This window comes from Flavimobilis soli (genome assembly GCF_002564025.1).
Lineage (GTDB): Bacteria > Actinomycetota > Actinomycetes > Actinomycetales > Cellulomonadaceae > Flavimobilis > Flavimobilis soli.
Genome location: NZ_PDJH01000001.1, coordinates 2797412 through 2886687, shown reverse-complemented (window position 1 = coordinate 2886687; position 89276 = coordinate 2797412). Strand labels below are relative to the sequence as shown.

The following is an 89276-nucleotide window of genomic DNA, read 5'->3' as shown; positions in this document are numbered from 1 at the left end:
TGCTCGTCGGCTGGTCCCTCATGGGCGACGCCGTCTCGCACGCCGTCCTGCCCGGCGTCGTGCTGTCCTACCTCGCCGGCGTGCCCTTCGCCGTCGGCGCCCTCGTCTTCGGCATCGGCTCGGTCGCGCTCATCGGCACGGTCCGCGACACGTCGAAGCTCAAGAGGACACCGCGATCGGCGTCGTCTTCACGAGCCTCTTCGCGCTCGGCCTCGTGCTCGTCTCCGTGACGCCGAGCCAGGTCGACCTCAGCCACATCCTGTTCGGCAACGTCCTCGGCGTCGCGCCGCCGACCTCGCCCAGGTCGCCGCGCTCGGCGCGGTCGTCGTCGTCGTGCTCCTCGCCAAGCGCGCGACCTCACGTTGTACGCGTTCGACCCTGCGCACGCCACGCGATCGGCCTCTCGCCGCGCGGCTCGGAGCGCTGCTGCTCGGCCTGCTCGCCGTGACCGTCGTCGTCGCGCTCCAGGCGGTCGGTGTCATCCTCGTCGTCGCGATGCTGATCATCCCCGGCGCGACCGCCTACCTCCTGAGCGACCGCATCGACCGGATGCTCGTCGTCGCACCCCTCGTCGCGGCCGTGTGCGCCGTCGTCGGCTTCGCCGCGTCGTACGCGCTCGACGCGTCGCCCGCCGGCATGGTCGTCCTCGCGCAGGGCGTCGTGTTCACGTGCGTGCACCTCGGCACGTGGTTCACGCGCCGACGGTTATCGTGAGCCTGTGCGCCGCGACATCGACATCACCCCGTCGTCGAGGACTACCTCAAGGTCGTGTGGTCGGCCCAGGAGTGGTCCGACACCCCCGTGACGACCAAGCTGCTCGCCGAGCGCCTGGGGGTCGGCGCGTCCACCGTCTCCGAGACCGTCCGCCGCATGTGCGGCATGGGCCTCCTCGAGCACGAGCGCTACGGCGCGATCTCGTTGACCGACGAGGGACGCGACCTCGCCGTCGCCATGGTCCGCAGGCACCGCCTGCTCGAGACCTATCTCGTCGAACGCCTCGGCTACCAGTGGGACGAGGTCCACGAGGAGGCCGAGGTGCTCGAGCATGCCGTCTCCGACCTGCTCATCGACCGCATGGACGCAGCGCTGGGCCACCCCCGCCGCGACCCGCACGGCGACCCCATCCCGACCGCGCAGGGCGAGCTCGAGCCGAGCTCTGCCGCACGATCGACGAGCTGCCGCAGGGGGGCGCTGGCGTCGTCACCCGCATCTCCGATGCCGACGGCGACATGCTGCGCTGGTTCGCCGACCTCGGCCTCGGCCTCGACGCCCGCGTCGAGGTCCGCGCCCGCCGCGAGTTCGCCGGAGTCGTCACCGTCGCCTGGACGGCAGACGACGGAGGACCCGAGCGGCAGGCCGACCTGGGCCTGCCTGCGGCACGCGCCGTGTGGGTCGACGTCGAGGACGCCGAGGCGGGGGAGTGACCGCCGCGACGGACGGCCAGACGGCCGGGCTGCGGGCAGCGATGCCCGCGCTCCTCGCGCTCGCGGTCGGCGGGTTCACGATCGGCACGACCGAGTTCGCCTCCATGGGGCTCGTCCCGCTCATCGCCGACGACCTCGCCGTCTCCGTCCCGACGGCCGGGCACGCGGTCACCGCGTACGCCGTCGGCGTCGTCGCGGGCGCGCCGACCCTCACCGTCCTCGCCGCGCGCGTCGAACGCACCCGGCTGCTGCTGATCCTCATGGGGATGTTCGTCGTCGGTCACGTGCTGTCCGCGCTCGCGGGCTCGATGGGGCTGCTGATCGTGGCCCGCTTCCTCGCCGGGCTGCCGCACGGCGCGTTCTTCGGGGTCGGTGCGGTCGTGGGCGCGGCCGTCGCAGGGCCGCGCAACCGTGGCAAGGCGATCGGCATGATGATGGCCGGCCTGACGATCGCGAACATGATCGGGGTGCCGCTCACGACGCGCGTCGGGCAGGTCTGGGGGTGGCGCGCGACCTTCTGGATCGTCGCGGTCCTCGCGCTGCTCACGATGCTCTCGCTGTGGCGCCTCGTGCCGCGAGGCGCGGGCGGCGAGGGCTCGTCCGTGCGTGACGAGGTGCGCGCCCTGCGCAACGGCCCGCTCTGGATCGCCTTCGCCGCGGGAGCGATCGGCTTCGGCGGTCTGTTCGCGGTGTACACGTACGTCGGACCGCTCGTCACCGAGGTCGGCCGCATGTCGACGGAGAGCATCCCGCTCGTCATGGGCCTGTTCGGCCTCGCGATGACCGTCGGGGTGCTCGTCGGCGGGCGGCTCGTCGACCGTGGCGTGCTCCGCACCGTCGTGCTCGGCTTCGTCACGACCCTCCTCGCGCTCGTCCTCCTCGGCGCAACCGGATCCGCGCCGGTGATGCTCGTCGTCGGGCTCGTCGCGCTCGGCGTGACCTCGCAGGTGCTCGGCCTCGCGATGCAGGCCCGCCTCATGGACCTGTCGCCGCTCGCGCCCTCGCTCGGGGCGGCCCTGTGCCACTCGGCGCTCAACGCGGGCAACGCGGAGGGCGCGTTCGTCGGCGGTCTCGTGATCGACGCCGGCTGGGGCTACCTCGCGACCGCGTGGGTCGGTGCGGCTCTGACCGCCGTCGGGCTGCTCGTCGTGCTCGCCGTCGGGCGGCAGCGCACCGGCCTCCCGGTCGCGGAGCGGGTGCGTCGCAGCCTCGAGGACACGCCCGCCGACGAGGTGTGACGCCTCCAGCGGGCGTCCAGAAACGCGTGGGACCATGGTCCCGGCCGCAGCCGGGCGGCCGCCGACCGAGGAGCGTCCCGTGACCGACCCGACAGCCGACCACGTGCCCGACGGCGCGTCGCAGCTCGACGAGATCGACGACGGCGTCATCGCGCCGCGCCCGCTCGCGGACCGCACCCTCGGCCGGATCCTCGTGATCCTCGGGCTCGTCGGCCTCGCGGGCTCGCTCGCCCTCGCGATCGAGCGCTATCTGTCGCTCGTCGACCCGGACCACCAGCCGACGTGCTCGATCAACGCGCTGCTCACGTGCAGCCCGGCGATGGCGTCCGACGCGGGCAGCCTGCTGGGCTTCCCCAACCCGTACATCGGCCTCGGCGCGTTCCCGGTCGTCGTGACGATCGGCGTCGTGCTCCTCGCCGTTCCCGGTATCGCGTTCCCGCGCTGGTTCTGGCGCACTTTCCTCGTCGTGGCGACGGCTGCCACGGGCCTTATCGCCTACCTCGTGTACACGAGCCTCGAGGTCCTCGTCGCGCTGTGCCCCTACTGCATGGTCGTGTGGTTCGCGACGCTCCCGATCTTCTGGTTCCTGCTCGTGCGCAACGTCCAGGACGGCCTGTTCGGCGGCAGCGCGTCGTCGGGCATCGTGCGTCAGCGCGGCCTGCTGCTCGCGGCGATGTTCGTCGCGCTGCTCGCGTGGATCGTCGTCGGCCTCGGCCCGAGCATCGCGGGCGCGTTCGCCTGAGCGGCTGCTCCGCGGCAGGCTGCCTGCGCCACCCGGGCGTGCGCTCGGAGGTCCCTGCGGCCCGGTAAACTCGCGAGAGTGACTGACAAGCCCAACGTCCCGAACCAGCCTGCTCCCGCGCGCTCCGGCGCCCCGTCCCCGGAGGAGCCGCGACTGCGCTACACGCCGCAGCTCGCCGAGGAGATCGAGCTCCGCTGGCAGGACCGCTGGGCCGAGCGCGGGACGTTCTGGGCGGCCAACCCGAGCGGGCCGCTCACCGACGGCAAGGGCCGCCACGCGGACCCCGGCTCGCCGAGCTTCTTCGTCATGGACATGTTCCCCTACCCCTCGGGTGCGGGCCTGCACGTCGGCCACCCGCTCGGCTACATCGCGACCGACGTCGTCGGCCGCTTCCGCCGCATGTGTGGCGACAACGTGCTGCACGCGCTCGCGTTCGACGCGTTCGGCCTGCCCGCCGAGCAGTACGCGGTCCAGACCGGTCAGCACCCGCGCATCACGACCGAGCAGAACATCGCGAACATGCAGCGCCAGCTCCGCCGCCTGGGCCTCGCCCACGACGAGCGCCGCTCCTTCGCGACGACGGACAGCGAGTACGTGCGCTGGACGCAGTGGATCTTCCTTCAGATCTTCAACTCCTGGTACGACGAGACGGCCGTGCGGCCCGACGGCGGCACCGGCAAGGCCCGCCCGATCGCCGAGCTCGAGGCCGAGCTCGCCGACGGCACGCGTCCCACCCCGGACGGCACGCCGTGGGCCGAGATGGACGCCGTCGCACGCCGCCGCGTCATCGACTCCTACCGCCTCGCCTACGTCTCCGAGTCGCCCGTGAACTGGTGCCCCGGGCTGGGCACCGTCCTCGCGAACGAGGAGGTCACCGCCGACGGCCGGTCCGAGCGCGGCAACTTCCCCGTCTTCCAGCGCAGCCTGCGCCAGTGGAACATGCGCATCACCGCGTACGCCGACCGCCTCGCGGACGACCTCGAGCTCATCGACTGGCCCGACAAGGTCAAGGCGATGCAGCGCAACTGGATCGGCCGCTCGCAGGGCGCCAAGGTCCGGTTCGACGTCCAGGGCGGCAGCGAGGTCGAGGTCTTCACGACCCGCCCCGACACCCTGTCGCGCGACCTTCATGGTCGTCGCCGAGCCGCCGCGAGGGGCCGCGAGGGCCCGGCCGCGCGCGCGACGGCGCTTCCGGGCACCCTGCCGCGGCGGTCGCCGCGCCGGCAGCCCGCGGACTCGCTCGAGCGGGGGTGCTCGGGGCGACGACCAGAGGTCGCGCCGAACAGGGTGTCGGGGCGGGTCGTGAAGACCTCGACCTCGCTGCCGCCCTGGACGTCGAACCGGACCTTGGCGCCCTGCGAGCGGCCGATCCAGTTGCGCTGCATCGCCTTGACCTTGTCGGGCCAGTCGATGAGCTCGAGGTCGTCCGCGAGGCGGTCGGCGTACGCGGTGATGCGCATGTTCCACTGGCGCAGGCTGCGCTGGAAGACGGGGAAGTTGCCGCGCTCGGACCGGCCGTCGGCGGTGACCTCCTCGTTCGCGAGGACGGTGCCCAGCCCGGGGCACCAGTTCACGGGCGACTCGGAGACGTAGGCGAGGCGGTAGGAGTCGATGACGCGGCGGCGTGCGACGGCGTCCATCTCGGCCCACGGCGTGCCGTCCGGGGTGGGACGCGTGCCGTCGGCGAGCTCGGCCTCGAGCTCGGCGATCGGGCGGGCCTTGCCGGTGCCGCCGTCGGCCGCACGGCCGTCTCGTCGTACCAGGAGTTGAAGATCTGAAGGAAGATCCACTGCGTCCAGCGCACGTACTCGCTGTCCGTCGTCGCGAAGGAGCGGCGCTCGTCGTGGGCGAGGCCCAGGCGGCGGAGCTGGCGCTGCATGTTCGCGATGTTCTGCTCGGTCGTGATGCGCGGGTGCTGACCGGTCTGGACCGCGTACTGCTCGGCGGGCAGGCCGAACGCGTCGAACGCGAGCGCGTGCAGCACGTTGTCGCCACACATGCGGCGGAAGCGGCCGACGACGTCGGTCGCGATGTAGCCGAGCGGGTGGCCGACGTGCAGGCCCGCACCCGAGGGGTAGGGGAACATGTCCATGACGAAGAAGCTCGGCGAGCCGGGTCCGCGTGGCGGCCCTTGCCGTCGGTGAGCGGCCCGCTCGGGTTGGCCGCCCAGAACGTCCCGCGCTCGGCCCAGCGGTCCTGCCAGCGGAGCTCGATCTCCTCGGCGAGCTGCGGCGTGTAGCGCAGTCGCGGCTCCTCCGGGGACGGGGCGCCGGAGCGCGCGGGAGCAGGCTGGTTCGGGACGTTGGGCTTGTCAGTCACTCTCGCGAGTTTACCGGGCCGCAGGGACCTCCGAGCGCACGCCCGGGTGGCGCAGGCAGCCTGCCGCGGAGCAGCCGCTCAGGCGAACGCGCCCGCGATGCTCGGGCCGAGGCCGACGACGATCCACGCGAGCAGCGCGACGAACATCGCCGCGAGCAGCAGGCCGCGCTGACGCACGATGCCCGACGACGCGCTGCCGCCGAACAGGCCGTCCTGGACGTTGCGCACGAGCAGGAACCAGAAGATCGGAGCGTCGCGAACCACACGACCATGCAGTAGGGGCACAGCGCGACGAGGACCTCGAGGCTCGTGTACACGAGGTAGGCGATAAGGCCCGTGGCAGCCGTCGCCACGACGAGGAAAGTGCGCCAGAACCAGCGCGGGAACGCGATACCGGGAACGGCGAGGAGCACGACGCCGATCGTCACGACGACCGGGAACGCGCCGAGGCCGATGTACGGGTTGGGGAAGCCCAGCAGGCTGCCCGCGTCGGACGCCATCGCCGGGCTGCACGTGAGCAGCGCGTTGATCGAGCACGTCGGCTGGTGGTCCGGGTCGACGAGCGACAGATAGCGCTCGATCGCGAGGGCGAGCGAGCCCGCGAGGCCGACGAGCCCGAGGATCACGAGGATCCGGCCGAGGGTGCGGTCCGCGAGCGGGCGCGGCGCGATGACGCCGTCGTCGATCTCGTCGAGCTGCGACGCGCCGTCGGGCACGTGGTCGGCTGTCGGGTCGGTCACGGGACGCTCCTCGGTCGGCGGCCGCCCGGCTGCGGCCGGGACCATGGTCCCACGCGTTTCTGGACGCCCGCTGGAGGCGTCACACCTCGTCGGCGGGCGTGTCCTCGAGGCTGCGACGCACCCGCTCCGCGACCGGGAGGCCGGTGCGCTGCCGCCCGACGGCGAGCACGACGAGCAGCCCGACGGCGGTCAGAGCCGCACCGACCCACGCGGTCGCGAGGTAGCCCCAGCCGGCGTCGATCACGAGACCGCCGACGAACGCGCCCTCCGCGTTGCCCGCGTTGAGCGCCGAGTGGCACAGGGCCGCCCCGAGCGAGGGCGCGAGCGGCGACAGGTCCATGAGGCGGGCCTGCATCGCGAGGCCGAGCACCTGCGAGGTCACGCCGAGCGCGACGAGCCCGACGACGAGCATCACCGGCGCGGATCCGGTTGCGCCGAGGAGGACGAGCGCGAGGAGGGTCGTGACGAAGCCGAGCACGACGGTGCGGAGCACGCCACGGTCGACGAGCCGCCCGCCGACGAGCACCCCGACGGTCATCGCGAGGCCGAACAGGCCCATGACGAGCGGGATGCTCTCCGTCGACATGCGGCCGACCTCGGTGACGAGCGGTCCGACGTACGTGTACACCGCGAACAGACCGCCGAAGCCGATCGCTCCCGCGGCGAAGGCGATCCAGAGCGGGCCGTTGCGCAGGGCGCGCACCTCGTCACGCACGGACGAGCCCTCGCCGCCCGCGCCTCGCGGCACGAGGCGCCACAGCGAGAGCATCGTGAGCAGCGCGAGGACCGCGACGATCCAGAAGGTCGCGCGCCACCCCCAGACCTGCCCGACGCGCGTCGTGAGCGGCACCCCGATCATGTTCGCGATCGTCAGGCCGGCCATCATCATGCCGATCGCCTTGCCACGGTTGCGCGGCCCTGCGACGGCCGCGCCCACGACCGCACCGACCCCGAAGAACGCGCCGTGCGGCAGCCCGGCGAGGAAGCGGGCCACGATCAGCAGCCCCATCGAGCCCGCGAGCGCGGACAGCACGTGACCGACGACGAACATCCCCATGAGGATCAGCAGCAGCCGGGTGCGTTCGACGCGCGCGGCGAGGACGGTGAGGGTCGGCGCGCCCGCGACGACGCCGACGGCGTACGCGGTGACCGCGTGCCCGGCCGTCGGGACGGAGACGGCGAGGTCGTCGGCGATGAGCGGGACGAGCCCCATGGAGGCGAACTCGGTCGTGCCGATCGTGAACCCGCCGACCGCGAGCGCGAGGAGCGCGGGCATCGCTGCCCGCAGCCCGGCCGTCTGGCCGTCCGTCGCGGCGGTCACTCCCCCGCCTCGGCGTCCTCGACGTCGACCCACACGGCGCGTGCCGCAGGCAGGCCCAGGTCGGCCTGCCGCTCGGGTCCTCCGTCGTCTGCCGTCCAGGCGACGGTGACGACTCCGGCGAACTCGCGGCGGGCGCGGACCTCGACGCGGGCGTCGAGGCCGAGGCCGAGGTCGGCGAACCAGCGCAGCATGTCGCCGTCGGCATCGGAGATGCGGGTGACGACGCCAGCGCCCCCCTGCGGCAGCTCGTCGATCGTGCGGGCAGAGCTCGGCTCGAGCTCGCCCTGCGCGGTCGGGATGGGGTCGCCGTGCGGGTCGCGGCGGGGGTGGCCAGCGCTGCGTCCATGCGGTCGATGAGCAGGTCGGAGACGGCATGCTCGAGCACCTCGGCCTCCTCGTGGACCTCGTCCCACTGGTAGCCGAGGCGTTCGACGAGATAGGTCTCGAGCAGGCGGTGCCTGCGGACCATGGCGACGGCGAGGTCGCGTCCCTCGTCGGTCAACGAGATCGCGCCGTAGCGCTCGTGCTCGAGGAGGCCCATGCCGCACATGCGGCGGACGGTCTCGGAGACGGTGGACGCGCCGACCCCCAGGCGCTCGGCGAGCAGCTTGGTCGTCACGGGGGTGTCGGACCACTCCTGGGCCGACCACACGACCTTGAGGTAGTCCTCGACGACGGGGGTGATGTCGATGTCGCGGCGCACAGGCTCACGATAACCGTCGGCGCGTGAACCACGTGCCGAGGTGCACGCACGTGAACACGACGCCCTGCGCGAGGACGACCATGCCGGCGGGCGACGCGTCGAGCGCGTACGACGCGGCGAAGCCGACGACGGCGCACACGGCCGCGACGAGGGGTGCGACGACGAGCATCCGGTCGATGCGGTCGCTCAGGAGGTAGGCGGTCGCGCCGGGGATGATCAGCATCGCGACGACGAGGATGACACCGACCGCCTGGAGCGCGACGACGACGGTCACGGCGAGCAGGCCGAGCAGCAGCGCTCCGAGCCGCCGCGGCGAGAGGCCGATCGCGTGGGCGTGCGCAGGGTCGAACGCGTACAACGTGAGGTCGCGCCGCTTGGCGAGGAGCACGACGACGACGACCGCGCCGAGCGCGGCGACCTGGGCGAGGTCGGCGGGCGCGACGCCGAGGACGTTGCCGAACAGGATGTGGCTGAGGTCGACCTGGCTCGGCGTCACGGAGACGAGCACGAGGCCGAGCGCGAAGAGGCTCGTGAAGACGACGCCGATCGCGGTGTCCTCCTTGAGCTTCGACGTGTCGCGGACCGTGCCGATGAGCGCGACCGAGCCGATGCCGAAGACGAGGGCGCCGACGGCGAAGGGCACGCCGGCGAGGTAGGACAGCACGACGCCGGGCAGGACGGCGTGCGAGACGGCGTCGCCCATGAGGGACCAGCCGACGAGCACGAGCCAGCACGAGAGCAGCGCGCACACGATCGACGCGACGAGGGTGACGGCGAACGCCCGCTGGAGGAAGCCGTACTGGAAGGGCTCGACGAGGGTCGCGAGGAGGTCGGTCATCGGGCGCTCCCCCGCGTCGTCGGGCTGGTGCTCGTCGGGCTGGCCACCGCCGCGCTGGTCCCTGCCGGGCTGGCCACCGCTGGCGCAGCCTCGTCGGCCGCGCCCGTCCCCGCCTGCGTACCGAGGCGCCCGATCCGGCCGAGGTCGAGCCCGGTGAAGGCCTCGACGAGGCGTTCGGGCGCGAACGCCTCGTCGGGCGGGCCCGCGAACAGGACGCGGCGCTGCAGGAGGACGACCTGGTCGACGAGGCCGGGCAGGGTCGGCAGGTCGTGCGTCGAGACGAGGACGGACGTGCCCTCGGCGGCGAGCTCGCGCAGGAGCGTGAGCATCCCGGCCTCCTGCGTCTTGTCGACGCCGGAGAACGGCTCGTCGAGCAGCAGGACGTCGGCCTCCTGCGCGATCGCGCGGGCGAGGAACACGCGCTGGCGCTGCCCGCCCGAGAGCCGACCGACCTGCCGGTCGGCGAGGTCGGCGAGCCCGACGCGCTCGAGGGCGTCGGCGACGACCGCGCGGTCGTGCGCGCGCAGGCGCCGCAGCGGGCCGAGGTGCGGGTACCTGCCGGTCTCGACGACGTCGCGCACGACGACGGGGAACGTCCAGTCGACGTCCTGGCTCTGCGGCAGGTGTGCGAGCGCGCCCTCGCGGCGCGCGACGTCAGCGGGGCGCCCGAGGATCGTGACCGTCCCGCTCGTGGGGCGGACGGCGCCGACGACGGCTCGCATGAGCGTGGACTTGCCGGAGCCGTTGACGCCGACGAGCCCCGTGACGGAGCCGCGCGGCAGCGTGAGGCTCGCGGAGTCGAGGGCGTGCACGTCGCCGTAGCGGACGGAGAGGTCACGCACGTCGAGCGCGGGCGTCTGCGCTCGCGGTGCGGCGGGCGGCGGTGCCTGGGTGGGGCTCATCGGTCCTCCGCGGTCAGTCCGGCGACGATCGTGGTCGTCGTGTGGCGGAGCAGGTCGAGGTAGCTCGGCACGGGACCGTCGGGGCCCGACAGGGAGTCGACGTAGAGCGGACCGGCGAGCGGCGTGCCTGTCTCGCGGGCGACCTGCCGCTGCGCGACGTCGGGCACGGTCGACTCGCAGAACACTGCCCGCGGACGGTCGCGGCGGACGGCCTCGACGACGGCGATCGTCGAGCGTGGTGTCGCCTGCTGCTCGGCGTTGACGGGCCAGAGGTAGGCCTCGCGCAGGCCCGCGTCGCGCGCGAGGTAGGAGAACGCGCCCTCGCACGTCACGAGGAGCCGCGCAGGCTCGGGGACCGCGGCCACGGCGTCGGCGAGGTCGTCCGCGATCTGCTCGAGCTGCGCGCGGTACGCGGCCGCGTTGGCCCAGTAGAGCGCCTCGCCCTCGGGGTCGGCGCTCGCGAGCGCGTCGGCGATGTTCGCGACGTAGGTCTGGCCTGCGGTCGGCGACATCCAGGCGTGGGGGTTCGGGTGGCCTGCGGCCTCCCCGGAGGTGATCGGCTGCGGGTCGACGCCGTCGCTGACCGTCACGTGCGGGGCGTCGACGTCGGCGAGGAGCTGCGCGAACCATGCCTCGAGGCCGAGCCCGTTGTCGACCACGAGGTCGGCCCCCTGCGCGCGGACGAGGTCGGCGGGTGTCGGTTCGTACCCGTGGATCTCGGCGCCGGGCTTGGTGATCGACTCGACGCGGACCCTCGCTCCGCCCACCTCGGCGACCATGTCGGCGAGGACGGTGAAGGTCGTGACGACGTGGAGCCGGTCGTCGGCGGCGGGCGGCGCGGCGGCCGGGCCACCGCTGCATGCCGTGAGCGAGGCGCTCACGAGCGCGGCGGCTGCCGCCCGTTCGAACGTTCGAATCCAAAAGTTCGACATACCGAACTTTTGCACGGCGGCGGACGGTCCGCAATCCGCGCGGGGTCGGCCAGGAGGCGCACCGGGACGCGCGCCATGAGTCCCGCCGAGCGCCGCGCAGCCGTCCCGTCGTCGCGGGGCCGTGCCCCGGGTCAGGCCCGGGCGAGCACCAGCAACATCTCGATCGTCCCGGCGTCCTCAACCTGCACGAACCCGAGGTTCGGCGCCTCGATCTCGAAGTCGGTGAAGGTCACCGGGATGGACCCGCCCACGCGCACGCCGTCGCCCGAGCGCTGCGCCTGCATGCTGACCGTCACCTCGCGCGCGACGTCGCGGATCGTGAGCGTGCCGACGACCTCGAGGTCGACCGGCTCCCCGGTGAGCTCGGGCAGCGCGACCGGCGCGCCGAGCTCGAAGGTCGCGGTCGGGAACGTCTCGGTCTGGAGGGTGTCGCGCAGGAAGCTGTCGCGGGGGCCGACGCCTGTCTCGATCGTCGCCGCCTGGACCGTCACCGTCGCCGCCGTCAGCTCGCCCTCGGTGATCACGACCTCGCCCGTGACGTCCTTGCTGCGCCCGACGACGGTCACGTCCTCGCCGCGCAGCACCTCCTCGACGCGGTACCCGGCTTCCGAACCCTGCGTCACGGTCCACGTCCCGTCAGGCTCGAACGGCCCGGCGGCGGGCGGCTCGACGGGAGCGCTCGTGAGCGCGATCGGCTCCGGGTTGCGGCTCTCCTGCCAGCGCGAGTAGAGCGGGGGGCCCGCGAGCACCGCGACCAGCACTGCCACGACGACGGACACGAGGATGATGACGGTGCGGCGGCTCATGTCGCCATGGTCGCACCGCGCGGGGCACGCTGCCGACCCCTCCCTCGTACCGTCTCGCCCCGCGAGCGCCTCTCGACCGATGCCGCCTGGGCGCTGCGACCCGCCCGGCGGCTAGCTCGGCCGGCGTTGGCGCGACCGGTCACTCAGGCACGTCCTGCTCCTGCTGCTCGCTGTCGGGTGACGGCGCGCTCTCCGCGCCGCCTTCGGCCTCGGCCTGCGGGAGCGGCGCCGGGAACGCGACCGCGCCGCCTACGGACACGCTGCCGTCCGGGCGGGCGACGACGACGCGCATGTCGAGCATCCGGCGCGTCTCCCGGTCGAAGCGCAGCACCGTCATCTGCGACTCGCCGCGCAGCGGACCGACCGTGAGCTGCCCCTCGGCCGCGCCGGCCGTCGTCGAGCTGACGTACCGCACGCCCAGCCCGACGCGCGCGGGGCCGATGCGCCGGTGCACGTGCCCGGAGAGCTGCGTCGCGACGCAGCCGCTGCTGAGCGCCGAGGTGCCGGCGCGCGGGGTGTGGACCATGAGCAGGTCGACCCGCTCGTCCTCGCCGCACGCGACCTGCATCATCCGGTCGGCGAAGGCCTCGACGTCCTCCTCGCTGACCTGCGCCGTCCCGATGCCGGGCCGCGTCTCGTTCGGGTCGCTGTCACCGAGGATCCGCACGCCCTCGACGTCGACGACCCCGCCGTCGAGGACGGTCATGCCCGCCGCACGCGCCTGGCTGGCCGTCTCGGCCGAGTCGTGGTTGCCGGTCACCAGGACGTACGGTGCGCCGTCGGGCGCGGCGTTCGCGAACGTCGTCACGCAGAACCGCTCGACGGCGGTGCCGTTCATCGTGAGGTCCCCCGTGTCGAGGATCGCCGACGCTCCCGAGAGCTCGGCGACCTTCCGGATGACGGGAGCCATGCCGACGTTGCAGTGCAGGTCGGAGACGTGCAGGAGCGTGACGACGTCGCCGGCCTCCTCCGTCGGGGTCTCGGCAGGCTCCTCGGCCGTCTCCTCGGCCGACGGCGTCGCGTCGGTCGGCACGGCCCCGTCGCCTGTGGTCGACGGGTCGGGCGACGTCTCGCCGTCCGTGCCCGCCAGGTCGTCCACGCTCGTGCCGTCGTCGTCCCCGTCGCCCGCGTCCGCCGTCGGACGCGGCAGGCGCAGCGCGGCGGCGGCGAACTCTGCCTCGGAACGCTCGACCCACGCAGCCTCGGCTGCCGCGGTGAGCCTCTCGTAGTAGGTCTCGTTGTCCTCGTAGACCTTCACGAGCTGGCCGCCGTACGTCTCGACCACGCCGGCGAGGCGCCCGGTGATGCGCGCGCCCTCGAGCGCCGTGCCGGCGAACACGGTCGTCTCCCGCTTGCCCGCCGTGTTGCGCTCGACCGTCGACGGGTTCGTCACGACGAGCGTCACGACGAGCAGGACGACGGCCCACGAGACGGTCGCGGAGTGCGGGGCGAACGCGTGCGCGAGCTCGTGGCTGCGGGGCGAGCCGGCGAGCAGGAGCGCGAGCCCGAGCACGGCCGCGGCTCCCACGAGCAGCAGGAAGAACCTCGTGAGCGCGTCGCGGGCAAGACCGTCGATCGCGTCCTGGATCGTCGCGGACGGCCCGCCGAAGAACTGCAGGTAGGCCTGGAGGTCCTGCGTCAGAGCCTCGAGCGTGGGGCTCTGCTCGAGCGCCGACAGGTCGGACGGGATCTCCTTGACCGTCACGAGCACGCCGATCCCTGCTGGCGCGGGCGAGTCGAGCTCGACCGTGCCGAGCGGCCCTAGGTCGACCGTGACCTGACCGTCGATCGTCACCTCGTAGCGGGCCTCGTGCGGCCCCAGGCTCAGGTCGGTGCGTGCGGTCACGAGCGCGACGAGCGCGCACACGAGGACGACCGCGAGCGCGACGGACGACCACCGGAACCATCGGGGCGGGACCCGGTGGCCCGGGCGCCACCGCTTGGTACGCGTCGGCCCGCTCTCGTCCATCGGTCCACCTCTTTCGTGCTGCAGCCACGAGCGTAACCGCCCGTCCCGGGCGGCGCGGGCGGTGTCCGGCGTCTAGCCTGCTGAGATGACCTACGCCTCTCCCGAGTACACCCGTGACGCCCGGTACATCGCCACGCGGATCACCGCGGATGGCAGGGACGGCTACCCCGTCGAGGCAGGTCGCTACCGCCTCGTCGCCGCTCGCGCCTGCCCGTGGGCGAACCGGACGCTGATCGTGCGCCGGCTCCTCGGCCTCGAGGACGCGATCTCGCTCGGCCTGTGCGGCCCGACGCACGACGAGCGGTCATGGACCTTCGACCTCGACCCGGGCGGTGTGGACCCCGTCCTGGGCATCGAGCGCCTGCAGGAGGCGTACTTCAAGCGGGTGCCCGGCTACGAGCGCGGCATCACGGTGCCGGCGATCGTGGACACGCGCGACGGCGCCGTCGTCACGAACGACTTCGCGCAGATCACGCTCGACATGAGCACCGAGTGGACGGCCCTGCACCGCGAGGGCGCGCCCGACCTCTACCCGGAGGACCGCCGCGACGAGATCGACGCGCTCGTCGAGGACATCTACCGCGACGTGAACAACGGCGTGTACCGGTGCGGCTTCTCGACGTCGCAGGAGTCGTACGAGCGGGCGTACGACCGGTTGTTCACCCAGCTCGACCGGTTGAGCGACCGGCTCGCGGTGCAGCGCTACCTCGTCGGCGACACGATCACCGAGGCGGACGTCCGTCTGTTCCCGACGCTCGTGCGGTTCGACGCCGTCTACCACGGGCACTTCAAGTGCAACCGGACCAAGCTCACCGAGATGCCGGTGCTGTGGGCGTACGCGCGCGACCTGTTCCAGACGCCGGGCTTCGGCGACACGATCGACTTCGGCCAGATCAAGGACCACTACTACAAGGTCCACCGCGACGTGAACCCGTCGGGCGTCGTCCCGGCCGGCCCGGACCTCTCGGGCTGGCTCACGGAGCACGGGCGTGAGTCGCTCGGCGGGCGTCCGTTCGGCGACGGCACCGCGCCGCCGCCCGTGCGCCGCGAGGAGGCTCCGCCCGCGATCGGCTGAGCGGGCTCAGGCGTCGACGGTCCCGTCGGGCGACGACGCCAGGTCGGGGCGCAGGCCTCGCCACACGGGGTGGCGCAGCCGCTTGCTGCCCGTCCAGCCACCGTGCTCGACCTCGGCGGCGAGTCCCCGCGACAACCAGCGGGCGTCGCGCGACTCGGCCGCGGGGACGTCGTCGACGATCGGCTCGTCCGCAGCGAGCGCCGCGATCTTCTTCTCGAGCCTCGCGAGGTCACGGTCGGACAGTCCCGCGCCGACGCGGCCTGCGTACCGCAGGCCGTCGGGCGTGCGCGTCACGACGAGGAGCGAGCCGATCGACCCTGCGCGCTCGCCGCGCCCCGGCCGCCATCCCACGACGACGACGTCCGTGTGCTGCGCGTGCTTGATCTTGCGCCAGTCCGTCGACCGAACCCCGGGCCGGTACGCGGAGTCGCGACGCTTTGCGACGACGCCCTCGAGCCCGAGCTTCTCCGAGACCGCGAGCGCCTCGTCGAGCGGGAGCGCGACGGCGTCGGGCACCTGGATCGTCCCGCCCGCGTCGACCACCATCTCGAGCGCCTCGCGCCGCTGCGAGTACGGCAGCGAGGTCAGGTCTTGCCCTCCCGCGTGCAGGACGTCGAACAGCACGAGCTCGACGGGCGCGGCGCGGCGGGCGCGCTCGACGTCGCGGGGGGCGGTCAGCCCCAGGCGGGTCTGGAGGCGTCCGAACTCGGGCGTGCCGTCCGGGCCGGGGGCGATGATCTCGCCGTCGAGGACGGCAGGGACGTGCACGCGGTCGAGGATCTCGGCGAGCTCGGGGTAGCCCGCCGTCACGTCGTGCCCGCCGCGGGTGCGCACGGACCACGTCCTCGCGGCCGGGTCGACCGAGAGGATCGCGCGGATGCCGTCCCACTTCATCTCGAGCACCCACGGGCTGTCGTCCGTGCCCGCGCGGGCGAGGTCCCGGCGCGCGACGGCGTCGGTCGACGACGCGAGCATCGGCGAGACGTCCTGCGGCAGGTCAGACGGCGCGGCGGCGGCGACGTGTGCAGTGCTGCCGCGCTCGTCGCCGCCCGCGACGGCGACTTCGTCACCTCCGTGCGCACCGCCCTTCGCGGCGCGCGTCGCTGCCTTGCCCGAGGTGCGGCCGGTCGTCGCGCCCTTCGCGACGCCGTCCTTCGCCTCGCCTTCCTTCGCCGCGCCTTCCTGCGCGGCGCCTTCCCTCGCCTCGCCGTCCTTCGCCGCGCCGTCGGCCGCGTCGTCCTCGCTCCGCCCCGGCTTCAGCCCCCGGCGACGCAGCGACTCGAGGTGCTTGCGCTTGTCCATGCGGTGGATGAGCCACTGCCGCTTCTCCGCGTCCGTGCGGATGAGCACGAACATCGGCGGCTGCGGGCCGCCGTCGTTCGCGAGCCCTCCGTCTGGGCGCCCTGCGAGCTCGACGATGATCTCGTCGTCGCGCATCTTCTCGGCCTCGTACGTCCCGGCGTCCCAGATCGTCACGGTGCCCGCCCCGTACTCGCCCTTGGGGATGGTGCCCTCGAACGAGCCGTAGTCGAGGGGGTGGTCCTCGGTCTGGACCGCGAGGTTGTTGCGACCGGTGCTCGACGGCGTCAGGCGCGGCAGCGCCCAGCTGAGCAGCACGCCGTCGTGCTCGAGGCGGAAGTCGTGATGGTGGCGGCTCGCGTGGTGGTCCTGGATGACGAACGTCGGGCGGCCGTCGCCATCGCGACGCGACGACGTGAACGGCTCGGGCGTGCGCGCCTCGTCGCGCTTGGCGCGGTACTGCGCGAGCCGGTCCTCGGCGCCCTCCCCCGTCCCCGCGACGGCCATCGGGTCGCCGAGGCGGGCGACACGGTCGAGAACCTCGTGCGGCCCGAGCTGTGTGAGGTCGTCGTCGAGCTCGTCCCACGTGCGAGGCGCCGCGACCGCGGGGCGTTCGCGGCCGCGCAGCGAGTACGGCGCGACGGTCGTCTTGTTGCCGCTGTTCTGGCTCCAGTCGACGAGGACGCGCCCCTTGCGCAGGGACTTCTTCATGTCGCTCACGACGAGGTCGGGGTGGTCCGCCTCGAGCGACCGCGCGAGCTCGTGCGCGACGGCGGACACGTCGTCGCTCGCGAGCGTCCCGTCGAGCCGCGCGTAGAGGTGGATGCCCTTCGAGCCGCTCGTCACGGGGACGAGGTCGAGGCCCATGCCGGAGACGATCTCGCGGCACAGCCGCGCGACCGCGACGCACTCGGGCAGTCCCGCGCCCGGGCCAGGGTCGAGGTCGAGGACCATCCGGTCGGGATGGTGCACGACCTTGCCGCGCGACGTCGTGTCGTCCGCGAAGCGCCACTGCGGCACGTGCACCTCGAGCGCGGCGAGCTGCGCGAACCACGCGAGGGTCGCGGCGCCGTCCTGCTCCTCGACGAGAGGGTAGGTGTTCGTGTGGTCGCTGTGCGCGAGGTCGTGGCGGTGCACCCAGCGTGGCGCTGACGCGGCGAGGTTCTTCTCGAAGAAGACCTGCCCCGGCTCGTCGGCCGTGCCGACGCCGTTCACCCACCGCTTGCGCGTCACCGGACGGCCGGCGACGTGCGGGATCATCACGGGCGCGATCGCCAGGTAGTAGTCGATGACCTCGCCCTTGGTCGTGCCCGTGACCGGGTAGATGACCTTGTCGAGGTTCGTGACACGCAGGGACCGCCCGTCGACCTCGACCGTGGTGGTGCGCGCCATTGCTCCATCCTGCGACCTCGGCAGAAACGTCGCACACTGAGACCGTGCGGTCTGTGTGGAAGGGCGCGATCTCGTTCGGGCTGGTCAACGTGCCGGTCCGGCTCTTCAGCGCGCTCGAGGAGCACGACGTGCCCCTGCACCAGGTGCACGACGCCGACGGCGGGCGCATCCGTTACCAGCGCCGCTGCGAGGTGTGCGGCGAGGTGGTCGAGTTCCAGCACATCGACAAGGCGTACGACGACGGCGAGAAGACGGTCGTCGTGACGAAGGAGGAGCTCGCGTCGCTCCCCTCCGAGCACAGCCGCGAGATCGAGGTCGTCGAGTTCGTGCCGTCGGATCAGATCGACCCGATCCTGCTCGACCGGACCTACTACCTTGAGGCCGACCCGAAGACGCGCAAGCCGTATGCGCTCCTGCTCAAGACGCTCCAGCAGTCCGAGCTCACGGCGATCACGCGGTTCGCGATGCGGCAGAAGACCCGGCTCGCGGCGCTGCGGGCGCGCGGTGACATCCTCACGCTGCAGACGCTCCTGTGGGCGGACGAGGTGCGCAGCCCGGACGAGCTCGAGGGCGGCTCGGGCGCGAAGGTGACGCCGCAAGAGCTGAAGATGTCGGCGTCGCTCGTGGAGTCCTACGCTGGCGACTTCCACCCCGAGCAGTACACGGACGACTACCAGGCGGAGCTGCGCAAGCTCATCGACGCGAAGCTCGAGAAGGGCGAGGCGCTCGACACCGAGGCGACGTTCGGCGCGACCGAGGACGGCGACGAGGAAGGCGGCGGGACCGTCGTCTCCCTCATGGACGCCCTCAAGCGCAGCGTCGAGGAGGCCCGGCGCCGCTCGGGCTGAGCGGCGCCCCCCTGACGTGCGCGGGGCCGTCGGCACCGCGAAGTGCTCAGCGGTCCGCGAACCTGTCGGTCGCGGCGACGAGCTCCGCGAGGATCCCCGGCTCCTCGAGCGAGTGACCGGCGTCCGGCACCATGACGAGCTCCGAGCCGGGCCACGCCTGGTGCAGCTCCCATGCCGAGACTGCGGGGCAGACGACGTCGTAGCGCCCCTGCACGATCACGCCCGGGATACCCGCGAGCGTCGGGGCGTCGGCGATGAGCTGCCCCTCCTCGAACCAGCCGCCGTGCACGAAGTAGTGGTTCTCGATGCGGGCGAACGCCGTCGCGTGCTTCGGGTCGGCGGCCTTCGCGATCGACTCCGCGTCGGGGACCAGGCGGACGGTCGACGCCTCCCACGTGGTCCACGCGACCCCGGCCGGGACGTGCACCTCAGGGTCGGGGTCGCTCAGCAGACGGTGGTACGCCGCCATGAGGTCTCCGCGCTCCTCCTCGGGGACGGGCGCGAGGTACTTCTCCCACAGCTCGGGGAACATCATCGAGGTGCCGTGCTGGTAGAACCACTCGAGCTCGGCGCGACGCAGCGTGAAGATGCCCCGCAGGACGAGCTCGGTCACGCGCTCGGGGTAGGTCTGCGCGTACGCGAGGGCGAGCGCGCTGCCCCACGAGCCGCCGAACACCTGCCAGCGATCGATCCCGAGGTGGGTGCGCAGCTTCTCGAGATCGCCGACGAGGTGCCACGTCGTGTTCGTCGACAGGTCGGCGTCGGGCGTGCTCGCGTGCGGCAGGCTGCGCCCGCAGCCGCGCTGGTCGAGGACGACGATCCGGTAGCGCGCCGGGTCGAAGACGCGCCGGTGGCGCGGCGAGGCGCCGCCTCCCGGCCCGCCGTGCAGGAAGACCGCGGGCTTTCCGGCGGGGTTGCCGCACTGCTCGTAATAGACTTGCTGACCGTCACCGACGTCGAGACGCCCCTGGTCGTAGGGCTCGATGTCCGGGTACAGGAATGCGTCTGCCGGCTGCTCGTCCGCGCGTGTGCTCATGGTCCGAGCCTAGGCTCGCGATCGGCTCATACGAGCGCGCGAGGCCCGTGGTCAAGCCGTTGTGACATCTTGGTCAGGGTGGGATTTCTCACGCATGCAGTCGTGAGATCAAGGCCCAAGGTCCCAATCGTCCCACCTAATATCGAAGAATGGCCAAGGCGAACAACACGGTGGATGTCGTCCTCATCGGCGGCGGAATCATGAGCGCCACGCTGGGCTCCCTGATCTCCCTCCTCGAGCCGACGTGGAAGATCGAGATCTTCGAGCGGCTCGACGACGTCGCGCTCGAGAGCTCCAACCCCTGGAACAACGCGGGCACCGGTCACGCCGCCCACTGCGAGCTCAACTACACGCGTGAGCTCCCGGACGGCTCGATCGACATCTCCAAGGCTGTGACGATCAACGAGCAGTTCCAGGTCTCGCGGGAGTTCTGGAACCACCTCGTGACCGCCGGCCTGATCGGCGACCAGAGCACGTTCCTCACCTCGACCCCGCACATGACGTTCGTGCGCGGCGAGAAGAACGTCGACTTCCTCCGCCGCCGCCACGCGACCCTCGTCGCGCACCCCCTCTTCTCGGACCTCGAGTTCTCCGACGACCCCGAGGTCATCGCGCAGTGGGCCCCGCTCCTCATGGAGGACCGCCACGGCGACGAGCCCGTCGCTGCGACGCGTGCGGCGTCGGGCACCGACGTCGACTTCGGCAAGCTCACGCGCTCCCTCTTCGACCACCTGACCTCGCAGGGCCACCACCTCAACCTGCAGCACGAGGTCCGCGACCTGCGCAAGCGCCGCGACGGCAGCTGGGACGTCAAGGTCCGCGACCTCTCGTGGAACGCCTCCCCCGCGCGTCGCACGGTCAACGCGCGCTTCGTCTTCGTCGGCGCGGGCGGCGGCGCGCTGCCGCTCCTGCAGAAGTCCGGCATCAAGGAGATCCGCGGCTACGGCGGCTTCCCGATCTCGGGACAGTTCCTTCGCACGACCAACCCCGAGATCGTCGCGAAGCACCACGCGAAGGTCTACGGCAAGGCCGACGTCGGCGCTCCCCCGATGTCCGTCCCGCACCTCGACACGCGCGTCGTCGACGGCCAGGCCTCGGTCATGTTCGGCCCGTACGCCGGCTTCTCGACCAAGTACCTCAAGCGCGGCTCGCTGCTCGACCTGTTCACGTCGATCCGCCCCGGCAACATCGTCACGATGGTCGGCGCGGGCCTCGACAACATCGACCTCACGGCGTACCTCGTCAAGGAGGTCGCGAAGACCCCCGAGGCGAAGTTCCGCACGCTGCGCTCCTTCATGCCGACGGCGCACCCGAAGGACTGGGAGCTCATCACCGCGGGCCAGCGCGTCCAGGTGATGAAGCGCGACAAGGCCAAGGGTGGTCGCCTCGAGTTCGGCACCGACGTCGTGACGTCGGCCGACGGCACGATCGCCGGTCTGCTCGGTGCCTCGCCGGGCGCGTCGACCGCGACGAGCGCGATGATCGACCTGCTCCAGCGCTGCTTCCCCGAGGACAGCCTGCGCTGGGCGCCGACCATCGCCGCGATCGCGCCGTCGAGCCACGCCGGTTCGTGGGACACGCCTGAGGAGCGCGACGCGCTCGAGTCGTTCGAGGTCGCCGCGGAGCCGGGCGCCTGAGCGTCCCCGCGTGCGGGCCTACCGTTCGCGCGGTGCGTGCCTGACCGGTACGCGGGGCTGACCGCTACGAGGCCTTGAGGGCCGAGTCGATCTTGTCCGCCCACTCGCGGATGACGGTCCAGTCGCGCGTGTCGGCGTCGGGTGCCCGCAGCGCCCGCGCGACGGCACGTTCCACGAACGACAGCGTGTTCTTGTCGAGGCGACCGCCGAACATGACGTGCTCGCGCGCGTCGAGCGCCTGCATCGTCCCGTCGATCGCGATCGTCGGCTCCTCGACGCTCGGCGGCTCGTCCTCACGTGCCACCGGGCCGCTCGAGAACAGCCACACCGGCCGGCCGTCGACACGGTCTGCCAGGCCGTCGACGAGGTCGTTCGCCTCGTTGGGCCACCGGCCGAAGTAGACCGCCCCACCGAGCACGAGCGCCTGAGCGTCGTCGAGGTCCTCTGCGCTCGTCGAGGCCATGTCGTGCTCGGACACGTCGTGCCCGAGCTCGCGCAGCCGCTCCACGACCGCGTGGCCGATCTCCTTCGTGGCTCCGTGCTTGCTCGCCACCGCTACAGCGATCCTCATCGCGCGCCTCCCCATCGAGATGTACGTCCACGATGTCTCGGGGCCGCCCGGGAAAGACAGAGACTTTGGGCCCGGTTCTCGCTCACGGTCCCGTCGCCGGTCCGGCACGACGCGCGGCTTCAGGGACCGGGGCCGCGGCGGCGCGCCCGCTCAGGGCCTGCGCAGGGGCGCGGCGTCAGGAACCGGGCCCGGCGGCGCCCGGTCAGGCCCCGCGCACCTCGTCGACGCCGCGGTTCGCGAGCTGGTCGGCCCGCTCGTTCCCGGGATCACCGGCGTGGCCCTTGACCCAGATCCATCGGACGTCGTGCCGCGCGACCTCGGCCTCGAGCTCCTGCCAGAGCTCCTTGTTCTTCACCGGCTTCTTGTCGCCCGTGCGCCAGCCGTTGCGCTTCCAGCCCGCGAGCCACTTCGTCATGCCGTTCATGACGTAGGACGAGTCGACGTGCAGCGTGACCTGGCACGGCCGGTTGAGCGCTCGCAGACCCTGGATCACCGCCATGAGCTCCATGCGGTTGTTGGTCGTGTGCGCCTCGCCGCCCCAGAGCTCGCGCTCGTGGCTGCCGGCCCGCATCCAGGCTCCCCAGCCGCCGGAACCGGGGTTCCCCTTGCACGCACCGTCGGTCCACATCTCGACGACCGTGGTGCTCGGCGCGGGGCTGGTGGACTGCGTCATGGCGGGGTCGTCGAGCATCCGACCATCGTAGTCGGCCGCCTGCCGCCGGTCGGCGCGCGATTCTCCCTCACGGGATGGGTTTCCGCATCTTGAGGGCACGGACTATGGTGTGCGCATGAGAGCCGATGACGTCTCCCCGGCCATGACGTCGGGACATGCAGCACCCGCGGCGACCTCGCCGTATGCCCGCCCCACGACCGGCCCGCAGCCGGTCGTTCCCTCCGGCACGCAGCCGGAGCAGATCCGCGCCGATCTTCTCTACGAGTTCGAGCTCGAGCTGCGCCACACGGCGAAGGCCCTCGCGCGCAGCAAGCACGCGCCCGCACCGATCCTGGTCGCGGTTCCGGTACCGAACCCGAAGCCTGGCGTCCCCGACGTCTCGTGGCGGGCGACGGAGCTGCGCGGCTGGATGATCGGACCGCGGTTGTGCGTGCTCGAGGACGGCACCTGGGTGCCGCACACGATCGGTCGCACGCACAAGCTCGACAAGCCCCGCCACCAGAGGCTGTTCGGCGACGCGAACTCCAAGGAGTACGCGCAGCGCTGGCAGGACCTCACGGACGCGGGTGTGACGCCGGGCGGTGCGTACATCTACATCGACCAGGAGAACGAGCCGATGCTCGGCGTGGGGCGCCACCCGCGTCGCGCCGAGCTCTTCGAGGTCCAGCAGATCAGCGGTTCCCCGCACCTGGTGATGCTGTACGACCGCGGGTCGATGGGCGTGAAGGTCTCGGACGTCCGCGAGGACCTGCAGAAGCGGCTCAAGGACTACGCCTGACACGCGACGCTCTCACCGACGACGGCGGCGCCGCCCCTCCCGGGTCGGCGCCGCCTTCGTATGAGCGGACTCTTGCAGGCGTCAGCCCGTGATCTTGCCGGTGAGCGTGATGGGTGCGGTGACGAAGCCCTCTTGAGGCAGCTCGAGGCGCGTGGTCCCGCCGCTCTTGGCCGTCCGGCGCAGCGGGATCTCGAGGACGGTCGTCAACGCGCCTGCGGGGATGACTGCCTCGACGTAGACGTCCAGGTCAGCAAGGGGTGCGCTCGCGTCGTAGAACCAGACTCGCGGCATCACCCAGGTCGGGACGAGGTCGCCGACGCGGATCGGCGTGCCGGTCACCGGCTTGGCGTGCGCCACGACGTACGTCTCCTGGCTGACCGGTCCCGAGAGCTGCGCCTTCCAGGTGAGCGAGCCTCCGGGCGCCGCGGTCGCGTCCGTCTGGGCGACGGTCAACGTGGGACGCGGGGTGGTGGAGCGCGTGCTGAGCATCCCGACGTACCCGTCGACCACGGCGTTGCGCTTCGCGGTGGCGACGACCGAGTACCCCGAGAGGTAGCCCTGCTCCTCGTCCACGTACGCGTCGTCGCCGAAGTACGTGACGCTGACGTCGACGTACTTCTGCCCGGGCCGGATCGTGTGCAGCCCGGAGTCGGCGCTCGCCGTGCCGCGCTGCTGGTCGATCACGTCGATCCAGACCTTCGCCGTGCTGGCGAACGAGTTGCGCACGGGGATGCGGACCTTCGCGGTCTGCTCGCCGTCGTCCGTCGCGGTCACGACCGTCGAGGCGGGGACGTCGAGGAACGCGACGTTGCGCACGTTCGCGGTCGTCCTCGCCGGCCGCGCCTTCCACCCGGTCGCGTCGAGCAGGACGACCTTGCCTGAGGCAGAGCGCGCCTTGAGCGTCAGGTTCTCGACCGTCGCGAGGTCGATCTTCGACGACGCTGGGAGCCGGTAGCGGACGTTCTGCGCCCAGGCGTGGTTCCACGCGCCCGAGGGCAGGCGCTGGGCGTCGGCCTCGGGGCGCAGGGTCACGGTTCGGCCCTTGGCGTCCTTGAGCACGACCGAGAGGTCGGGTGTGCCACGACCGGGCATGACGACGAGGCGCAGGTCGAGGTACTTCTTCCCGGCGAGGTTCGGGACGTCGGGGAACGTCACGCGTCCGCCGACCTTGTTCCAGGAGATGAGCACGCCGTGGACCGGGTCTGCCGTGGTGTCGAAGACGGGAGACGGCCAGTGCGGCGACGAGAGGCTCTGCGTCTTGTCGCACGCCTGACCACCCGAGCGTCCGCCGCCCTCGCAGACCACAGCCTTCGCGCCCTTGGTCGCCTTGACCGTCGTGCCCGGCTTCGGACGGACGATCGAGCGGCGGTTCCCGCCGGTCGCGTGGACGAGGGTGACTGCCTTTCCCGCGGAGCGCGCTCGGACGGGGGTCCCGTCGAGGAGCGGTGCGGCGCTGCGGTTGGACGTCAGGTAGGTCTTCGCTGCGGCCGCGATGTAGGTCGCACCGACGGCGCGCTGCTGCTTGCCGCTCAGGCGGGTCTTCGCGTCCTTCCCGCAGAGCGGGTCGTCGCCCCACACGTCGTCGTCGGCAGGCGCCTTGGCGACGCCCGGCGTCCACTCGGTGTTGAAGAAGTTGTGGTTCGCGCCCATGACCATGACCGACGACTTCTGGGAGCGGTCGCCCGCGGCGATGTGGGCGCCCTGGTCGACGTACAGCTGGCCCTGAAGGTCGGAGACGTCGCCGTCGCAGAACGGCAGGAGGACGGTGGTGGGGATGCCGACCGCGACCTGGCGGCCGAAGTCGGTCGGCGCGACGAGCACCTGACCCTTGATCGTGAAGCGGTCGCCGGCCTTCGCCTTGATGGCGGCGCGGACGACGCCCTCGCCACCGCGGGAGTGGCCGACGGTCATGACCTTGCGCAGGTTCATCGCGCCCTTGAGCTTCTTGCGCTCTGCGGGGCCGCTGCCCTTGCCGACCTGCCAGTCGGCGAGGACGTCGAGGTGACGACGGACGAGCTCGCCGCGCGCCTTCGCGCCGCCGTCAGCGTCCTGCCAGTCCTGGCCGTTGATGCCGTTCGCCGAGATCGACACGGTGACGTAGCCCTGGCTCGCGAGGAGCTTCTGGGCGTAGACGTAGCCGAGGTGGCTCGGGATGGCCTTGGCCGGGGCGACGCACGGCCAGTCGCCCGTGACCTCGCCCTTGGCGTAGCACGTGGCGTGGCGGCCGTGGAGGAACACGACGACGGGGCGCTCGCCGCGTGCACCGACGGGCATGACCACGTGGCCCTTCATCTCGACCTTGGCGCCGTAGCCCTGGACCTTCACGCTCGGCAGCTTGTAGCTGAAGCTCTTCGTCTTGAGCTTCCCGGGCTTGCCGGGGTCGGTCGAGAGGACCTTGGCGGGTGCCTTGACCGCGGGGGTCGCGGTCTTGGCACCCGCGGTGCTCCCGGCGCTGCCGGCGGCGACGGAGCCGACCGAGGCGCGAGCACCTGCGGCTCCTGCGCTGGCGGGACCGTCGAGCAGCCGACCGGAAGCCATGACCGCGACGTCGGACGCGTGCAGGTCGGTGACCCCGGAGACACGCAGCCGCATGACGGACCCGACCTTGGTCGGAGCGCCGAGCGAGGCACCGTGAGCGAAGAACTCCGGGCGTGCGTCCCCGAGCGGGAGGTCGTCCTCGTAACGCCAGGTGATCGTCGAGCCGTACTCGTCGGTAGCCACCCTGACGCGACCGTGGGTGGTCGCGCCGGCGTCGTGCGCGACGCTCTGCCCGAGCGGTGCGGCAACCGGCACAGGGCTCGCGGCGGCGATACCACCGGACGTGCCGAGGGCGATCGTCATCGCGACGACGAGCGCTCCTCGCCTCCCTGTCGGCCTGGCTGGCCGCCGGCTGCGAAGGGTCGGATCGAGCGATGAGCGCACGCGCATGTGTTCCTCTGTCCCTGTGAGGGGAACGCCCCCTGCGTCCCGTATGGGGCGACGCTATCCGTGTCGCCCCATACGTGACATCCGACCCGCGAATGAGATCCGGGGTGGTTCTTACCGGACCCGCTTGGTCGTCGTGACCGTCGTCTTCGTCAGGTTCTTCTTGGAGGCCTTGGCGGGCGCGTAGACCACCTTGACCTTGCCCTTCGGGAGCTTCTTCGTCTTGACGACGGCGATCCAGCGTCCCTTGGACTTCTTGAGCTTCACGGCCTTCGACACCGTCTTCGAGCCCACCTTGACCGCGATCTTGCCCTGGGGCGCGGTGGAGGAGGTGCCGGTCACCCGGATCTTGAGCGTCGCCTTCTTCTTGGCCTTGAGGTTCTTGGCCGAGAGGATCTTCGCCTTGACCTTGGCCTTGGCGACCGTGATGGTTCGCGTGCCCGTGGATCCCGCCAGCGCGGTCGAGCCTGCGTACACGGCCTTGAGCGTGTGCTTGCCTGCCGCCGTCTTGGCGGGCAGGTAGAAGGTCGCCGTGCCCTCGGACGAGAGCGCGGAGGCACCGATCTTCGTCGCGCCGTCGTACAGCGTGACGCCGCCGAGCGCGGGCGCGGCACCGGTCACCGCGACGGAGACCTTGGTCTTCTTGCCGTGGGTCGCCTTGGCGGTCGAGACGGACGTCTTGCTGGCGCCGCTGCCGCTGACCTTGACGGTCGCTGTGCCGCCGCTGATCGCCTGCGCGGTGATCGTCATCTTGCCGTCACGCGTCTTGAGCGACTGACCTGCCTGGAGGGTCGAGTGCCAGTTGTCGCCACGCCACGAGCCGAGCGTCAGCACGCGCCACCCGAACTTGTACTCGAGCTCGTAGACGCGGATGCCGGGGCTCGAGTCGAGGCGCTGCCAACCGCCATACCCGTACTGGTTGTAGAAGGTGCTCGCGTCGGTGCCGCTACCGTCGCGGTACTCGACGAAGTACATGCGCTTCTTGGTGTCGAAGAACGCGAGGCCCTTCGTGCCCGACGAGGCGGTGACGGCGCTCAGCGTGGTCGTGCCGTTCGCGGTGCCTGTCGTCACCGCCGACGTCGGGACGGTCTCGAAGAGCCACTCGTAGGCGACGTCGAGCGACGGCGTCGCGTACGTGGTCGTGTAGGACTCGTCGTAGAACATCGCGATGCCCTGGACGCTGTGCACGCCGTAGTACGTCTCCTCCACGCCGTCGCGCAGGATGTCGGAGTGCCCGAGGCCGAAGTTGTGGCCGAGCTCGTGCGCGATCGTGTGGTCGTCGCTCATGGTGAGCATGACCTCACCGCCTGAGGAGAGGTCCTCGTTGATCCGGGCCATGCCGGTCCAGCCGACGTACCCGCCGTCGAAGCAGCCGCGCGGCACGAAGACGACGAGGTGGTTGGCGTTCGTGCGGTTGAAGTCCTGGCTCGGGAAGTACTTGGACCAGACCTGGCTCCACACCTGCTCGATCCCGCTGCCGTCCCCCTGCGTCAGCGTGGTGCACACGTCTGCGGTCTTGTGCTTGACGACCTGCTTGACGGAGATGCCCTGGAGGACGCCCCCGCTCTCGCGCTTCCAGTAGGCGGCTCCCGCAGCGATCGTCGCGCGGGCCTGCGCCTCGGTGTAGTCGCCCGATGCCTTGGTGTCGTCGATGATCGCGACGTACGCGCTGTGGTTCTTCGCAGCGGTAGCCGCGGCGACCGCACCGCCGACGGCGACGTCTCCGGGCAGGTCGACGCGCGCGTCCTCGCCGACGACGGTCGCGCTCGTCGCGACGACCGGGGCCGCCGCCTCGTCGAGTGCCTCGGCGACCGCGTCAGCCGCTGCCTCGCTCGCGAGCGCGGCGTCGCTCAACCCGTCGGCGCGCAGCTCGGCGCGCACGTCCTCGGGGACGACGACGGTCACGGCGACCTCGGCGCCCGAGGTGGCGTGCGCAAGCTCCTCGGGGGCGCTCTCCGCGTCGATCGGGACGATCGCGCCCTCGTCGGTGCGCACCGACACGACCGTCTTCTCGACGCCCGGCCCGTGCGCGACGGCGACGAGCAGCTCGCCCTCGATCGTCGCGCGCACCTCGCGCGCGAGGCTCGGCGCGGCCGCGCCGACCTCTGCTGCCGTTGCGGTCGCGGGAAGCGCGACAGCAGCCAGTGCGACGACGCACGCGGCTGCGATCCCCCTGGTCCGGTTCACGTAGTGCTCCTCGGCGAGCATGTCGACGTCCTCGACGCCGCTCCTGCAGCACGACGTTCCTCGCCCTGTCGCCGCACTGTCGGGCCTCCGGGCCCGCGCACAGGCTAGCGTGCCGAGGCGTCGCGGTGCGGGGTGAATCCGCGCCTCGTGCGCCGTCGGGCAGGGTGAAACCCGGCGAGAGCGCCGTCACCAGCGGTGATGCACGTCCTCGGCCCAGCCGACGACGTCGGCGACGCGCACCCAGGTGCCCGCGTCGTCGCGCACGCGTCCGGACCACGTGCCGAAGCACTGGTGCGTGGTCCCGGAGACGATCTTCAGGTCCATCGCGGACGACTTGACGTGGAACGGCGTCAGCGTCAGGTCGACACTCTCCCCCTCGACGCGCCAGGGGCGCATCCAGTCCTCGGTGTCGTACGTCCAGACGAGCTCTTCGCTGATCTTGGTGAGGTGACCGTCGACGAGGAGCGAGTTCTCGACAGCGCCGGTCCCGTCGGTCCAGCGCCCGCCGACCTGGATGCCGACGACGTGACCGTCGGTGTGTCCCGACCCGGCGCCCCAGTTCCAGGCGATGTCGTAGGGCCAGCGACCGCGGCCGTGGTCGAGGGTCGCCCACGAGTCCCCGTCGGGCAGGGCGTGCGCCGTGCCGTCGACCCAGATCGTGCCGCTCGCGGGACGGGCGACGTCCTTGACGGTGTACTGAAAGCGCCGGTCGTCCCACGGCACGACCACCCCGAGGTGCTCGTGCCCCTCCGGACGGTGCGCGACGACGTCGAAGCGCAGGCGCGCGGACTGCCCGCGCAGGCGCGTGCCGCCGTCGACCTCGTCGACGGCGAGGCGGAACGCCTTCGTCGTGGCGCGCGCCGGGCCGTGCCCGAGCGTCCCGGGCAGCGACGTGCCACGGCCGAAGGGCCGCACGGCCTCGAGGTCGATCTCCTCGCCCGTCGTGCGGTCGAGCAGGTACATGCTCGGCACGGCGGCGTAGCCGACGTCGGAGATCACGAGCGCGAGCACGTGCGACGGCGTCGTGACGGCCCAGTACTCCCAGCGCTTGTTGCGCCCGAAGCCCACGCGGCCGCGACCGATGCCGTCGGTGTCGTGGAGCGGGGTGCGGGTCCAGCCGACCGCGTCGGGGTTCAGGCGGCCGTCAGGCCGGGTGAGGGAGACGGGCGCGGTGAGCTCCCGCTCGTCCAGGTGCCGCGTCATCGGGGCGGCGCGTGGTGCGGGGACGGCGTCCGTGGGCTCGTGTGCGGCCTGACCAGCCTCGTTGCTGTCGTGCATGGCGGCACTCTACGCGGCGTGCGCGCCGCGCACGAAAAGCGTCGGCGCACGTCGCACGAGCATCGTTCGGGATGCGGGGCGCGTCGGCGCGGCGCAGGGTGGAGGCACGACGTCCCCCACGACCAGGAGGAGCGAAGCATGAGCGGCGAGAAGGAGACCCCGCAGCCGGACACGGACGGTGCCACGACGCCGGAGACGACGCCGGGCCCGCCGGAGACGGACCTGCACAACGAGAAGGTCGACGAGACGCCGGACGAGCGTTTCGACGCCGGGTGAGCCTGGCGGACACGACCGAGGCCGGTGGGCCGACGCTCCTCGCGTCGGCCCACCGGCCTCTCTCGTGCTGCCTCGTCAGAAGACGGGCTTGCCGCCCGTGACGCCGAGGACGGTCGCGGAGACGAAGCTTGCGTCGGCGTCGTTCGCCAGGAAGACGAACGCCGGGGCGCACTCTGCCGGCTGACCGGCGCGGCCCAGCGGCGTGTCCTGGCCGAACTTCTCGATCTTCTCCTCGGACTGCGTCGCAGGCTGGAGCGGCGTCCAGATCGGACCGGGGGCGACGGCATTGACGCGGATGCCGCGCTCCCCCACCTCAGCGGCGAGGTTGACGGTGAAGTTGTTGATCGCCGCCTTGGTCGACGCGTAGTCGAACAGCGTCGTCGACGGCTGGTACGCCTGGATCGACGACACGTTGATGATGCTCGCCCCCTCGCGCAGGTGCTTGAGCGCCTCCTGCGTGACCCAGAACAGGGAGTACAGGTTCGTCTTGAACACCCGGTCCAGCTCGTCGGTCGTGACGTCCGCGATCGAGTCGCGGCGGGCCATCTGGAAGCCTGCGTTGTTGACGAGGACGTCGAGCCCACCGAGCGCCTCGACGGCGTCGCGCACCACCTTGCGGGCCGTCTCCTCGTCGCGCAGGTCGCCGGGCAGCAGCGTCACGTTGCGTCCCGCCTCGCGCACCCACCGTGCGGTCTCCTCGGCGTCCTCCTGCTCCTCGGCGAGGTACGAGAGCGCGACGTCGGCGCCCTCGCGTGCGTAGGCGATCGCGACGGCGCGTCCGATGCCGGAGTCGCCTCCGGTGATGAGGGCGCGCTTGCCGTCGAGCCTGCCGTGGCCCACGTAGCTCGTCTCGCCGTGGTCGGGCTGCGGTTCCATGGGCGCCGTGAGGCCGGGGGGCTCCTGCTGCTGGGCCGGGAACGAGCTCGGGTGATCAGTCATGGCGTCCTCCTCGTCGTGCGGGGAAGGCCAGGCTTCCGCGCGCACCGGCCTGGCTTCCACGCTCAGGCACGCCGATGCGCCCCGCAACCTGAGCGCGCAGGAGATGGTTGAGTGTCGACATGACGACACACCTCGACCATGTCCGCTGGGGGATCATCGGCGTCGGCGACGTCACGGAGCGCAAGTCCGGGCCGGGCCTGCAGAGGGCGGAGCGGTCCTCGCTCGTCGCGGTGATGCGGCGCGACGGCGCGAAGGCGGCCGACTTCGCGCGTCGGCACGGTGTGCCGCGCTCGTACGACGACGCAGACGCCCTCATCCACGACCCTGAGGTGGACGCGGTGTACGTCGCGACGCCGCCCGACTCCCACTCCGACTACGCGCGGCGCGTCGCCGCAGCCGGGAAGCCTGTCTACGTCGAGAAGCCGATGGCGCGGACCGCGACCGAGGCGCGTTCGATGATCGAGGCGTGCGACGTGGCGTCGGTCCCGTTGTTCGTCGCGTACTACCGCCGCGCGATGCCGCGCTTCCAGACGATCGTGAGCCTCGTGCGCGACGGCGCGATCGGCGACGTCCGCACGGTCACCGTCCAGAACCTCTCGCCGGGGCAGATGTGGGAGCCGGGGCACGCCCCCTGGCGCGTGCAGCCGGAGATCTCGGGCGGCGGGCTCTTCGTGGACCTCGGGTCGCACGCGCTCGACTTCCTCGACCTGCTGCTCGGGCCCGTCGAGGAGGTGCATGGCCTCGCGGTCAATCGCGCAGGGACGTACGACGCCGAGGACCACGTCGTCGCGGCGTTCCGCTGGTCGGGAGGCGCGGTCGGGACGGGCACGTGGGGCTACGACGCCGACGGGCGCACGGACCAGGTCGAGCTCGTCGGGACGAGGGGCAGGCTAACGTTCTCGATGTTCGGGGAGGACCCGCTCGTGCTGCGCAGCGAGGGTGCCGAGCGGCGGATCGAGGCGCCCTACCCCGACGTCGTGCAGCAGCCGCTCATCCAGACGGTCGTCGACGAGCTCACCGGGCGCGGGACCTGCCCGAGCACCGGCCGCTCAGCGCTGCGCACGGCCGAGGTGGTCGACGCGCTGCTCGCCGGGTACCGCGCCTGTTCCTGACCCGCCCCTCGTCCTGGCCCCGCTGTGCCGATCATGTGGTGGCCTCGTGAGCGTGGCTCCTGAGCGGTTCCCCGGGACTACAGTCGAAGGGGGGAGCAGGCCGATGACGAGGGGGAACACTATGACGGCTCGATCGAACCAGGTCGCGGGCGGCGCCCTCGCAGCCGCGGCGCTGGCGCTGCTGACCGCCTGCTCCGGGGCGGGGGACCTGAGCGTGCGCAACGGGAGCGACGCGACCGTGAAGGTCCACGTCGGGGGCGGGCTTGAGGACTCCGTCGTCGAGCCGAACGGAGGAGTGGTTTTCCTCGGGTACGGCTGCTCGAAGGGCGACGTCACGATCGAGCTGGCGCCGGGGCGCACAGAAGCGGTCCCCGGTCCGGTCTGTCCCGACGAGGAGATCGTCATCCGCCGCGACGGGACCGTCGCCGTCCAGCCTGTCGCGCAGACTGAAAACTGACAGCCGCGGACGCAGCGTGCTCGTCGCATCTCGTCGCTAGCACGAGGCCCGGGCAGCATCGGCTGCCCCAGGCCTCGTGTCTCGCCTTGTGCGCGCTCAGCCGACCTCGACCGGGAGCGACGGGTCGCTCGTCCACTCGGTCAGCGAGCCGTCGTAGACGGCGACCTCGACGCCCGCGGCGTGGAACGCCGCGAACGCCGGCAGTGTCGCCGCGATGCCGCCGCCGCAGTACGTGACCGCGCGGTCGGCGTCGAGCACGCCCTGCTCCTGGAGCTTCTCGACGAGCTGCTCCTCGGGGAGGAAGCGCCCGGTCGCGGGGTCGAGCAGCGTGAACAGCGGCAGGTTGACGCTGCCGGGGATCCGGCCGCGACGCGGGTACGGGTTGAGCTCGGGCGTGCCGGCGAACGTGGCGGGGTCGAGCGCGTTGACGACGACGGTCCCCTCGTTGCCGGAGCCGGGCAGGGTCGCGACGATCTCGTCACGCGTCGCAAGCAGGTGCGGCCTGGGCGACGGGGTGAAGGTGACCGCGGGTGCCGTGGCGACCGCCTCCGCGTCGTCCGTGCCGGACACGACCGGGAGCCCGGCGGCCTTCCACGCGCCGAGGCCGCCGTCGAGCACGGAGACCTTGTCGTGGCCGAAGTAGCGCAGGAGCCACCACACGCGCGTCGCCCACGCGTTGCCGACGTTGTCGTAGACGACGACCTGCGTGTCGTCGCCGATCCCGAGCCCCTCTCGCCCAGGTGCATGAGCAGCAGCTCAGCGTCGGGACGCTTCGCGACCGACGTCGCGAGCGTCCGGGCGAGGCCGACCGCACCGCCGTACCAGCAGGCCGCGACGCCCGCTCCGCCCCACGCGAAGCCGGGACGGCGCAGGTACCAGCCGGGACCGCCGACCGGGACGGCGGGTACGCCGTCGAGGTGGATGGACGTGCTGGAGATCTCGGTAGGGCCTCGCGCCGCCCAGGCCTCGTCGCCCTGCCGCACGCCCGCGTGGCGCAGGTCGATCGCGAAGAGCGCTCGCTCGCCGTCGTGCAGGTGTGCCGTGACGAGCGCAGACGTGAGGTTGCCAGCGAGCGAGCACCACGGCTTGGTGCCGTCGAGGCGGTAGGTGCCGTCGGCGCCCTCGGTCGCGTCCACGCGCACGCCCGGCCCCTCGGCGGCGAACACCCCCCAGGTGCGCCCCGCCGCGGGGCCGACGACGGAGGCCAGCGCGTCGCCGTCGACGCCCGCCTGGTCGAGGATCGCGAGCGCGTCGAGGTGCGTCTCGATCACGCGGGCGAGCGCAAGGTCGCGCGACGCGACGGTCGCCAGCACCTCCCAGAGCGCGACCGTCCCGGCGCCTCCCGGGCGAAGGCCCGGCGGAAGCTCAGGTGCGGCCGCGAGCGCGTCGTCGACAGACCGAGCTGCCTCGAGACGGGAGAGTGCGGCGTCGCGCAGCACGTCCCCCCCGTGGGCCCCGGTCAGCCGCACCGTTCCGTAGATCTCCGTCATGCGTGTCCTCCCAGGTCAGCGGTCTGGAACGATGATCGCCCTGTCGTGAGCGGCGCGCGAGCCGGGCCGGTGTGACCCGCACCCTACGCGCCTACGACCGCTCCGGCCCGACGTGCAGGTCCACCGGTGCGCCCGCAGGATGGAGGGACCGAAGCAGGCCGACGGAAGGACGATCGATGGGTTCCAAGGCAGCATTTCTCCTCGGCGCGGGCGTGGGCTACGTCCTCGGCACGAAGGCAGGTCGTGCCCGCTACGAGCAGATCAAGAACAAGGCCGACCACTTCATGCAGGACGAGCGCGTCCAGAGCGCTGTCGCGACCGCGAAGGACAAGCTGGGTGACGTCGCTGGTGCGGCGGGCGGTGCCGTGAAGGACAAGGTCGCAGAGACGGCGTCGGAGGCCGGCGAGGCGCTCAAGTCGAAGGTCTCGTCGCTCCGCCACCACGACGACGAGAGCGACTCCGCGGAGGCGCCCGCACCTCCGCCGTCCGCGCAGATCTGACGAACCCGCCCGCGCCCGCCTCGCTCCTGCGAGCTGCGCGCTGGCCGCTTCCCCTCAGCGGCTGAGCGCAGCTCGCACCTCCCCAGCGAGCGCGGGCGCGAGCGTGCGCGCGAACGACGCGCTCATGTGCCCACCGTCGAAGTAGGCGATGAGACCGCCGATCGTCGAGTAGCACGTGTCGTCCCGGCAGAAGCGGTCGGTGAGGTCGAGGACCGTGACGAGCGGGCTCGGGTGCTCCTCGGCGGCGTCGGCGAGCGGGTCGACCTGCTCGCGGTCGCGGCCGCCGTCGCACGCCCCGAGGTCGTCGAGGTGCGCGGCCACGCAGTCCGGGACGCTCGGCAGGTCGGAGTGCGGTGTGTCGCGCACGACGATCGTCGGGACGCCGCCGGCTACCCAGCGGTCGAGCGAGCGCGTGTACGCCGCGCGAGCGGCCGCTTCCTGCTCGTCCTCGGGCACCCCTGCGAGGCGCATCCCGAACAGGTTGGACACGACCACGAGGTCGTACCGCCCGTCGGACGTTTCCGACAGGACCCGCTCGTTCCACGACTGGCAGGCCTGCGTGCGCGCGTCACCGAACGCGAGCGGCTCGGTGACCGTGAAGCACCGGGACACCAGATACGTGTGGATCCGCAGGTTCTCCTCTTCGGCGAGCTCCTGCAGAGCGGGCAGCCAGTGGCCGCCGTGCGAGTTGCCGACCAGGGCGATGTCCCGCGCGTCGGGCGCCGTCGACCCGTACGTGCAGACCTTCTGCCGCGTCAGGGGGCCGAGGACCCAGCAGTCGTCCTCGTACGGGTCGGGCATGTCGTCCATCGCGACGACCGGCTCGTGCACGAGCTCGGCGCCGTGCGGGGCACACCCCGGCGTCACGAGGGCCGCGGCACCGAAGCACGGGTCCGGCTGTGCGAAGGCGGTGGCGAGCCGCTGCTCGCCCGCGTCGACGACCCGCCGCAGGTCCGCCCGCACGAGCAGCGCGAGCGACACGAGCACGACCATGCCGAGCGCCATGAAGACGTAGGTCCGCCGCAACGGGACGCCGAGCGGGTGGCGCCCCCGCAGCGGGTCCTCGACGCACACCTTCGTGGCAGCGGCGAGGGCGAGGGTCAGGGCGACGATGACGACGGCGTCGAGCAGCGTCCGGTCGCGCCCGAGCGCGAGCGGGAGGAGCACGATGAGCGGCCAGTGCCACAGGTAGATCGCGTACGAGACGGACCCGACGTACTGGACCGGCCCGGGCGTCAGCAGCGGCTCGGGCGAGCCTCTCCCCTCGCTGTGGGCGGCGATCACGGCGACGGTCCCGAGCACGGGCGCGAGCGCGACGGCGCCCGGGAACGGTGCCGATGCGTCCAGGACGAGCGCGGCGGCGACGATCGCGGCGAGCCCTGCCCACGCGAGGACGGCTCGGGCGACGCGCCTCCGGTCGAGCGCCCGCGCGACGACGGGTGCCGCTCCTGCGAGCAGAGCCCCTGCGCCCAGCTCCCACACGCGCACGTGCGTCGCAAAGTAGGCCTGCGCGGGGTCCTTCGCGGTTACGAGGACGGACGCCGAGAAGGACAGGGCGACGACGCCAGCGAGACCTCCCGTGACCCACAGCCGCATGCGCCCGGCTCGCCCGCTGCGGCGGGCGACGACGCGTGCGACGGCGGCGAGGACCAGGACGAGCACGGGCCAGCCGAGGTAGAACTGCTCCTCGACGCCGAGGGACCAGAAGTGCTGGACCGGCGTCGGCGTGGAGTCTGCGGCGAGGTAGTCGACCGCGCGCTTCGCGAGGGCCCAGTTCTCGAGGTAGAAGGTCGACGCGATGATCTGGCGCGTCGTCTCGGCCCACTGCGTCGGGGGCGCGACGAGCCACGACGCCACGAGCGTCACGGCGAGGACGAGGAAGGACGCCGGCAGGAGGCGGCGGATTCGCCGGCCCCAGAACTCGGCGAGGTCACGCGGTGTGCGCGGCGGGTGCTGCAGCAGGTGGGACGTGATGAGGAAGCCCGACACGACGAGGAAGACGTCGACGCCGATGAAGCCGCCGGTGACGACGCCGGGCCACAGGTGGTAGACGACGACGAGCGTGACGGCGAGCGCGCGGAGGCCCTCGATGTCCTTGCGGACGGTGCGCCGTCGCTCAGCGCCCGCGGCTGGCGGGCGCTGCTCAGCCGCGTCGACCGTCGCCGTCGCGCTCGCCCCTGCTGTCGTGTCGGTTGCCATCAACGTCCCCCCGGACCGGATGCCACAATTCCGACAGACTAGGCGAAACACCACCTAGCGGGCGCGGGGGTTTTAGCCCCCGGGCCCTGCTCAGCCGACGCTCACGCCCCGTCCGCACCGCACGTGCTCGACGGCGCGGAGCCCGCGAACCGCTCCAGGGTCCAGCTCTCGAGGCGTTCGCCGAGCGGGGAACCGTCGGCAAGAACGTCGAGGTGGCCGCCGTCCGGGATGCGCAAGAGTTCGATCTGCTCCCCCGCCGCGCACGCACGCGAGGCGAGGTCGTCGCTCAGCCGCGCAGGTACCACGGTGTCGGCGTCGCCGTGCGCGACGAAGAGGGGCGCCGACCACGGACCTGCCGCGACGTTCTCGGCAAGACGCGCGCCGAACGGGCCGTCGAGCGCACCCTCGGCGACGATCGGCTGGTTCTTCCCGAACGCGAGCCCGGCCGCGAGAGTGACGAGCGTGGCGCCGTCGCTCGTGCACCGCCCCGCCGCCTCCCGGCGCGTGATCGCGAGCGGGGGCAGAGTCATGTCGTCCTCCCGACGCTCGGTGGCTGCTCGACCTGCAGCCTAGCGACGGGGCCCCGCGCGCGGAGTCAGTCGTCGATCATGTCGTCTGTGACGCGGCTGCCGGACTGATCCGGGCGGATCCAGTCGGTCAGGTCGAAGCCCTGGCGACGTGCCTCGTCGAGGTAGTCCTGCTCGGTGCACGCGTCGATGTGCGGGGCCCGGGCGAGCAGCCAGAGGTTGGAGCGGTCGGGCGTGCCGACGAGCGCCGCCGTGTAGCCCTCGTCCAGCTTGAGGACCCAGTAGTCGCCCTCCGTGAAGGGGATCCAGCGTAGGTACTTCGGCAGGAAGGAGACGGTCAGACGAGTGGGGTCGGCGTCGTCGACGGGCTTGGCACGGCCGAGCGCCTGCGTGGGCTTGCCGTCCTCGCCGATGCACCTGTTGTCGACTCGGATCGAACCGTCCTCGTCGAGCGAGTACTCGGCGGTGACGTCGCGCGCCCCGTCTTCCTCGTACTTGAGCGGGAGCCGCCCGATCTCGTACCAGAGCCCGAGGTACCTCTCGAGGTTCAGGTGGGCGACGGTCGTGACGTCCTGAGCAGTCATGCGTCCTCCTACGGGTCGGGTCGCTTCCTTTCCAACGTAGGCATGACCTGCGCAGACGGCATCCGGGGAGAGCGCCGACCACGGGTGGGGCGCGTCATGACGTCAGGCAGCGTCCTTCTCTGCAGCCTGGAGGCTGCCGAGGTGCGTGTGCGCGAACCCGTGGAGCTTGAGCCCGAACCCGAGCGCCCGGTCGACGGAGACGTGGAACGCCCAGCAGGCGGCGAGAACGACGAGCCAGTCGGGTCGCGCGTCCCCGGCGAGGAAGTAGCCGGCGAGTGCGGCAGCGGGGCCCGTGTAGTTGTGCACGACGTTGTAGGTGACCGCGCCGAGGCGCGGGCTGCGCGCGTATCCGACCATCGAGAGATCGAAGAGCAGGAACGACGCGGCGAGCCACCATGCGGGCAGGTCGAGCGCGACGAGCGCGACGACGATCATGGCGGCGATCGCGCCGTTCTCGAGGCGCTGCAGGACGACGACGTCGCGCGCGCCCGTCGGCGCGCCGTCGTCCACGGTCTCCGGTGTGCTCATGGTGGGGCTCCGTCCTCGGTGGTGGTCGGTCCAGCACCAGTCTGGTGCACCGGGCGGCGGCGGCGCGTGCGCGGTGCCGCGCCAGGCTTGCTTCTGCCATGGTGTCAGGGTGTGCAGTGAGGGCATGGATCACGACAGGTTGCTGCGGATCGGCACGTTCTCGACGTTGTCGAGGATCAGCGTGCGGATGCTGCGCCACTACCAGGAGCACGGGGTGATCGCCCCGGCCTGGGTCGACCCTCTCTCGGGTCATCGGTTCTACCGACCGGAACAGCTCGCCACCGCTCAGCTGGCGGCCCAGCTGCGCGACGCGGGCTTCCCGGTCGCGACGATCGCTCAGCTCCTCGGGTCGACCGATCCTTCCAGGATCGATGCTGCGCTCAGCGCGCAGCGCGTTGTCCTCTCGCAGCAGCGTGAGGACCTCCGCGGCAAGCTCGCCGCCCTGGATCGTGTCAGCACCGCACTGAGAGGACAGACCATCATGAGCACGATCGACGTGACCGTCGCGCACCTTCCCGAGATGACGTTCGCCAGCCTCCGCAGGACGCTGCCCGGCTACGGCGACGAGGGCCTGCTCTGGCAGGACCTCGTACCGCTCGCGACGCAGTCAGACGCAGAGCTCGCGCCGGACGGCATCTCAGGCGCCACGTTCCACGACCCGGAGTACCGCGAGTCGGACGTCGACGTCGAGGTCTGGATGCAGGTCACAGCGCCGTTCGCACCCGTGGCGCCGCTCTCCTGCCGCCACCAGCCGGCCCAGGAGATCGTCACGGCCACGCTCGTCGGCGACTACTCGCAGATGCCGGTGGTCACCGGCGCCATCGGTGCGCATCTCGCCGAGCACCAGCTCCGGACGGGACCGATGTTCAACATCTACCGCGTGAGCCCGTCGCAGGATCCCGACCCGAGCGCGTGGGTCACGGACGTCTGCTTCCCGATCCTCGGGAGCTAGGGCGGTTCCTGGGGACCGTCCGGGCCGACGGTCCCAGGGGCGCAGTCCAGAGCGTCAGCCTGCGTCGACGATCTCCCCGTTGCGGGGAATCACCCCTCGGAAGGTGACCGGCACGGCGGAGGCGCGGGCGACGTCGACCCGGACGACGGCCTGCACGTGGAGGTGCGGCTCGGTGGAGTTCCCCGTGCTCCCGCACCTCCCGAGGACGTCGCCTGCCCTCACCTGCTGCCCCACCTGCACGCGCAGGCTGCCGTGCGCGAGGTGGCACAGCGCGACGACGACGCCCTCGCCTGCGACGAGCACGTGGTTCCCCGCGAGCGCGCGCCAGCCGCGGCGCACCCGACGTCGCTGCGTCAGGGCATACCCGATCGACGGCAGCCCGCGGTAGGCGGGGTGGTCTCGCTCGTCGTTCTCGGCTGCGACGACCTCCCCGTCGAGCGGAGCCAGCACCTCACGTCCGAACCCGGGGAATGCGTCAGGCGGCTCGGGCAAAACGGCTGACCGGAGGGTGAACGGTGCCGTGCGATCACGTGCGCCGACAGGCACGAAGTCGATCGCCCGCGACGACGCGAAGAGCGTCGTGCCATGGCTGGGCACGCGATCGGCGGGGCTGTTCTGCACGAGCCACCGCCCGGTGAACGGGTAGGCGAGGTCGACGGTGCGGGACACGCTCGCCTCCTCAGTCGATGATCGGGGCCGCGCCGGCCTCGCGCAGGCGTCGAAGGTTCGCGAGCATCGTCTCAACCTGCTCGGGCGGGTGCCCCTGCCAGTCGTCGATCTCCCCGATCACCCGGACGGGGGCGGTGCTGCGGTAGGAGCGCGTCGGGTTGCCGGGGGCGAGGTCTGCTCTGGTCCTGTGGAGGTAGGGGCCCTCGGCGTAGAGCTCGAAGTGGACGGGTGCTCGTCGGCTCGCCATGCGTCCGACGATATCGGCGGTCCGGGGCCATGGGCGCAGCGGCGGCCCCCTACGGCTGCGCCAGCTCCGCGGGGAGCTGGCACACGAGCAGGTCGGAGGTGCCGGTGAGCGCCGCGACGACTTCGGGTGCGGGCTCGTCGTAGAGCGTCCGGTAGTCCCGTTCCCCCAGGCTCTCGTCGACGCGGTAGACGAGGCTCTCGGTGCCGATCGAGAACTGCGCGCCGACGCCCGGCTTGTTCCCTCGCGGGTCCTGCCGGTGCCATGCGCCGTCGAGGTGCACCGACACGAGCCCGTGGAGCACGAACCCGGCGCTCGACGACCTGAGGCGCTGATAGCCGAGAGCCGCTGGGACGCCCTGGCTGCGCAGCACGGCGGCATACAGGACCGACTTCGCGTAGCAGAGCCCTACCCGCTCGCGCAGGACGGCGGTGGCGGAGAGCGTCACCCGCGGGTCCTGCACGTCGTACGAGTGCGCGACCTCGTCACGCACCCACTCGAACGACGCGCGCGCGAAGTCGACGTCGTCCGGGTGCTCGGCGCGCAGCTCGGTGCCGAGCCTGACCACGTCGGGGTGGTCGGACTCGACCCAGGCGTTGGCACGGAGATAGTCGGTCGGGGTCGGAGCCGCGGTCGTCACGTCGCCATTGTGCCGAAGATCCCGTCGCGCCGAAGGGCGAACCGGGCTGCCGAGCGAAGCCCGGCACTGCCCACCGTCGTCGGGGTGGGCACGCTGAACCACCCTGTCGGTCTCGCGCAGCGGGCCGCACGGTGTCACCATGGTCGATTTTGAGGTGGTCGTCGGCGCCGGGACGCTGCGCAGCCCGTCCGGGACGGCCGTGCGCTTCCCGCACCGCTGGACGAGCGAGGGCGTCACGGTCGAGGCTCAGTTCACGGGTGGGCATCTCTGGGTGCTCGCCCCTGCGGGGTGCGTCCTCAACGACGTGTACCGGGAAGCAGCCGCGCTCGACGTCCCCGTCGAGGGGGTGCAGGTCAGGGGCTGTCGGCCGTCTCTCCGAGGAGACGTGGCGGTCGGAAGGGATCCGTTACACGGTCGACGTCGACAGCCCAGCTCCCGCGTCTGCCGTCGACGACCTGCTCGCCAGGGTCGACGCGGTCGCGGAGATCCCCCAGGCGCTGCGCGCGCCCAGCGCCGTGGAGCGCGTCCCCGCAGGGCGCGCTCCAGGCGCAGGGCCGTCCTGAGATCTCAGGTGAGCTGCATGGTCGTGACGCAGGTCGGGTCCTCCACGCTCGTCGTGGAGATCTTCGCAGACCCGCTGACGCCGTCCTGGCTCACGACGAGCTCGCCCGAGAAGTCCCGAGGCAGCCAGAAGCCCATGAACCCGTTGTCGTAGGTGGTGCGCGTCTCGTCGAGGACCACGGTGCCGTCCGCGCTCGTCAGCACGACCTGCACGTCCTCGTTGGCCATCTCGCCGCGGCACGTCGTGAGGCTGTGGAAGTAGCAGTCGTGGGTCTCGTCGCGGTACGGCGCGACCGAGACGTACACCTGGTCTTCTGGCATCGGCAGGCGAGTCTCGCGGTCCTGGTCGTCGGTGAGGATCAGGACGTCTGGTCGCACCGACGCCATGAGGTCAGCGGGACGATCTGCGACGGCCATGGCGTCGAGCCGGTCGACGACGGCGCGGGCGTCGAGCCCGTCGAGTCCGTGCTCGGACAGGATGCTCGTCGCGGGAGACGAGGTGGACGACGGCGCTGGCGAAGGGTTGGGCGAGGCGCAGCCCGCGAAGGCGAGTCCGGAGGCCAGAAGTGCAGCAGTGGCGAGGATCCGCCGCCGAGGCGTGGCGGCGTAGGGCATGGCGAGGTAAGGCATGGTGAGCTCCAGCTGTGAAGGGTGTAGCGACTCGGGACTGGGCACCGAGCGCCGAGGAGTCGAGGGGCGAGATGGGGCACGTCGAGCCTGCGGCTCACAGGACGCGGGCGGCGAGGCACGGGCACCCCTGGCGGCGTCAGGTCCGGCTGATGCAGAGGACGTGAAGCGACGGCGGTCGCCGCAGCACGTGCGACGTCGGGCCTGTGCGCCGGGCGACACGTGCGGCCTGAGGCAGCCATCTGGTCGGAGCGCGAGGGACGACGAGAACGACGAGCGCGAGCAGCAGTCCGAGCGCGCAAGCCGTCGCAACGGTCACGTGACCGGCCGCTCCGCACCCGCCACACAGGTCGTTGAGGTCGCCCGGGATGGCGCCGCTGCTGACGGCTGCGTCGAGGCTCTGCTGGGCGTGGTGCGTGATCGCGGTCGCCGCCGAACCGTCTGGTGCTGCGGCCGCGGGAGGCGCGAGCGCGCTCGGGCCGTGCATCGACAGCAGCCCGGCGACGATCGCGGCTGCGAGGAGGGCGCGCAGGGCAGCGACCCGGACCAGGCGTGCCGCCCTGGTGCCTGTCGGTGCGAGTGCCGCTGCTCCCATGGGACGACCCTAGCCAGCCGGGGCCGGCACGTCCCGGGCCCGACGTCCCTGTCCCCCGCCTGCGGCGTCGCCGCCGGGTGAACGACAAACGAGGCCCGACCCCGCTGGGGTCGGACCTCGAATTGTGGAGCTGAGGGGACTCGAACCCCTGACCCCCTGCATGCCATGCAGGTGCGCTACCAGCTGCGCCACAGCCCCGGGACCAGCAACGATCGGGAAGATCACTACCGTTCCGGCCCCGCCTCAGCGGGACTCCGTAATCTTAGACCGATCCTCGCTCGATCGCGAAATCGGGTCCCGCGACCCAGTGCTCGACCGGGTAGTCAGGCCCGACGTTGTGCGCCGTGAGCCGCCACGCGGGCGTCGCTCCAGGGCCGGACGCTCGCAGGACGGACCAGTGCGCGTTGTGCATCCCCTGGATGCCCTTCCACGTGTCGGGGTCGATACCGAGCAGCGCGGTGATCGCGATCGAGATCGCGGCGCCGTGCGACACGACCGCCAGGACGTCCTTCGGCCCGAGGGCCTCGGCGTGCTCCGCGACAGCAGCGGCAAACCGCTCCCCCACGTCCCCGCGGCGCTCGGCGCCGATCGACGTCGGCTCGCTGCCGCTCTTCCAGCCCGCGTACTCGTCGGGCCAGCCGGCGACCATCTCGTCCGCCGTCAGCCCCTCCCACGCGCCGAAGCTGCGCTCGCGCAGCCGTACGTCGTACGTGACCTCGAGGCCGACGGCGTCGCCCAGGTACTGCGCGGTCGCCGCGGCGCGCTGCAGGTCCGACGACACGATCGCCGTCGGCGAGAAGCGTGCGAGCAACGCCTGCGCACCGACCTCGGCCTGCCAACGCCCGACGTCGTCGAGCGGGATGTCGACCTGCCCCTGCAGGCGCTGCGCCGCGTTGTACTCGGTGCGCCCGTGGCGCACGAGCACGAGCGTCCCGGCGGTCACTCCTGGCCGCCAGCCTCGCCGTCGGTCGGCTCGGCGTCAGCCGTCGTGCCGTGCACGTCGGCGGGCAGCTCGACGACGGGGCAGTCCTTCCAGAGGCGCTCGAGCGCGTAGTAGACGCGGTCCTCGGAATGCTGGACGTGCACGACGACGTCGCCGAAGTCGATGAGGACCCAGCGGGCCTCGGACTTACCCTCGCGGCGCAGCGCCTTGGCGCCAGCCTTGTGCATCGCCTCCTCGACGGCGTCGACGATCGCGACGACCTGACGCTCGTTGCTCGCCGAGGCGATCAGGAAGACGTCGGTCAGGACGAGCTGCTCGCTGACGTCGAGGGCGATGATCTCCTCGGCCTTCAGGTCGCTGGCCGCGCGGGCGGCGACGATGGCAAGCTCGGTGGCGCGCTGGGTGGCGGGCACGGTTCTCCTCAGATACGTGGGTGTGTACCCACAAGTATGCCTGCCGCAGGGCGGCAGCCGTCAGGCGAGACCGGGCGCGAGCCCCTGCACGGCGGCGACGACGGCCTGCGCGGCGGGCGTGCCGGCGTCGGACGTACCGGACAGCAGCTGCCAGCACACGAACCCGAGCACGAGACCGATGACGACGAGGATGACGTAGTGGAACGGTGTGTAGCCGAGCCACGAGTCGCTCGACGCGGGTTCCTCGTCCTCGATCTCCGCGACCGGCTCGGACGACGCGACCGGCGAGAAGGGCGACGCCTCGGCGGCGGGCTGCTCGGCTCCCCCGCCCAGGACGGCGTCCCAGCTCGGGACGGTCACGTCGGGCTCGTCCTGCGGCTGGGTCGCGGGCTGGAAGGCAGGCGGCTGCTGCGTCGTCGCGGACGGGTAGCCGACGGTGGGAAGGGGCTGCGCCGCGGCCTGCGCTGGCTCGAACGGCCGTCCTGGAGCGGGCTGGGCCGGCGGGGCCCACGCCTGCGTCTGCTGGGACGCGGCAGGCTGCGTGGGCACCTGCTGGACCGGCGCCTGCTGGACGGGCGCCTGCGCGACAGCGGGCGCGGCAGCGACGTGCGGCGCCGGCGTGCGTGGCGCGACCGGCCGCGCGGGCTGCGAGCTGAGGCGCGACGGCTGGTTCGGTTCGGCCGGGTACGGCGTCGTGCCCGCGGGGTAGACGCGGGGTGCCGAGCCCTGCTGGGCCTTCGCGACGGCGTCGCGCACCCCGACACGGTTGGGCTGGCCCGACGCGGGGCGTCGGTCCGGCTCGACCGCAGGGACGCCGTCGCTGTTCACGGCGACGGCGGGCGTCAGCCGTCCGGTCTCGTCGATGCGGCGCACCGCGCCCGTGACGGCCGGGGGCGCGACGACGGGGGCCTGCTGCGGACGTGCCTGCGCTGCGGCGCGCTCAGCCTGCGCGCGCGCTGCCGTCTGCGCGGTACGCGACGGCGGTTCGACCGGGCGCTGCGGAAGAGGGGACTGCTGCTGCGGCGACGCCGACGGCGTCGGGCGCTGCTGCGGCTGGGCCGGAGCGCGCACGCCCTGCGGCGCGGGTGCGGCCGCCGCGGCCGGGCGCTGCACGGCGGCACCGGCGGCGCCCGGGACGGGCGCGACACCCGGGGCGGGCGCGACACCCGGGGCGGGCGTTGCACCCGAGGCGGGCGCAGCGTTCGGCCGTGCCGGGGCCGTCTGCGGCGCCTGCTGCGGACGCACCGGAGCGGGACGCTGCGCGGGAACTGCGGGGTCGGCCGGGCGCTGCGGGGCCGGTGCGGTGGGACGCTGGGCCGCCTGCGTGGCCTGGGCCTGCGTGGGGCGCGCGGGATGTGCGCCACTCTCGTGAGGGTCGTGGTCGTGGGAGTGCTCGCGCAGCGCGCGCCGCGAGAGCGGCGCCGCGTCCTGCGACGAGACGGTGTCCGACGGCACTGCCGAGGCAGCGCCCGTCGGTCCCGTGGCTTGCGCGGCCTGCTGGCTCATCGCACGCTCGCGCAGCTGGCGGCGCGTCAGGGGCGCCGCTGCGCGGTCGTTCTCAGAACTGGCCATCGATCGATTCCCGGTAGAGACGATGCTTGCTGATGTACTGCACGACGCCGTCCGGGACGAGGTACCAGACCGGCTGACCGGACGCTGCGCGCTCACGGCACTCGGTCGACGAGATCGCGAGAGCCGGGACCTCGACAGCCGTCACCGACTCCGGGTTCAGACCCTCCAACGACATCGTGTGCCCTGGACGCGTCACCGCGACGAAGTGTGCCAGATCGAAGAGCTCCGGAGCATCCTTCCACGACAGTATCTGCGCGATCGCGTCGGCCCCGGTGATGAAGAAGAGGTCCGAATGTGGACGTTCCCGGCGAAGGTCCCGCAGCGTGTCGATCGTGTACGTCAGACCTTCACGGTCGATGTCCACGCGGCTGACCGTGAAGCGCGGGTTGGAGGCCGTCGCGACGACCGTCATGAGGTAGCGGTGCTCGGCCGGCGTGACCGTCGTGTCCTGCTTGAAGGACGGGCGGCCGGTCGGCACGAAGACGACCTCGTCGAGGTCGAAGCGCGCCGCGACCTCGCTCGCGGCGACGAGGTGCCCGTGGTGGATCGGGTCGAAGGTGCCGCCCATCACCCCGAGACGGGTGCGCCTCGGCGTGCCGCTCTCCCCCGAGATGCTCACTGAGTTATCCAGGTCGGACAGTCGCGCTACGTCAGTGACGCTTGCCGACGCTCCGGAACGCGAAGGTGACGAGGAGCAGCGAGACCAACCCCACGAACGTGATGACCCCGTAGGCGCTCGGCTCGATCGGGAGCTCGGTGACGACTGCGCTCTCGGAAGCGAGCAGGGTGGCCGCGACCATCGGATCCTCCAAGGTAGATCAGGGGTTCGACCGCTGCGGCAAGGTCCCGCGGCGGGGCAAGTCACCAGTCTCTCACGGGTCGTGCGGCACGCGAAGACGCGCCACGCTCACCGCTGACCGGCAGGTTCAGGAGCGGACCTGACCGTCGCCGTTGACGATCCACTTGGTCGTCGTGAGCTCGGCGAGGCCCATCGGGCCGCGCGCGTGGAGCTTCTGCGTCGAGATACCGATCTCGGCGCCGAGGCCGAACTGCCCACCGTCGGTGAAGCGGGTGGAGGCGTTGACGTTGACCACGGCCGAGTCGAGCTCCGCGACGAAACGCTCCGAGGACGCGAGGTCCTTCGTGACGATCGCCTCGGTGTGACCGGAGCTCCACGTGCGGATGTGCTCGATCGCCGCGTCGAGGTCGTCGACCACCTTCACCGCGATCTCGGCGGCCAGGTACTCGGTCTCCCAGTCGACATCGGTCGCAGGGATCACCTCGACGCCCGTGGGCGCGAGCGACGCGGTCTGCTCGTCGCCGTGCACGACGGCGCCGGCGGACGCGAGCGCGCTGAGCGCGACCGGCAGGAAGTCCGCCGCCTCGCGGTGGACGAGCAGCGTCTCGACGGCGTTGCACACGCCGACGCGCTGCAGCTTCGCGTTGAGCAGGATCTGCAGCGCCATGTCGCGGTCCGCGCTCGCGTCGACGAACAGGTGGCAGTTGCCGACGCCCGTCTCGATCACGGGAACGATCGACTCGCGCACGACCGTCTGGATGAGGTCCGCGCCGCCACGGGGCACGAGCACGTCGACGAGGCCCCGCGCACGCATGAGCGCGACACCGCCCGGGCGCCCGAAGCGGTCGATCGACTGCACCAGGTCAGCGGGCAGCCCCTGCTCCTCGAGCGCCTCGCCGAGGACGCGCACGATCACCTCGTTCGAGCTCGCGGCAGCCGAGCCACCACGCAGCACGACCGCGTTGCCGCTCTTGAGCGCGAGCCCTGCGGCGTCCACCGTGACGTTCGGACGCGCCTCGTAGATCATGCCGACCACACCCATGGGCACGCGCAGCTGACGCAGACGCAGGCCGTTGGGGAGGGTCGAGCCGCGCACGACCTCGCCGACCGGGTCGGGCAGGGCCGCGAGCTCGCGCAGCGCGTCGGCGATCGCGCCGACCCGCTCGGGCGTCAGGGTGAGGCGGTCGAGCAGACCGGCCGTCATGCCGTTCGTCCGGCCCCGCTCGACGTCATCGGCGTTGGCCGCGACGATCACGTCGGCCTGTGCGACGAGCGCGTCGGCGAGCGCGTGCAGCGCCGCGTCCTTGACGCCGCGCGGCGCGGTCGCGAGGGCGCGCGAGGCGACCTTCGCGCGGCGGGCGACGTCGAAGACCTGCTCGGTGACGTCGTCGGACGTCGCGGCCTTCTCGGACAGGGTGGTGGAGTCGACGCTCATGCGGGCGAGCCTAGTCCGCGGTCGCGGATCTGGGCAGGGGCGGTCCACCGCCCGGACGCGCGCCGAAGCGCGTCGCCGCAGGTGGGGCCTGCTATCGGCGCGTCAGACCTTGCTCGGGCGACGTCGCACGACGACGAGGTCGTCACGGTGCACGACCGTGCGGTCGTAACCCTCGCCGAACTTCTCGCGCAGCTCGGCGGTCGTCCGGCCGAGGAGGGCGGGCAGCTCGCTCGACCCGAACGACACGACGCCGCGCGCGACCACACGCCCGGCGCCGTCGTGCAGCTCGACGACCTCGCCCGCACCGAACTCCCCCGCGACCGCCGTCACGCCCGCGGCGAGGAGCGAAGCCTTGCCGCCCTCGACCGCGCGCACCGCGCCGTCGTCGAGCGTGAGCACGCCGTGAGCGCGCGCCGCGTGCGCGAGCCACATCGCGCGGGCCGAGCCGCGCTTGCCGAACGGCGAGAACCACGTGCCCGTGTCCTCGCCGGCGAGGGCCTGACGCACGTTCGGCGCGGACGTGAGGACGACGGGGATGCCGGAGCTCGTCGCCATGCGCACCGAGTCGAGCTTCGTGAGCATCCCGCCCGTGCCGACCGCCGAACCACGGCCCGTGACCTCGATGCCGGCGAGGTCCGCGGCGGAGCGCACCTCGGCGATGCGCCGAGCGCCGGGACGCGACGGCGGGGCGTCGTACAGACCGTCGACGTCGGTCAGCAGGACCATCGCGTCGGCGCGCACGAGGTGCGACACGAGCGCGGCGAGGCGGTCGTTGTCGCCGAAGCGCAGCTCGTCCGTCGTCACGGCGTCGTTCTCGTTGATGATCGGGACGACGCCGAGCGCCAGCAGGCGCTCGAGCGCGCGCTGCGCGTTGCGGTAGCGCGACCGACGGATCGTGTCCTCAGCTGTCAGGAGGATCTGCCCGACGCGGATGCCGTGGTACGCGAACGCCTCGGTGTAGCGGGCGATGAGCTGGCCCTGCCCGACGGACGCAGCCGCCTGCTGGGTCGCGACGTCGCGCGGGCGCGACGTCAGGCCCAGCGGCAGGAGCGCCGCAGCGACGGCACCCGACGTCACGAGGACGACCTCGACACCGGCCCGACGTCGTTCGGCGAGCACGCCCACGAGCGCGCCGAGCGCGTCGAGGGAGAGGTGACCGTCCGCCTGCGTGAGCGACGACGAGCCGATCTTCACGACGACGCGGCGCGCGTCGGCGATCTGGGCGCGCGACTGCACCGCGGTCTGCTGATCAGAGCTCGGCTGATCAGAGCTCGGCTGATCAGCGCTCGGCTGGTCAGCGCTCGACGCGTTCGCGTCGCCGCCCTGGACGTCGGGGCTCTCGTGCTCCACCTGGTCGTTCACCACGCCCACATTGTCCACCACCGGTGCTCATGGTCGGAGAGCGTCCCACGCCCGTGCCCCTGCCCGGACGCGACGACGGCGCCGCTGTTCCCAGCGGCGCCGTCGTCAGGCGATCGTCAGTCCTCGGCAGCGTCCGTCCACTTGCCTGCCTCGCGCTCGGTCCACAGCTCGCTGCGAGCCTCAGCCTTGGCGTCCATGCGGTCGTGGTAGCGCTCGCGCTTCTCGGAGCGGCTCGGACGAGAGTGGTCCTCGAGACGCAGGTCGGTGCCGCGCGGACCCGTGAGCAGCTCGGCACCCGTCATGAGCGTGGGCTCCCAGTCGAACACGACCGCGTTGTCACCCGTGCCGATGAGCACCTCGGCGCCGGCGCGAGCGCCAGCCTTGAGAAGGGCCTCCTCGACGCCGAGACGCGCGAGACGGTCCGCGAGGTAACCGACGGCCTCGTCGTTGTTGAAGTCGGTCTGGCGCACCCAGCGCACAGGCTTGGAACCCGTGACGCGGAAGTACTCCTGGCCGTTCTCCTCGACGCGCGTGACGGTGAAGCCGGAGTCGTCGACGGCCTTGGGACGCAGGACGATGCGAGCAGGTTCGGGAGCCGGAGCGTCCTTGCGCGCCTGCTCGACGAGCTCGGCGAGCGCGTACGTGAGCTGCTTGAGGCCCTCGTGGCTGACGGCGGAGATCTCGAAGACCCGCAGGCCGCGCCCCTCGAGCTCGGCGGTCACGAAGTCGGCGAGCTCGCGCGCCTCGGGAACGTCGATCTTGTTGAGCACGACGAGGCGCGGACGCTCGGCGAGCGGGACGCGCGAACCGTCGATGTCGAGGTCCGCCGAGTAGGCGGCGAGCTCCGCCTCGATGACGTCGAGGTCCGAGATCGGGTCACGGCCGGGCTCGAGGGTCGCGCAGTCGAGGACGTGCACGAGGACGGCGCAACGCTCGACGTGGCGGAGGAACTCGAGCCCGAGGCCCTTGCCCTCGCTCGCGCCAGGGATGAGCCCGGGGACGTCGGCGACCGTGTAGCGCGAGTCGCCCGCCTGGACGACGCCGAGGTTCGGCACGAGCGTCGTGAACGGGTAGTCCGCGATCTTGGGCCGCGCGGCCGAGATCGCTGCGATGAGCGAGGACTTGCCCGCGCTCGGGTAGCCGACGAGCGCGACGTCGGCGATCGTCTTGAGCTCGAGGACGACGTCCGCCTCCTCACCGGGCTCGCCGAGGAGCGCGAAGCCGGGCGCCTTGCGCTTGGCCGAGGCGAGCGACATGTTGCCGAGCCCGCCGCGGCCGCCGGCCGCGACCGTGTACTCGGCACCGTCACCGACGAGGTCGGCGAGGATGTTGCCGTCGAGGTCCTTGACGACGGTGCCGTCAGGGACGCGCAGCACGAGGTCCTGGCCGTGCGCCCCCTGGCGGTAGTCCCCCATGCCCATCGCACCCTTCTCGGCACGACGGTGCGGCGAGTGGTGGTACTCGAGCAGCGTCGTCACCTGGGGGTCGACGACGAGGCGGACCGATCCGCCGTCGCCGCCGTTGGCGCCGTCCGGACCTGCGAGGGGCTTGAACTTCTCCCGGCGGATCGACGCACAGCCGTTGCCGCCGTCACCGCCGAAGGCGTGAAGGACGACGCGGTCGACAAAGCTGGCCATGGGGGTTCCTCAATGCTTGCGGTGAAAAAGGCAAGAGGGGCGCACCGTACGGTACGCCCCTCTCGAAGATGATCTGACGATCAGGCAGCAGCCTCGATGTCGACGACCTTGCGGCCGCGACGGGTGCCGAACTTCACGGCGCCGGCCTCGAGGGCGAACAGCGTGTCGTCCTTGCCACGACCGACGTTGACGCCGGGGTGGAAGTGCGTGCCGCGCTGGCGGACGATGATCTCGCCGGCCTTGACGACCTGGCCACCGAAGCGCTTGACGCCGAGACGCTGAGCGTTGGAGTCACGACCGTTGCGAGAGGAGCTCGCACCCTTCTTGTGTGCCATGACGGCAACCTACCTTCTTGCTGAACGAATAGGACGTGCCCCGAGCCGCTGAGACGCGGCCCGGAGGAAGATCACTTGATGCCGGTGACCTTGAGGCGCGTGAGGGCCTGGCGGTGGCCGATGCGCTTGCGGTAGCCGGTCTTGTTCTTGTACTTGAGGATGTCGATCTTCGGGCCCTTCTCGTCCCGAACGATCTCGGCGGTCACCGTCACCTTGGCCAGAGCCGCAGCGTCGGAGGTCACCTTCTCACCGTCCACAAGGAGGAGTGCGGGCAACTGAACGGACTCACCGGACTTGCCGGAGAGACGGTCGACGACGACGACGTCACCAACAGAGACCTTCTCCTGGCGGCCACCAGCCTTGACGATCGCGTACACCACGTTGCTGCTCATCTCTCTAGGTCTTCTCGGCGTGCTCATCACCGGACGGGGCCGGGAGCACACGGGAACAGGCGCGAACCAATACGCGCCGACGTTCAAGGTTACGGAACTTGGAGCGGGGGGTCAAATTGCTCGGGTCCCCCACGACGCCCTGGGCGTCGCTCGCCCCTCCATCATCTCGGACGATCGGCTCCCGCACCAGGTGCGACGCGCCGATCCGCCCGTGTGAGGCGTCACACCGGGGTCCTCGGGACCCCGGTGCGACGTCTCGTTCAGCCCTCGTCGGGGCTGTTGCTCGGTGCGCCGGCGGCGCGCGTCGACCGGCCGCGCGACGAGGCCCGGCGCCGCTTGGGCGCCGTCGTCGACGGCTCCGACGGGCCCGCGGGGACCGCGATGTCGTCGACCGACGTGATCGTGTCGCTGCTCGGCGCGGCGGGCACCTCGGGAGCGTGGACCCGACGGACGGAAGCGAGCTCCGCGAGGACGTCGAGGACCGGGGCCTCCGACGACGCCTCTGCACTCTCGGACGCCGGCGCCTCGACCTCGACGGCCGGGGCAGCCGGACGCGTCGCCGCACGACGGCGGCGCTTCGGCTCGGCAGCGACGGGCTCGGCGACGACCGGCTCGGCCGCGGGCTCGACGGCGTCCTCCGCGACAGGCGCGGGCTCAGCGTCGGCCTGCAGCGCCGGAGCAGCCTCGACGGCCACCTTCTCGGCAGCCGGCTTCTCGACCGCGTGGTCGTGCTCGTGCTCGTGCGCGTGCGCCGCAGCGGCGGCGATCGTCGCGAGCGTCTCCTTGACCGCCTTGCGCGCCTCCTCCTTGGGGAGGACCGGCACCGCGGGGGCCGACGACGAGGACTCGTCCTTGTCACCGCCGCCACGCTTGCGGCGCGACCGCTTCGACTCGCCCTCGGGACGGTCCTGGCCGCCACCGTTCTGGCCGCCGTTGCCCTTCTCGATCGGCTCGGCGTGCACGATGAAGCCACGGCCGTTGCAGTGCTCGCACGTCGTGCTGAAGGCCTCGACGAGGCCCTGGCCGACACGCTTGCGCGTCATCTGGACGAGGCCGAGCGACGTCACCTCCGCGACCTGGTGCTTCGTCCGGTCGCGTCCGAGGCACTCGACGAGACGACGCAGCACGAGGTCACGGTTCGACTCGAGGACCATGTCGATGAAGTCGATGACGATGATGCCGCCGATGTCCCGCAGGCGGAGCTGGCGGACGATCTCCTCGGCAGCCTCGAGGTTGTTGCGCGTCACCGTCTCCTCGAGCGTGCCACCGGAGCCGGTGAACTTGCCCGTGTTGACGTCGACGACGGTCATCGCCTCGGTGCGGTCGATCACGAGCGAGCCGCCGGACGGGAGCCAGACCTTGCGGTCCATGCCCTTGGCGAGCTGCTCGTCGATGCGATGCGACGCGAAGACGTCCTTCTCCCCCGTCCAGCGCGTGACGCGCTCGGCGAGGTCGGGAGCGAGCTCGCCGACATAGCTCGAGATCTCGTCCCAAGCGGAGTCGCCCTGGACGACGAGCGACGAGAAGTCGTCGTTGAAGATGTCGCGCACGACGCGGATCGCGAGGTCCGGCTCGCCCTGCAGCAGCGCGGGCGCCGATGCGGTCTTGGACTTCTTCTCGATCTTCGCCCACTGGTCCTGCAGGCGGGCGACGTCGGCGCGGAGCTCTTCCTCGCTCGCTCCCTCGGCCGCGGTGCGGACGATGACGCCTGCGTGGTCGGGGACGATCTCCTTGAGGATCTTCTTCAGGCGCGCACGCTCCGTGTCGGGGAGCTTGCGGGAGATGCCCGTCATGCCGCCGCCGGGGACGTACACGAGGTAGCGGCCCGCGAGCGTGATCTGGGAGGTGAGGCGAGCGCCCTTGTGGCCGATCGGGTCCTTCGTGACCTGCACGAGGACCGAGTCGCCCGACTTGAGCGCCTGCTCGATGCGGCGCGGCTGGCCCTCGAGGCCCGCAGCGTCCCAGTTGACCTCACCGGCGTAGAGCACGGCGTTGCGGCCCTTGCCGACGTCGATGAACGCGGCCTCCATGCTCGGCAGCACGTTCTGCACGCGACCGAGGTAGACGTTGCCGGCCATCGAGGCCTGCTCCTGCTGCGAGACGTAGTGCTCGACGAGCACGCCGTCCTCGAGCACGGCGATCTGCGTGCGGCCGTCGCGCTCGCGCACGACCATCGACCGCTCGACAGACTCGCGGCGGGCGAGGAACTCGGCCTCGGTGATGATCTGGCGACGGCGGCCCGCGTCGCGGCCCTCGCGGCGACGCTGGCGCTTCGCCTCGAGGCGCGTCGAGCCCTTGAGCGCGGTGACCTCGTCGGCCCCGGTGCCGCGACGGGCACGGGTCGCGGTCGAGGTGCTGGCCGGCTCGCCCTCGCGGCTGCCAGCCGTGCGGCGGCGGCGACGACGGCGGCGGCTCGAGGAACCGGTGCCCTCGCTGTCCTCGCCCGCCTCGTCAGAGGTGTCCTCGTCCTGGTCCTGAGCCTCGTCGTCCGACTCGCTCTCGGCGTCGGACGCCTCGGCAGAGCGGCCCGAACCCCGACGCGAGCGGTTGCGCGAGCGACCCGAGGTCTTCTCCGTGTCACCCTCGTCGTCCTGCTCGACCTCGGTCGCGTCGGTCTCGTCGGACGCCTCGGCGTCCGTGTCGCCCTCGGCCTGGTCGCCGTTCTGCGCGGAGCTGCGGCGACGGCCCCGGCCGCCCCGGCGGCGACGACGGCGCTGGCCCGAGGCGGAGCCGGACTCCTGCTCGTCGCTCGGCTCGTCGTCCTCGGTCTCGTCCTGCGGCGTCGCGTCGTCCTGCGCCTCGGGCGTCTCGACGTCCTCCGGGGCCTCGACCTCGGCAGCCGCGTCGACGACCTCCTCGGTCTCGTCGTCGGCCTCCTCCACGGGGACGGGGACGATCGCCTCGGGCGGGCCCGCGGGCGCGGAGACCCGGCGGCGGCGTGCACGGCCCTTGGTCGGGTCCGGAGCCTGGAAGAGGAGAGCGGTCATCGGCAGGCGGGTCTCGACGACCGGCGCCTGCTCGCCCTCCTCGGCCGCGGCTTCGACAGCCTCGACGGGTGCGGTGGTCTCGGTGGGCGCCTCGACGGCGCTCGGCTTGGTCGCGCGGCGCGAGCGGCGCGCCGGCTTCTCCGCCTGCTCCTCCGTCGCCGTCTCGGCCGCGGGGGCCTCGGGGGCCTCGGCAGGTGCAGCCTTGGCACGGCCAGAGCGGCGACGCGGGGCCGCCTTCTCCGTGCTCTTGTCCTCTGCGGCCCTGTCGTCCGCAACCGTCTCGTCGGCTGCGGGTGCCTCGGACTTCGTCTCCGCAGGCTCGGCGGCCGGCTTGGTGGCGCGGCGGCTGCGCGTGGACTTCTTCGGCGCGGGCGCCTCGGCGTCGGCGGCAGGCGTGGGTGCAGCAACAGTCGCCGCCTCGGGCGCAGCCTCAGCCGTCGCGGCTGGAGCGGTCGCCCGGGTGGCACGGGTGCGGCGCTTCGGCGCGGGCTTCTCCTCGGCCGCGGGGGTCTCGGCAGCCGGCGACTCGACGGCGGGCGACTCGGTCTTGGGGCGCGCCTTGCGGGTGCGCGGGGCCTTCTCCTGCGGCGCGTCCGTCGGCTCCGACGCAGCAGAGGCCGGGACACTCACAGGCGCCACGGCCTCGCTCTGCACGGGGGTCGGCGTTCCTGCCGACCGCACGACGCGGCGACGCGTCTTCTTCACCGGCTCGGCTGAGCCCTCGGCGTTCGTGGTGCTGTTGTCGAGGTTCACTCGGGTACTCCTGCCCCAGGCTGCGCCACACACCGGGCGGGCCCGAGAAGCTCGGTCGTCGCTCACCCGCGGGCGGCGACGGAAGTCGTCGAGACGGCTCGGCAGCGCACGCGGGGCGGTCGCGCGTCGATGTCGACGGCTGCGTTCCGCGACGACGGGTCCACGGGCGTCGAGGACGGCGACTCACGCCGATCCCGCGCCCCGCGAACCGATCGGGTGGACCGGTGCCTGCTGCGAGCTCGTCGCGAAGGTCCGTGGTGTGACGGGCCCCCGCTCGGCCAAGTATCTCACAGCACCCCTGTCGCGCCCGGGAAGCGACGCGGCTCACAGCCCGACGATTTCGGGACCTTGGTCCCGGGCCTCCTAGTACCGAGGTCCTAGGTTCGACATGACACGACAGCGCGTCACCTCATGGCTGCCTGCGCAACCGGAACCGGACCAAGGAAGACCAGTGGACGTACTCGACCTCGGCAGATGGCAGTTCGGCATCACGACCGTCTACCACTTCATCTTCGTCCCGCTCACGATCGGCCTGTCGCCGCTCGTGGCCGGCCTCCAGACCGCGTGGGTCAGGACCGGGGACGAGAAGTGGCTCAAGCTCACGAAGTTCTTCGGCAAGCTGCTGCTCATCAACTTCGCGATCGGTGTCGTGACGGGCATCGTCCAGGAGTTCCAGTTCGGCATGAACTGGAGCGAGTACTCGCGCTTCGTCGGTGACGTCTTCGGCGCGCCGCTCGCGATGGAGGCGCTCGCCGCCTTCTTCATCGAGTCGACGTTCCTCGGTCTGTGGATCTTCGGGTGGGGTCGCCTGCCCAAGAAGATCCACCTCGCGTGCATCTGGGCCGTCGCCCTCGCGACCAACCTCTCCGCGTACTTCATCCTCGCGGCCAACTCGTGGATGCAGCACCCCGTCGGTGCGATCTTCAACGAGGAGACCGGCCGCGCCGAGCTCGTCGACATCTGGGCCGTGCTCACCAACAACACGGTGCTCGCCGCGTTCCCGCACACGATCACCGCCGCGTTCGTCACGGCCGGCACGTTCGTCGCTGCGATCAGCGCCTGGTGGATGGTCCGCCTCGTCCGCTCCAAGAAGGCCGAGAACGTCACCCTCGCCAAGACGGTCTACCGCTCGGGCCTGCGCCTGGGCATGTGGGTCATGCTCGTCGCCGGTGTGGGCGTCGCCTTCACCGGCCACTGGCAGGCGCAGCTCATGTTCGAGCAGCAGCCCGCCAAGATGGCCGCGGCCGAGGGCCTGTGCCACACGGAGCAGGGCGCCGACTTCTCGATCCTGACGATCGGCAACCTCAACGGCGACTGCGAGAGCGTCCGCCACCTCATCGCGCTGCCCAACCTCACCTCGTTCCTCGCGACGAACACGTTCGACGCCGAGATCAAGGGCACGATCCAGATCCAGGACGAGATGACCCAGAAGTTCGGCGCGACCCGCGGCGAGCACTCCGAGATCGTCGGCGTCGACGCCCCCACGGACGGCACCGCCGACCAGGAGCTCAGCTACATCCCGAACCTCGCGGTCACCTACTGGTCCTTCCGCCTGATGATCGGCTTCGGCATCTTCTCCGCAGCTCTCGCGCTCGGCGGCCTCTGGGTCACCCGCAAGGGCGGCGTCAGCGACTCGAGGTGGATCAAGCGCATCGCTCTCGTCGCCATCCCGGCGCCGTTCCTCGCCTCCGCGTTCGGCTGGATCTTCACCGAGATGGGCCGCCAGCCCTGGGTCGTGTACCCCAACCCGAACCCGAGCGGCGTCGACGGCGTCTGGATGATGACGTGGCGCGGCGTCTCGACCGCCGTCGGCTCCGGCTCGGTCATCACCTCGCTCGTGGCCTTCACCCTCGTCTACGGCGCCCTCGCCGTCGTCTGGGGCAAGCTCATGCACCGCTACGCGATCGAGGGCGTCCCGACCGAGGTCCACGACGAGTCGCCCGAGGCGAACCCCGACAAGGACGAGGACGCCCCGCTGTCCTTCGCCTACTGAGCCGACCGAGAAACGAGAGAAGAAGCGATCATGGACCTCCCCGTCCTCTGGTTCATCCTCATCGCCGTCCTGTGGGCCGGCTACCTCGTCCTCGAGGGATTCGACTTTGGCGTGGGCATGCTCCTGCCCGTCCTCGGCCGCAAGGACAAGGACCGCCGCGCGATCATCAACACCATCGGGCCCGTCTGGGACGGCAACGAGGTGTGGCTGCTCACGGCAGGCGGCGCGACGTTCGCCGCGTTCCCCGAGTGGTACGCGACCCTCTTCTCCGGGTTCTACCTGCCGCTGCTGCTGATCCTGCTCGCGCTCATCGTCCGCGGCGTCTCCTTCGAGTACCGCGGCAAGATCTCCGACCCGCGCTGGGCAGCCTGGTGCGACCGCGGCATCATCGTGGGCTCGTGGCTGCCCGCGATCCTGTGGGGCGTCGCGTTCGCCAACCTGGTCCGCGGCGTCGAGCTCGACGCGTCGCACACGTTCACCGGCGGGTTCTTCTCGCTGCTGAGCCCGTTCGCCCTCCTCGGCGGTGCCGTGACGCTCGGCCTGTTCCTCACGCACGGCGCAGTGTTCCTCGCGCTCAAGACCGACGGTGACATCCGCACCCGCGCTCGCGCCCTCGGCCTGAAGCTCTCGACCGGCACGACCGTCGCCGCCGGCCTGTGGGCGGTCTGGGCGCAGCTCGCCTACTCGGTCGCGTGGACCTGGGCCGCCGTCCTCGTCGCTGCCGTGAGCCTCGTGCTCGTCGTCGTCATGGTCGCCAAGGACCGCGAGGGCTGGGCGTTCATCTTCTCGGCGCTCGGCATCGTCGCGGCCGTCGTGCTGATCTTCGGCTCGATGTACCCCGACGTCATGCCCGCGATCGACCCGGCGAACTCGCTCAACATCCGCAACGCGAGCTCGACGGACTACACGCTCACCGTGATGACCTGGGTCGCCGTCGCGCTCGTGCCGGTCGTCCTGCTCTACCAGAGCTGGACGTACTGGGTGTTCAAGAAGCGCATCACGGTCGCCCACATCCCCGAGCCGATCGGTCTGTCGCTCAAGAAGACGGACGACCTCACGTCCGCGTGATTCGATCGACCTTGTGAAGCCCCTCGACCCTCGACTCCTCCGGCACGCCCGTCCCGCCCGACGCTACGTACTGCTGACGGCGGCGACGGGCGTCGCCACGACGGGGCTCGTCGTCGCCCAGGCGATCCTGGTCGCCGCGATCCTCGCGCCTGCCGTGTCGGACGCGCGTCCGCTCGCGGACGCGTGGCACCTCGTCGCGTGGCTCGCCGCGGTCGTCACGGTGCGCGCCGGCGTCGTGCACCTGCAGGAGCGGTTCGCGCACCGCGCCGCGACGCGCACGATCATCGACCTGCGCCGCCAGGTCGTCACCGCCGCCGTCGCGCGCGGGCCGCGCTGGCTCGCGGGCGGCGAAGGTCCCGCGACCGTCACGCTCGCGACGCGCGGGCTCGAGGACCTCGAGCCGTACTTCGTGCGCTACCTCCCCCAGCTGCTGCTCGCGGCGACGCTCACGCCAGCGACGCTCGCCGTCGTCTGGTGGCACGACTGGGTGGCGGGCGTGATCATCCTCGCGACGATCCCGCTCGTGCCGATCTTCATGACCCTCGTCGGCCAGCTCACGCAAGGCGTCTCCGACCGGCGCCTCGCAACGATGCAGCGGCTCGGCTCTCAGGTCCTCGACCTCGTCGCGGGCCTGCCGACGCTGCGCGCGCTCGGCCGCGAGAAGGGCCCGGCCGCCCGCGTCCGCGCGCTCGGCGACGCGCACCGCCGCGCGACGATGGGCACGCTGCGCGTCGCGTTCCTGTCGGGGATGGTCCTCGAGCTGCTGACGACGCTGTGCGTCGCGGTCGTCGCCGTCTCGGTCGGCCTGCGCCTCGTCTCCGGCGGCTTCGACCTGCAGACGGGCCTCGTCGTCATCGTGCTCGCACCCGAGGTGTTCCTGCCGCTGCGGCAGGTGGGCCTGCACTTCCACGCGTCGACCGACGGCCTCGCGGCCGCCGACGCCGCATTCGCCGTCATCGAGTCCCCCGAGGCGCGGCCGGAGCACCCGGGCGCCGCTGACCCGTTCGACGGCGGCACGTTCGCAGGCGTCCGTCTCACCGGTGTGAGCGTGCGGGCGCCGGGGCGCGACGTCGTCGCGCCCGACAGCCTCGACCTCGACGTCGCGCCCGGTCGCGTCGTCGCGCTCGTCGGCCCCAACGGGGCCGGGAAGTCGACCGCGGTCCTCGCGCTCCTCGGCCTCGAGCCCGTCGACGCCGGGACCATCGCCGTCCGCACGGCCGACCCGGGCGGCCAGGTGTCCGAGACCTCGCTCGACGACCTCGACCTCGCCGCGTGGCACCGCCAGGTCGCCTGGGTGCCGCAGCGCGCCGTCCTCACGCCCGGGACCGTCCTCGACGCCGTCCGCGGCACGACTGGTCCAACCGAGGACACCTCCGCGGAGCACGCGCCCTCCCCCGAGGTGCTCGACGCCGCCCGCCTCACCGGCCTCGACCGCGTCGTCGAGTCTCTCCCCGCGGGCTGGGCCACGCGCGTCGGCACCGGCGGGGTGGGTCTGAGCCTCGGCCAGCGCCAGCGTGTCGTCCTCACGCGCGCCCTCGTCACCGCCAAGCCGCTCGTCGTCCTCGACGAGCCGACCGCCCACCTCGACGCGCTGTCCGAGCAGCAGGTGCTCGACGCCGTCGCCACGATGCGCGCCGCAGGGCGCGCCGTGCTCGTCGTCGCACACCGCGCAGCGCTCGTCGAGCTCGCCGACGACGTCGTCGAGGTCAGCGCCCGAGCGCTCGACCCCGCAGCGGACGCGGTCGACGACACCGGCGCGGAGGTGACCCGATGAGCACGCCCGCACCCGCCCGTGACGACGTGCTGCGCCGCGCGATCGCGCTGCTCGACGTCGACCGCCGCCGCGTCGTCAGCGCCGTGCTGCTCGGCAGCCTCGCCCTCGGCTCGGCCATCGCCCTCGCCGCCGTCTCGGCATGGCTCATCGCGCGCGCGTCGCAGATGCCACCCGTCCTGACGCTGTCGGTCGCGACCGTCTCCGTGCGCGCGTTCGGCATCTCGCGCGGCGTGTTCCGGTACCTCGAGCGGCTCGCGTCGCACGAGGTCGCGCTGCGCGGCATGGCCAACCTCCGCACGACCGTGTACGAGCGCCTGGCCGCCGGCCGCCTCGACGCGGTCGCGGCGCTGCGCCGCGGCGACCTGCTCGCGCGCGTCGGCGCGGACGTCGACGCGGTCGGCGACGTCGTCGTGCGAGCACTCGTGCCCGCGGGCGTCGCCGCGGTCCTCGGCGTCGGGTCCGTCGCGCTCGTCGCGGCGTTCCTGCCGTCGGCCGCCGTCGTGCTGCTCGTGTGCCTCCTCGTCGCAGGCGTGCTCTCGCCCTGGCTCACGGCCCGCGCGACGCGCGCGACCGAGATCGCGTCCGCGGCGGCGCGCGCCGAGATGTCCGACGCCGCGCTCACCGTCCTCGAGGACTCCGCAGCCCTGCGCGTCTCGGGCCAGCTCCCCGCACAGCTCGCGCGGCTGCAGGCCGCGGAGGACGACCTCGCGGACGCCGTCGACCACGGCGCGCGACCGCTCGCGACGAGCGCAGCGCTCGCGAACGCCGCCGTCGGCGTCGCGGTGCTCGGCGCGATCCTGCTCGGCATTCCCGCCGTCGGCGCCGGCACCCTCGCGCCCGTCGAGCTCGCCGTCGTCGTCCTCTCCCCTCTCGCGATGTTCGAGGCGACGAGCGTCCTGCCCGCGGCCGCCGTGCAGGTGCTGCGGTCGCGCGAGGCAGCCGCGCGCGTCCTCGAGCTGCTCGACGGCGCAGCCGACGCCCCCGCGGCGGACGCGCTCGACGCGGCCGTCGAGGCACCGGCCGACGGCCCCGCCCACATCCGCGCGAAGGGCGTCACCGCCGGCTGGCCGGGGCACGCCCCGGTCCTCGGCGGTCTCGACGTCGACCTCTCCCCCGGCCGCCTCGTCGCGCTCGTCGGCCCGAGCGGCGCCGGCAAGACGACGACGCTCCTCACGCTCGCCGGCCTGCTCCCGCCGCACGCCGGCGACCTGACGACCCGGCGCGCGGACGTCGCCGTCACCCCCGAGGACGCGCACGTCTTCCGCACGACGCTCCTCGAGAACCTGCGCGTCGCCCGCGGCGACGTCACCCCCGACGAGGCGCGAGAGGCGCTCGAGGCCGTCGGCCTCGACACGTGGCTCTCCGGCCTGCCCGACGGTCTCGACACCGACCTCGGCCCCGGCGGGGCCACGGTCTCGGGCGGCGAGCGACGCCGTCTGCTCCTCGCCCGCGCCCTGCTCACCCGGGCACCGCTCGTCGCGGTCGACGAGCCTGCCGAGCACATGGACGACGACGCGGCACGCTCCCTTTTCGCCGAGGTCCTTCCCCGGCTCGTCGCCGACGGCCGCGGCGTCATCCTCGCAACGCACCGCCTCTCCGGGCTCGAAGCCGCCGACGAGGTGCTCGTCCTCGAGCGGCGTGACGACGGCGTCGCGCACGTCGCCCGACGCGGCACGCACGAATACCTCCTGAGCCACGATCCTGCGTACCGTGGGGCCTACGACCACGAGCAGGCCGCCGCGCGGCCCGCCCCGGAGCACGGGAGCCCCACCGCATGAGCTTCACCGACCCGCGCCGCACCGAGCAGGAGCTGCTCGACGCGGTCCTGGCCCTCGCGGCCAACCTCGAGCTGCCCGACGTGCTCCAGACGTTCGTCGAGACGTGCTCGCGCCTCACGGGCGCGCCCTACGCGGCGATCAACGTCACCGACAAGAACGACAAGTCGACGACGTTCGTCCAGGTCGGCGTCGACGAGCGCACCGCGGCGCAGCTCGAGCACCCGCCTGGCCACCACGGCGTTCTCGCGACGATCCCGTCGCGCGGCACGCTCGTCCTGTTCGACCTCATGAAGGACCCGGCGTTCAAGGGTTTCCCGCCCGGGCACCCGCCGATGCACCAGTTCCTCGGTGCGGCGATCCGCGTCCAGGACTCCGTCTATGGGCACCTCTACCTCGCGGAGAAGCCCGGCGGCTTCACAGAGGAGGACTCGCGGATCGTCATGGCGCTCGCCGCCGCGGCGAGCGTCGCGGTCGAGAACGCGCAGCTGTACGACCTCGCGGCGCGCCGTGAGCGCTGGCTGCGCGCGGGCCAGGAGCTGACGACGCTGCTTCTGTCGGGAGAGAAGGACGAGGAGGAGGTCCTCCAGGAGATCGTCTCGACGTCGCGGTACATCTCGGGGGCGGACACGGCGGCGCTGATCCTCCCGGGCGTGCGCGGCCGGTTGTTCATCGAGTTCGCCGAGGGCTGGTCGGCGCAGGACATCATCGGCACGGAGGTGCCGGCCGACGGCGTCGCGGGGACGGCGCTCGCGTCCGGGTGGGGCACGCTGCTCGACCTGTCGACCGCGCCGGGTATCCGTGTGCCCGTCATGCGGCGCTTCGGCCCCGCGCTCTACGCGCCGATGGGCACCGTCGAGGACCCTGTGGGCGTGCTCGTGCTGCTCCGCCAGCCGGGTGCTGAGCCGTTCGACGAGTCCGACCTGGCGACCGCCGAGACCTTCGCGGGTCAGGCCGCGATCGCGATGATCCTCGCGTCGGCGCGCCAGGCGCAGGCAGAGGCGGAGCTCGCGGGCGAGCGCGACCGCATCGCACGCGACCTGCACGACCTCGCGATCCAGCAGCTCTTCGCGACCGGCATGCAGCTCGAGACGGTGCGCCGACGCGCCGCGCGCGGCGTCGACCCGAGCGAGCTCGTGAGCATCGTCGAGGAGGCGCTCGACAACGTCGACTCGACCGTGCGCCAGATCCGCGCGATCGTGCACGCGCTGCGCGACCCGGACGCAGCGACGAGCGTCGTGGAGCGTCTGCGACGCGAGGCGTCGCTCGCTCGCACGGGCCTGAGCTTCGCGCCCTCGATGGTCATCACGCTCGACGGCCACGTCATCGGCTCGGAGAACACCGAGGGGCTGCAGGTCGACGAGGACGTGATCGACGACCTCGTGGCCGACGGTCTCGCGGACGACGTCGTCGCGGTCGTGCGCGAGGGCCTCGCGAACGCCGCCCGGCACGCGCACGCGTCGTCGGTCCAGGTGAGCATCGACGTCACGAGCACGCGCCCTGACGCCCTGCCGGGCGTGATCCTGCCCGGCGAGGTGTGCGTGACGGTCACCGACGACGGCGTGGGCCTCGGTTCGGTGTCCGGGCGCCGCTCGGGCACGGGCAACCTCGCGGCGCGTGCCCGCCAGCACGGCGGGACGTTCGAGCTCATGCCGAACCCGGAGGGTCAGGGCGCCGTCATCCGCTGGCAGGCGCCGCTCGGCTGATCCTGGTGCACGCTGGAGCGCCCGTGGGCGCTCCAGCACCGCGGCTCCAGGCCTCGCGGCCAGCCCGGCTCAGGCGGTCGCGGCGCCGAGTCGCGTGAGGAAGAGCGCCTCGCCGAGGGCCAGCTTCTCGATCTCGTGCGGGGACACGCTCTCGTTGGGCGCGTGGATGAGCGCAGCAGGCTCCTCGCAGCCCATGAGCACGATCTCCGCGTCGGGGTTGACCTCCTGGAACACCGAGCACAGCGGGATGGACCCGCCCTCGCCCGCGGTGACCGTCGAGTCGACGCCGAACGCATCGGCGAGCGCCCGGCCGAGCACCGCGAACGCGGGGCCGTCGGTGCGGGCGCTGAACGGCTTGCCGGGAGCGTCGCGGTCGATCTTCAGGTGGGCGCCCCACGGCACGCGCCGCTCGAGGTGCGCGACGAGGAGGTCCTGCGCCTCGGCCGGGTCGGTGCCCGGCGGGACGCGGAGGTTCAGGTGGGCACGGGCGCTCGCCTGGACCGCGTTGACCGCGCCGACGACGCGCGGGCCGTCGATGCCCGTGACGGTGAGGGCAGGCCGCGCCCACAGGGTGTCGCTCACGGTGCCGCGGCCCGTGATCTCGACACCGTCGAGGATGCTCGCGTCCTTGCGGAACGTCTCGGGGTCGTACTGCGCGCCGTCCCACGTGCCGCTCGCGTCGAGGCCGTCGACCGTGACGACGCCGTCGCCGTCGCGCAGGCTCGCGAGCATCGCGATGAGGGCGCCGAGCGGGTCGGGTGCGGCGCCGCCGTACTGACCTGAGTGGAGCGGTCCCGCGAGCGTGCGGACCTCGACGTCGATGTCGGCGGAGCCCCGCAGCGACGTCGTGAGCGTCGGGACGCCCTCGGCGACGTTGCCCGCGTCGGCGACAAGGACGACGTCGGCCGGGAGCTCGTCGGGGTGCGCGAGCAGGTACTGCTCGAGTCCGCCCGTCCCCTGCTCCTCGGACCCCTCGACGACGACGCGCAAAGTGACCGGGTAGCCGTCCGTGCCGGCTGCCTCGGCCTCGTCGCGCAGGGCACGCAGGGCGGTGAGGTGGGCGACGATGTTCCCCTTGCAGTCCGCCGCACCGCGCCCGTAGAGACGGCCGCCGCGCTCGGTCAGCTCGAAGGGCGGCGTGGTCCACGCGGCCTCGTCGAGGGGTGGCTGGACGTCGTAGTGCGCGTAGAGGAGGACGGTCGGCGAGCCCGCAGGGCCCTCGCGGTAGCCGATGACCGCGTCGGTGCCGTCCGGCGTCGGCACGAGCTCGGAGTCGATGCCGAGGTCGCGCAGCGCGTCACGCACCCACAGCGCGGCCTCGGTGCAGCGCTCGGGCGGCACGACCTGCGGGTCGGCGATCGACGGGATCGCGACGAGCTCGGCGAGGTCGGCGAGACCGCGCGGCATGTGGCGCTCGACGGCGGTGCGCAGCCGTGCGACGTCCCCGCCCTGAGACGTGGTGCTGGTCTGGTCGGGCGTGGAGTCGCTCACGGGTCGTGCCTCTCGTCGTGCTGGGTGCGTGTCAGCGCCCGGCAGACCGGGCGCGGACCGGTCGGTGCTGGTCTGTCAGTGCGGGTCGGTCGACCACTCGCGGTTCTTGCGGCCTGCGGCCCACGCGGCGACCTGGGTGCGGCGCTGGAGCCCCATCTTCGCGAGGAGCGACGTGATGTGGTTCTTGACCGTCTTCTCGGCGACGGAGAGGCGCTCCGCGATCTCGCGGTTGGACAGGCCCTCGCCGATGAGGTCGACGACGCGCAGCTCGCTCGGCGTGAGGTCCGCGGTCGGGTCCTCGTGCTCGGCACGGCGCCGCGTGACGGTGCGCTCGTCGAGCAGGACGCGGCCCGCGGCGACGGCGTGGATGACGTCGGAGATCTCCGCGCCGCGCACGCTCTTGAGGAGGTAGGCGGCCGCACCGGCGTCGAGCGCCTCGGCGAGAGCGCGGTCGTCGTCGAACGACGTGAGCACGATCGGGCGGGCGGTCGAGCCCGCCGCGGCCAGGCGACGGATCAGGTCGATGCCCGTGCCGTCGGGGAGCTGCAGGTCGACGAGGATCACCTGGGGCTGGACGAGCGCCGCGCGGCGCTGGCCCTCGGCGACCGAGCCGGCCTCAGCGACGACGCTGAGCCCTTCGGACCGGTCGACGACCTCGGCGATGCCGCGTCGCACGACCTCGTGGTCGTCGACGATCATGACGGTGATCGGTCCGGCGCTCGGCTCAGTGGCGTTGGTCGCTCGCATAGGACCATGGTACCGACCGATCCGCGCGGCTCACGCAGCGGCGCACGGCATGTACCGGGCGAATCAGGACGGTCTCACGCCGCGTGGTCGTGGCTGGCAGCGCGGGCACACGTGCGAGGAGCGGTTCATGAAGCTCATGCGCTCGATCGGGGTGCCGCAGCGCGAGCACGGCTGGCCCGCGCGGCCGTACGCCTCGAGGCTGCGCGAGAAGTAGCCGGACTCTCCGTTGACGTTGACATACAGGGAGTCGAAGCTCGTCCCGCCGGCCCGCAGCGCGGCCGTCATGACGGCGCGCGCGGAGTCGAGCACGGAGCGGACCTGGACGGGTCGCAGCGCGTCACCGCGGCGCTCGGGGTGCACGCGGGCGCGCCACAGCGCCTCGTCCGCGTAGATGTTGCCGACGCCGGACGTGAGGGTCTGGTCGAGCAGGATCCGCTTGATGCCGCTCGCCCGACGCCGGACCTGCGCCACGAGCGCGGCGAGGTCGCGGTCGTCGAGGCTCAGGTCGAGCAGGTCGCGCCCGACGTGCGCGACCGAGCGCGGGAGCGCCGCGACGTCCGTCCCGAGCCCGCCGGGACGCCCGTCGGGCGTGGGGACGAGCTCCTCGACCGCGAGATGGCCGAACGTGCGCTGGTCGACGAAGTCGAGGTGACGCGCGGCGCCGTCGGGCATCTCGACGCGCATCCGGACGCGCAGGTGCCGGTGCGCAGGGGCGTCGTCGTCCGCGTGGGAGACGAGCAGCTGGCCGCTCATGCCGAGGTGTACGAGCAGCGCCTCCCCCGTCGGCGCCGTCCCCGTGGAGAGCGGGACCCAGAGGTACTTGCCGCGGCGCACCGCGGCGTCGAGACGCGCGCCGTCGAGCCGCGCCGCGAGGTCGACCGGACCGCCGACGTGGCGGCGCACCGAGTAGTCCCGGAAGACCTGGACGTCGGTGACACGGCCGCCGACGACGTGCCGCGCGACCCCGTCACGGACGGTCTCGACCTCGGGAAGCTCAGGCATCCTGTCGGTTGATCCAGCGGTAGGCCTCCTCGGCCGCCTGCTGCTCGGCGTGCTTCTTCGCCGTGCCCGTGCCGGTGCCACGCACCTCACCGCTCAGGCGGACGCGCGACGTGAACACGCGCGCGTGGTCGGGGCCCTCGGCCGACGACTCGTACTGCGGGACGCCGAGCGACCGCTCCGCGGCGGCCTCCTGCAGGCTCGTCTTCCAGTCGAGGCCGGCGCCGAGGCCCGCGGCCGTCTTCAGCAGCGGGTCGACGAGCGAGTGCACGAACGTCCGCGCGACCTCGAGACCGTGGCTCAGGTACACCGCGCCGATGATCGCCTCGACCGTGTCGGAGAGGATCGAGTCCTTGTCGGCACCGCCGGTCCGGGTCTCCCCCTTGCCCAGGAGGATGTACGAGCCGAGGTCGAGCGTGCGCGCGACCTCGGCGAGCGCACGCTGCGACACGACCGCGGAGCGCATCTTCGCGAGCTCGCCCTCGGGCAGGTCCGGGAAGCGGCGGTAGAGCGCCTCGGTCGCGACGAGCCCGAGGACCGAGTCACCGAGGAACTCGAGACGCTCGTTCGTCGGAATGCCGCCCGCTTCGTGCGCGAAGCTGCGGTGCGTCAGGGCGAGGACCAGGATGTCCGGGTCGAGCTCGACCCCGAGGGCCTCGGCGAGCTGCGCGGGCGTGGGGCGGGCGGTGACGCTCACCGGTCCGTCTCCTCGCCCTCGCCGCCGCTCCCCTCGCCGTCCTGGCTCAGCTCGCCGAGGCCCTGGAGGGCCTTCCAGCGGGGGTCGATCGACTCGTGGTGGTGGTCCTCGTTGCCCGGGTCGCTCAGGCGGACGCCGCACTCGGAGCACAGGCCGCGGCAGTCGGGCTGGCACAGCGGGCGGAACGGCAGGTTCATGACGACGGCGTCGCGCACGACGGGCTCGAGGTCGAGCAGCTCGTCGACGACCTCGAAGACCTCGTCAGCCTCCTCGTCGTCTCCCTCCGCGACGGCTGCGGCCGCGCGCTCCGGGTAGACGAACAGCTCGGTGAGCTGGGTGTCGAGGTCCTCGCGGACCTCCTCGAGGCAGCGCACGCACTCGCCGACGGCCTCGCCGCCGACGGTGCCCGTCACGAGGATTCCTTCCATGACGGACTCGAGGCGGAGGTCGAGCTCGATGTCGGTTCCCTCGGGGACACCGATGACGGCCGTGCCGAGGTCGGCGGGCGCGGGGGCGGTCCGCTCGAGGGTGCGCATCGACCCGGGACGGTGCGACAGGTCGTGAACGTCGATCACCCAGGGGGATCGGCGGTCAGGCGTTCTGGTGTCCACGGTTCTCACTCCTGCTCGGTTGCCTCGCCCTCCGGCGGGACCGGAGAACACCCCATCTTAGTGGCCTGACGCCGTCGCACCTGGTGGGCCGCGTGTGAGGTCTAGCGCTCCTGCTCGGAATCAGCCGCGTCGTCGAGGCGCTCGGCCAGGCGCGCCCGGCCGGCCTGGACCTGCGTGAGGACCTTGCCGAGGTCGATCTCGAACTCGGCGAGCCTGCGGTCGCAGTAGTCGTCCGCCTCGTGGCGCAGCCGTGCGCTCTCCTCCTGGGCCCGCTCGACGATCTCGTGGGCGTGAGCCTGCGCCTGGACGGCGACCTGCTCCTGCGTGACGAGCTGTGCGGCGCGCGCCCGGGCGGCCGCGATGATGCGCTCGGCCTGCTCCTCGGCGTCGGCGAGCCGGCCGTCCGCCTCGGAGAGCACCTCGTCGGCGCGCGAGAGCTGTTCCGGCAGCGACGCACGGATCTGCTCGACGAGGTCCAGGACCTCGGCGCGGTTGACGAGGACTGACGCCGACATGGGCATGGCGCGGGCGGCGTGCACGACGTCGGTGAGCGCGTCGAGCAGCGCGATCGGGTCCTGGTGCCGCATGTCGTCGGTCATCGGCCTGCCTCCTGGGTTCGAGCGGCGAGGGCGGCGAGGGCGGCGCGGACGGCGTCCGCGACGCCGGGCGGCACGAGGTCGTCGATCGGTCCGCCGTAGCGGGCGACGTCCTTGACCATCGAGGACGCGACGTGCGCGAGCGCCTGGTCGCCGACGACGAAGACGGTCTCGACACCGGTGAGGTGGCGGTTCATCAGAGCCATGGGCGACTCGGCGTCGAGGTCGGCGCCGCCGCGCAGGCCCTTGACGATCGCTCGCGCGCCGACCTCGCGGCAGAAGTCGACGAGGAGCCCGGGCACGACGTCGACGCGCACGTTGGGCAGGTCCGCGACGGCGTCGCTCGCGAGCCGGACACGCGTCTCGGGGTCGAGGAGCGCGTTCTTGGCGGAGTTGCGGGCGACGCCCACGACGACCTCGTCGAAGAGAGACGAGGCGCGGCGGACCACGTCGAGGTGGCCGAGCGTGAAGGGGTCGAACGACCCGGGGCAGACGGCGACAGTCACGTTGTCACGGTAGTACAGGAACCTGCGACCGCACGGGGTGCGGGCGGGCGGCGTCGTGCGACGTCACGGGGCGCCGCGGACCTCAGGCCGGGGCGTCGTCCTCGGCAGGGCCCGCGAGCCAGACGCTCGTCTCGCCGTAGTCCTTGTGGGCGAGCGCCTCCCAGCCCGCAGGCCAGGTCGGCGGCGCCGACCGCTTGGACCGCTCGACGACGACGATCGCGCCCGGGGTGAGCATCCCCGGGCTCGCGAGCGCTTCGAGGACCGAGTCCACGACGTCTTCCGGGACGTCGTACGGCGGGTCGAGCAGGACGAGGTCCCACGGCGCCGGAGGCTGGCCCAGGACGAAGCGCTCAGCGCGGTCGAGGACGACCGTGACGGACGTGAGCCCGAGCTCCCGGACGTTGCGGCGACACACCTCGATCGCCTGACGCGACGAGTCGACGAGCGTGACGTGCGCGGCGCCGCGGCTCGCGGCCTCGAGGCCGAGCGCGCCCGAGCCGGCGTACAGGTCGAGGACGCGCGCCTCGTCGACGACGTCGAGGTGCTCGAGCCGGGAGAACAGCGCCTCGCGCACCTTCTCGCTCGTGGGTCTCGTGCCCTTCGGCGGCACCCGCAGGCTGCGTCCTCCGGCGGCGCCGGCCACGATTCTCGTCACGATCCCAGCGTAGAGGCACGCGAGGCCGCGGAGGGATACGCGCCCCCGACGTCAGGCACGTTCGAGGAACTCCGGGTCGACCTCGGCGAGGCGGGCGCGCACGGCGGCCGCGAGGCCGGGCCACGTCTCGAGGGTCGGGTCCTGCCCGACGAGCCCCTCGGCGTCGGCCCGCGCACGGGCGATGACGTCCGCGTCACGCACGACGCGCAAGAGGCGCAGCGACGTGCCGCGGCCCGACTGCGAGGCGCCGAGCACGTCACCCTCGCTGCGCGTCTCGAGGTCGAGCTGCGCGAGCTCGAAGCCATCGGTCGTCGCGGCGAGGCGCGTCAGACGCTCGAACGAGGGTGTGCCCTCCTCCGCGGACGTCACGAGGAAGCACGTGCCGGGGCGGTCGCCGCGGCCGACCCGGCCGCGGAGCTGGTGGAGCTGGGAGATGCCGAAGCGGTCGGCGTCGAAGATCACCATGACGGTCGCGGCGGGGACGTCGACGCCGACCTCGATCACCGTGGTCGACACGAGCACGGGGGAACGCCCGTGCGTGAAGTCCGTCATCACGCGGTCCTTGTCCGCAGGCGCGAGCCGACCGTGCATGACGCCGATGCCGGCGCCGCCCAGGGCGGGCTCGGCGGCGAGCTGCTCCGCGACCTCGAGCACCGCCCGCAGCGGCGGCCGGGGCCCCGCGCTCTCGTCCACGTCGACAGGTTCGCCACCGTCGTCGTCCGCGGCCCCCGCGTCGTCGGGGTCGATGCGTGGGCAGACGACGTAGGCAAGCTCGCCCGCGTCGAGGTGCTCACGGACGATCTGCCACACGCGCGCCATCCAGCGCGGTCGGTCCGCGAGCGCGACGTGCGTCGTCACGGGCGTTCGCCCCGCAGGGACCTCGGTCAGCGTCGAGACCTCGAGGTCGCCGAACACGGTCATCGCGACCGTGCGCGGGATCGGCGTCGCAGTCATGACGAGCATGTGGGGCGCAACCTCGGCGCGGTTGCGCAGCGCGTCGCGCTGCTCGACGCCGAAGCGGTGCTGCTCGTCGACGACGACGAGGCCCAGGTCGGCGAACTGCACCTTCTCGCCGAGGAGGGCGTGCGTGCCGACGACGATCCCCGCGCGGCCGGACGCGGCGTCCAGCAGCGCCTCCTTGCGCGCGGCCGCGCCGAGCGAGCCCGTGAGCAGCGTGACGCGCGTGGCGTTGTCGGCGCCGCCGAGCATGCCCTCCTGCGCGAGCGGGCCGAGCATCGTGGTGATCGTCCGGGCGTGCTGTGCCGCGAGCACCTCGGTCGGTGCGAGCAGCGCAGCCTGGCCGCCGGCGTCGACCACCTGGAGCATCGCGCGCAGCGCGACGATCGTCTTGCCCGAGCCGACGTCGCCCTGCAGCAGCCGCTGCATCGGGTGCGGCCGCTCGAGGTCGGCGGCGATCTCCCCGCCGACGGCACGCTGGCCGTCGGTCAGCGCGAACGGCAGCGCGGCGTCGAACTCGGCGAGCAGCGTGCCGCCGCCCGTGCGCGGGCGGGCCCGGGCGGGCAGGTCGACGGTGAGCGCGCGGCGTCGCACGAGCTCCGCCTGCAGGACGAGGGCCTCCTCGTAACGCAGCCGTGCGCGCGCCTTGTGGGCGTCCGCGACCGTGGCGGGCGTGTGGATGCTCTTCAGGGACTCGAAGAGCGACGGGTAGCCGTGCTTCGCCAGGAGCTCGGCAGGCACGGGGTCGGGAAGGTCCTCGGCGGTCAGCGGCCCGAGCACGACGCCGACGGCGTTCGCGACCTTCCACGACGCGATGCGCGTCGAGGCCGGGTAGATGGGGCTCGGTCGCGCGGTGCGCTCGTACGCCTCCTCCGCCGACTCCTCGTCCTCGTCGAGGAACCAGTAGTCGGGGTGCGTGAGCTGCGGCGCGCCGCGGTAGAGCTGGACGGTCCCCGAGAACAGCCCGGTGCGGCCCGGGACGAGCCGGCTCTCGTGGCTCCGCAGGAAGCCCGAGGACTTGCCGAAGAACGTGAGGCTCAGCTCGCGGGTCCCGTCGGTCACGCGCGTCTCGAGGAGCGCGCCGTGTCGCGCCCGCATCTGCCGGACGGTCGTCGAGACGATCCGCGCCATGACGGTCACGTGCGCGCCGTTCTCGAGCGAGCCGAGGTCCGTGAGCTCGCCAGGCTCCGCGTAGCGCCGCGGGTAGTGGCGCAGCAGGCTGGCTGCCGTCGTCAGGCCGAGGGTCTTGAGGCCGTCGGCGGTGCGTTTCCCGACGAGGCGCTCGAGCGGGGCCTCGGGATCGAAGGTCACAGCGCGCCCGCCCGGACGAGGGAGTCGGCGTGGCCGGAGGCGAGCGTGACGACCTCGACACCGAGCCCGCTCGCGAGGCGGTCGCTCGTGGCGTCGACGGTGGCCGGGGGTACGTGCGCGCCGACGAGGAGCATCGCGAGGCCGACCTCCCGCTCGGGCGCGCGGGCGACGAGGTCGGCGACGAGGGCGGCGGCGGCGTCGGCGTCGGCCTGCCCCCACGTGAGCGCCTCGACGGCGCCGCGCATCGCCGCGAGCGCCGCGTCGTCGTCCACCCCCTCCCCGAGCGCCTCCTCGCGCGCAGCGAGCGCCGCGACGACATGGAGGTCGTCGGGCACGACGATCGTGTCGACCGTGAGCCCGGGCAGGCGGTGCAGCGTGCGGCGCAGGGTCGCGGTCGAGTCCTGGCGCAGGATCGCGACGACCCGCTCGCTCGCGGCGTCCTCGAGGACGCGACGGAGCTCGTCGGGTGCCCACGACCGGTCCGTGCGTGCGAGGACGACCGCGCCGCTGCGCGCGGTCTCGGCGAGGAGCGCCGGGCTGCGGACGCCCGCGACGATGCCGACCCGGGAGCTGCCGCCCGTATCGACGGGGCGGGCGACGAGGTGCCGCACGCGGACCTGCCGCAACGTGGCGCCGCCCGCGGCGGCGAGGGCCGCGGCCGGGTCGTCCGTGTGGACGTGCGCCTGCCACAACCCGTTGCCGCCCACGACGACGACCGACTCACCGATCCGCTCGAGGCCGGCCCGTAGGCCGCGCGCGACGTCGGTGCTGCTGTCGGGAGCCGCCTCGACGACGTACATGACCTCGAACTCGCCGTCGGGGTCGTCGCTCGCGCCGTGCGCGTGCGCGGAGGCTTGCGCAGGCACGGGCACGCGTCCGCCTGCGACGACGAGCGCGGTCGGCAGCCCGGCAGCGTGGGCCTCCCCCGCCGACGACGGCGCGACTGCCGCGTGCAGGGCGCCGAGCACGAGCGTGAGGCCGTACGCGCCAGCGTCGAGGACACCGTGCCGCGCGAGAACGTCGAGCTGCCCGGGCGAGCCCAGCACAGCCTCGCGCGCGCCGGCGAGAGCGGCCTCGGCGACACGGACGACGTCGTGCGCCGTCTCGTCCGCCGCCTGCGCGGCGGCAGCCGCGGCCCCTGCCGCTGCGGTGAGCATCGTGCCGGGGGCGGGGCGTGCGACAGCCGCCATCGCGGCGTCGGCGCCTGCGCGCAGGGCGTCGGCGAGCAGGACCCCCGCCGGGGTGCGCGCGGGTCCGGAGAGAAGCGAGACGGACATGCCGCGCAGCAGCTCGCTCGCGATGATCCCGGAGTTGCCGCGGGCCGCGAGGAGCGCGCCCTGCGCGAAGTCCTCGAGGGCACCGGCGGCGTCCTGCTCGGCGGGGTCGATCGCTGCCGCTCCGGCGCTGATGGTCAGCCAGAGGTTCGTCCCGGTGTCGGAGTCCGCGACCGGGAACACGTTGGCCGCGTCGATGCGGTCCCGCGCGCCGGCGAGCGCCTCGGAGGCGAGCGTGCCCCACGCGCGCACGGCCCCGGCGTCGAACGCCCTGTCCTGCGTCACCGCTCTCCTCCCGCTGGCCTGGTCCGCCTGCTGCGTGCGAACCTCGACCACGATGCCACGAACCACCGACGGCAACGCGCTGGCACCGCCGTGTGACGAGCGTGACACGTGACGCGCCGACGTCAGGACCGCCGAAGTTTGAGGTCCCGGCACGTCTTCAGGTACTCTATCCAGGTTGCCCGGGTTGAACTCGGCACTTGCGCGCGCTCCGGACGGCCTCTGGCCAGCCAGGGCCGCGCCACCCACCGACCAGGTTTTCGCCGCGAACGCGGCGTTGCACGACTTTCAGGAGAGACAGTGGCCGCCAACTGCGACGTCTGCGCCAAGGGCCCGAGCTTCGGGCACTCCATCTCGCACTCGCACGTGCGCACCAAGCGCCGCTGGAACCCGAACATCCAGCGTGTGCGCGCGATCGTGAACGGCGCCCCCAAGCGCCTCAACGTGTGCACCTCGTGCCTCAAGGCCGGCAAGGTCCAGCGCCCCGCCTGAGCCGCACAGCTTCGTCGAGAGCCCGCGAACCGCACGGTTCGCGGGCTCTCGCGCTTTTGCGCGCCGGTACGCACAGGCCCGCGACCTGCCTTTCCCTGCGCTTTGCCATCGACCGGTTGGCGCATGACCGAATCGATGGCAGGCTGAACGCATGACGGACAGCGACGACCTCATCATCAGACCGGCGACCCTCGACGACGCGCGGCAGATCGCCCAGGTCAACGTCGCGTCGTGGCGCGAGGCCTACACGGGCATCGTCCCGGCCGAGTACCTCGCCTCTCTCGACCCCGCGGACCGCTACGAGCGGTCCGCCGCCCTCTTGAGCGACCCGAGCATCAGGACGTGGATCGCGACGAGCGACGGCACCGACGTCCTCGGCTTCGCGATGATCGGACCCGCACGCGACGAGGACGCCGAGCGCGGCGACATCGAGCTCTACTCCATCTACCTGGACCCCGACGCGTGGGGCCAGGGCATCGCCCGCGCGCTCCTGCGCACAGCCCTCGCAGCAGCGCCCGAAGACGTGCGCTTCTCCCTCTGGGTCCTCGAGGACAACGCGCGCGCCAGGCACTTCTACCGCCGCAACGGCCTCGTGCCCGACGGCGTCGAGCGCCGCGAGATGTTCGGCGACGTCGCTCTGACCGAGGTCAGGTACGTCCGCCCCACGAGCTGACGCAGCACCGCAGACGCGGCCCCGTCCGGAGGTCGCTCCAGGCGCGGCCGTCGTCGTCGAGCGGCGGTGCTGGACGTGCCGGCCCGAAAGGACGCGCCACGGGGGGCAGACAGCGCGCGCGTGCGGGCTCAGACCCGCGCGGTTCCTCCGAAGTGGTCCCAACCCCCGCCTCGCGCCGCGGCCTCGCCAGCGACGAGCACCTCGTGCTCGGAGCGCTCGACGACCTCGCCGACGACGCGGAAGCCCTCGGGCGGTCCGACCTCACGCGGCACGGTCGCGAGCATCCCGTGGTCCTCCCCGCCCGTGAGGATCCACGCGCGCACGAGCCCCGGGTCGCCGAGCCCCGGGTCCCCGAGCGCCGCGGCGACCGGCGCGAGCAGCTCCGCCTCGTCCGCGAAGGCCTCGAGCGGCTCGTCGAGCGCGAGCGTCACGCCCGACGCTGCCGCGATCCGGCGGGCGTCTCGCACGAGCCCGTCCGACACGTCGATCATCGCGCGCGCACCGGCGCGGGCCGCCGCGACCCCGGCATCGACGGCCGCGACCGGCCGGAGGTATCCCGCGCGCGCCGCCTCGGTCGCCTCATCAGCAGGGAGCGCCGCCGAGAGCGCCGCGAGCCCGGCCGCAGAGCGCCCCCGAACCCCGGCGTGCACGACGAGGTCCCCGGCCCGGGCGCCCGACCGAAGCACAGGGTCGCGTCCTTCGAGCGACCCGTGCACCGTGACCGCGACGACCGCTGCTGGACCGCCGCTCAGGTCGCCGCCCACGACGCCCGCGCCCCACGGTGCGGCCGCGTCGGACAACCCGCGCGCAAGATCCTCGACCCAGCGCACCTCGACGTCACCCGGGAGGGTGAGCGCGACGACGAGCGCCGTCGGCACCGCGCCCATCGCCGCGACGTCCGCCAGGTTCTGCATCGCGGCACGCCACCCGACGTCATAGCCAGAGGACCACTCGCGTCGGAAGTGCCGGTCCTCGACGAGCACGTCCGTCGACACGACGGTGCGACCGTCGGGCGCGGCGACGACCGCGGCGTCGTCGCCAGGCCCGACGAGCGTCGCGCGGGCGTCGGCGAGCAGCGGGAACACGCGCGCCAGGAGCTCGGTCTCGGACAGCTCAGCGACGGTCGCCCCGGTCAGGTCGGGCGGGTTCGGATGCACCTGGTCACGCTAGCGCAGCCGGGGCCGGTACCGTGGTGACGTGCCGTCGCTCGCCCCCCGCTCCCCCGCCAGGTCCTCGCGCCCTCGCCGCTGGACGGGCGCCCTCGCCGCCGTCGGCCTCGTCGCCCTCGGCGCGTGCACGCCGACGATCACGGTCGAGGTCGCCCCGGACGCGACCGACCCGCTGTGCGCGTCGATCGTGCTCGCCCTCCCCGAGAAGCTCGGCGGCGCCGAGCGCCTGCGAACGACGAGCCAGGCAACCGCGGCCTGGGGCGTGCAGAGCAGCGCGATCACCCTGCGCTGCGGGGTCGAGCCGCCCGGGCCGACGACCGAGGCCTGCCAGGCGATCGAGGACGCGTCGGGCACGAGCGTCGACTGGCTCGTCGTCGAGGACGAGGACGAGGGCTCGTGGACCTTCACCACGTACGGTCGTGTCCCGGCGGTCGAGGTCACGGTGCCCGACGGCGTCGCGACGGCACCCGTCGTCGACCTCAACCGCTCGGTGAGCCTCGCCCCGCAGTCGCGGCACTGCTACTGAGCGGCGCGAGGCGTTCGCGTCCCGGCGCGGAGGCCGCAGTGGCCGCTGAGCGAGCCAGCCGACCGACCGGCGAGCCCGCGGGACGCTGCCCTCGTACGGCGTGCTCCGGTCAGCGCAGGCCGGTCGGGCGCTCGAGCGCGAGCTCGATGAGCTCGTCGATCAGGTCGGCGTACGGCAGGCCCGTGCGCTCCCACATCCGCGGGTACATCGAGAACGGCGTGAAGCCGGGCATCGTGTTGATCTCGTTGACGATCACGTCGCCGTCGGCCGTCACGAACACGTCGACGCGGGCGAGGCCCTCGCAGCCGACCGCCTCGAACGTGCGCACCGCGAGCTCGCGGACGCGCTCGACGAGCTCGGGCGACAGGTCCGCAGGGCACGTGAGCTCGACCGACGACTCGTCGAGGTACTTCGCCTCGAAGTCGTAGAAGGCGTGCTTGTCGCCGTGCACGACGATCTCGCCCGGGAGCGAGGCGCGAGCCCGCTCACCGGCGCGCCCACCGAGGACCGCGCACTCGATCTCGCGGCCGACGACGCCCTGCTCGACGATGACCTTCGGGTCGTGCCGGCGGGCCTCCTCGATCGCCGCGGGCAGGTCCGCGAGGTCCGCGACACGCGTGATGCCGAGGCTCGAGCCCGCACGCGCGGGCTTGACGAAAACGGGCAGGCCGAGCTTCTCGATCTCGGCACGGCAGCCCGCCTCGTCGCGCTCCCACCGGCCCGGGAGGATGACCGTCCACGGCGCGACCGGCAGGCCACGTCCCGCGAGGACGATCTTCATGAAGTCCTTGTCCATGCCGACCGCCGACGCGAGCACGCCCGCGCCGACGTAACGCACGTCGGACATCTCGAGGAGGCCCTGGAGCGTGCCGTCCTCGCCGAACGGGCCGTGCAGCAGCGGCAGGACGACGTCGACGTCTCCGATCGCCGACGGCACCTGGCCGGGCTCGATCACCTGGAGCGTGCGCTCCCCCGACGCCATCGGCAGGACGACGTCGCCGTCGGAGCCCGGCACGAACGGCAGCGTCCCGTCCGTGATGGCCCAGCGGTCAGGGTCGTCGACCGCGAGCACCCACTGGCCCTGCGTGGTGATGCCGACCGGGACGACGTCCCAGCGCTCACGGTCGATCGCACGCAGGACGGCTCCCGCCGTCGCGCAAGAGATCGCATGCTCCCCCGAGCGCCCGCCGAACAGGACCATGACGCGACGACGCGCTTCCTGCGGGGTGGGGACGGGCGAGACGGCAGTGGTCGGGGCGGCGCCGGGCGCCGGTGCGTTCGTGTCCATCACCTCCGAGCCTACCCGTCGGACAGGGCTCGGACGCGGACGACGGGCGCGGCTGCCGCGGCGTACGCTCGCGCCATGACCGAGCAGCACGCAGCCGCCCACCCGCAGGACTCGCTCGCCGCGTCGACGCGCGCCGTCGTCGTCGGACGCCCCGGCCGTGAGCAAGGAGCGCCGGTCAACCCGCCGGTCGTCCTGTCCTCGACGTACGTGTCCGCAGGAATCCAGGGCCCGGGCGAGAAGCTCTACGCCCGCATCGGCACCGAGACGTGGGAGCCGTTCGAGGAGGCCGTCGCGTCGCTCGAGTCGACGGAGCTGCCGGGCGTCGTGCTGTCGTCGGGCATGGCAGCGATCGCGGCGGTCGTATCCCTCGTGCCGGCGGGCGGGCGCATCGTCGTCGCGCGCCACGCCTACCAGGTGACGCTCGGCCTGTTCGACGACCTCGCGGAGCGCTACGGCACGACGGTCGTGCGCGTCGACATCGACGACACCGATGCGGTCGTCGCCGAGCTCGGGGGCGCGGACCTGCTGTGGGTCGAGTCGCCCACGAACCCGATGCTCGAGGTCGCGGACATCCCCGCGCTCGTCGCCGCCGGCCACGAGGCCGGAGCTCTCGTGGCGGTCGACAGCACGTTCGCCACACCGCTCGTCCAGCGCCCGCTCGAGATGGGCGCCGACGTCGTCGTGCACTCCGCGACGAAGTACCTCGCCGGCCACTCGGACGTCGTCCTCGGCGTCGTCGTGTCGCGCGACGCCAGGATCGTCGACGCCGTGCGCGCCTACCGCACGCTCCACGGCGCGATCGCCGGGCCGTTCGAGGTGTGGCTCGCGCTGCGCGGGCTGCGTACGCTCGCGCTGCGCGTCGAGCGCTCTCAGGCCAACGCCGCCGAGATCGCAGCGCGTCTCCACGGTCACCCCGCCGTCGTCGACGTGCGGCACCCGAGCCTGCCCGGTGACCCCGGGCACGAGCGCGCCACCAGCCTCATGGAGGGCTACGGGTCGATCATCGGCCTGCGGCCGCTCGGCGGGGCCGACGGCGCGGACAAGGTCGTCGACGCGCTGCGGCTGTGGGTCCCCGCGACGAGCCTCGGCGGCGTCGAGTCGAGCCTCGAGCGGCGCCGGCGCTTCGCTACCGAGTCGCTGACGGTCCCCGAGGACCTGCTGCGGATGAGCGTCGGTGTCGAGGACGTCGAGGACCTGTGGGCAGACCTGGACGCCGCGCTGCGCACGCTCCTGTGACAGCAGCCCGCGCCCGCTGAGTCGCGTGCGCCGGCTGGGGCAGCCCGTCCCGGTGCGCCGAGGTGCAGAGCCGCGGCTCAGAGGCCTTCCGCGCGCTTCGGTCGCGCGAGCAGCGACATCGCCATCTCCTCGACGGGCATGCCCTCGTGCAGGACGGCGGCGACCGCCGCGGTGATCGGCATCTCGACGCCGTGAGCGTGCGCGAGCTCGAGCACGGACCGCGAGGACTTCACGCCCTCGGCCGTGCCGCCGGTCGCGGCGATCGCCTCGTCGAGCGTGAGCCCCGCGCCGATGTGCTTGCCGAGCGTGTGGTTGCGCGACAGGGGCGACGCGCACGTCGCCATGAGGTCGCCCATGCCGGCGAGGCCGGGGAACGTCTCGACGTTCGCGCCGAGCGCGAGCCCGAGCCGGGTGATCTCGACGAGCCCGCGTGTGATGACCGTCGCGGTCGTGTTGAGACCGTAGCCGCAGCCCTGCGCGATGCCGACGGCCACCGCGATGACGTTCTTGACCGCTCCGCACAGCTCGACGCCGACGACGTCGGCGTTCGTGTACGGGCGGAAGTACGGCGTCGAGCACGCGCGGGCGACGAGCGCTGTCGCGCCCGGGTCCGTGCCTGCGACGACCGTCGCGGTCGGCTGACGCTCGGCGATCTCGCGCGCGAGGTTGGGGCCGGAGACCACGACCACGCGGGACTCGTCGATGCCGAGCGCCTCGGACACGACCTCGCTCATGCGGCGGTCCGTGTCGAGCTCGACACCCTTCATGAGCGACACGACGACGGCGCCGTCGGGCACGTCGTCGCGCAGGGCGGTGAGGGTCTCCCGCGCGCTCTGCGACGGGATCGCGACGACGACGAGGTCGGCGCCCGCGAGGGCCTCCGCTGCGTCGGTCGTCGCGCGGATCGCCTCGGGGAGGCGGATGCCCGGGAGGTTGCGGGAGTTGCGGTGCTCGCGCTCGATCTGGTCGCAGACCTGCTGGCTGCGGCCCCAGATCGTGACGTCGCAACCGGCGTCCGCGAGGACCATCGCGAAGGTCGTGCCCCAGGCACCGGACCCGAGCACGACGGCGCGCACCGGCGCGTCCGGCTGCCCGGCCGTCGCGTTCGTCGCGTCAGGCACGGGGCTCGCCCGGCTCGTCGGTCGGCTTCTCGTCGAGGACGCGCTCGCCCGTGCGAGGGTCGACCCGCCCCGCGGGCGCCTTCTCCTGGCGGATCTCCTCGAGGAGGCGCGTGATCGCGTCCATGACGCGGTTGGTCGCCTCGTGGAGGGTCGCGGCGTCGCGAGGGCGGTCGTAGAGGTCCGCGAGGTCGACGGGCGCGCCTGCCCACACGCTCACGAGCTTGCGCGGGAACGGCCGGAACTTCTTCGAGTACTGCGGGAGGATCTCCTGCATGCCCCACTGCGCGATCGGGATCACCGGCACGCGGGCCTCGAGGGCGAGGCGGGCGACACCGGTCTTCGCGACCATCGGCCACAGGTCCGGGTCACGCGTGAGCGTCCCCTCCGGGAAGACGGCGACGCACGAACCCTCGCGCAGCGCCTCCACACCCGTGCTCAGCGAGTGGGCCGCCGAGCTGGAGTTCCGCAGCACGGGGATCTGACCCGTACGAAGGAGCAGCTTGCCGACGACAGGGATCTTGAACAGCGACGCCTTCGCGAGGACGCGCGGCGCATGACCGTGGTCGTACAGGAAGTGCGCGAACGTCAACGGGTCGATGTTCGTCATGTGGTTGCCCGCCGCGATGAACCCGCCGGACGACGGCAGGTGCTCCGCGCCTCGCCAGTCACGCTTGGTGATCGAGAACAGGAACGGCCGGAGGATCCCCGCGATGATGCGGTACGTCCGGCTAGCGGGATGAGCGATCGTCACGAGCAGCGATCCTACCGTCGCGGGCGCCGTCAGGACGGCTGATCAGTCGCGGCTGAAGTCCGCGCCGAGCGCCGCGAGCTTGTCCGTGAACGCCTCGTAGCCGCGGTCGATGAGGCCGATGCCGCGCACCTTCGACGTGCCCTTCGCGGCCAGCGCCGCGATGAGGTGCGAGAAGCCGCCGCGCAGGTCCGGGACCTCGATCTCGGCAGCCTCGAGCGGCGTCGCGCCCGAGATGACCGCGGAGTGGTAGAAGTTCCGCTGCCCGAAGCGGCAGGGACGCCCGCCGAGGCACTCCTTGTAGACCTGGATGTTCGCACCCATGCCGCGCAGCGCGTCGGTGAAGCCGAAGCGGTTCTCGTAGACCGTCTCGTGGACGATCGACAGGCCCGAGGCCTGCGTCAGCGCGACGACGAGCGGCTGCTGCCAGTCGGTCATGAAGCCGGGGTGCACGTCGGTCTCGAGGACGATCGAGCGCAGCTCGCCGCCCGGGTGGAAGAAGCGGATGCCGTCGTCCTCGACCTCGAACTCCCCACCGACCTTCCGGAAGGTGTTGAGGAACGCGATCATCTCCGGCTGGGTCGCGCCCTTGACCGTGATGTCGCCCCCGGTCGCGAGCGCGGCGGACGCCCAGGAGGCCGCCTCGATGCGGTCGCCGAGGGCGGTGTGGCGGAAGCCGCGCAGACGCTCGACGCCCTCGATGCGGATGACGCGGTCGGTGTCGACCGAGATGATCGCGCCCATCTTCTGCAGGACGTTGATCAGGTCCATGATCTCGGGCTCGATCGCCGCGTTCGAGAGCTCCGTGATGCCCTCGGCGCGCACGGCGGTGAGGAGGAGCTGCTCGGTCGCGCCGACGCTCGGGTAGGGCAGCGAGATCTTGGTACCGCGCAAGCCGTGGGGCGCGGTCAGGTGGATGCCCTGGGCGCGCTTGTCCACGACGGCGCCGAACTGGCGCAGGATGTCGAGGTGGTAGTTGATCGGCCGGTCGCCGATGCGGCAGCCACCGAGGTCAGGGATGAACGCCTCGCCCAGGCGGTGCAGGAGCGGCCCGCAGAACAGGATCGGGATGCGGCTCGAACCGGCATGAGCGTCGATGTCGGCGACGTGTGCGGACTCGACGTTCGACGGGTCGAGCCTCAGGATGCCGGCGGCCGCGTCGTAGTCGACGTGCACGCCGTGCAGCTCGAGCAGGCCGGAGACGATCTCGACGTCACGGATGAGCGGCACGTTGCGCAGCTCGCTCGGTCCTTCTCCCAGGAGCGAGGCGACCATCGCCTTGGAGACGAAGTTCTTGGCGCCGCGGACGGTGATGGTGCCGTTGAGCGGCGTGCCGCCGTTGACCGTGAGGAGATCGTTCATTGTCCTATCGTCGCCTATCGCTCGGGTCGCGTTCGCCTGTTCGTGGGAACGAGTCGTGTGGAGTTCGTGCACGGCACCTCGCGCCGCTCGGGAGCGGGACGCGCGCTGACATGACGAACGCCGGGCACGGCCTCCGATGTTCCTGGAGGACGCACCCGGCGTCGTGAATCATGTCAGGCGTCGACGGGACGCGCAGCCTCGATGTCGACCTTCGGCAGGTGCTTCGCCGGCAGGGTCTTCGGGCGCCACGGCTCGCGCTTCGCCTCGAACGCCGCGATCTCGTCCTCGTGCTGGAGCGTGAGACCGATGTCGTCGAGACCCTCCATGAGCCGCCAGCGCGTGTAGTCGTCCAGGTGGATCTGGACGGTCACGTCACCGGCGGACGCGGTGCGCTCGACGATGTCGACGGTGACCTCGGTGCCGGGCTGGTTCTCGAGAACCTTCCACAGCAGCTCGATGTCCTCCTGGGCGGCGATCGCCGCGACGAGGCCCTGCTTGCCCGAGTTGCCGCGGAAGATGTCCGCGAAGCGCGAGGACAGGACGGCCTTGAAGCCGTAGTCCTTGAGCGCCCACACGGCGTGCTCGCGCGACGAGCCGGTGCCGAAGTCGGGGCCGGCGACGAGGACGCTGCCGTTCTTGTACGCGGGCTGGTTGAGGACGAACGACTCGTCGCCGCGCCAGGCGGCGAACAGCGCGTCCTCGAAGCCCGTGCGCGTGACCCGCTTGAGGTAGACGGCGGGGATGATCTGGTCCGTGTCGACGTTGCTGCGGCGCAGCGGCACTCCGACACCGGTGTGGGTGGTGAACTTCTCCATGGAACTGGTCCCTTCGGGGTCTCGGGGTGCGGCGGTCAGACCTGAACGAGGACGTTCGGGTCGAGCGGCGCCAGCGGCGTCCCGTCGAAGGACGTCAGGTCGACGTCGGCCGGCAGGTCGAGGTCGGAGAGCGAGGAGAGCGTGCCGCGGATCGCGGTCGCGGCGGCGACGAGCGGCGACACGAGGTGCGTGCGCCCGCCCTTGCCCTGGCGACCCTCGAAGTTGCGGTTCGAGGTCGAGGCCGCGCGCTCGCCCGGCTTGAGCTGGTCGGGGTTCATGCCGAGGCACATCGAGCAGCCGGCGTTGCGCCACTCCGCACCGAAGTCGAGGAAGATCTTGTCGAGGCCCTCGGCCTCGGCCTGGAGACGCACACGAGCCGACGCCGGGACCACGAGGACGCGGACGTCGTCGGCCTTCTTGCGGCCGCGCAGGACCTTCGCGACGGAGCGGAGGTCCTCGATGCGGCCGTTGGTGCAGGAGCCGATGAAGACCGTGTCGACCTTGATGTCGCGCAGCGGCGTGCCGGGCACGAGGCCCATGTACTCGATCGCGCGCTCGGCGGCGACGCGGTCGTTCTCGTCGGCGATGAGCTCGGGGACGGGCACGTTCGCCGAGAGCGGGAGGCCCTGGCCGGGGTTGGTGCCCCACGTGATGAACGGCTCGAGGTCGGAGGCGTGCAGCACGACCTCGGCGTCGAACGTCGCGTCGTCGTCCGTGCGGAGCGTCTTCCAGTACTCGACGGCAGCGTCCCAGTCGGCGCCCTCGGGAGCGTGGGGACGGCCCTTGAGGTACTCGAACGTGGTCTCGTCGGGGGCGATCATGCCGGCGCGGGCGCCGGCCTCGATCGACATGTTGCAGATGGTCATCCGCGCTTCCATCGAGAGCTTGCGGATGGCCTCGCCGCGGTACTCCAGCACGTAGCCCTGCCCGCCACCGGTACCGATCTTCGCGATGATCGCGAGGATGATGTCCTTCGACGTGGCGCCGGGCGGCAGCTCGCCGTCGACGGTGATCGCCATCGTCTTGAACGGGGCGAGCGGGAGCGTCTGGGTCGCGAGGACGTGCTCGACCTCGCTCGTGCCGATACCGAACGCGAGGGCGCCGAAAGCGCCGTGCGTCGAGGTGTGCGAGTCGCCGCAGACGACAGTCAGGCCCGGCATCGTCAGGCCGAGCTGCGGGCCGACCTGGTGGACGATCCCCTGGTCCGCGTCGCCGAGCGAGTGGATGCGGACGCCGAACTCCTGGGCGTTGTTGCGCAGCGTCTGGATCTGCGTGCGGCTCGTGAGGTCGGCGATCGGCAGGTCGATGTCGAGCGTCGGGGTGTTGTGGTCCTCCGTCGCGATCGTCAGGTCTGTGCGGCGGACCTTGCGACCGGCGAGGCGAAGGCCCTCGAACGCCTGCGGGCTCGTCACCTCGTGCAGGAGGTGGAGGTCGATGTAGAGGAGGTCCGGCGCGCCGTCGCTCCCCCGACGCACGAGGTGTGCGTCCCAAACCTTCTCTGCCAGCGTGCCCGCCATGGTGCGTCCTCTCGATCACTGCAGCGCTCCTCGCGCGAGGAGCGGCTCAAGAATTGCGACGACTCGCCGTGCTCTGCACTTGCGTCTCAGCCTGCGAGACTGCAATATCGTCCTATGGACAATTCTAGCGGAGTTGGCGTGCTGGACAAGGCCGCCTCGGTGCTCGGCGCCCTCGAGGCCGGACCGGCGACGCTCGCACAGCTCGTGGCAGCGACTCATCTGGCCAGGCCGACGGCCCACAGGCTCGCCGTCGCCCTCGAGCACCACCGCCTCGTGGCGCGCGACATGCAGGGACGGTTCGTCCTGGGACCGCGTCTCAACGAGCTCGCGACCGCCGCAGGTGAGGACCGGCTGCTTGCTGCAGCCAACCCTGTCCTGACGGCCTTGCGCGATCATACCGGGGAAAGCGCGCAGCTGTACCGCCGCCAGGGCGACCAGCGCATCTGTGTCGCGGCCGCCGAGCGACCGATCGGCCTGCGCGACTCGATCCCCGTCGGCGCGACCCTGACGATGCAGGCCGGCTCTGCGGCCCAGATCCTCCTCGCATGGGAGGAGCCGGACCGTCTGCACCGCGGCCTGCAGGGCGCGAAGTTCACGGCGACGATCCTCTCGGGCGTCCGTCGCCGCGGGTGGGCCCAGTCCGTCGGCGAGCGCGAGCCCGGCGTCGCGTCCGTGTCGGCGCCCGTGCGCGGCCCTTCGGGGCGCATCGTCGCCGCCGTGTCGATCTCCGGTCCTGTCGAGCGCCTGAGCCGCCAGCCCGGCCGTCTGCACGCCGGCTCGGTCGTCGCTGCCGCCAACCGCCTCACCGAGGTCCTGCGCCGCGCGGCGAGCTGAGCTCCGTCCATCCCCGAACGCAGAAGGGGCCCGGTCATCGTGACGATGACCGGGCCTCTTGCTCGTACCCCCGACGGGATTTGAACCCGTGTTACCGCCGTGAGAGGGCGGCGTCCTAGGCCGCTAGACGACGGGGGCCGGACTGACGTTCACGCTGGCCAGATGGCCTGCGCTGTGCGCCGGGTAGGAACATTACACAGACGTCGGGGCGGAACGCCAATCGCCGCGGTGTGACGCGCGCCACGGACTTCGACGCGCGCAGGATCCCGGGCGTGCAGTGCTCCCGGTGCCCCGTTCGGGCACCCTCGCCCCCCCCCCCCCCCCGAGCGAGCGTCTCTCGGGTCACCGACGGCACCTGCGAGAACGCACGAAAAAGCCCGACCGCCAATGGCGGTCGGGCTTCGACGTACCCCCGACGGGATTTGAACCCGTGTTACCGCCGTGAGAGGGCGGCGTCCTAGGCCGCTAGACGACGGGGGCTAGAACTGCGATCGAACCGAGGTTCTCACGCTCACGACAACGCTCACGATCCGCAGGATCGTGCCGCTCTCGCAGCTGGGGTACCAGGACTCGAACCTAGAATGACGGTACCAGAAACCGTTGTGTTGCCAATTACACCATACCCCAAGGGGGTAACCCGCCAGTCCGTCGCCGCACCGCGCCAAGCTCGCGCTCCACGTGGCCGACCCGTTTTCCAGGGGTTGTCCCGAGGAAGAACATTACCTGAGGATCGCCGAGGGTCAAAACCAGCGCCGCGCGTGCGGGAAGACGGCCGCACGACCGCTCGGGGACACGCCCCGAGAGCCCGGGCACCGGGCCAGATCCCCCTGGCCTGGCGCCCCAGCGCGTGCGAGCGTAGAGCCATGACCAGCACGAACCCGGTCCCGGCAGGCGAAGATCTGCGCCGCGTCCGCGCCGCGTCGTTCGACAGCGGTGCGGCCGTCTACAGCCGCGTCCGCCCCACCTACCCGCGCGAGGCCGTGGCGTGGATCACCGCTGACCCCGCGGAGCCCGGACGGGCGCCGCGCGTCATCGACCTCGCCGCAGGCACCGGCAAGCTCACCGCGCGGCTCGTCGAGGCAGGCGGCGACGTCCTCGCTGTCGAACCCTCCGACGCGATGCGCGCGGAGCTCTCGGCGACCCTTCCCCAGGTCCCTGCCGTCAGCGGGACTGCCGAGCAGATCCCCGTCGACGACGGCGTCGTCGACGGTGTTGTCGTCGCCCAGGCGTGGCACTGGTTCGACGCCGAGGCGGCCTGCCGCGAGATCGCTCGCGTCCTGCGCCCGGGCGGTCGGCTCGGCGTCCTGTGGAACGTCCGCGACCACACGGTCGACTGGGTCGCCCGCTTCACCGAGATCATCCACCGGGGCGACGACCTCGGGTCCTCGCACGGGCCGCCCCTGCTGTCCGAGGACTTCACCGACGTCGAGCACGCCGACTTCCCCTGGGCGGACCGCATCCGCACCACCGCCTTGCGCGACCTCGCGGCGTCGCGCAGCCACGTGCTCACGCTCCCCGAGGACGAACGCGAGGCCCTGCTCGACGACGTCGACGCGCTCGCGCGCACCCACCCCGACCTGGCCCGCCGCGACGAGGTCGCGCTGCCCTACGTCACGCGCTGCTGGCGCGCGAGACGCCGCTGAAGCCGGCGACGCTCTTCGCCCAAACGTCTCGGAACGGTCTCGGCCTGATAACACCTCGGCGTGACCAGCCGTCTCGACCCGGGTCATCCCATCACTTTGACCTACTGTCGAGACGTGATCACGCCTCCCAGCTCCCGTGCGCCCGGCGCAGCCCTTGCCGACCGCGTCTCCGGGCAGGACGTCGTCGCTGCTGCTGGCTGGCTCGGTTCCCTGCTCGAGAACGCGTCCGCGACGGACCTCTCGCGCTACGCAGGCACCCTCGCCTGGTCGTGCTGGCGCACGGTCGAGCACGTGATCGACGATCTCATCGCCTACGCGCTCCAGCTCGCCGCACAGGCTCCGCTCGCCTACGTCCCGCTCGTCGGGCCGCGCGGCGAGGAGGAGATCGCGCACGTCGACCCCCAGAGCGGGCCGCTCGGCCTGTCCGAGGCGCTGCGCGCCGCAGCCGCGCTCCTCGCGACGCAGGTGACCGCGTCGGGCCCGCAGGTGCGGGCGTTCCACCCGTTCGGCCTGTCCGACTCCGAGGGTTTCGCCGCGATGGGCGTGCTCGAGATCCTCGTGCACGCGCACGACGTGCACATCGGGCTCACTGGCGAGAGCACAGACCTGCCCGAGGAGATGTCGGCGGCGGTCCTCGCCCGCCTCTTCCCGGACGTGCCCGACTCGCTCGCCTGCGAGCCTGCCGGGCAGCGCCTCCTGTGGTGCACGGGACGCATCCCGCTCGGTGACCGGCCTCGGCGCACCCGGTGGCGCTGGGACTCGTCCGTCCGCTGACGCGGACCCCCCGGATCCTTCAGCTAGCGCCGGGTCCTGGACCTCACGCCGGGAACCATGGTCACGGGCAGCCTGTCCCGAGCGTCCCCCGGCACGCCCGCTCCCCGGCCCGTCCCAGCGGCAGGTGCTCGGGACGCCGCAACGTCCTCGGCTCTCGAGAACCCGGACGTCAGAGCGTCGGGACGCCGTCCCGGGTCTCCGCGACGATGCCCGGGAGCGCGTCGAGCGTCGCGATCACGTCCACCCCCGCCTCGGCGGCGGCCGCAGGGTCCTCGAGGTGCACGCCGCCACGGCGCGTCCCCGGACGGTCGAGCCACACCCCGCGCAGACCCGCACGGCGGGCCGCGGTCGCGTCGATGTCGAGCTCGTCGCCCACGTAGAGCGTGTGCGCCGGGTCGGTACCGAGGCGGCGGCACGACTCGAGGAACACCTCGGGCGCAGGCTTCCCCACGCCGAGGGTGTCGACGCCGACGAGCATCGGCACCCTGTCCCCCAGCCCGACCGTCGCGAGCTTGCGCACCTGGTACTCGACCGCGGCGTTGGACAGCGCGCCCACGCGGACGCCGTCAGCCAGGAGCGCGTCGACCGCGCGCGGCGCGTCGTCGAACGCGTGCCACGCGGCGGCGAACGCCGTCTCGAAGACCTCGTCCCAGACGTCGAAGCCGGCGTCGTCGAGAACCGGACCGCCGAACGCGGCGTGGAGCTCGTTCGCACGCGTCATGCGCTGCGTGCGGAAGTCCACCTCACCGCGCGTGTACGCGCGGTAGTGCCCGCCGACGTCGCGCCGCCACGTGGCGAGGACGTTGGCGTGCTGCTCACGCGGCAGGTGCGGCAGGTAGACGTCGGCCAGCACCGACATCGCGGACGCGAAGGCTCCCCGCGTGTCGACGAGCGTGTCGTCGACGTCGAAAAGGACGCCCTCGATGCGGTTCGCCGTCACAGCGCGGCACGCAGCGCGCGCAGGCGAGCGAGCGACGACTCCTTGCCGAGGATCTCCATCGACTCGAACAGCGGCGGCGAGACGCGGCGACCCGTGATCGCGACGCGCAGCGGCGCGAACGCGAACTTCGGCTTGACCCCCATGCCTTCGATGAGGGCAGCCTTCAGCGCGTCCTGCGTCGTCTCCGGGTCGAAGGACGTGAGGCCCTCGATCGTCGAGACCGCCACGTCGAGCATCGCGCGCAGACGCTCACGCACCTGCTCCTTCGACGCCTCGGACAGCGACAGCGGCGTGCCCTTCGGGGCGTCCGCGGGCAGCTCGTCGAACACGGCCTCGACGCCCGGGAGGACGCCCTTGAACGTGTTCTTGTCGACGAGCGCGGCGAGCGACTCGGGGTCGAGCGCGACCGCGTCGTCGGCCACGAAGAGGAAGCCGAGCATCCCGACGACCTCGCCCAGCAGCGTCATGCGCTCCTGCACGAGCGGCGCACCCGCGTCGAGCAGCCGGGCCTGGTCACCAGGGAGCGCGTCGTACG

Annotated in this window: 81 protein-coding genes, 4 tRNA genes and 5 pseudogenes (1 of these 90 cut by a window edge); 28 read left to right on the top strand and 62 right to left on the bottom strand. The window is 72.4% G+C overall.

All coding sequences use genetic code 11. The annotated features are described in order from the left end of the window. Positions 1–20: 20 nt before the first annotated feature. The 7 genes and pseudogenes from ATL41_RS13735 to ATL41_RS12975 all read left to right on the top strand — a co-directional run. A pseudogene (locus tag ATL41_RS13735) lies at positions 21–448 on the top strand (metal ABC transporter permease). After that, a complete protein-coding gene (locus ATL41_RS13640) occupies positions 334–714 on the top strand; it encodes a metal ABC transporter permease (protein ID WP_281253882.1) in 381 nt (126 codons plus the stop codon). The pseudogene ATL41_RS13735 and the gene ATL41_RS13640 overlap by 115 nt, the downstream one beginning before the upstream one ends. Positions 715–768: 54 nt before the next feature. Continuing rightward, positions 769–1071: pseudogene (locus ATL41_RS13700) on the top strand (metal-dependent transcriptional regulator); the annotation flags it as partial. Next, complete coding sequence (locus ATL41_RS13695) at positions 1008–1424, top strand: FeoA family protein (protein WP_342744444.1); 417 nt, start codon at positions 1008–1010, stop codon at positions 1422–1424. The pseudogene ATL41_RS13700 and the gene ATL41_RS13695, both read left to right, overlap by 64 nt. Beyond that, on the top strand, positions 1421–2662 hold the full coding sequence (locus ATL41_RS12985) for an MFS transporter (protein ID WP_342744389.1): 1242 nt from the start codon (positions 1421–1423) through the stop codon (positions 2660–2662). The genes ATL41_RS13695 and ATL41_RS12985 overlap by 4 nt, the downstream gene beginning before the upstream one ends. A 79-nt stretch (positions 2663–2741) precedes the next feature. Further along, positions 2742–3404 carry a vitamin K epoxide reductase family protein gene (locus ATL41_RS12980; protein WP_169924469.1) on the top strand — a complete coding sequence of 221 codons (663 nt, stop codon included), beginning with the start codon at positions 2742–2744 and terminating at the stop codon, positions 3402–3404. A gap of 153 nt (positions 3405–3557) precedes the next feature. Next, positions 3558–4705: pseudogene (locus ATL41_RS12975) on the top strand (class I tRNA ligase family protein); the annotation flags it as partial. Positions 4706–4726: 21 nt separating this feature from the next. On the opposite strand, the pseudogene ATL41_RS13730 reads toward ATL41_RS12975, so the two are convergent. The 10 genes and pseudogenes from ATL41_RS13730 to ATL41_RS12930 form a co-directional block, all read right to left on the bottom strand. Next, positions 4727–4789: pseudogene (locus ATL41_RS13730) on the bottom strand (hypothetical protein); the annotation flags it as partial. 185 nt (positions 4790–4974) lie between these two features. Beyond that, entirely contained in the window at positions 4975–5496 is a 522-nt protein-coding gene (locus ATL41_RS13725) for a class I tRNA ligase family protein (RefSeq protein ID WP_169924572.1), read from the bottom strand. 223 nt (positions 5497–5719) lie between these two features. Beyond that, positions 5720–6463, bottom strand: a complete 744-nt coding sequence (locus ATL41_RS12965) for a vitamin K epoxide reductase family protein (protein ID WP_169924571.1) — start codon at positions 6461–6463, stop codon at positions 5720–5722. A 79-nt stretch (positions 6464–6542) separates the two neighbouring features. Next, the gene (locus ATL41_RS12960; protein ID WP_342744389.1) at positions 6543–7784 is read right to left on the bottom strand and encodes an MFS transporter; all 1242 of its coding nucleotides are present in this window, start codon (positions 7782–7784) and stop codon (positions 6543–6545) included. Then, positions 7781–8487 (bottom strand): annotated as a pseudogene (locus tag ATL41_RS13720) (metal-dependent transcriptional regulator). Before ATL41_RS13720 ends, ATL41_RS12960 begins: the two are co-directional and overlap by 4 nt. A gap of 4 nt (positions 8488–8491) precedes the next feature. Continuing rightward, positions 8492–9325: a metal ABC transporter permease gene (locus ATL41_RS12950; RefSeq protein ID WP_098456652.1), complete on the bottom strand. Its 834-nt coding sequence runs from the start codon at positions 9323–9325 to the stop codon at positions 8492–8494. After that, on the bottom strand, positions 9322–10227 hold the full coding sequence (locus tag ATL41_RS12945; RefSeq protein ID WP_098456651.1) for a metal ABC transporter ATP-binding protein: 906 nt from the start codon (positions 10225–10227) through the stop codon (positions 9322–9324). The genes ATL41_RS12950 and ATL41_RS12945 overlap by 4 nt, the downstream gene beginning before the upstream one ends. Continuing rightward, positions 10224–11159: a metal ABC transporter substrate-binding protein gene (locus ATL41_RS12940; RefSeq protein ID WP_098456650.1), complete on the bottom strand. Its 936-nt coding sequence runs from the start codon at positions 11157–11159 to the stop codon at positions 10224–10226. The genes ATL41_RS12945 and ATL41_RS12940 overlap by 4 nt, the downstream gene beginning before the upstream one ends. 131 nt (positions 11160–11290) lie before the next feature. Beyond that, entirely contained in the window at positions 11291–11965 is a 675-nt protein-coding gene (locus ATL41_RS12935; RefSeq protein WP_098456649.1) for a YceI family protein, read from the bottom strand. Between the two features lie 139 nt (positions 11966–12104). Next, positions 12105–13934 carry a metallophosphoesterase family protein gene (locus ATL41_RS12930; RefSeq protein ID WP_143556537.1) on the bottom strand — a complete coding sequence of 610 codons (1830 nt, stop codon included), beginning with the start codon at positions 13932–13934 and terminating at the stop codon, positions 12105–12107. An 85-nt stretch (positions 13935–14019) separates the two neighbouring features. Here ATL41_RS12930 and ATL41_RS12925 point away from each other — a divergent pair, with 85 nt between their 5' ends. Then, positions 14020–15009: a glutathione S-transferase family protein gene (locus tag ATL41_RS12925; RefSeq protein ID WP_098456648.1), complete on the top strand. Its 990-nt coding sequence runs from the start codon at positions 14020–14022 to the stop codon at positions 15007–15009. Positions 15010–15015: 6 nt separating this feature from the next. Here ATL41_RS12925 and ATL41_RS12920 read toward each other — a convergent pair whose 3' ends face one another. Continuing rightward, on the bottom strand, positions 15016–17700 hold the full coding sequence (locus ATL41_RS12920; RefSeq protein ID WP_098458822.1) for an ATP-dependent DNA ligase: 2685 nt from the start codon (positions 17698–17700) through the stop codon (positions 15016–15018). Positions 17701–17744: 44 nt separating this feature from the next. Here ATL41_RS12920 and ku point away from each other — a divergent pair, with 44 nt between their 5' ends. Next, positions 17745–18548: a non-homologous end joining protein Ku gene (gene ku, locus ATL41_RS12915; protein WP_098456645.1), complete on the top strand. Its 804-nt coding sequence runs from the start codon at positions 17745–17747 to the stop codon at positions 18546–18548. A 46-nt stretch (positions 18549–18594) separates the two neighbouring features. Here the strand turns inward: ku and pip are convergent, their stop codons facing one another. Further along, the gene (gene pip / locus ATL41_RS12910) at positions 18595–19584 is read right to left on the bottom strand and encodes a prolyl aminopeptidase (RefSeq protein ID WP_098456644.1); all 990 of its coding nucleotides are present in this window, start codon (positions 19582–19584) and stop codon (positions 18595–18597) included. A 149-nt stretch (positions 19585–19733) separates the two neighbouring features. On the opposite strand from pip, the gene mqo reads away from it, so the two are divergent. After that, positions 19734–21221, top strand: coding sequence for a malate dehydrogenase (quinone) (mqo, locus tag ATL41_RS12905; RefSeq protein WP_098456643.1), 1488 nt, complete (start codon positions 19734–19736; stop codon positions 21219–21221). A 64-nt stretch (positions 21222–21285) separates the two neighbouring features. Here mqo and ATL41_RS12900 read toward each other — a convergent pair whose 3' ends face one another. After that, positions 21286–21774, bottom strand: a complete 489-nt coding sequence (locus ATL41_RS12900) for a flavodoxin domain-containing protein (protein ID WP_169924468.1) — start codon at positions 21772–21774, stop codon at positions 21286–21288. A 220-nt stretch (positions 21775–21994) separates the two neighbouring features. Then, a complete protein-coding gene (rnhA, locus tag ATL41_RS12895; RefSeq protein ID WP_425432682.1) occupies positions 21995–22483 on the bottom strand; it encodes a ribonuclease HI in 489 nt (162 codons plus the stop codon). Positions 22484–22580: 97 nt separating this feature from the next. On the opposite strand from rnhA, the gene ATL41_RS12890 reads away from it, so the two are divergent. Beyond that, positions 22581–23243, top strand: coding sequence for a hypothetical protein (locus ATL41_RS12890; RefSeq protein ID WP_143556536.1), 663 nt, complete (start codon positions 22581–22583; stop codon positions 23241–23243). An 81-nt stretch (positions 23244–23324) separates the two neighbouring features. On the opposite strand, the gene ATL41_RS12885 is transcribed toward ATL41_RS12890, so the two are convergent. From ATL41_RS12885 to ATL41_RS12875, 3 genes are all read right to left on the bottom strand, one after another. Further along, entirely contained in the window at positions 23325–26084 is a 2760-nt protein-coding gene (locus tag ATL41_RS12885; protein WP_098458821.1) for an alpha/beta hydrolase, read from the bottom strand. A 198-nt stretch (positions 26085–26282) separates the two neighbouring features. Continuing rightward, entirely contained in the window at positions 26283–28355 is a 2073-nt protein-coding gene (locus ATL41_RS12880) for an Ig-like domain repeat protein (RefSeq protein WP_143556626.1), read from the bottom strand. Between the two features lie 186 nt (positions 28356–28541). Next, a complete protein-coding gene (locus ATL41_RS12875) occupies positions 28542–29633 on the bottom strand; it encodes a DUF2804 domain-containing protein (protein ID WP_245854846.1) in 1092 nt (363 codons plus the stop codon). A 138-nt stretch (positions 29634–29771) separates the two neighbouring features. Between ATL41_RS12875 and ATL41_RS13230 the strand changes: the two genes are divergently transcribed. After that, the gene (locus ATL41_RS13230; protein WP_169924570.1) at positions 29772–29909 is read left to right on the top strand and encodes a hypothetical protein; all 138 of its coding nucleotides are present in this window, start codon (positions 29772–29774) and stop codon (positions 29907–29909) included. 75 nt (positions 29910–29984) lie between these two features. On the opposite strand, the gene ATL41_RS12870 is transcribed toward ATL41_RS13230, so the two are convergent. Next, positions 29985–30848 carry an SDR family oxidoreductase gene (locus ATL41_RS12870; protein WP_098458819.1) on the bottom strand — a complete coding sequence of 288 codons (864 nt, stop codon included), beginning with the start codon at positions 30846–30848 and terminating at the stop codon, positions 29985–29987. Positions 30849–30967: 119 nt separating this feature from the next. Between ATL41_RS12870 and ATL41_RS12865 the strand changes: the two genes are divergently transcribed. Both ATL41_RS12865 and ATL41_RS12860 read left to right on the top strand, forming a co-directional pair. After that, entirely contained in the window at positions 30968–31960 is a 993-nt protein-coding gene (locus ATL41_RS12865; RefSeq protein WP_098458818.1) for a Gfo/Idh/MocA family protein, read from the top strand. Between the two features lie 121 nt (positions 31961–32081). Next, complete coding sequence (locus tag ATL41_RS12860; protein WP_098458817.1) at positions 32082–32417, top strand: hypothetical protein; 336 nt, start codon at positions 32082–32084, stop codon at positions 32415–32417. Between the two features lie 96 nt (positions 32418–32513). Here ATL41_RS12860 and ATL41_RS12855 read toward each other — a convergent pair whose 3' ends face one another. Beyond that, on the bottom strand, positions 32514–33077 hold the full coding sequence (locus ATL41_RS12855) for a sulfurtransferase (protein WP_425432680.1): 564 nt from the start codon (positions 33075–33077) through the stop codon (positions 32514–32516). A 1006-nt stretch (positions 33078–34083) separates the two neighbouring features. Between ATL41_RS12855 and ATL41_RS13330 the strand changes: the two genes are divergently transcribed. Next, positions 34084–34407, top strand: coding sequence for a YtxH domain-containing protein (locus tag ATL41_RS13330; RefSeq protein ID WP_181010250.1), 324 nt, complete (start codon positions 34084–34086; stop codon positions 34405–34407). A gap of 54 nt (positions 34408–34461) precedes the next feature. Here ATL41_RS13330 and ATL41_RS12845 read toward each other — a convergent pair whose 3' ends face one another. The 4 genes from ATL41_RS12845 to ATL41_RS12830 form a co-directional block, all read right to left on the bottom strand. Further along, entirely contained in the window at positions 34462–36606 is a 2145-nt protein-coding gene (locus ATL41_RS12845; RefSeq protein WP_098458815.1) for an acyltransferase family protein, read from the bottom strand. A gap of 101 nt (positions 36607–36707) precedes the next feature. Continuing rightward, positions 36708–37136 (bottom strand): alpha/beta hydrolase, encoded by a 429-nt coding sequence (locus tag ATL41_RS12840; protein ID WP_098458814.1) that lies wholly within the window; start codon positions 37134–37136, stop codon positions 36708–36710. A 65-nt stretch (positions 37137–37201) separates the two neighbouring features. After that, positions 37202–37717, bottom strand: coding sequence for a lipocalin family protein (locus ATL41_RS12835; RefSeq protein ID WP_098458813.1), 516 nt, complete (start codon positions 37715–37717; stop codon positions 37202–37204). A 102-nt stretch (positions 37718–37819) separates the two neighbouring features. Next, positions 37820–38245 (bottom strand): DUF4260 domain-containing protein, encoded by a 426-nt coding sequence (locus tag ATL41_RS12830; RefSeq protein WP_098458812.1) that lies wholly within the window; start codon positions 38243–38245, stop codon positions 37820–37822. A gap of 124 nt (positions 38246–38369) precedes the next feature. On the opposite strand from ATL41_RS12830, the gene ATL41_RS12825 reads away from it, so the two are divergent. Then, complete coding sequence (locus ATL41_RS12825; RefSeq protein ID WP_098458811.1) at positions 38370–39197, top strand: MerR family transcriptional regulator; 828 nt, start codon at positions 38370–38372, stop codon at positions 39195–39197. Between the two features lie 54 nt (positions 39198–39251). Here ATL41_RS12825 and ATL41_RS12820 read toward each other — a convergent pair whose 3' ends face one another. The 17 genes from ATL41_RS12820 to ATL41_RS12740 form a co-directional block, all read right to left on the bottom strand. Next, positions 39252–39866: a M23 family metallopeptidase gene (locus ATL41_RS12820; protein ID WP_098458810.1), complete on the bottom strand. Its 615-nt coding sequence runs from the start codon at positions 39864–39866 to the stop codon at positions 39252–39254. Positions 39867–39876: 10 nt separating this feature from the next. Further along, positions 39877–40113, bottom strand: a complete 237-nt coding sequence (locus tag ATL41_RS12815) for an NAD(+)--rifampin ADP-ribosyltransferase (protein ID WP_098458809.1) — start codon at positions 40111–40113, stop codon at positions 39877–39879. 49 nt (positions 40114–40162) lie between these two features. Continuing rightward, positions 40163–40750, bottom strand: a complete 588-nt coding sequence (locus ATL41_RS12810) for a transglutaminase-like domain-containing protein (protein ID WP_245854844.1) — start codon at positions 40748–40750, stop codon at positions 40163–40165. Between the two features lie 567 nt (positions 40751–41317). Beyond that, positions 41318–41941 (bottom strand): CueP family metal-binding protein, encoded by a 624-nt coding sequence (locus tag ATL41_RS12800; protein WP_245854843.1) that lies wholly within the window; start codon positions 41939–41941, stop codon positions 41318–41320. A 136-nt stretch (positions 41942–42077) separates the two neighbouring features. After that, positions 42078–42533 carry a DUF6153 family protein gene (locus ATL41_RS12795; RefSeq protein WP_098458807.1) on the bottom strand — a complete coding sequence of 152 codons (456 nt, stop codon included), beginning with the start codon at positions 42531–42533 and terminating at the stop codon, positions 42078–42080. 125 nt (positions 42534–42658) lie between these two features. Beyond that, positions 42659–42731 (bottom strand) — tRNA-Ala (locus ATL41_RS12790). A gap of 64 nt (positions 42732–42795) precedes the next feature. Beyond that, on the bottom strand, positions 42796–43476 hold the full coding sequence (locus ATL41_RS12785) for a histidine phosphatase family protein (protein WP_098458806.1): 681 nt from the start codon (positions 43474–43476) through the stop codon (positions 42796–42798). Then, a complete protein-coding gene (gene rsfS / locus ATL41_RS12780) occupies positions 43473–43889 on the bottom strand; it encodes a ribosome silencing factor (RefSeq protein WP_098458805.1) in 417 nt (138 codons plus the stop codon). The genes ATL41_RS12785 and rsfS overlap by 4 nt, the downstream gene beginning before the upstream one ends. Before the next feature lie 60 nt (positions 43890–43949). Continuing rightward, entirely contained in the window at positions 43950–45461 is a 1512-nt protein-coding gene (locus tag ATL41_RS12775) for a hypothetical protein (RefSeq protein WP_098458804.1), read from the bottom strand. Then, positions 45448–46074: a nicotinate-nucleotide adenylyltransferase gene (gene nadD / locus ATL41_RS12770; RefSeq protein ID WP_098459111.1), complete on the bottom strand. Its 627-nt coding sequence runs from the start codon at positions 46072–46074 to the stop codon at positions 45448–45450. The genes ATL41_RS12775 and nadD overlap by 14 nt, the downstream gene beginning before the upstream one ends. Positions 46075–46111: 37 nt before the next feature. Then, the gene (locus ATL41_RS13225; protein ID WP_169924569.1) at positions 46112–46261 is read right to left on the bottom strand and encodes a hypothetical protein; all 150 of its coding nucleotides are present in this window, start codon (positions 46259–46261) and stop codon (positions 46112–46114) included. Between the two features lie 126 nt (positions 46262–46387). Next, positions 46388–47695: a glutamate-5-semialdehyde dehydrogenase gene (locus ATL41_RS12765; RefSeq protein ID WP_098458803.1), complete on the bottom strand. Its 1308-nt coding sequence runs from the start codon at positions 47693–47695 to the stop codon at positions 46388–46390. A gap of 102 nt (positions 47696–47797) precedes the next feature. Beyond that, complete coding sequence (gene proB, locus ATL41_RS12760) at positions 47798–48931, bottom strand: glutamate 5-kinase (RefSeq protein WP_098459110.1); 1134 nt, start codon at positions 48929–48931, stop codon at positions 47798–47800. 242 nt (positions 48932–49173) lie between these two features. Further along, positions 49174–50694: a GTPase ObgE gene (gene obgE / locus ATL41_RS12755; protein WP_098458802.1), complete on the bottom strand. Its 1521-nt coding sequence runs from the start codon at positions 50692–50694 to the stop codon at positions 49174–49176. An 80-nt stretch (positions 50695–50774) separates the two neighbouring features. Beyond that, the gene (gene rpmA, locus ATL41_RS12750) at positions 50775–51029 is read right to left on the bottom strand and encodes a 50S ribosomal protein L27 (RefSeq protein WP_098458801.1); all 255 of its coding nucleotides are present in this window, start codon (positions 51027–51029) and stop codon (positions 50775–50777) included. A gap of 71 nt (positions 51030–51100) precedes the next feature. After that, the gene (gene rplU, locus ATL41_RS12745; protein WP_219810427.1) at positions 51101–51409 is read right to left on the bottom strand and encodes a 50S ribosomal protein L21; all 309 of its coding nucleotides are present in this window, start codon (positions 51407–51409) and stop codon (positions 51101–51103) included. A 272-nt stretch (positions 51410–51681) separates the two neighbouring features. Beyond that, positions 51682–55161 (bottom strand): ribonuclease E/G, encoded by a 3480-nt coding sequence (locus tag ATL41_RS12740; protein WP_169924568.1) that lies wholly within the window; start codon positions 55159–55161, stop codon positions 51682–51684. Positions 55162–55612: 451 nt separating this feature from the next. On the opposite strand from ATL41_RS12740, the gene ATL41_RS12735 reads away from it, so the two are divergent. The 5 genes from ATL41_RS12735 to ATL41_RS12715 are packed head-to-tail and all read left to right on the top strand — an operon-like array spanning position 55613 to position 63477. Beyond that, positions 55613–57154: a cytochrome ubiquinol oxidase subunit I gene (locus ATL41_RS12735; protein WP_098458799.1), complete on the top strand. Its 1542-nt coding sequence runs from the start codon at positions 55613–55615 to the stop codon at positions 57152–57154. Between the two features lie 30 nt (positions 57155–57184). Beyond that, a complete protein-coding gene (gene cydB / locus ATL41_RS12730) occupies positions 57185–58222 on the top strand; it encodes a cytochrome d ubiquinol oxidase subunit II (protein ID WP_098458798.1) in 1038 nt (345 codons plus the stop codon). Positions 58223–58235: 13 nt separating this feature from the next. Beyond that, positions 58236–59996, top strand: coding sequence for a thiol reductant ABC exporter subunit CydD (gene cydD, locus ATL41_RS12725; protein ID WP_098458797.1), 1761 nt, complete (start codon positions 58236–58238; stop codon positions 59994–59996). Beyond that, positions 59993–61774, top strand: a complete 1782-nt coding sequence (gene cydC / locus ATL41_RS12720) for a thiol reductant ABC exporter subunit CydC (RefSeq protein WP_098458796.1) — start codon at positions 59993–59995, stop codon at positions 61772–61774. Before cydD ends, cydC begins: the two co-directional genes overlap by 4 nt. Beyond that, a complete protein-coding gene (locus ATL41_RS12715; RefSeq protein ID WP_098458795.1) occupies positions 61771–63477 on the top strand; it encodes a GAF domain-containing protein in 1707 nt (568 codons plus the stop codon). Before cydC ends, ATL41_RS12715 begins: the two co-directional genes overlap by 4 nt. Before the next feature lie 69 nt (positions 63478–63546). On the opposite strand, the gene ATL41_RS12710 is transcribed toward ATL41_RS12715, so the two are convergent. The 10 genes from ATL41_RS12710 to ATL41_RS12665 form a co-directional block, all read right to left on the bottom strand. Then, the gene (locus tag ATL41_RS12710; RefSeq protein ID WP_245854842.1) at positions 63547–64968 is read right to left on the bottom strand and encodes a dipeptidase; all 1422 of its coding nucleotides are present in this window, start codon (positions 64966–64968) and stop codon (positions 63547–63549) included. Between the two features lie 75 nt (positions 64969–65043). Then, positions 65044–65715 (bottom strand): response regulator, encoded by a 672-nt coding sequence (locus ATL41_RS12705; protein WP_098458794.1) that lies wholly within the window; start codon positions 65713–65715, stop codon positions 65044–65046. A gap of 63 nt (positions 65716–65778) precedes the next feature. Then, a complete protein-coding gene (gene mutM / locus ATL41_RS12700; RefSeq protein ID WP_098458793.1) occupies positions 65779–66717 on the bottom strand; it encodes a bifunctional DNA-formamidopyrimidine glycosylase/DNA-(apurinic or apyrimidinic site) lyase in 939 nt (312 codons plus the stop codon). Beyond that, a complete protein-coding gene (rnc, locus tag ATL41_RS12695; protein WP_098458792.1) occupies positions 66710–67411 on the bottom strand; it encodes a ribonuclease III in 702 nt (233 codons plus the stop codon). Before rnc ends, mutM begins: the two co-directional genes overlap by 8 nt. Continuing rightward, a complete protein-coding gene (locus tag ATL41_RS12690) occupies positions 67408–67947 on the bottom strand; it encodes a YceD family protein (protein WP_098459107.1) in 540 nt (179 codons plus the stop codon). The genes rnc and ATL41_RS12690 overlap by 4 nt, the downstream gene beginning before the upstream one ends. A 176-nt stretch (positions 67948–68123) precedes the next feature. Next, on the bottom strand, positions 68124–68621 hold the full coding sequence (locus ATL41_RS12685; RefSeq protein WP_098458791.1) for a hypothetical protein: 498 nt from the start codon (positions 68619–68621) through the stop codon (positions 68124–68126). Then, positions 68618–69124: a pantetheine-phosphate adenylyltransferase gene (coaD, locus tag ATL41_RS12680; protein ID WP_098458790.1), complete on the bottom strand. Its 507-nt coding sequence runs from the start codon at positions 69122–69124 to the stop codon at positions 68618–68620. Before coaD ends, ATL41_RS12685 begins: the two co-directional genes overlap by 4 nt. 82 nt (positions 69125–69206) lie before the next feature. Beyond that, on the bottom strand, positions 69207–69779 hold the full coding sequence (rsmD, locus tag ATL41_RS12675; RefSeq protein ID WP_098458789.1) for a 16S rRNA (guanine(966)-N(2))-methyltransferase RsmD: 573 nt from the start codon (positions 69777–69779) through the stop codon (positions 69207–69209). A gap of 51 nt (positions 69780–69830) precedes the next feature. Further along, complete coding sequence (locus tag ATL41_RS12670; RefSeq protein ID WP_098458788.1) at positions 69831–72047, bottom strand: ATP-dependent DNA helicase RecG; 2217 nt, start codon at positions 72045–72047, stop codon at positions 69831–69833. Then, positions 72044–73606 carry a DAK2 domain-containing protein gene (locus ATL41_RS12665; RefSeq protein ID WP_169924567.1) on the bottom strand — a complete coding sequence of 521 codons (1563 nt, stop codon included), beginning with the start codon at positions 73604–73606 and terminating at the stop codon, positions 72044–72046. Before ATL41_RS12665 ends, ATL41_RS12670 begins: the two co-directional genes overlap by 4 nt. A 297-nt stretch (positions 73607–73903) precedes the next feature. On the opposite strand from ATL41_RS12665, the gene rpmB reads away from it, so the two are divergent. Together rpmB and ATL41_RS12655 are read left to right on the top strand one after the other, a co-directional pair. Continuing rightward, on the top strand, positions 73904–74095 hold the full coding sequence (rpmB, locus tag ATL41_RS12660; protein ID WP_098458786.1) for a 50S ribosomal protein L28: 192 nt from the start codon (positions 73904–73906) through the stop codon (positions 74093–74095). A gap of 151 nt (positions 74096–74246) precedes the next feature. Then, entirely contained in the window at positions 74247–74768 is a 522-nt protein-coding gene (locus ATL41_RS12655; protein WP_098458785.1) for a GNAT family N-acetyltransferase, read from the top strand. A 128-nt stretch (positions 74769–74896) separates the two neighbouring features. On the opposite strand, the gene ATL41_RS12650 is transcribed toward ATL41_RS12655, so the two are convergent. Then, a complete protein-coding gene (locus tag ATL41_RS12650; RefSeq protein ID WP_245854840.1) occupies positions 74897–75925 on the bottom strand; it encodes a thiamine-phosphate kinase in 1029 nt (342 codons plus the stop codon). A 40-nt stretch (positions 75926–75965) separates the two neighbouring features. Here ATL41_RS12650 and ATL41_RS12645 point away from each other — a divergent pair, with 40 nt between their 5' ends. Beyond that, positions 75966–76463, top strand: coding sequence for a DUF3515 domain-containing protein (locus ATL41_RS12645; RefSeq protein WP_098458784.1), 498 nt, complete (start codon positions 75966–75968; stop codon positions 76461–76463). A 109-nt stretch (positions 76464–76572) separates the two neighbouring features. Here the strand turns inward: ATL41_RS12645 and ATL41_RS12640 are convergent, their stop codons facing one another. Beyond that, entirely contained in the window at positions 76573–77751 is a 1179-nt protein-coding gene (locus ATL41_RS12640; protein ID WP_098458783.1) for a D-alanine--D-alanine ligase family protein, read from the bottom strand. 75 nt (positions 77752–77826) lie between these two features. Between ATL41_RS12640 and ATL41_RS12635 the strand changes: the two genes are divergently transcribed. Continuing rightward, a complete protein-coding gene (locus tag ATL41_RS12635) occupies positions 77827–78987 on the top strand; it encodes a trans-sulfuration enzyme family protein (protein ID WP_098458782.1) in 1161 nt (386 codons plus the stop codon). A gap of 77 nt (positions 78988–79064) precedes the next feature. On the opposite strand, the gene ATL41_RS12630 is transcribed toward ATL41_RS12635, so the two are convergent. The 5 genes from ATL41_RS12630 to leuC all read right to left on the bottom strand — a co-directional run bounded on the left by ATL41_RS12630 (position 79065) and on the right by leuC (position 84550). Further along, the gene (locus tag ATL41_RS12630; protein WP_281253881.1) at positions 79065–80108 is read right to left on the bottom strand and encodes an NAD(P)H-dependent glycerol-3-phosphate dehydrogenase; all 1044 of its coding nucleotides are present in this window, start codon (positions 80106–80108) and stop codon (positions 79065–79067) included. After that, complete coding sequence (locus tag ATL41_RS12625) at positions 80101–80859, bottom strand: lysophospholipid acyltransferase family protein (RefSeq protein WP_245854838.1); 759 nt, start codon at positions 80857–80859, stop codon at positions 80101–80103. Before ATL41_RS12625 ends, ATL41_RS12630 begins: the two co-directional genes overlap by 8 nt. Positions 80860–80901: 42 nt before the next feature. Further along, complete coding sequence (gene murA / locus ATL41_RS12620; protein WP_098458781.1) at positions 80902–82218, bottom strand: UDP-N-acetylglucosamine 1-carboxyvinyltransferase; 1317 nt, start codon at positions 82216–82218, stop codon at positions 80902–80904. A 173-nt stretch (positions 82219–82391) separates the two neighbouring features. Then, positions 82392–83033, bottom strand: coding sequence for a 3-isopropylmalate dehydratase small subunit (gene leuD, locus ATL41_RS12615; RefSeq protein ID WP_098458780.1), 642 nt, complete (start codon positions 83031–83033; stop codon positions 82392–82394). Between the two features lie 35 nt (positions 83034–83068). Continuing rightward, positions 83069–84550 carry a 3-isopropylmalate dehydratase large subunit gene (gene leuC, locus ATL41_RS12610; RefSeq protein ID WP_098458779.1) on the bottom strand — a complete coding sequence of 494 codons (1482 nt, stop codon included), beginning with the start codon at positions 84548–84550 and terminating at the stop codon, positions 83069–83071. 114 nt (positions 84551–84664) lie between these two features. On the opposite strand from leuC, the gene ATL41_RS12605 reads away from it, so the two are divergent. Continuing rightward, positions 84665–85384 carry an IclR family transcriptional regulator gene (locus tag ATL41_RS12605; protein ID WP_098458778.1) on the top strand — a complete coding sequence of 240 codons (720 nt, stop codon included), beginning with the start codon at positions 84665–84667 and terminating at the stop codon, positions 85382–85384. Positions 85385–85449: 65 nt separating this feature from the next. Here the strand turns inward: ATL41_RS12605 and ATL41_RS12600 are convergent. The 3 genes from ATL41_RS12600 to ATL41_RS12590 form a co-directional block, all read right to left on the bottom strand. Further along, positions 85450–85522, bottom strand: a tRNA-Glu gene (locus ATL41_RS12600). Positions 85523–85791: 269 nt separating this feature from the next. Next, a tRNA-Glu gene (locus ATL41_RS12595) sits at positions 85792–85864 on the bottom strand. Positions 85865–85939: 75 nt separating this feature from the next. Further along, a tRNA-Gln gene (locus ATL41_RS12590) sits at positions 85940–86011 on the bottom strand. A 236-nt stretch (positions 86012–86247) separates the two neighbouring features. On the opposite strand from ATL41_RS12590, the gene ATL41_RS12585 reads away from it, so the two are divergent. Both ATL41_RS12585 and ATL41_RS12580 read left to right on the top strand, forming a co-directional pair. Then, entirely contained in the window at positions 86248–87027 is a 780-nt protein-coding gene (locus tag ATL41_RS12585) for a class I SAM-dependent methyltransferase (RefSeq protein ID WP_098458777.1), read from the top strand. 114 nt (positions 87028–87141) lie between these two features. Beyond that, the gene (locus ATL41_RS12580; RefSeq protein WP_143556625.1) at positions 87142–87801 is read left to right on the top strand and encodes a hypothetical protein; all 660 of its coding nucleotides are present in this window, start codon (positions 87142–87144) and stop codon (positions 87799–87801) included. A 169-nt stretch (positions 87802–87970) separates the two neighbouring features. Here ATL41_RS12580 and ATL41_RS12575 read toward each other — a convergent pair whose 3' ends face one another. Both ATL41_RS12575 and gltX read right to left on the bottom strand, forming a co-directional pair. Next, on the bottom strand, positions 87971–88741 hold the full coding sequence (locus ATL41_RS12575) for an HAD family hydrolase (RefSeq protein WP_098458776.1): 771 nt from the start codon (positions 88739–88741) through the stop codon (positions 87971–87973). Next, a protein-coding gene (gene gltX / locus ATL41_RS12570) for a glutamate--tRNA ligase (RefSeq protein WP_098458775.1) crosses the window boundary here: on the bottom strand, positions 88738–89276 show its final stretch. 1096 nt of this gene lie beyond the right edge of the window; the window shows 539 of its 1635 coding nt (coding positions 1097–1635); its start codon lies beyond the right edge, outside the window; the stop codon is at positions 88738–88740. Before gltX ends, ATL41_RS12575 begins: the two co-directional genes overlap by 4 nt.

Bases quoted from the DNA above. Each gene is read 5' to 3' on its own strand.
- ATL41_RS13725 (WP_169924572.1), bottom strand. From the start codon at position 5,496: ATGGACATGTTCCCCTACCCCTCGGGTGCGGGCCTGCACGTCGGCCAC.
- ATL41_RS12950 (WP_098456652.1), bottom strand. From the start codon at position 9,325: ATGACCGACCTCCTCGCGACCCTCGTCGAGCCCTTCCAGTACGGCTTC.
- ATL41_RS12945 (WP_098456651.1), bottom strand. From the start codon at position 10,227: ATGAGCCCCACCCAGGCACCGCCGCCCGCCGCACCGCGAGCGCAGACG.
- ATL41_RS12940 (WP_098456650.1), bottom strand. From the start codon at position 11,159: ATGTCGAACTTTTGGATTCGAACGTTCGAACGGGCGGCAGCCGCCGCG.
- ATL41_RS12935 (WP_098456649.1), bottom strand. From the start codon at position 11,965: ATGAGCCGCCGCACCGTCATCATCCTCGTGTCCGTCGTCGTGGCAGTG.
- ATL41_RS12930 (WP_143556537.1), bottom strand. From the start codon at position 13,934: ATGGACGAGAGCGGGCCGACGCGTACCAAGCGGTGGCGCCCGGGCCAC.
- ATL41_RS12925 (WP_098456648.1), top strand. From the start codon at position 14,020: ATGACCTACGCCTCTCCCGAGTACACCCGTGACGCCCGGTACATCGCC.
- ATL41_RS12920 (WP_098458822.1), bottom strand. From the start codon at position 17,700: ATGGCGCGCACCACCACGGTCGAGGTCGACGGGCGGTCCCTGCGTGTC.
- pip (WP_098456644.1), bottom strand. From the start codon at position 19,584: ATGAGCACACGCGCGGACGAGCAGCCGGCAGACGCATTCCTGTACCCG.
- mqo (WP_098456643.1), top strand. From the start codon at position 19,734: ATGGCCAAGGCGAACAACACGGTGGATGTCGTCCTCATCGGCGGCGGA.
- rnhA (WP_425432682.1), bottom strand. From the start codon at position 22,483: ATGCTCGACGACCCCGCCATGACGCAGTCCACCAGCCCCGCGCCGAGC.
- ATL41_RS12890 (WP_143556536.1), top strand. From the start codon at position 22,581: ATGAGAGCCGATGACGTCTCCCCGGCCATGACGTCGGGACATGCAGCA.
- ATL41_RS12885 (WP_098458821.1), bottom strand. From the start codon at position 26,084: ATGACGATCGCCCTCGGCACGTCCGGTGGTATCGCCGCCGCGAGCCCT.
- ATL41_RS12875 (WP_245854846.1), bottom strand. From the start codon at position 29,633: ATGCACGACAGCAACGAGGCTGGTCAGGCCGCACACGAGCCCACGGAC.
- ATL41_RS13230 (WP_169924570.1), top strand. From the start codon at position 29,772: ATGAGCGGCGAGAAGGAGACCCCGCAGCCGGACACGGACGGTGCCACG.
- ATL41_RS12870 (WP_098458819.1), bottom strand. From the start codon at position 30,848: ATGACTGATCACCCGAGCTCGTTCCCGGCCCAGCAGCAGGAGCCCCCC.
- ATL41_RS12865 (WP_098458818.1), top strand. From the start codon at position 30,968: ATGACGACACACCTCGACCATGTCCGCTGGGGGATCATCGGCGTCGGC.
- ATL41_RS12860 (WP_098458817.1), top strand. From the start codon at position 32,082: ATGACGGCTCGATCGAACCAGGTCGCGGGCGGCGCCCTCGCAGCCGCG.
- ATL41_RS13330 (WP_181010250.1), top strand. From the start codon at position 34,084: ATGGGTTCCAAGGCAGCATTTCTCCTCGGCGCGGGCGTGGGCTACGTC.
- ATL41_RS12845 (WP_098458815.1), bottom strand. From the start codon at position 36,606: ATGGCAACCGACACGACAGCAGGGGCGAGCGCGACGGCGACGGTCGAC.
- ATL41_RS12840 (WP_098458814.1), bottom strand. From the start codon at position 37,136: ATGACTCTGCCCCCGCTCGCGATCACGCGCCGGGAGGCGGCGGGGCGG.
- ATL41_RS12835 (WP_098458813.1), bottom strand. From the start codon at position 37,717: ATGACTGCTCAGGACGTCACGACCGTCGCCCACCTGAACCTCGAGAGG.
- ATL41_RS12830 (WP_098458812.1), bottom strand. From the start codon at position 38,245: ATGAGCACACCGGAGACCGTGGACGACGGCGCGCCGACGGGCGCGCGC.
- ATL41_RS12825 (WP_098458811.1), top strand. From the start codon at position 38,370: ATGGATCACGACAGGTTGCTGCGGATCGGCACGTTCTCGACGTTGTCG.
- ATL41_RS12815 (WP_098458809.1), bottom strand. From the start codon at position 40,113: ATGGCGAGCCGACGAGCACCCGTCCACTTCGAGCTCTACGCCGAGGGC.
- ATL41_RS12800 (WP_245854843.1), bottom strand. From the start codon at position 41,941: ATGCCTTACCTCGCCATGCCCTACGCCGCCACGCCTCGGCGGCGGATC.
- ATL41_RS12795 (WP_098458807.1), bottom strand. From the start codon at position 42,533: ATGGGAGCAGCGGCACTCGCACCGACAGGCACCAGGGCGGCACGCCTG.
- ATL41_RS12775 (WP_098458804.1), bottom strand. From the start codon at position 45,461: ATGGCCAGTTCTGAGAACGACCGCGCAGCGGCGCCCCTGACGCGCCGC.
- ATL41_RS13225 (WP_169924569.1), bottom strand. From the start codon at position 46,261: ATGGTCGCGGCCACCCTGCTCGCTTCCGAGAGCGCAGTCGTCACCGAG.
- ATL41_RS12765 (WP_098458803.1), bottom strand. From the start codon at position 47,695: ATGAGCGTCGACTCCACCACCCTGTCCGAGAAGGCCGCGACGTCCGAC.
- obgE (WP_098458802.1), bottom strand. From the start codon at position 50,694: ATGGCCAGCTTTGTCGACCGCGTCGTCCTTCACGCCTTCGGCGGTGAC.
- rpmA (WP_098458801.1), bottom strand. From the start codon at position 51,029: ATGGCACACAAGAAGGGTGCGAGCTCCTCTCGCAACGGTCGTGACTCC.
- cydB (WP_098458798.1), top strand. From the start codon at position 57,185: ATGGACCTCCCCGTCCTCTGGTTCATCCTCATCGCCGTCCTGTGGGCC.
- cydC (WP_098458796.1), top strand. From the start codon at position 59,993: ATGAGCACGCCCGCACCCGCCCGTGACGACGTGCTGCGCCGCGCGATC.
- ATL41_RS12715 (WP_098458795.1), top strand. From the start codon at position 61,771: ATGAGCTTCACCGACCCGCGCCGCACCGAGCAGGAGCTGCTCGACGCG.
- ATL41_RS12705 (WP_098458794.1), bottom strand. From the start codon at position 65,715: ATGCGAGCGACCAACGCCACTGAGCCGAGCGCCGGACCGATCACCGTC.
- mutM (WP_098458793.1), bottom strand. From the start codon at position 66,717: ATGCCTGAGCTTCCCGAGGTCGAGACCGTCCGTGACGGGGTCGCGCGG.
- ATL41_RS12690 (WP_098459107.1), bottom strand. From the start codon at position 67,947: ATGCGCACCCTCGAGCGGACCGCCCCCGCGCCCGCCGACCTCGGCACG.
- ATL41_RS12685 (WP_098458791.1), bottom strand. From the start codon at position 68,621: ATGACCGACGACATGCGGCACCAGGACCCGATCGCGCTGCTCGACGCG.
- ATL41_RS12655 (WP_098458785.1), top strand. From the start codon at position 74,247: ATGACGGACAGCGACGACCTCATCATCAGACCGGCGACCCTCGACGAC.
- ATL41_RS12640 (WP_098458783.1), bottom strand. From the start codon at position 77,751: ATGGACACGAACGCACCGGCGCCCGGCGCCGCCCCGACCACTGCCGTC.
- ATL41_RS12635 (WP_098458782.1), top strand. From the start codon at position 77,827: ATGACCGAGCAGCACGCAGCCGCCCACCCGCAGGACTCGCTCGCCGCG.
- murA (WP_098458781.1), bottom strand. From the start codon at position 82,218: ATGAACGATCTCCTCACGGTCAACGGCGGCACGCCGCTCAACGGCACC.
- leuD (WP_098458780.1), bottom strand. From the start codon at position 83,033: ATGGAGAAGTTCACCACCCACACCGGTGTCGGAGTGCCGCTGCGCCGC.
- leuC (WP_098458779.1), bottom strand. From the start codon at position 84,550: ATGGCGGGCACGCTGGCAGAGAAGGTTTGGGACGCACACCTCGTGCGT.
- ATL41_RS12605 (WP_098458778.1), top strand. From the start codon at position 84,665: ATGGACAATTCTAGCGGAGTTGGCGTGCTGGACAAGGCCGCCTCGGTG.
- ATL41_RS12585 (WP_098458777.1), top strand. From the start codon at position 86,248: ATGACCAGCACGAACCCGGTCCCGGCAGGCGAAGATCTGCGCCGCGTC.